Consider the following 115,343-nt stretch of genomic DNA (forward strand, 5'->3'; position numbering starts at 1 on the left):
AATAGGCAATAGGCAATAGGCAATAGGCAACAGGCAACAGGAAAGAGTGAGCGGAGTTGCGTTGAAGAGGCCATGAACGGCCCGTAGAATCCTCGAAACCCGCCCTGGTGCATGATGGAGTGCGGGCGAGGAACGACGGAGTTGTTCGGAATCGCGGCGCCGCAGGTGAGAACGGGATGCAGGCTCAACCGGTTCGAGATTACTTCCAGAACATCTGGCAAACGGTGTACACGATCTTCGTGGGGCTGCGGATTACGCTGCGTTACTGCTTCGCGAAGACGGTGACGCTTCAGTATCCGGATCGGGCGCCGGCGCTGGCCCCCCGCTTCCGGGGCATCCATTTTTTCGAGATTGAGAAGTGCATCGCCTGCGACCTCTGCGCCAAGGCGTGCCCGGTGGATTGCATCTACATCGAGAAGACCGGTCCGCGGAAGATCAACAAGGAGACGGGGATTGCCGCGGGCGGGGCCATGACGCGGTATGCCATCGATTACGCCAAGTGCATGTTCTGCGCCCTGTGCGTGGACCCGTGCCCGACGGAGTGCATCCACATGGGCAACCTGCACGATCTTTCAGGCTACAACCGGGAAAGCATGATCGTGGAGTTCACCGAGCTGGCCAAGGAAGGTCTGCAAACGCCGCAGCCGCTGTGGATGCGGAAGGACAACCTTCCCGATTGGGCTCGCGAGCGGAAGCAGCAGTGGGAGCAGTTCGCCTTCTCCAAGGACAAGCTGGCGGGCGAGAACGAGCGGCGCAAGCAGGCCATGCTCGAAGCGATGGACCCGGAGGTCATGGGGGAGAAGAAGAAGTAAGAGAGGCGACAGAGAAGGCAATAGGCAATAGGCAGTAGGCAGTAGGGAAGATGGGATAATAAAGCGTCCATTCGGTTCCCGCGTTGAAAGCAACGAAGGCACCGGTTCCGGGCAACGATGGTTGGAATGGCAACGATGAACGACGTGATTTTGGCATCGATGGAGGCAATCGGGGCGGCGCTACCGGGGCCGTCGCCGGTCATGAACTATGGAACGAATGTCGAATTGCTGATCGGCATCGTGCTGTTCACGCTGGCCGGATTCGGCATCGCCTTCGGTGGTCTGATGGTGGGCAAGTTCGTCCGCCCCAAGCGGTTCCACCCGGAAAAGGCGACGCCCTACGAATGTGGCGAGCCGGCGGTGGGCGACAGCTGGGTGCAATTCGACCTCCGGTTCTACACCGTGGCCCTGATTTTCATCGTGTTCGACGTGGAAGTGGCGCTGCTCTGGCCCTGGGCGGTGGTTTACCGTGAGATGGGCGGACCGGCGTTCTGGGCGTTTTTCGTGTTCTTCCTGCTGATTGCCATCCCATTCCTGTACGAATGGAAGTCGGGGTATCTCGATTGGGTGCGGGCGAGCACGGGACAGGCGCGGCGAACGCCTCTGGCCGGGAGAACGACGAAGGCGAGCACGGAGTAGCATCCAGCCAACGGCGCCGCGTATGCCGCGCCTGGCACAGGATTTCAGGTGAATTTGAATGAGCTGGATTGAAAATCGATTCGAGGAAGGCGTGATCGTCACGTCGATCGACTGGGCCATCAATTGGGGGCGCAGCAACAGCATCTGGCCGATGACTTTCGGCTTGGCTTGCTGCGCCATCGAGATGATGGCTGTGGGTGCGTCGCGGTTTGATCTCGACCGTTTCGGCGCCGGTGCATTCCGGGCAACGCCGCGGCAGTCGGACCTGATGATCGTGGCCGGGACAGTGACGTACAAGATGGCGAGCCGCCTGAAGCGGCTCTACAACCAGATGCCCGATCCGAAGTACGTCATGGCCATGGGCGCGTGCACGGTGGGCGGCGGGCCGTACTTCAAGCACGGGTACCACGTCGTGAAGGGTGTCGACCTCGTGGTCCCGGTGGACATTTATGTTCCGGGCTGCCCGCCACGGCCGGAGGCGCTTATCGAAGGGCTCATGCGTCTTCAGGACAAGATTCGCCACCAGACGCGGGCCAAGACGGACACGCGGCGGCTACGGGAAGCGGAAGCGGTGCTGGCGTAGGCCTTTCTGAACGGGGCGGTACATTCTCCTGGGACAAGTCCGGCTATGAGGCGCACGTGCGTGTCGCACGCTCAGCGATGAAGCGGGGGTCCGGTTTGCGCAGATTGGAGCCTTCGGCTCGCTGCGCATCGCTCCCCCTTCGCTGAAGCAGCGGGCCACCCGACGATTACGCCTCGATGGCGTCCAATCGACTCGACACCCCCACCGGGTCCACCAGAATCAGCGTATCCTGTGCCGCGAGTGTCGCCTCGGGGTCGGGGCTGACGAGGGCGGCTCCGTCGGCGCGCTTGATGGCAACCACCGTCGCCCCGGTCTTACGTCGTACGTTGGTCTGCATGAGGCTCCGGCCGATCAGCGGCGAATCCTCCTGAATCAGGTATTCGTCAATCTCCAGATCGACGCCGCGGCCGGCAAGTTCCACGAAGTCCACCACGGTCGGACGCGTCAGAACGTTGGCTACGCGCAGGGCGCCCGTGACCTGCGGGCAGACGACGTGGGCGGCGCCGGCGCGACGCAACTTGGCCTCGGCGGTGGGGCTTTCGGCGCGGGCGATGATTTGAACCTCCGGCCGGAGCGTGTGGACGGTTAGCGTGACGTACACGTTGTCGGCGTCGCTGGGCAGGGTCAGCACGAGTGAATCGCAGCGCATCAAACCGGCCTTGATGAGCACTTCCTCGTCGGTGGCATCGCCGACGACAAAGCTCACGCCCGCCTCGCGCAGCCCCACCATGAGATCCTCCCGGGATTCGACGACGACCACGCTCACGTCGCGGCGCAGTAGCTCCTGCGTGGCGAGTGAGCCCATCCGGCCGTGGCCGCACATGATGACGTGCCCTTTCAGGCGATCGATGGCGTTCTGCATTCTTCGTTTCTCCCGATGGAGGCGGAGCTCTCCGCTCACCACGATGCTGACCAGCAACGTGAAGGCGTACGAGACGGTACCGATGCCGAAAGCGATGACGATGATGGTCCAGATGCGACCGACCGTATCCAGCGGCCAGACCTCCTCGAAGCCCACGGTGGATACGGTGATCACCGTCATGAACAGTGCGTCGAGAAAGCTGATTTCCCCGTTGAGCAGCCGATAGCCGGCGGCGCCGACCAGGATCACGGCGACGACGGCAAGAACGGCGAGCGTGAGGCGCAGACGCGCGGACATGGCAACGGACATCCAGAACCTGCAATGAACGCGGGTGCATTGTGCGTGGCGCGGCGGGTGCGGGCAAGTGGAGCGCCGCGCGGCGGAATGGCAGCGTGAAGGTGGTTGATCGACCGCCCCCCAGCGCGGGGAGGGCGCGGGAAAAGCAAGGCCCGGCGAAGTCGCCGGGCCTTGCTGTCAACGTAAGTGCAATATCCGTCGACTAATTGACGACCCACGTCTCGCCGTCGTCGAAGAGGTCGTCGATCTTGCCCGCACCCTTGGCGGCCTGGGCGTCCTTGACCTGCTGGACGACGAGATCATCGTAGGCCGGCTTCTCAATGGCGCGGAAGACGCCCATGGGTTCCGGGAATTCGGGATGGCGCATGCGGCTGAGCAGGTAGGCCAGGCTCGGCTCGGGCGCCTTTTCGTCGTGGAACAGGAGATCGTCCTCGGAGATGCCGTCGCCGAGGGTGACGATCTCGGGATCCATGCCGTTGAGGCGGATGCCCTTGTTGCGTTCCTTGCCGAAGATGAGCGGGCGGTTGTGCTCCAGGTAGAGCGTGGTGTCATCCCGCGTATCCTTTCCGGAAGCGTACTCGAAAGCACCATCGTTGAAGATGTTGCAATTCTGGTAGATCTCGACGAAGGCCGTGCCCTTGTGCGCCGCGGCCCGCTCGAGAACGTATTCCAGTTGCTTGATGTTGACGTCAAGCGCCCGGCCGACAAATGTCGCCTCGGCGCCGATGGCCAGCGAAATGGGGTGCATGGGGAAGTCCACCGTCCCCACCGGGGAGGACTTGGTCTTCTTGCCGAACTCGGAGGTGGGCGAATACTGCCCCTTGGTCAGGCCGTAGATGCGGTTGTTGAAAAGGAGAACCTTCACGTCCACGTTGCGGCGGACCAAGTGAATAAAATGGTTGCCGCCGATGCTGAGTCCGTCGCCGTCGCCGGTGACGATCCAGACGTCAAGTTCGGGGTTGGCGAGCTTGATGCCGGTGGCGATGGCGGTGGCGCGGCCGTGGATGCTGTGGAAGCCGTAGGTGTTCATGTAATAGGGAAAACGGCTGGAGCAGCCGATGCCCGAAACGAAAACCGTATTCTCGCGCTTGAGATGAAGGTTGGACATCACCTTCTTGACCTGGGCGAGAATGGAGTAATCGCCGCAACCCGGACACCAGCGGACTTCCTGGTCACTGGCGTAATCCTTGGCAGTCAGTTGAACCAATCCTGAATCCGCACTCATCGAGAATTCCCATCCAAAAGTTCGTGAATCCGGCTCGCGATCTCGTGGATCGTGAACGGCTTACCCTGTACCTTGCTCAAACCAATCGAATCGATCAGGAACTCCGAACGCAGCCGCATGCGGAGCTGGCCGAGGTTCATTTCCGGAATGAGGACGCGCTTGAAGCTGCGCAGCACCTGCTCCGTGTTCTTGGGCATCGGATCGAGGTAGCGCAGGTGGGCACTGGAGACCTTCAGGCCCTGGGACTGGCAACGTTCCACGGCGGACGTAATGGCCCCGTACGTGCTACCCCAGCCGAGCACGAGCAGTTCGCCCTTCGGCTCGCCGAAGACCTCCAGCGGCGGGATCACCGCCTGAATGTTGTCGATCTTCTTGCGGCGCGTGCGGACCATGTGGTCGTGGTTTTCCGGCTCGTAGCAGACCTCGCCGGTGATGTCACGCTTCTCCAGGCCACCCACACGATGCTGAAGTCCCGCCGTACCCGGCAAGGCCCACGGGCGCACGAGACGCGCGTCGCGCTCGTAGGGCTTGAACGCCGTGTCGCCCGTCGACGGACCCGGATGCTTGATGTCGAACTTGGGCAGTTCGCTCAATTCGGGAATCCGCCAAGGCTCGGCGCCGTTGGCAATGTAGCCGTCGGTGAGCACGATGACCGGGGTCATGAAAGAAGTCGCAATGTGGAACGCCTCGATGGCGATGCCGAAGCAATCGGCCGGTGACGCCGCCGCCATCACGCAGACCGGCGATTCGCCGTGGCGCCCGCCGATGGCCATGGTCAGATCGGCCTGCTCCGTCTTGGTGGGCAGCCCGGTGCTGGGACCGCCGCGCTGCACATCGACGATGACCATGGGAAGTTCGGTCATCACCGCGAGCCCGATGGCCTCGCCCTTGAGGGCGACACCGGGGCCACTGGTACCTGTCACCGCGAAGGCGCCGGCGTAGGCGGCGCCGATGACCGAGGCCATCGCCGCGATTTCGTCCTCCGCCTGGAAGGTGCGAACGTCGAAGTTCTTGAAGCGCGCCAGCTCATGCAGGATATCGCTGGCGGGCGTAATCGGATAACTGCCGTAGAAAAGCGACTTCTTTGCAAGCTGCGCGGCCGTGACCAGCCCGATGGCCATCGCCTCGTTCCCGCTCACCTTCCGGTAGCGGCCGGAATCGAGCTTGGCGGGGGCTACGACGTAGCGGACGGAAAACATGTCCGTGGTTTCGCCGAAGTTGTAGCCCGCCTTGAGCGCGCGGGTGTTGGCATCGGCCACGGCGGGCTTGGTGCCGAACTTCTCCTCGATCCAGCGAAGCGTGGGATCGAGGGGACGCCCGTACAGCCAGTAGGTCATACCGAGTGCGAAGAAGTTTCGGCAGCGGCTGATGGCCCGGCCGGTCAAGCCCGTGTCCTTGCAGGCCTCGGTGGTGAGCTTGTCCACCGGAACCTTGAAGAGGCGGTAGCTCTTGAGATCGTCGCCTTCGAGCGGATTCGCGGCGTAGCCGGCCTTGGACAGGTTGGCCTTGGTGAACGAGTCTTCGTTCACGACGAGGACGCCGCCGGGCTCGAGGTCCTTGACGTTGGCCTTGAGCGCCGCGGGGTTCATGGCAATCAGCGCGTTCACGCGGTCACCCGGGGTGTGCAGCTTGTGGGAGCCGAACGCGAGCTGAAAACCGCTGACGCCCGCCAGCGTGCCGGCGGGAGCGCGTATTTCCGCGGGGAAGTCGGGAAACGTGCAGATGTCGTTGCCGAAGATGGCCGAGGTGTTGGTCATCTGGGTTCCGGCGAGCTGCATGCCGTCCCCCGAATCACCGCAAAACCTCACGGTGATTTCCTCGATCTGCACCTCTTTTACGGGTCTGGGAGCTTTTTCCTGCGGTTGGGTCGAGACGACCATGACGAACGATCGCTCCTTCAAAACGCGGACACCCCGAGTGAAAGCGCGGAGCGCCGTGAAAGTCAACCGCGCAACCGGTGCCGCCAACGGACGGCCCGCTACGCGGTGTTGCTGTCTGCTTTCCAATCAACCTGACGGCACCCTCAGGAAATCCGCAATAACACGGTTTGGCCGTGGGATGCCTGTCGTGGGGAGTTCGCCGGGTTAAATCGGGAGAGTCTATGTTGCCAACGCAGAAAATACAAGCGTCCTGCCTGTCACGTCATGGCGATCGGTCGGGCAAAAACGCTGTTCTGACAACTGGAAAACTCGCCTCCCGCTGGAAACTCCTGATTGGCCCGAAGGTCCAAGCAACGGCTTTCATACTTGGACCAAATCCGCTTACAATTGGCGTGCCGGACTTACGCGTTTCGATGTGGTGCGCTCTCCCTGGAGGCTGTCCCCTGACGGGACAGGCGCCGGTTCAGGGAGCGCGGTCCCACCGCCGCGTAGGCCGAGGTTACGCCGTCGCCGGTTGGGAGGTTCTATTGTGTCCAGACGATTCGAATCCGTACTCGATGCCATCGGCGGAACCCCGCTGATCCGTATGCAGCGTATCGCCGAGGGTCTGCTTCCCGCGGTGTACGCGAAGATCGAATTCGTGAACCCGGGCGGGAGCGTCAAGGACCGCATCGCCCGCGCCATGGTCGAGCGAGCCGAGGCCCAGGGGTTGCTCAAGCCCGGCGGAACCATCGTCGAGGCCACTTCCGGAAACACGGGGGTGGGGCTGGCGATGGTCGCGGCGGTCAAAGGCTATCGCTGTATCTTCGTCATGCCGGACAAGATGAGCGCGGAAAAAATCTCGCTTCTGCGGGCCTACGGAGCCGAGGTCGTGCTGACTCCGGCGGGAGCGGAGAGCAACTCGCCGGAAGGCTACAGCGGCGTGGCCGCCCGGCTCGCCAATGAGATCCCCAACGCCTGGCAGCCCAACCAGTTCGCCAATCTCACCAACCCCGACTACCACCACGAGGTCACCGGTCCGGAAATCTGGGAGCAGATGGAAGGCAAGCTGACCGTGTTCGTCGGCGGAATCGGTACAGGGGGGACCATTTCCGGCGTCGGACGCTACCTGAAAGAGCGCAATCCCGCGGTGCGGGTCGTCGCGGCCGATCCGGAGGGGTCGATCCTCTCCGGCGACCAGCCGCGCCCGTGGGCGGTCGAAGGCATCGGCGAGGATTACGTCCCGAAGACGTTCAATTCCCAAGTGGTTGACGAGTGGGTGCGGGTCAGTGACGCGGAATCGTTCGGCACGGCGCGCGACATGGCGCGGAAGGAAGGACTGTTGGTGGGCGGTTCTTGCGGAACGGCCATGGCGGCCGCCCTGCGTTATGCCCAGCGTTGCTCCAAGGAAGATGTCATCGTTGTAATGTGTCCGGATACGGGGCGCAACTATCTTTCCAAGATGTACTCCGATGAGTGGATGATCGAGAAGGGGTTTATCAAGGCGGAGGGCCGCAAGCATACCGTGGGCGAACTGCTGTTGGCTCGCGAATCGGCGGATTTTTTTGCGGTATCGCCGACGGACAGTGCCGAAGACGCCATTCAATTGCTGCGCGAGCACGGAATTTCGCAGGTCCCCGTGCTGGAGAACGGCAAGGTTGTGGGCGGGCTGCGTGAATTGACGCTGGCGCGCCTGCTGCACTCGGGGCGCGACCCGCGGCAGGTTCCCATCCGGGACATCATGGCACGCCCCTTCCCCATGGTGGATGCGGGTACGGATCTGGACGAGGTTTATCGGCTGCTTTCCTCAGGGAACAGCGGCGTCGTGGTCACGCAGAACGACATGGCTGCGGGCATCGTCACGCGGATCGACCTTGTCGAGTTTTGGGACGCCCCCTTCAAACTGAATGCGATGCCGTAAGGGACAGGTGTGGCCCGGTAGAATCGTTCCCCGGGGGAGAATGCGCCCGGCCGAGCGTCCGGCGGTCGGCTCGATCTCAAGATAAGGTAGAATCTCATGGCAACGGATATCAACCCGAATTGGCGTCTGGCCACGCGCGCGATCCACGTGGGCTCGGAGCCGGACCCGACGACGGGCGCGACGGTTCCGCCCATCCACCCGACGAGTACGTTCACGCAGGCTTCGCCGGGGAAAAACAAAGGGTACGAGTATGCGCGGTCGGGAAACCCGACGCGCGCGGGGCTCGAGCGTTGCCTGGCGTCGCTGGAGGGTGGTACTCGCGGCGCGGCGTTTTCCTCCGGCTCGGCGGCAACGGCGGCGGTGTTCGCCACGCTCAAGCCGGGCGATCGGGTGCTGGCGTATTCCGACGTCTACGGCGGGACGTTCCGGCTGCTGAAACGCGTGTTTGAGGGCTTCGGGCTGGAGCCGGTTTTCATTGATGAAACCGATCCGGCGGCGTTTTCCGATCGGCTCGACAAACGCACGAAACTGGTGTGGCTGGAGACGCCGACGAATCCGCTGCTGCGCTGCCTCGACATTGCCGCCATTGCGGAGCGGGCGCACGCGGCGGGAATCCGTCTGGCGGTGGACAACACGTTTGCCACACCCGCCCTTCAGCGTCCGCTGGAACTGGGGGCCGACTACGTTGTCCACAGCACGACGAAGTACATTGGCGGACACAGCGATGTGATCGGCGGCGCGGTGATCGTCAAGGAAGCGAGCTTGATCGAACCCGTCGCGTTTCTCCAGAACGCGCTGGGGGGCGTGCCGGGGCCATTCGACTGTTACCTCCAGCATCGGGGGATCAAGACGCTTGCCCTGCGCATGCGAGCGCATTGTGAGAACGCAACGGCGATCGCCAAACATCTGGCCGGTCATCGCAAGCTTGCCAGCGTGGTGTATCCCTTCCAGGAGGATCATCCGGATTGCGCTCTGGCGCGGCGTCAGATGAGCGGCGGCGGTGGAATCGTGACGATCGTGTTCCGGGGCGAGTCCGGGGGCGGATCGGGTGGTGAGTCGCCCGATGCCGCGGCGGCACGGCGATTCTGCGAAAACGTCCGGGTGTTCTCGCTAGCGGAATCGCTGGGCGGCGTGGAGTCGCTGGTCAATCATCCGGCGATCATGACGCACGCGTCCATCCCACGGGAAATCCGCGAATCGCGGGGGATTACCGACGGGCTAGTGCGGCTTTCGGTAGGCGTTGAAGACGTGGGCGATCTGATCGCCGATCTGGATCAGGCGCTGGACAAGGCGTAAGCGCAAGAAGTTCCGAACTCAGACGGAATCACGACGAATCCTGGAGGCCGCAAGCCCGGCCTCATCCGTGTCCCGCAATCAAAGGAGTGCATCATGCGGAAGACCGTGATTACGAGTGTCGCACTATTGTCACTGATCGGCGTCGCGGGGTGCCCGCGGATGCCGGGAACCGACGGGAACGAGCTCACCCAGAAGCAGCGTGAGGCGGTCGCCGCGACGACGCGGGGGATCGCGGATACGGCCGGTGCGCTGGCGGGGGCGTCACCGACGGCCGACGCGGACCAGGGCGAACCGGCACAAGTCGGCGATTGCCCCAGCCTCTCGCTTGATATCAGCAACGGCTCGATCACGCTGACCCTCGATTACGGCGACGGGTGCAGCCCGACGTTTTACCCGGCTTCGACCATCAGCGGCTCCGTGACCGGATCGCTGCAACTGACCACTCGGACGGCGTCGCTGACGTTCGATCAATACACAGTTGACGACCGCTCGCTGGACGGGCAGCTCTCCGGCACGATTCAGCGCGCCGTCACGACCACGAACATGAACCTGTCCGTCGACCTGGCGGCGGGCGACGGCTCATCCGTGGATGGCTCGGTGATGGGCGAGCTCACGCGAGCGACGGGCGTGCTGGACGTACCGACAGCCAGCCTGACCGTCGTGTCTGCCGGCGGCGACCAGTTCGACGCCACGTGGAGCGACCTGGTCATCGACTTCCTGGGCAACGGAGATGCCCGGCCGCAATCGGGCACGGCGCAGGTGATGCTGACGGACGAGGACGCTACGCCACCGATGGTCACGCTGGACATTGAATACACGGAGCAGACACCGGTGGACGGGACGGTAATCGTGTCCATCAACGACGGGGCGCCGTTCCCGTACACGCCATAGGCAGCCGCACGGGAAAACCCAGTCGCGGGAGCGGGCAAACATGAGAAACGGCCCGGACAGGAAAACCTGTCCGGGCCGCTGTGCTGTCGAAGAACCAGGTCCGATCGGACCGTTATCGCCGCCGATCCGTATCTACGGGCAATTCGACGGAATGGAATACGGATAGGGATCGACTTCGAAGGCCTTGACGGCAGCAAGCACGTCAACGCCGTTGGCCTTGTAGTCGGGAACTTCCCCGTGCAGGTCGACCCACGTCATGTGTGGTGCCGTGGGGAGCATCTGAAACCTCTGGAGAATGGCGGTGATGTCGCTGCCGTTCACGGTTCCATCCGGCGGGGCCCACTCCGTAATGACAAAATCCCCAACGACGTCGCCGTAGAGCCTCGGCGTGGGCTGAGCGATCGTGTTCAAGACGAGCGGATTGGAGAAAAGGACGCCATTGGTGGTGGCGCGCAACTCGTACGTCGCGACGGGCACGATCTCGCAATCGCCCACGTGGATCACAGGTTCATTCCAGACGCGAAACACCGGCGTATCGACCACGCGAGCCACGTACTCATTGATGCACGTGCCGCCGTTGGACGACCCGTTGTCGAACTGACATCCGGGATCAAACGGCGCGCCCACCCAGCCCACCGTTCCGAGCACACCCGGGCCGGCGGTGATGTCCACACGGAAGGCCACGCTCGCGCTCGTACCGGGCTCGAAGGAGATGTACCGGTTCTTTCGCTGATTGTGGGGATAACCGGGGACCAGCGGCGGGGTGACGGCCGCGGGGTCGAGCGTGAAATTCACGTCGGAAATGTCGAAGAAGACGTTGTTGACGGCCTCCACCTTGATTCGGGCCTGTGTCGAGTTCTCGTTGGGGAGAACGACCGTCTCCGATCCGTCGTTGGGAGTGTTCGAGGCGAGCGTGAAGGGGAAGGTCTGTCCGCCGTCGATGGATAGCAGGATGTCGACCGACGACGTATTCACGGGGGCTGCGGACGTTCCGGCCACATCCCAGGTCACGTCCCGCGCCCCGCCCCAGGTGACGGACGTATTGGGTGACGTCACGCGGAAGGGACCGGCCTGCGTGGTCACGGTAAGGCGCATGGTGTCGGAGGAGACGCCGCCGCCGGTCGAGCGGTTGTCTCGCACGGTGACGCGGAAATTGAGATTCCGGTCAGTCGTCGGAAGCTGCTCGCCCACGCTGGGAGCACCGCTGAGAAGGCTGCTGAGCTTGGGGAAGAGCCGTGTCGGGCTGGTCGTGGGATTGAAGGACCGGAAAATGGGGCTCTGTCCATTGTCCGGGCTGCTCAGCGCCTGGGCGGCCCCGAGATCGAATTCCTCCCAGCAGTAGGTCAGCGGATCGTTGTTGGCGTCGCCGCCCATCGCCGTCAACGCGAAAGGCGTCTGGCGGGGGATGACGTAGTTCACGCCGGCCTCGACCACCGGCGGCGTGTTGCCCGTCGCGGCATTGCTGGCGCAAACGGAACCGAAGCCGGACGTAATGTAGTTGCGAATTTCGTCGTAGCTGGTCCCGTGAAAATAGGGATCGCTATGGGGCTGAAGATCATCACTGCCGCAGATGCCCGCGTACGCCATGATGGTCGAGCCGCTGCCGGGCTCGTAGGCATGCGAGCCCACCCGGTTGCCGCCGCCGCAGCTACCGTTGACCCCGTTGAACGAGTGGTTGGCGCCGAACTGGTGCCCCATCTCGTGGGCAACATAGTCAACATAGAACGGATCGCCGACGGGGGCGGATTGTCCGGTCACACCACGCGCCTTGGATCCGCTGATGCAGATAACGCCGAGCGACGCGACCCCCCCGCCGCCCGTGGAAAAGACGTGGCCGAAATCGTAGTTGGCCGAGCCAATGACGGAATCGATGTTCGACTGGTTCTGGCCCAGCATCGTGACGCCGCTGCCGTTGGAGTATGGATCCGTGGCGGAGTTCGTGTAGACCAGAAGATCGTTGTTGGCCACGAGCGTCATGCGCACGGCCACTTCGATCTCGTAGATGCCGGTGACGCGGTTGATGGCCGTGACGATCGCCGCCATGCCTGCCGGCACGGTTCCGCCATGAAACGCGGTGTATTCCGCGGTCGCGGCAACGGCCACGCGGTAGGTCTTCAACTGCTCACCGCTGGCCGCGAGAGGATTGCCACCGGCCAGGGGCGCGGCCGGGGGATTGTCGAAAAGGCATTCGAAAGCACCTTCCCGCTGAGCGTAGTCGCGCTTGTAGTAGACGGCGTAGAGATCCGTTTCGCCCTTGGAGTATGGGTCAATATACACCCATCCGCTCGGGGCAATGATCTGGGCGTGGAAGCCGGCCGGCGTGCGATCGCAGCGAATTGACGCGGCAGGATCATCCAGGCCCCATCCGACGTAGGTCTTGATTTCGGGGAATTTGGCGGCCAGCTCCGGCGCCATGACCGGCGACTCAACGAGAGCGAAGCGCGCGAACGAGCCATCCGGCATGGGGAGCGAGACGACTTCGGGCCGAGCGGCCAAAGGCGTTCCCTCCAGTGGAACGCGGCCCAGCGTGGCATCCAGCCGGGCCTCGTCGAGCAGCGCGGCGCGGAAAACCTGGGGACGGACCCAAGGCTGGCCCCCGGCGCGATCCGGAGGAACCTCCGGCAACGAGAGCCACGGCCCGCTGTCCCGCACCAAGGTCGGATCATCAGCCGCAAGTGACGGAGAATGAGCCGCAAGGAGAATGAGTAGGCCTGCCGGAAGCCCGGCAAGAACGGAAAGACGCATCATGCTTACCCCCAGACCCTCTTACCAAGCCGGACAAAGTGCCGCCAAGCGCACACCCGGCTTGTGGACGCGAATCTCGTGAAACAGGCGTGTTCAGACAACCATCGCAGCCCGCCGGGGACGACCCGAAACCGATCGCCAGCCGGCAAGCTTCCCTCCTTTAACTAGTCCGCTGCCTATCATAGCAGCACAGGCATGGGCCGAGAAGAAGATTCTCCTTATCTCAATATTCAGTGAAAGTGCATAAAGGCCGATAACTTCTCGGGTTCATGTTGTTCGGCGATGTTACGGGGACTAGAGTGAGACAGTGGCGAGCGAACGGCCCGGCATGGGCGGTCGCCGCGGATAGGACGTACCGGGTTCGGTTATGAGACACAGAAGATTATCGGGCTTCACGCTGGTTGAGCTGCTCGTGGTCATTGGCATTATCGCCATTGTGGTGGGCATCGTGCTCCCGGCGTTCAGCCGTGCCCGGGAGCGCAGCAAATCCTTGGCCTGTCTCTCGCGGGTGCGGGAACTTGGGCGGGGCTGGGAGTCGTACCTGGCCGACAACGAGGACAACTGCCCTCCCGGGAGGATGTTCAACCAGGAGCCCAAGGGACCGACGAACCCGGCAAACTGGTACGACGTGGGCAACGGGCTCAAGTATCGGCCTCGCTGGCCGGCGGTGCTCGGCCCGCACGTCGGAGTCTTTGCGTTCAATCGTCCGGAACCCCCACCGTGGAAGAACGAGGGCTCGGGAGAACCCAATTACGAACGGCAGGACTACGACAACGAGCTGTATCAGTGTCCGGTGGTGCGCGAGCGCATCGACGAGCGCAACTATGCGTTCGGGTACAACTATCAGTTCCTGGGCAATGCCCGAATGGCCAATGACCAGTTCATCAATTTCCCGGTGCGGCGCAACCTGATCGCGGCCCCGAGCTCGACGGTGGTTATCGCGGACGCGATGGGTACGGCTGCGGAATTCTCTGACGCAGAACGAGCCAGCTACGAGAATGACGGAACCAATCCGAAAGCGCGGGGCAACCACGGATGGTCTCTCGATCCGCCGCGGCTGACGGATCGATCGGATCGGGGAACGGGCGATGAAGGCTCCCCGAGGACGGCCGTCGACCCCCGGCACAACGGGCAGGTCAATGTCGTCTTCGCCGACGGGCACACGCTGGGTATGACCGACTATGAAATGGGCTATCGCCGTGAGAGAACGGGTGAATATGTGAACAGACTCGGCGAAGGCTCGTCGGGGCGTCCACTCCAGAATACGCCAACCGGCACCGACGCGGACTTCGCGACAAACAAGTATTTCTCGGGCAACGGGCGAGACGTGGATCCGCCGGTTGTACCGGGGAAGTGATCACCGCGCACTGCCCTACCGCAAACCATGCATACTTCGCGCAGCGGGAATCCGGGCGAATCCCGCGTTCCTTTCAACGCCACAGTGCCGCGTAATTCCGGCAAGTGAAATCGTGTCGGCGCCGGTCATTTTGTGTTGCGCGACCGCGGCATGAACACAAATTCCTACGCGGCCCATCGTGCGATCCATTCCCGGCTTGGTCTCATTTCACGGAGGATTCCGGTTTCTGCAAACCTGCCCGTTCGCGGTGAAAACCCCTGCGAAAACCGCCATTTCAGCATTGTTGCCCGGCGGCAGAAGCGGGTTTCGCCATGCCGGATACCGTCCCGGCCGCAAAGTCCGGTCGGGTCGGACTTACGAAACTGTCAGAAGATATGCGACAACGTGGCGTTTCGATCGCCTCGGTCCCGTGGTCTTCCGAAAAACTATGGTAAGATGGAAATCCGTTGAAGCGTCCCCCCGAAGCTTCGGGGATTTCCGTCCAGCAGATCAAAGGAGTGAATCCAGATGATTCGTAAATCGATTTCGGCTTTTCTCTGCGTTGCGTTGCTGAGTCCGTGTCTGGCGATGGCCGGGAGCATGAAGGATGTCCTTCGCACGATCCCGGGAGACGCGATGGGCGTTCTTGCGGTTCCGAGCCTCAAGCAGCTCGACACCGATTACCAGCAGTCCATCAAGGACCTGGGTCTTGGGGACATGGTGGCACCGCCGTTCGACTCGCTCATCGGCATGCTCAAGGCGAACCTCCCCATGCTGGAAGGCATCGACGAAGCGGGAGCATTCGCCGTGGTGGTCATGCCGGCCAACAACCTGTTCGAAATTAAAATGAAGCAGGCGTTGATCATTCCCGCGAAGGAGCCGCGGGCGATGCTGGAAAAGATGGGTGCGACACCCGGCGAAGAGGACACGTGGAACGTCAATTTCATGGGTACGCCCACCGTCGCCATGACCGGCGAGAAGCACATCACGCTGGCGATGATGAAGCCGACGCTCGATGCGATCAAGAAGAGCGAGAGGAACCTGGCGGATACGCTGCCGGCCTATGAGCTCGACGCGATGGACGGACTGGACATCGCCCTGTGGTTGGATGCCGCCACGCTGGTCAAGATGATCAAGCCGATGATCGACGTCGGTTTCGCCCAGGCGGCGATGGCTGCGGAGTCCGACTCGGGATCGTTCCAGGCGAAGCAAATGGAGTTGAGCAAGAAGCAGATGGACATGCTTCTGGACGGAGCCGGACAGGTTCTGCTGGGGATTTCGGTCAGCCCGACCGGGCTGGGAATGCGATTCCTGCTGAAGGCCCAGACCGGGACGGAACTGGCGTCGCAAATGCAGCTCTCCAACACGAAGGACTCCCTGCTGTCGGGCATTCCCGACGGGAAATACCTCGTGGCGGGCGGCCAGGTCATGACGGAGGAGCAGGCCAAGGCCTCGAAGGACCAGATCGAGGCGTACGCGAACCTTCTGGAGAGCATCGAAGGCATTGACAAGGCGAAGCTGGACGAGATCCGCAACACGCTGAAGGACTGGTCGGCCAACATCCGGGGGCTTCGGTTCGTGGCCGAGATGCTCTCGGGCGGGAATGACCTGCTGGGCGCGGCGGTCGTGTTCGAGACGACGGACGGACAGAAGTGGATTTCCATGACCACCGGCGTAATTGAGAAGGCGCGCGAGCTGGCCATGTCGGCGGACAAGACCGAGGGCGGCGAGCTCACCACGGCCATGAAGGCGCTGACGCTGAAGCGCGATGCGGAAGACGTGAACGGCGTGAAGGTGCAGCAACTCTCGTTCGACCTGAGCAAGATGGATGTGGACGAGGAAGACATCGAGGACATTAACAAGGTGATCGGGAAGGAAGGCATCACCATCCGCATGGGCGCCGCCGGCGACAAGGCCGCGGTGATCACCTTCGGCGGCGGGAAGGACTACTTCGCGCGGGTGGCGAAGGCGGCCAAGAGTAACGAGGCGGCCTTGGCGAAGAACCCGGGCATCCAGACGGTCACGAAGGGCCAGCCCGAAGCGCTCAACCAGGTCTTCTTCATGGCGCCGGACCGCATCCTGGAGACGATCAATGCGGTGATGACGCGAATGGAAGAGGAGCCCCTGCCGGTGAAGGTGCCGGAATTGACGTCTCCGGTGGCGATGATCGGCGTGGGCGGCGATGGCTGGTCGCGCATGGACCTTGTTCTTCCGATGGAAGTGCTCAAGGCGGGCAAGGACATGGCGATGACGATGATGGGTGCGGGCTCTCCGGTCGGCAACACCATACCGGAGGGAGACGAGGAATAAGCGCTGCCGCAATCGGACGGAGGAATGCGCGATGAAACGAGAAGTCCAACGGGTGACGCTCGCCGCCTTGGCGCTGGCGATGGTTCCACTTGCCGTAGTCCGCGCGAGTCCTTCGGGCCCGGCAGATGCGGGTTCCGTCGGGTTGGCGGGCGAGAACGAATTCATCATTCGCCCGCGTCTGGAGGTCCGCGTCCCGTCGGCCTGCCGGCTGATGTCGGAGACTCAACGCTCCCATGCGGGCGTCTTCGCAGACTTCGGCAAAGGGCTCTTGCTGGAGATTGCGCAGTCTTCGGCCGAGGGCATCAGTGCCCAGGAGGCGCTGGGCATCGCGAGCAGCTTTGCTTCCTGGCCGGATACGAGCGTCGGCGTGTTTGTCTTCGCCCCGGACCGTATCGGGCGGGAACGCTGGGCCGTTCGAACCGACTGGCCGGTGAAGGACCTGTCGCAACGGATCCGGAACCTGCTGGATCTGCCGGCGGCACAAGACGTTTTCGTCGGCATTCGGGCGGAGGCAGACGGCGGCGGACTGGTCTTGAAGCTAAACGACGAGCCATTCGCCCTGGTTTATGGCGCAGAGGACGGCGGCTCCGTGCTGGCCTCGCATGCGGAACTGCCTCTGCCGCCGCGAACGGCCGCCATGAAGGTTGCGGCCGCGGCAGCGGAAAAAGCCGGTGACGAAGACGCCGAGGAAAACGAGAACAAGTCGGACGGCGATTCGCCATCGAGCGATAACGACGCGGTGATCACCTGCCGTCTGAATCTGAAGGGAACCGAGCAGGACTCCGGCGCCACGTTCCTGTCGTCGTTCCAGGCAATCAGCGGCGTGGAATACACGGGGCGGGTTGATGGGGCCGGCAACTGGGTGGAGAAGATCCGCATTGACTGGCCACCGATCGCCGGCGTCGGCGCCAAGGTCATTTTCGGCAGGCTGAAACAGACGTTCTTCTCGCCGGACGAGGCTTTTGCCACGCTGGCGGTGAGCGTGTCGGCGGCACCGGGCCTGCTCGATCAACTGGCGGGGCTCGGCCCGCAGATGATGCTCCGCAACGAGGGCGAGTTCGAGGCCGTCGCCGATCTGGCGGCGGGCTCCATCAGCCAGATGATCGATGACTCGATGGCGCTGACCATTCTGCCGGGAACGGGCGTTTTCCCCGCCCCCGACTTCGTGGTTCAGGCGCGGACCGAGGATCCCGAAGCCCTGATCAAAGTGCTCCGCAAGCGGACTGAGCAGATCAACAAGCTCTACCGGGAGCGCGATCTGCCGGAGCCGTGGCGGGAGGAGGAAGTTCGGGGCCGTACGGTCTTCTGGAGCAACAGCCGGTCGACCATGCCGGGAGCGATCCTGCCGCTGGTGCTTCGGCCGGTCCTCTTCGTCACGCAGGAGAAGGACGACCGGGATCGTGAACGGAACTACCTTGTGGCGGGCTGGACCAGTGTCTCTCCGGACAGCCTGGTTCGGCGTTGGATCGACTTCCCCCGTACGAAGGACTTCCGGCAACTTCCCGATCGACGCAAGACGAACGGACAACTCTGGTTGAACTGGCAGCAGGTCTATCGCTGGGTCCAGCCATACATCGATCTGGCCATCAGCGGTGCGTCGCTGCACATGCTGACCCCGGACCGCGAAAAGATCGCGGATGACCTCACGAACGCCGTGGTGACGGCAAAGCTCGGATACACGGGCCTTTCGCTGTCGCACGAGGGCCCGATCCCGGCGGCGGTGATCGTGCTGCCGTCGATGTGGGCGTCGGCCAGCGCCGTGGATCGATCCGGCGGGAGCGATCTCGCCCGGGAACGGCTGGCCTGCCAGCAACTCAAAGTGCTCTATCATCACTGCAAGCTGTTCCGAAAGGACTTCGGTCGCTGGCCGGCGGAGGTTGCGGAACTCGACGGCTACATCGACTTCGCCGGACATCCGGAACTGCTCAAGCTGGAGCTCTCTTCCAGCCAGCAGTGGAGCGAGTTCTTCACGGATATGTTCACGTTTGACGGGGAGAAGAAGAAGGTCGAGGAAGACGAGGTCGAAGAAGGTCCCGGCGCCGGCATCGATGATGACCTGTACGTCATTGATTGGGGTCGCGATCGGTGGACGCTGGGGTACAAGCCCGGCACGCTGGAACACCTGGAGAAGCTGTACATCGACCAGGACGGCGAAATTCATCGCGTGGTAAGCAAGGATAAACCGGCTGCGGCGGCGAGCGGCGATGCGCCCCCGGCCACGTCGGATGCGTCCGCCGAGGACGGTCCGCAGGACCAGGAAGAGGAGTGAGCACGATGAGACGCGTCACATACGTACTGGGGTGGCTCGTGCTGCTGGGATTCGTCGCAGCGCCGGCCTATGCCGTGGAGAACGAGAAGAAGCCGGACAGCAGCGCTTCGTCAAACGAAGCCGCCAACGGCGAGGAACAAGAAAGCCCGATTCAGCGACTGGTCGAAGTGCGGATCGACGAATACGTCGTCCCCGCCCGGGCGATCAATATCCCGTTGCCCGGCAAGACCAAGACGCTGCAGGAGCTGCGCGAGCAGTTCAAGGACCTGGCGGAAGACGACCGGGTCGGGGCCGTGCTGCTGGATATCGGCACGCTCCAGCTCTCCATGCCCGACATCGAGGAGCTCCGCGCCAGCCTGGAGCTGCTCAAGAACAAGGGCAAGAAGGTCTCGGCGTTTCTCAACCTGGCGACGCCGAACGGATATCTCCTGGCTTGCGCGGCCGATGAGATCGTGGTGGCACCGACCGGGAACGTGGTGATTCCGGGACTGGGACGGGCGTTCCCGTTCCTGAAGGGTTACTACCAGATGGTCGGCATGGAATACGACGTCGTCACCGCGGGGCGCTTCAAGTATCCCGGCTTTGTCAATCGGCGGGAGCCGGACAAATTCTTCCTCGAGGAGTTCAACGCCATCCTGGACGGATGGATCGGCGACTACATGCGGATGATCGGCACGGCGCGGAAGCTGTCCCCCGAGGCCGTCAAGGACGCCATCAACCACGCGCTGTTTCGCGCCGACGAGGCCCTCCAGCGCGGCCTTGTGGATCGCCTGGCGTACTACGACGAGTGCAAGGAGCAGGTCCTGCGGCGGGGGAAGTACCGGCTCCAGAAATCGCGAGAAGAGGGCCTGGCCAACGTGAACTCGCTCCAGGACCTGATGGAGCTCATCAACGAGCAGATCCGCGAGCAGGAAGAAGCACGGAAGGCGGTGGGTCCCAAGATCGCGGTGCTCCAGGCGCGCGGTCCGATCATCGACATGACGCTGGGGCCGAGCTTCGCTTCCCAGGTTATTTCCCGGGAAGACTTCGTGAAGGTCGTCCGTGAGCTTCGCAAGAATGATTCGATCAAGGCGGTGGTCATGCATGTCGACTCGCCGGGCGGGTCGGGATATGCATCCGACGTCATCTGGCAAGAGCTTCGCGCCCTGGACGACGTCAAGCCGCTGGTGGTGAGCATGGGCTCGGTTGCAGGCTCGGGTGGATATTACATCGCGTGTCCGGCACGCAAGATTTTCGCCCATCCGACGACCATCACGGGTTCGATCGGCGTGATCGGCATTTTCCCGTCGATGCGGTCCATGTTGAACCGCATGGACTATGAAATGACCACGATGCAGCGCGGCGAGCGCGCACTGCTGGGCTCCGGACTGGATACGCTCTCGCCGGAGGAGCGGCAGTTCCTTCAGGATTACATCAGTGATTTCTACTCCGTGTTCGTCGATCGCGTGGCGACCGGACGGCGCATGCCCGCCGAGGTCGTGCGGCAGATCGCCGAAGGGCGCATCTACACGGGTCGCCAAGCCAAGGAGCTGCGTCTCATTGATGAACTTGGCAGCCTTTCCGATGCCATCGACGCCGCCCGCGAGATGGCCAACATCCCGCCGAGCGCTGAAGTGCGGATCGTATACTACCCCCGGGCGAGCAGTCTCGGCGAGCTGCTGGAAGGCATCGGATCGGTCTCCGCGGCCCAGGCGGTAAGTGTGTTCTCGCAAGCGGCCTCGCCGGCACCGGCCTTGCCGTTTGACGCGCAGTTGAAGCTGTTCTCGTCGAGGATCGAGCCGCTGTGCTGGATGGCGGTACCGCCCTTCTACGAGGGCGCGACGGTGCCGGGCGTATCCGTGCTGCCTTCGCTGCCGATGCGGAATACGCCGGCTCCCGCGTTGCCGTGGGCACCGTAGCGGGTCAGATCGAAACTGGGGTGACGTTTCCATGTCGATCACCCGATATTTTCAAGAGCGATGAAATACACGGCGGGAGCGTCATGGCGCTCCCGCCGTTCGTACTTGTGACGGCGGCTGGTGCGCCGGTCGACGTCGACTCCCGTTTTCTGAATCAAGCTATTCCTCCCATGTCGAGGATAAGAGATGACCGAACACAAGACGGATTTGGAATCGCCCGGCGGGTCGTCAGCTTTTCCGACACCATGTAGGCCGAGATGGCGCCGACGCGCACGCTTTCTGTGGGGCGAATGGATCAAGCCCATCGTTATCGTCGTGGCGATCTGCACGACATTCCGATCGGCCGTGGCGGATTGGAACGTGGTTCCCACGGGCTCCATGAAACCAACGATCGTCGAAGGCGATCGAATCGTCGTGAACAAGCTTGCCTACGGGCTGCGTGTGCCCGTAATGGGCTGGTGGCTGGCGGAGTGGTCACAACCGCAGCGCGGCGAGGTCGTTGTGCTCTTCGAGCCGAACACGGGACAGCGGCTGGTCAAGCGCGTCATCGGCGTGCCGGGCGATACGATCAGCGCGCTCAACGGCGTCCTGCTGGTGAACGGCGTCGCCGCGACGTATTCGTCGGCGAACGAGGCAGACATCGAAGCGGTCACGACGGAGGATCGTCGGACCCATGGATTCGCCACGGAGTCGCTTGGCGGCACAGAGCACGCGGTAATGCGCGTTCCGTTCGCCATCCGGTCAGGCGACTTCGGGCCTGTGGACGTCCCGCCCGGCCATTACTTCGTGATGGGAGACAATCGGGAGGAGAGTCGGGACTCGCGTGCTTTTGGCTGCGTGCCAAGATCGCTCATCGTCGGACGGACCCGACACGTTGCGCTCTCGCTTGACCCGCAATGGTGGTATCTGCCGCGATTAGACCGCTTCTGGCACGAACTGCGTTAGGCTCGCTTATCAGGCACGCGGTGGCGTCGAACTCCCGCGATCAGTGTGTGACAAGCCACGCGGACAGGACTTCCGTTCCGAGCTCAAGCTGCGGGTCCGCCCCAGCGGCATAGGGAATTTTGCGGGACATGGCGAAGTCGGGCTGTTGCGGTTTGCCCTCGAGCGACAGACGCTGGCCGGGAAGCATGAGGTAGCCGTCCAGGCCGACCGGTCCGGTGTGGGCCAGATCCACCGTCGTGACCGCCCCGGCGGTCCGCTCACCAACCATGATGATGCGGTTCGCGTCCCGCGCCGCGTTGACCACGATTTCCTTGGCACTGCGGGTTCCCGCTCCTGTCAGCACGACCATGGGACAAGCCGGCGGGGAAAGCGACCGACCGCCCACCGGAGAAGGTCCCCGTCCGAGCAGAAACCACGTCGCCGCCGTCGTGGTCCCTCCGTAGCCGTCGCGGAAGTCGAGGATGACGCCGTCAGCGTCGGCCGCTTCCGCAGCCAGATCGGAAAACATTCGTCCTGCACCAAGGAGCGTCCATACGTGGGCATAGACGAACGTGCGCCCGTCGCGTACGAACGAGCGAATGCTGGCCCGCATGGCTCGATGGATTGCCGCAGTCATCGACTCCCGCACCGGAACGAGTTCCACGAAATGCGAATGCCCGGGCGTCCGGCGCAGTTCGATTTGAACCGGACGACCGGACCTTCCGCGAAACGCCTCGACCGGGGTGAATGGCCCGTCGTCGACCGCAACCAGCTCATCTCCGACACAAATGTCGGCGTCGGATGCCGGAGAGGACTCCAGGATTCCTGCAACGAACCAGCGACCGGAAATGCGACTGGGGATGATACCGACGTGGTCCACGAGCAGACGCGCGCCGCCTCGCTCCAGCGCGCTGGAAAGCAACCAATAGTCCAGCTCGTCGTCCGTGAAGTACTGAAAGTGCGACTGACCTGTCGCCGCGATGAGTGCGTTGAGCCGATCGGCGAATTCCGCGTGCGAGCTCGAGGCGACAATGGCCGCCCGATGCGTCTGCACGAGGTTGTTCCATTGCTCCCGGCCGGCGCGCGAGGAGAAGAATCCGCCGCGGCGAATGCGTTGGAGAATCTCATCGAAGCGGTGCTCGGGACCGGCTGCCTCGAACGTTCCGGAATCGGGTTCGGTCGACCGTGACACTGCCGGCACCTCGACCGGACGTGCGATGGCCTTTCCCGCAGTGAACGCACAGGGGACAAACAGGAATACAAGCCGAAGAAAGAGCATTGCTCGGTTCATCCGCCGCTCCGTATCGCTCGCAGGAGGAAATGACCAAGTCCCCGTCTTTGTTTAGACGATTTCGGCAAGCGCTTTATTTCGTATTTCTGGCGGTTCCAGTTGGATTTGTCACGGCGAGAGCTACTGCGCGGCGCGCGAAAAAGCCCGGGTTCCATTTACGGAACCCGGGCTCTCTTGAATTCTCTCAGAGGACGATGCCTACGCGATGCGGCGGCGAAGCAGGCCGATCAGGCCAAAGCCCGCGAGGCCGAGAATCACGGCGCCCGGCACCGGAGCGGGGCGAGCGGTGAACAGCCAGTCCGAGGACGTAACGTGAACCGGATTCCCGGCCGCATCTTTGTAGCCGTCGTGCGTGAGCCAGCCCCAGCCGCTGATGCCCGCGAAACCGCGGTGACCGGGAGCGGAGCTGTCGTCACCGAAACGGAAGCTGAAGTTCCCGTCCGATTTGTCGACCAGGTTGTACGACTGCATGCTGCCGAACTGGGCCGTGATCGTTCCCGAATTGGCGGCGTCTTCGTCCGTAACGCGAACGTCATCCAGGTTGTAGCCGTCGGCGGCGCTGGTCACGTTCGTGGTGTAGGTGAAGTCCACCTTCCACCAGCCCGCAGTCCCGGCTCCGTAGCCGCTTCCTGTATCCTGGCCACCGTAGACGTCACCGAAAATGTGGATCGTGCCCGCACCCAGATCGAAATCGAGGTACATGGCCGACTGCATCGAGCCGTCGTCATAATCAAAATCGAACGTGAACCGATGGCTCGTGTTCCCATCGAGTCCGTCCAAGCGCAGACCGTACGGCGGAGGAACGAGGTTCCCGTCCGGGTGGTTGTGCAGGCGATAAAGAACGTCCGGAACCATGACCGCCATTGCGGACTGAGCCAGCCCCAAGACAACGGCCACAACTGCGAGAGACGCAAAGCGCTTCATGATCATTTCCCCTAACCTGCGCGATCGTTGCGCGGTGAACTTCCGTTTACGGTTTCACAATCCGGGATTTCCTCCGGCCGGGGGGCATGATAACAGCACTGGAATATCGGAATCAATACTGACCCTGCAAAAATTGCGCAAATATTGCTAACCATGCTCCGATAAGCACTTATGACCGATTCGGGCTGCCGGACCGTAGACTTGGAAGGCCCCCGCCGTCGGGGCTGAGGCTTTTTTCCACGCGGGCGGGAGTCGCCAAAGCGGCCCGCCGATACGCCCACGGACAAATGCAATTGGAGTACGGCGTCCGAGAATCTGTGGGCCGCCTCGTCCATCGGGTTCTCGATCTTGATGGTGCCGAACTCGCTTCAACGACCGTAGGGAGGTAGTCCATTGGCTCGGAGTCGATATCGAATTGGGCTCGCCGGACTTGTGGCGGCGATGTTGATGGGATGCGGTACGACCACGGTACCGAATGCATCACCCAGCGAGGATGAACTTCCCGCCACCAAGGTCTTTGCAGATGACACCGATCCCGATCTGGCTTTGTTGCCAGTGGTTGAATCAGAGCTCCTGGTACAACCATTTCCGGGTGCGTCAGAAGAAAAGATCAACGCCGTGTATGCGGCGGCCGGGGCGGCGGCGTCCAAGACTCTGCCGGAGATCGGCGTCACGGTTCTTACGACGGCCGAAGGCGCCACGGACGAGGTTGCGGCCTCGCTCGCGGAATCCGGTCTGATCGAGGAAATCCACCGCAATTATGTCTTTACGGCCGAGCGCGTGGCCAATGATTCGCTTATCGCAGACCAGACACACCTATTCTTCATCGATCTTCCCGAGGCGTGGGACATCAGTACGGGCGACGACGCCATCGTGGTGGGTGTTGTGGACAGCGGAATCGATGAGTCGCACCCCGACCTTCAAGACAAGATCCTGACGGGCTGGAACGTTTACGATGAAAGCGGCGACTTTGGTGACGAGGCGGGTCACGGGACGCAAGCCGCCGGCGTCGCCGCGGCAGCGTCGAACAACGCAACCGGTGTCGCCGGTGTGTCGTGGGGAAGCCCGATCGTCGCCATTCGCGCCGCGGACGGCACGGGACGGTCGACGAGCCGCCATCTTGCGGCCGGCATTCTCCGGGCGGAGGAGGAAGGCGCGGATGTTATCAACGTCAGTTTCGCGCCGCTCTGGTCGAATTCCATCGTCCAAGCCGCGGCCGAGCGGGCCCAGGCTCAAGGCTCCCTCGTGGTGATCAGCGCCGGCAACGGCGGTCGATACCGCGACGCCGACGGCTTCGACGCCGCGCTGTTTGTCGGCGCACTCGTGGACGACACGCGAATCGCGCCGTTTTCCGATCGTGGACCGTTCGTTGATCTCGTGGCTCCGGGAACCGCCATCGAGACCACATCGCTTGGCGGCGGGTACGGTCCCGCGACGGGAACGTCTTTCGCAGCGCCCATCGTCACGGGCGTGGCCGCGCTGATGTGGTCGGCGAATCCTGAGCTTCGCCCGACGACCATTGCCCAACTCCTTCGAGACACTTCCGCCGATCTGGGCAACAGTGGTCGGGATGACACGTTCGGCTACGGCCGGGTCGACGCAGGGGCCGCGGTGAGCGCCGCCGCCGCAACCGTCGAATCTCGTGACGACACTCCCCCGCGCGTCCGCGTCCTGGGACCCCGCAGCGGAAGCCGGCAGAGCCGGTTGTTTGCAGCTCGCGTTTCGGCAAGTGACGAGAGCGGGGTGGCGGACGTGGTGCTGTCCATCGACGGCGCGGCGTTCGCGGTGGACACGCGAGCGCCCTATTTGTTTGCGGTTGACCCCAGCGCGTTCGGCACCGGTGAGCACGAGATCACCGCCGTAGCGACGGACACGAATGGGAACCGCAGCGATGCGGCTTCGGTTCGCGTCACGTTCTTGACTTCGCGCGGTTCGGACCCATCCGGAACGGTGTCGTTCCGGTCGCCGCGCGACGGTTCCATTGTTCAAGGCGATGTGACCATCTCGGCCGACGTGGCGTCGGGCGACGGATTGGCGACCATCGAGTGGATTATCGATGGGGAAACGGTTCTGACCCAGGCCGTTTCGGGAACCAGCAGTCGAGTCAGCTACCGATGGCGCAGTGCCGCCCGAGAGGACGGAGCGCACACGATTGTCCTTCGCGTGATCAGCGCTGAGGGTGACGCGTTCTTGGGAACACTTGAGGTCACGTCCATTCGGTGACGGAACGACGTGTGTTCAATTTCGCCGACGCTGACGATGTTGCACCGGCGGCCTGGAGGATGGTCCGCACAGCGGACCGCATATCCCTTACTGCACGGGACGGCTGGTCAGATTCTGGAGCGCGGAGTTCCGGTTCAGGAAGCCCAGCGGATCAAATGTACTCTGTTGATCGAATCCCCGGCCGCTCTGCTGACCCGCGCGGTTCAGGTATTCCACACCCGTAACGCTGTAGGTGACACTGACGCCCGCCCGCATGAAGAAGTTGCGGTTGATGAAATCCTGCACGCGTGTTCCCAGCGTGTCGGGCACCCAGAGGATATCGCCGGCCAGAAGATCGATGTTGGGATCCTCTCCCCGGGCGATGCGGTGAAGATTCAGTTTGACCTGCACGTCGGTGCCGTCGTCAAGCCGGCGGATAAGCGTTCCCTCGCGCGGGGTGAGGTCGGGCCGCGTTCCACCGGCGGCGGCCAAGGCTTGGAGGATGTTGACGTCCGTGCCCGCCGGATAACTCTGCGGACCGGTTTGCAGGACAAGTCCGCCGACGAAAACGGTGTTGGGTCGGGCCGCGTCCACAAAGATCATGTCCCCGGCCTCGAGCGGTTCGGCCGCCAGCGCTTCCTGAAAACTCAGCGGATCCTTGAGCTGGTAGGTTTCGGGCTCGTATGGGTTGCGGATGCGTCGCAGCGTGGCCTGTCCTGAAGCCAGGTCGGTCACGCCGCCCGCGGCCACGATGGCGAAGACGATGTTTCGTTCCGTGCGGCGCAGCGGGACGAATCCAGGAATTGTCACTGCACCCGTGACGAGGACGTTGGACGTATCCGGAGCAACAAGGTCGGTAAAGACAACGCCCTCCGTGACCACTGCCGGGATGTACGCATCGCGGATGCGCCGGTCGACTTCATCCATGGCCAGCCCGGAGACCTTCAGAGATCCCACAATGGGCAGCTCGATTTCGCCGTCGCGGTCGACGCGAACATGCGTCATCGGAAACAGCGGGGTCTGGTCGGCGCGGACCATGCTGATGGATAGCACGTCATTCGGACCGACCACGTAGGGTCCGAGGACATCATCGATATTCACCTGCGGCGGCGTCACCGGAGCGTCCACGGGAAGCAACTCGACGGCGTGCTGCATGGCAACGAACTTGTCCAGCGAGATACGATGATCCGGCGCGCAGCCGGTCCCGGCGAATGCAGCAGCCAGAGCAACTGCGAGAAATGTGCCAAGACGAGTCTCGATCAGACGCAGATCTGTTTGGAATGGCGGCTTCATGACCCATTCACCTCTTGACCAGAAATCGCTTATCGGAACGTTAGGCCGGCCCGAAGCGCGGGTACGCGTGCGCTGCGTCCGGCCGCACCCTAGCTTTCGACCGATTCTGGGGGGCAGGTCCAGAAAAATGCGCCCTGACGAGCCGCAGGAGCTTACGGCGAAGCGCACCAGGGTCGTCCGGCCGCGGCGGCAGGCTGATTCTCAATGCTGGTAATCAGTCGATGACTTCGAGGTGGCTCGAATCAATTTCGAGTTCGGCGGACTGGCCGACGAATTGAACGCCCACGAAGACCTTCCAGGGGCCGCGGCGCCGGAGAACGATGCCCTCCAGTCCGATAAGACTGCCGGAAATCACGCGGCATCGAACGCCCGAGCGGAGGCGGGGATAGAGATCGACGGGCACGTCGCTCTCCACGACCTGCTGGATGCGGCTCAGGTCGGCGCGAAGGCCGTCCTGGTCGGGCACTTCGAGGATGTTGGCCACACGCTCCGTTCGAAGGGCGATCTGCCGTTCAGCGTCAGCACCGCAGAGAAAGACGTAGCAGGGAAACAGGGGAATCTCCACGGTGCGGCGGCGCCCGGCGTAGATGCGCGGCACCCGGATCAGCGGGAGAAAATGGGCCACGCCCTGGCGGAGTAGCTCGGCGGCGATGACCTTCTCATTCCGTGATCGGGTGTGAAGAACACACCACCGACCATCAAACGCGTCGATCGAAGGCCCCCGTCGCAAGGGGATTTCGCTGGCAGCGGCTATTTCTTTGGCAGGCAACGTCATCTCGGGCTTCTGCGTTCGGATTGTCGGCAAGCGGCCAACGGTGTTATCGGCACTTGCGCCGGCGCATCGGGGTTGGCGGCATACACTGTTTTATAGGCGCCTGCCCCCCGTCGTCCCAGGAATTCCGAATCCGCCCCTCCCCGAAACTCAACCTATCTTAACCTGATAAAGAGGGGTCCGGGATCATTCGGAACCGCCTGCTCGCAGAAGTCATTTGCGCCCAGCGGAGGCCGGTTGCGACTAGCAGGCTTCAGGGGGGAGAAGCAGCCGTGGCCTGGAATCCGCGCGCCTGGTCCGCGTTCCAATATCCGCTCATATTCGCCGCACTGTTTCTGTCCAACCTCCCCGGATGCGGGGGTCTGCTCGCCGACTCACGCTCGAGCCTGCCCAGCACCATCGTGGATGACCCCGCCACACCGGATAATGACAATTCCTCGCTCGCCAACGACAACGGTTCAAATGACGTCATCGACCCGGCCGGGCTCGATCCTTCCGAATTTCAGCTTGAAGCCACGCAGGATCCGGAAAACGCCGGAAAATGGAACTTTGCGGTCAAGGCGCCAGCCCGTCAGCCCATCAACGACACCGCCCTGCAATTCGAGTGGGATTTCGGCGACGGCGTCGTCGCCTTTGGGAGCTCCCAGGTTCACCTTTTTTCTGAGCCCGGAGAGCACCTTGTCGTTGTTCGCGCCGTCGACCGCTCCGGTGAAGCGCTGTTCACGCTGACGCTGGTCGTGACGGTTCCACCCCCGAATGAGCCGCCGAGTGCCGACGCCGGAGCCGACCAGGTCGCATTCGAAGGGGACGTCGTGGCGCTGTCGGGCGCGCGGAGCCGCGATCCGGAAGGTGTTTCCTTGAGCTACAGTTGGGCGCAGGTCGGGTCCGGCCCGTCGGTCACGTTGAGCAATCCGCGAGCGGCGCTGACGACCTTCACCGCGCCAGATGTTACGCGAGACACCGTGCTCCAGTTTGAACTGCAAGTCGACGACGGCACGAACACCTCACAGGATGTCGTGATCGTCGAAGTCCTCGACTCCATTGACAACGCTGCAGCCCCGCCAACGGCGATCGCCGGTGCGGACCTTCAGGCGTCGGCCGGTGAGACCGTCATGCTCGATGGCAGTTCAAGCCTGCCGTCAGCCGGGGGAACACTCACGTTCGAGTGGGTCCAGACACAGGGACCAAGCGTTACGCTGAGTGATGCCCAATCGGCCCGGCCAAGCTTCGTTGCCCCGCCCGTAACCGAACCTCAGGTGCTGACCTTTGTGCTGACCGTTTTCGAGGACGACCTGTCGGGATTCGACGATGTCGCGGTGACCGTCTCGCCGGCTGTCACGCTTCCGGGCGGGGGTGGGGGAGGTGGCTCGGAGTCGGACGCCTGCCCGGATGACCCGCTGAAAACTGATCCTGGATTGTGCGGCTGCGGCGTCCCGGATACGGACTCCGACGGAGACGGCACGCCGGACTGCAACGATTCCTGCCCGGCCGACCCGGCAAAGATCGCGGCCGGCGTGTGTGGCTGCGGGGTATCCGAGGTGGACAGTGACTCCGATGGAGTGCCGGATTGTAACGACGCCTGTCCCGGGTTCGACGACGCCGCGGATGCGGACGACGACGGCACGCCGGACGGGTGCGAGCCGCCCAGCCTCTGCGTGAGCACAACCTCACTGAACTTCGGGCTGGTTACATCCCAGCTTTCCTTTCAGGTGCGGAATTGCGGGGGCGGATCGTTAAGCTACACTGTCAGTGATAACCGGGCCTGGCTATCGGCGTCGCCAACGAGTGGAACCAGCACGGGCGAGAGTGACACGATCACGGCTGCGGTCGATCGGACGGGCTTGGCGGACAATTCCTACGGGGGGACCATTACCGTGACACCGAGCACGGGTTCGGCAATTGCCATCATCGTGAGCATGTCCGTTGCCCAGGGGCCGGGACCGGCACCGACCATCTCGCTGGTTCCGACGCGGACTTCGGGCGTTTCGCCATTCGGGGTGTTCTTCGACGCCAGCGGTACGACCAGTCCGAGTACCAGCCGCCCATTCCACGAACTGAACTACGAATGGGACTTTGGCGATCCGAACGCGACGTTCAAGAACGTAAAGCGCTGCACGGGCACGGCCATGCCCTGCTCGACCAACAGTGACTGCGCTCCGGGACAATCGTGCAACCCGCTCAGCACGGCCGTGGACTCCGGACCGATGGTCGCCCACGTATTCGAACTGCCGCGCACATGCAGTGGATCGGGGGCGAGCTGCCAGACGGACGGGAATTGCCCTTCGGGCCAGACGTGCAACGAAGTTGCCTCGAAAAACTATACGGTCACGCTCACGGTTCGCGACGCCAACGGCGTCACCGCGACGGCCCAGCAGATCATCAGCGTGACGCGGTTCTCGGGAACAACGTATTACGCGGCCAGCGGCGTGAACGAGAACGGGCAGTCGACGGGGTCGGCCGGCAGCGATACGAACAACGGCCTGACGCCGGCGACGGCGTTCAAGAGTTGGGAAAAGGCCATCACCATGCTGTTCCTGTCAAACGGCCCGCGGCGGGTGCTGCTGCGGCGGGGAGATGCGTTCAATGCAACGCAGGCCTTTGCCGGGTCGACGTCAATCAGCAACAAGACCGGTCCGTACATCCTCGGGGCGTACGGCACGGGCGCGGACCCGGTCATCCAGACGCTGCACGAGAGCACGACGCTGGAGTTCAAGAGCACGACAAGTGACGTGCGGCTGATGGACCTGGAGTTTCGGGGCCCGCCGGCGGGAACGCAAGCCGGGACGGCACTGGGTGTTGGAAAGGACTTCGTTATTCTGAGAATTACCGTCCGGCAATACCGGACAGCAATCGGCGCGGGATGGGGTTTTACAAGTGGCTCGATCATCGCCGATTCAACGCTCGCCGATCAGGATGACTACGGCATCTATTACAGTTCCGGAACGGGAAACGCTCCTCCGAAGCACATTGGCTTCATCGGGTGCACATTTGATCGCGTCGTAAGCGAACATCTCGTTCGAACGTACATTACGCATTCTGTAATTTCTCACAATACGTTTCGAAATGGCAATTCGCGAGGTCATTACCTGAAGCTCTGTGGCGCAGGCGAGACCGACCAATTGAAGTCTGCCCGAATGGTTGTTGCCGGAAACGCCTGGGTCCCGCCGGGTGAAAGCGCCTGGATCTGCTCAGTCGGTCCGGAGAACGTGGCAAGTCGTCAGCTCGTCGAAGACGTGATCTTCGAGCGAAACGTTTTTGACTTCCGAACCTCGGCGGGCGGACAAGACGCCATCCAGTCCAGGGGCGCCAACGATGTCACCGTCCGGAACAACCTCTTTTTGGATACGCGGTCCTGGGTCGCACTGGGCTCCCCCGTGCCGGGATTCAGCACGTTCAACAACTGGCACATTTACAACAATACGAGCTGGCGCAACCTGAACGTGGACACAACGCTGGTCCGCGTTTCGGACACCGGGAATGCGCCCCAGGGGATGGTGATTCGCAACAACATCGGCGCTGTCTTGCAGGCCACGACGCCGGTCGTCAAGGCGCTTGATCTTGCGTACGTCCCGACAGACGCGGTGCAGGCGTCCAACAACCTCTGGTACTTTCCGACGCAGTCAAACGGCAGGATCTTCACGCTGAATGGCAGCAGCTATGCGTTCAGTGAATGGCAGGCGCTGGGGAAGGGAACGGGCAGTCTGTTGGCCAATCCACTATTCGCCGATGGCCCGCTGAACCTGACCTTGCAGGCTGCGAGTCCGGCCGTGAACAGCGGCACCCATTCCGGTACTGCCATGGAGGACATCCTGCACGTTCATCGGCCCGTCGGGTCTGCGCCGGATATGGGCGCGTTTGAGCGGAATTGAGATTCGATCTGAGATGAATCGAGTGGAATTAGGACACCACCTGTTCCCGACGTGATTGCCTGCGTCAGGGACGCTCTTTTCTTACTCCGTGGGGAGAAACGCACCTATTGCCTTACGTACCAGCATGGCACTCAGGCGGCGTGCTTCAAGCAATACCTCCCGTTAGTGGAGAAGGTGCGAAACCTCGTGGAGGATTGGGGTATCAACTGCCCGACGATCTCCAGTGAAATTGGTCAATAATGGGCGCATCGCAGCGCGAAGGCTTGTGAAATCGGAGGAACGATCTACTTTCCGTCTTGGGTAGTCGCGTCGCCTTGTATTTGCGTTTTCGACAAAAAGATCGAAGAACACGCACGCTCACGTGTAACTCGTCCAATGGACGGGCCAAACTTTCGTCAGAGCTTTCGCAATGTAGGGTGCACAGTCCCTGGAATGTCAAAGACGATCGGAGTCGCTCTCTCCTTTACGTAGAGGTTGGTCTGATTCTCCTTGAAGAAAGGAAACTGCCGGTAGAACCATCTTCCCATCAACTTACGCAACGACCGTTTGCGCTCACACTCTCCAAGGCTGAAGTAATAAGACTTGTGCTTCCGAAATCCCAATGGCTCTAAAATCGATCGAATTTCCGCCATAGTGTATTCTCGCCAATGTCCGTTTGCTACAAGCTCATGATTCGCGTCGAGCTGATCAAAGAACTCGTCGATTTTTAACCCGATGGGCCTACCAAGAGCCATATTTATACGGTTCCGAATCTGTGCTCCATTGGGAAGCGCGATGTAGAGTAACCCGTCATTCCGCAATACCCTGTTAACCTCCTTGAAAAGGGGAAGCGGGTTAAAGTTAAGATGCTCCAATACCTCGCACATTATTACGCAGTCCATGGATTCACTCGGAAGACTAATCACGTAGTCCCGAAGATTCATCTGGTGAATCGCTACATTGTGTTGAGAAAAGCGTTGCTGCTGAGCTGAAAGGCCCATGTATTCAGGGACATCCGAGGCCGTGACTCGATAACCGAGTCGTGCAAGTGCTATGGCCACGACGCCAAAAAATGCGCCAATTTCGAAAATACTCTTATCTCTCGACTTGCCAAAGAAGGCGTCCACATCCTGAAGCGTTCGTAAGTATTCGTGGCGGTGTTTACTTATGTAGCTCGAATTGCCCGTGTGGCCGCCGTCCCTGACTACGAGGTCAAAACCTCGAAATTGTCGCTCGACGTCGACCAGCACGCTTTCGTACTCCTTCTCAAAGTTCATTTAATTCTCCACTCGCATTAAGTATTCCAACTGCACCCGCATCACCTGTGCCTGGCGACGACATCCAATGCTCAAGACAACCAGTCGCCCTCCCATCCAACGTCTCTCCAATGACCGTCGTCCGGCAATGCCGCCGAACCTCCTAATCGTTATCGCACCCATTTCGAGCATCCACATGCAAGATCAGCCTCTGTGCGCCGAACGCCCGCGGCAGCGCAAGGCGGCGCAGGAAGTTTCCCAGATTGCACGCCAGCGCGAAGAGTTGCGACTGGACTTGGTTGTCCACGAAGTCCCAGCAGCTCAGGCGCGTCTACTTTACGGCGTTCTTGCCCTCTTTGATCTACCGCTCGGCCGTGCCGCGCCCGTTATGGAACCGCACTATGCCACCTGCTGCATGCCGTAGGTTCGTCAAGATGAAGCCCACCCGGAGAAACAGGTCAGCCGCGTGCCACTCGGGCTTCGCCACCACGGGCCGGGGCGTGTTCCAACTGGCCGCCTCGTACAGCAAGTCGCGATACCTGATGATCGGCGTTGGAGCGGAGACCCCGTGGGCGTCCAGCGGTTCAGAGCAGAATAGTCCGTAGAATTCAGGCATTCGCCAAGTCCCGATCCGGCAACATCCGCGCAGGTGACGGGAATTCTCAACCTCGAACCGCGTGCTTGCCGTTGCATCAGCGGTTAGAATATCGGCCGTTTGGTGAGGATCGGGCAAGGAAAGGCCGGAGAACGGGGTGATGGCGGACGATCGGGGGACGGGGGGAAACGCGCTCGTCGGGCGATCGGCGGGGCGGATTGCCGGGGCGCGGGAGCGTCGCCCGCTCAATGGGGTCCGTCGGGCACGGGCGGCGGTGATGGTGCATCTGCTCATCGCGGCGATCGTGCCGGCGGCGTGTTTGCGGCCCTGCCTGGCGGAGCCCTTCGATACGACCGCGGACGCCGTGCTCGGCCAAGGCTCGTTTACCGTCAATGATCCGAACGCGCCGTCGGGGACGGCGAATGCGGCGAACATGGCGCCGTCCAGCGCGGCGGGTATGGCGATTGGACCGGACGGCCGGGTGTACGTCGCCGATGCGGAGAACAACCGCGTGTTGAGCTGGCCTGACGCGGAAGCCGTGCTCAGCGGCGCGGCGGCCGACCTCGTCGTCGGCCAGCCGGATTTCGTCAGCGGCGATCCCAATCGCGGATCGACGACGGCGCGTGCGGACGGGTTCTACTACCCGCAGGGCGTGGACGTGGATGAATCCGGCAACCTGTGGGTGACGGACGCGTTCAACAGCCGCGTGCTGAAGTTCAACAACCCCGTGACGGACGACGGCGTGGCGGACCTGGTCATCGGCCAGCCGGACTTCACCAGCGATCTCGGCAACTTCGGCGTTTTTGAAGACTCCGCGAGTGCGGACAGCATCCTGTTTCCGGGTCGGGTGCTGGTGCGCGGCGGGGATGTCTACGTGGCGGACTCGGGCAACAGCCGCGTGCTGCACTACAGCAATCCCACGCAGAACAAGCCGTTCGCAGACGTCGTCTTCGGGCAGCTGGATGACTTCACACGGCTGGTGAAGAATATCGCGGAGGGCGCGGCATGCGTAAACGGGGCGGATACGCCGTGCGGCCCCCCTACTGCCGACAATCTGTACAACCCCATCGGCCTGGCGCTGGACGCGGATGGCAATCTCTACATCGCCGACTGGAACAACCATCGGGTGCTGCGCTTTGATGATCCTCTGAACACGGACACGACAGCCGACGCCGTGTACGGGCAGGCGGATTTCGCAGGCGGATCGGCGAACGCGGGCGGGCCGGATGAGGGGCTGCATCTGCCGATCGATCTGGCGATTGACCCGCTGGGTCGGCTGCTCGTGGCGGACTCGGGCAACAACCGCGTTGTGGTGTTTCGCAGGCCGTTGGAGTGGCCGTCGCTGCCGGGATTTGTCTTTGGACAATTCAGTGAACTCAACTCGAATGGCGAGAACCACGGGCTGGGTCCGTTCATGACGGACGCAGGCGGGCTGTTCGGGCCCACAGGCGTCGATACGGATTCTGCGGCCAACGTATACGTTCTGGACACGGGCAACAATCGGGCGCTGCGGTTCGATCGCCCCATGCGCGGCGAGGCGCCGACTGACTTTAACGGTGATGACGTGGCGGACCTGGCCGACGTCGCAGTGTGGATGAACTGCTTCTCGGGAGCGGACGTGGCGGCGGGCGAGTGCCAATACGCTGACGTTGATGGAGACGGTGCAGTCGACTTGGTTGACGGAATCGGGGTGATGAATTGCTTGTCCGGGCCGGCAGTACCGGCGGATCGGCAGTGCCCGTGATAACGACCCAGCGGAGCGGGGGAAAGGCGATGCAAACGGGGAACCGAGGAATTCGGTATTCGATTCCCCTGGATCATCGGGAGAGGCGACGGCATCGGGGTTTCACACTTCTCGAGCTCCTCGTGGTCATCGGCATCATTGGTTTGCTGATGGCCATTCTGCTTCCGGCGCTATCCTCGGCGCGCAAGCAGGCCAAAGCCGTTCTTTGCCGGGCACAGCTCCGGTCGCTCATGACCGCGATTCAAACCTACGCGTCGCAGAACAGCGGCGCGGTGGTGCCCTCGTACAACATGCACGGTGTGAGCGTGGGCGTTTTGAATCCGCTGGACGGCTGGGGTCCGATCCTGGACGCCGGGCTTTACATCACGGGCAACGGCTCGCTCAAGGATAACCCGTTCGTATGCCCGGAGACTTTGGACGTGGAGGGCATGGCCGGCACGCAGACGGGCACCAACCGGGAGCATCCGAAGGGCTACATGGACTGGCCGGCAGTGCTGACGCTGTCCAAAAACTATTCGAAGACACTTCCGGAGCGCGGCTTCGACCGGATCATTCGCGTGGGTTATTGGATCAACGGCGACAATCCCATCGGCCCGCGGCGCCCGTTCACGCCGGGCATTCACTTCACGGGTTCGGTGGGATACGGCCCGGATCCGTTCGGCAGGGTCCTGAAGACGCAGCGATTCGAAGAGTTCCAGACGCCGGGCCGACTCATTGCGCTCGCGGACGGACTTTATTCCGGAAACCAGGAAAAGACGCGACTCGGAGATCGTGACTCGCGGATTGGCTACCGTCATCCGGGACGTGTGGGCCGGGCCAACGTGGCACTGGCCGACGGTCACGTGGACGCCATCGAAGGCGATGCGTTCCCTCGGAAAATGGACACGGGAATGCCGCTGGAGGAAATCAGGCGGGAGAACCTCGGGACGGGTCCCACGGTCTACAGTGATCCGGTTCGATTCCTGGCAGAAGTGAAAGAACCATAATCCACGTCGCTGCGCGAGAGATCGTTCAGGAACACCCTGCCCAGGAACCTTGGGCTATCCCCGGCCGACTTCCTCACATACGGCTTCAGGGTCCTTGGGAAGCCGTGCCGTAAGCACTTCGGGGGCCTGATCCGGCCCGCGCACGGCGACGGTATCCTCGATGCGGATGCCGCCGAAACCATCGCGCAAAAGTGCGTCAACCGAGCGACGATTCACGGCGTCGGCAAACGGGCGGACGAGGTCATCCTGCTGCCAGAGGGCAGGGACGAGGTAGATGCCCGGTTCGATGGTGACGACATGTCCCGGCTCGAGGTCGCGATCCAGACGGAGGAACTTGCTTCCGAATGGTCTGGGTCGCTCCCGGCCCGCGGCGTACCCGGCGAGATCGCCGAAGTCCTCCATGTCGTGCACGTCCAGGCCGACAAGGTGCCCAAGCCCGTGCGTGAAGAACAACGTGTGCGCTCCGCGCTTGGCGAGTTCGCCCGGATTCCCCTTGAGGATCTCGGCTTCGACCAACCCCTCGCAGAGCAGGCGGGCGGCAAGTTCGTGAATGTCGCGATAGCGCCGCCCCGGGATGCAGGCCTCGACCGCTTCCCTCTGGGCGCGAAGCACGGTGTCGTAGAGCTGGCGCTGGATGGGTGTGAACGCCCCGCTGACGGGGTAGGTGCGCGTAATGTCGGAAGCGTAGCAACCGGGCTCCTCGGCACCGGCGTCGGCGAGCAGGAGTTGGCCGTCGCTCAGCGTAGCGGTCAGGTCACCGCCGTGCAGTACTTCGCCGTGTACCGTAATGATGGGCGGGAAAGCCGGCTGGGCGCGGTGAGCGATGTAGACCGCATGCAACGCCGCGGCGACATCGGCTTCGGTCCGGCCGTGGGCGCAGGTGTGCATCGCCGCAAGCTGCGCTTCGACGCTGATGTCGGCGGCGCGGCGCATGGCGGTTAGCTCATGGGCGTCCTTGATCAGGCGCATGTCGATGATCGCCAGCTTCTCTTCCGGCGTGGTCTCGTCGATGCCCAGGGCGGCCATGCGATCGAGCGACGCGCGGCACGGCACGGCAATGCCAGCCGACTTGCGGTTGTGCACCAGGGACTCCAGTCGATCCGGTTCCACCAGTGACGACTTGCCGACACCCGCCGCGGCTGCGATTTCATCGTCCGAGGGTAATTCCCCGAACCAGACGGCCAATTCCACGCCGGCCTCGGGACGAAGCAGCGTACTGCCGCGATCGCCATCGCTGCCCGGCTCGATGAACCACGCGGCGCCTTCGATGGGGGGACCACCGAAATAAAGATAGTTGCTGGCCGCGCGGAATGGGTAATGGTTGTCGGGATAGTTCCGAGAGCGGCTGTAGCCGGCGAAGATCACCAGCGGTCGTTGCAACAGCTTGGCCAACTTTGCGCGGCGTTTTCGGAAGACTTCGGCCGGTGCGGTCATGTCGAAGCGTGCTGCGGACATCTGCCGGACTCCGTCAATATGTTTGCATGGTAGATGCTATTGGATGAAGCATACCGCCGGACAGAGGTGCCGAAAAGGGCAGCACACCGGAATGGAGTTTCGGGTCGCACTGAAATGACGGCCAGAGGGTCGCGGAGCCAATCAGCAGCTCCGAGTCTCCGCGGCGCGATCAGATCATCGGCGATGCTGCGGCCGCGGGCATCGCCCGGCGGCCGACCGCGCCGATGGCGATCGTCGTGCTCAATGCCAGGATGGCGACGGAGGGATCGGGCGTGCGGCCGGGTACGATAGTTTGAAGGGACTCGAGCACCAGCGCGGCCATCGTTACCACGGCGACCGTTTTGGCCCAGGGATAGCGCGCGTGGATGCGTACAAGCACCATGCCGAGCACGAGTGCAAACGTCCCGAATGAAAGGATCACTCCGGCGATCTCCAAAGCGGCGCTGACTGCCGGTTCTCGCCACAACGCATAAAAGGGAATAAAGTTCACCACTCTGTTCGCGACGACGGCACCCTCGACCGGGGACAGCGCAAAGACCACAAGCCGATAGGGCTGATACAGCAACAGGAGCATCAGCAACCCTGTCGGCGCGCGATGCACGTTGTACCGTTGGGACAGACGATTCTGACCGCACACGACATACGCGGCTGCGGCGGCTCCGATTACGGACGCGGGGACACGAACGACGATCGCCGACACCTCGAATACATGCGACCTCGTGAAGAGCTGGAGGAATTCGATCAGAACGGCGAGTATCAGGCCGTGCTGGATACTCCAGAGAACGGCCGATTGCGGCGTTCGGCCGGTTTCCCTGCAAGCCAAGACAACAATGTAGGCCAGGACAGCAAACCAGACGGCGCCGTCCAACTCGGGTACCAGGAGTGAAACCAAACGGGACATGCTCGTCACAGGAAGTTGAGGAATCACCGACCAGTGGGCGTGCAAAAAAGACTCGGCTATGCCGGAGGTTCGCAGTACGAAGTCGAACGGGGCGAGGTTCCAGAGGAGCAACCCGACACTCAGCACGACGGCTGTGCTCGCCATGGGACGACGTTTGAGGTGCTCGGGCAAGCGCCCATCATCCCGCCGGGAGAATTCCCGTACGACCAAGGCGATCGTCGCGCCAACGGCGCCTCCCATCGCGTTCAGGAACACATCAACCCAGGACGGAACGCGGGCGGGAACGAAAGCCTGAAGGCACTCGAGCGTGAGGCTCAAGAGGACCGCCAGCGAGACGACGCACAACAGGACAGGTACCCTGCCGCAGCGAGCCTCGTGCCGGCGCAGAGCCAGTCCTCCAAAGAACCCCAGCGGGACATACACGAGCACGTTGACGACGAGGTCTTCAAGGGTTGGGCGATGCAGGCTGAGCGGCGTCAGGTTGCCGCGCCATAGCCCTTCCGCGTGGCCATAATCGAATTGAAGCGGCAAGAGCGAACCGTAGATCAGCAGGACCATTGTGCCCAGAGCCAGTGCGATCGCCCATCGACGCTGCACAGGCCGTTGGGCCGCGCTCTCCCGAGGGACAATCAGACTACCGGAAACCATCGTGACGGAATCTCCTTCCGCCACACATTTGGCAAGTGCGATGTTCAGCCAGGACCGGGGTCGGGCGGATGGGCGGCAATTGTGTCGAAACCGGAGTCCAGTCCGATATAATGCAGCCTCGGACAATCAAAGAACGCAGCCGGCGCAGAGATTGACCGCATCCGCCGTCCGATTCGGGTGGGGCGTCGAATGCGGTTTGAATCGGCAGGATGCTTTAGGGCAACGTGGCGTTGATCTCGGCGGTCGATGCAGGCGGTTGCCCGACGTCGACCGGAAGGGAATCGACACCGCAGGCCAGGAACGGGAATCATGAAAGCAGCAGTCATTCACGAATTCGGCAAGCCTGACGTGTTCCGCTACGAGGATGTGCCCGACCCGAAGCCCGGCGAGGGCGAGGCGGTCGTGCGCGTCGCGGCCTGTGGAATCAATCGCTACGACCTGTACCTGCGAATGGGGGCGATTTTTCAGGACATCGCGTTTCCCCACGTGATGGGAGCCGATGTAGCCGGAACCATCGTATCGCTCGGGCCCGACGCCGGACCGTGGCAAGCCGGAGATGCCGTCGTTGTGGCACCGGGATACCCGATCGATCCCGTGGACTGGGGCGTCGAGCCGGAAAACGCGGCTCCGAGTTTCGAAGTGACTGGAACCCACACCTGGGGTGGAAACGCCGAGTACATTCGCGTGCCAACGCGATTCCTCCTCCGCAATGACACCGGACTCCCGTCGGAAGAGGTGGCCGCGATGCCGCTCGTTCTGATGACCGCGATGAACGCCGTCGAACGTTTGGGGCGAGTGACCGCGGACATGCACGTCCTGGTGCAGGCGGGCGCGTCCGGGAGCGGAAACGCATGCGTGCAGGTCGCCGCCGCTCTGGGAGCGCGCGTTGCTGCAACGGTGGGCTCGGACGAGAAAATCGAGATCTGCCGCCAATCGGGCGCCGAACTGGTTATCAACTACCGCCGGAAGAACTTCGCAGATGAGGTACTGGACTGGACGGACGGCGTTGGTGTGGACGTCGTGATCGACAACGTCGGCGCCAGCGTTTTCGAGGACAACCTGCGTTCGCTGCGGACCGGCGGGAAACTGGTCAACTTCGGGCTGGTCGGCGGGATGAAAACCGAGCTTGATATCCGCCAGTTGTTCTTTCGCCAGCACCAGATCATCGGCTCATTTATGGGAAGCATGGAAGGGCTGCGGCGAGCGTTGGACCTGATGCGCGATCGCAAGATCCGCGCCTTCGTCGATCGTCGGTATCCGCTCGAGGAGGCCGCCGAGGCCCATCGTTACATTGAATCACGGGCGGTTCAGGGCAAAGTCGTGCTGATCCCCTGAGACGGGAACGACCGCTGCAGTCCGGCCGCCGATGTGCCCATCGCACGACGGACGGTCGGCCATTCGGCGGTAGTTGCGCCTTCGTGACGACATTTGCGGGTCGCCTCTTGGGGATAGCTTGACGGTCACGCTGCCGATTTGCCAAGATGGAGGATCGGCAAGGGGTGGAGAATCGCCCGTATTGCGTGCTGCGACCGCGAAACGGCGGCATGCAACGCAACAAGGACGACCAAGAAAGGTAGCGTCATGGTAAGCGGCAAGTGCATTTTTCCGTCAGGTGATACGAAAGTAATGAGTCTTCGCGGCAGGACATTGCTGTGCGTCGTCATTGCGAATCTCGTCATGGCCTTCGGCGCGGTGACCCGCGCCGACCAGCGCCAGCCGGTCGAGCTTCCCCCCTCGGCCACGGAAGGGACGGTGGTGAGGCTCCTGCAAGAGCTGGACAGTCAGGTCCCGGAGGACCTCAGCGACGAGGAACGAGCAGCGGAAATCACGCGGCGCAACTGGCGGAAAGTCGATCTGACCGATGCATTTCTCAAGCGCTGGCCCTACGCTGCGCAGCGTAACGACGTGCTGATGATCAAGCTTGCCGCCCTGGCCGAACTCGCTCCGGAAGATGAATCCGCCCTGGACGCGCTCATTGAGCTGACGACAAAGATCGCGACGAACGAACCCAGTCCGAAGTTGGATGCGGAAAACGCCTTCTACGGATTGCGCGCTTATGAACTGGATTCGCTTCGAAAGAAGACGCCGGAGAGTGAGCGGGAACGGGGCCTGATCGCCCGGTACGAGGCCTATTTGCGCGAATACCCGGCCTCCAATCGGAATCCGGAGATCTACGCGGCGCTCATCAAGACGCAGATCGATTCCGGGGATCTCGCGGGCGCTGGACAGTCGCTGGGGCGGTTCGGGGAGAAAGTGGGTCCCACACCGGAGGTCATTGACGCTCAGGAGTCCTTACTCAAGGCACTGGGCCTCAACAAGCCGTTCTACGGCGAGTTTGTCACGTCCTCAGGAGAGACGATCCGCACGTCGGATCTCGAGGGAAACGCGATCGTCATGCACTTCTGGTCGGCCGATGTCTCCAAATCGCTGGGGGATACCCCTCGTATGCTGCGGATTTTCACGTGGTACTTTCAGCACAACCTGAAAGTCCTGGGCATATCCGTCGACAGAGACCGCAAGAAGATCGATAACGCGATGAAGTCGTTCAAGACGCCGTTCCCCCAGTGCGTGAAGATCAACAAGGTAACCATCGACGGCATCGATGTCCCCATCGTTGCGCCGACGTTCCTGGTCGTGGACGTTGCGGGGAAGCTCCAAGCCTCGGGCAGGAACGCGGAATTGGAGCGCTTCGCGGAGAGCCTTTCCCAGCGCCGTCCCTAGGCACCGGGTCCCGGGCTGACCGGCCCGGTTTCGCTCTGCATTTCAAGAAATCGCCAGGTCGCCTGGGCTCGGTCGACGAGTCCCATGTCATCCAGGCACAACGCCAGATTGGCCAGAATATCCTGACGGGAGGGATTGTCGGACAGGGCGCATTCGAACCGTTCGGCGGCCATCTGGAATTGGTGGCGATCGGCGTACAGCAGGCCCAGTTGGTAATGAAGTTCCACAGACTCCGTATCGATTGACAGTGCGCGTCGAAAGGCCTCGATCGCCCCGTCCGTATCACCAAGATCCCGGCGGACCATTCCCAGCTTGATCAAGGCCTTGAGGTAGTGGGGATTGATCAGAACCGCCTTCTCGAGCTCCACCTCCGCGCCGCGCAGGTCGCGACCGTAGCGGAGCAGAAGTCCGAGGCGATAACGCAGGTCGGCATGGTGAGGATGCCGAGCGACCGCCGCGCGAAGCACGTCGATCTGTCGCTGGACCATGTCCACGACATCGTCGGCCGGATCGGACTCGTCGCCGGCGGCCATGCCCTCCGGGGAGAGATAGTGTTGCTCCCGTCGCGCCGCCGAAACGGACAGGTACATCCGGGCCGTCTCGCCGAACAGCATGGTGCTGTTGGGCTCGACTTCCGCGGCGGATTCAAAGCTGGCTTTTGCAGCCTCGTCACGTCCGGCGGCGCGCTGCGCGATGGCCAGTCCGACATACGCCGTGAGCAGGCGATCGTTGACCTCGATGGCCCTGCTGAACGCCTGCGCGGCCCCCTCGTAATTGCCGCCCCGCAGATGTGTCGTCCCGAATCGCACAATGGCTTCCAGGTTGTCCGGGTGGAGTTCCATCGCGCGGTTGTACGATTCCAGCGCGGAGCCGTCGTCACCGACCGCACGGTAGAGATCGCCGAGACGCAAATGGTGGTCCGCTCGCTCGGGTCCGCGCTGGATAGCCTCCTCGAGCAAGCCGATCGCTTCCTCATACCGACCTGATTCGGCGCAGGCGGTGAGGAAATCATCCTGCGCTTCCCAGTTTCCAGGATCGCCCAGGAGGGCCAGCTGGAACTGACAGATGGCATCTTCGTAGCGCTCGGCCCGGAGATACAAATTCGCCAGGTTGAGCCCCAGGGCGCTGTCATCGGGACAAAGGGTGCAAATGGCCTCGTAATGGGGAATGGCGGCTTCGACGTTGTCAAGACGAATATGGATGGCCGCAAGGCGCTCGTGCGCGGCAATCAGCTCGTCATCCAGATCGATGGCGGCGGTGTAGGAGGCCATCGCCTCGCTCGTCTCGCCCAGTTTCTCCTGGCAGAAGCCGAGTGCAAACCAGGTCGAAGACTGCTGTTCGTGTCTCTCGAGAACGGTCTGGAGGTGTTCGGCTGCGTCGCGCGTCAGCCCGAGTTCGTCCAGCGTGCACGCCAGCCCGATCCGGGAAACGCGGTCGAAAGGCTCGATGTCCAAGGCAGCGTTGAAGACCTCCCGGGCGGGTCCAAGCTCTCGGGCCGCCAGTCGGCGAAGGGCCAGGCGACGAAGGTCGTCGATCGGCAGCGCTCCATGTTCGCTCCGGGCTTCAAGCTGCGCGACGGCGGCGGCACCGGTTTCGCACAGCAGGTCGCCGAATGCCGTGCGGATTCCATCAGGCAACCCGCGACCGAGTATCTCTAGCAGGCAGGACATGGTTCCTTCTTCACTCAGGCGGTAAGCGCCGCCAAAGCCTCCCGGGCGTCACGGTAGTTCGCGTTAATGGAAAGTGCCCTGGCATATGCGTTTCGGGCGTTTTCCTCCTGCCCGGCATCGCGATAAAGATTGCCCAGCAAATAATAGACGTCGGCGTACTCCGCGCCGGCCGCGAGCGCCTCCTTCAACCTTGCGACGGCGTCGTCGGCACGGTTCGTTTTCTCGTAGAGACGCCCCAGCTCAATCAGTGCGCGCGTGAACCGCGGATTCAACGCAACGGCGCGCTCGTGCGCCTCGATGGCTTCCGGCTCGCGGCCCAGACGCCGGAGCACCTGGGCGCAATGGAAGTGCAGCTCGGCGTGCTCGGGCTGGCGCTCCAGCGCGCGCTCGAGCGTCTTCAGCAGGACGCTGAATACCTCCTCGTCAACGCCTTCCAGGGAGAGCGACAAGAAGGCATCCACGAACTCCGGCTCCCCGGCGGTGATCGCGGAAAGTGACTCGATCGTTCGCTCGTCATCGGTCTCCGGCGCGGGCATGGTGGCGTGGATATGTACGGGACGGCCCGCCTGCTGAACAGCGCTGGCGGCCTGAGCCAGCAGCATGGCGATTTCGGTATCGCCGGGACGAAGCTGCTGCGCACGCTGAAGGCTCGCGAGCGCCGCCTTCGGATCGTTTTGAACGCCGCGGCACATGGCCAGGCTCACCAGGGCGTCGGCGTTATCCCGGTGAATGCTCAGCACCTGCTCGAATCGAAGCGCCGCCTCCTCGTAATCGCCGAGTTCCGTCAGCAGCGTCCCCAACTGGAAATGCAGTTCGGCTGACTCGGGATCGCGAGCCACGGCGCCGCGCAGCGCGAGGATCGACTCCTCGCGCCCGCCGGATTTCCACAACGCATAGGCGTGCCGAATGACTCTGCTGTTGGACGGGGATTCTTCCTGCGGATCAGACAGGGCCTCGGCCGCGGCAGCGAACTTTCCCCGTCCCACAAGACATGCCGCTAACATTTTCGGAACCGAATCAAGCGGCGCTTCGTACGGGCGCAGCGATTGTGCGCGGCGGAAGGATGATTGCGCTTCCTCATATCGTCCCGCATTGAGTAGGCAGACGCCGCGGCGCAGCTCCCGCTCGGCGGCGAAGCAGGCGCGAAGTTCCTGTAATCTCTCGGGCGGCAATGCGCGTGTGGGTTCCGTGGCTGGCATGTCGTCGGCCTCCGGGTGCAACGCTGTTCGGCGATCGTACAAGCGGACGGGACACCCCGTAGGGGTCTATCGGCCAGGGGAAAGGGGGCGATTAGCCGCCTGACTCGATATGAGACAGTGAACAACCGTCGAGCGCCGGCCAACGTGGTTATTTTCGGTCCTTCCAGATCATTGGTGGTGGCGGGAGGCAAGCAGCAGCGCAGTGGAAGAGTCTGCAGGCCCTTGGGGCGGCTTGTGGACAAGAAGCGCCACCGCGCCTACGCTCGGCCCGTTGTGATTGTCGATCGAGGGTCGTAAATGTTGGTTGACCTGATGCTGGAAGCCGCCCGCCGGGCGCCGTCCGTCGTGGCGGTCAGCGACGGCACGCGGGCATTGACTTTTCGCGCCCTGCGCAATCTCGCTCTGGTTGTTCGGGACACGGTAGAACGGCGGACCGGCTCCGAGCGGGTGGGCGTTATTCTGCCGGCCTCCACGGCTTTTCCTGCCGCGTTAATGGGTATTCTCTGGGCGCGGCGTGTAGCCGTCCCCTTCAATTTCCTGCTGCAGCCCGACGAACTCGCGCCGATCGTGGAGGACGCCGACCTCAACCTGATCATTACCGTTCGTCATTTCGCCGAGCTTGCCGGGAAGCTGCCTGCGAAGCCGCTCTTCCTGGAAGACCTCCCCCTGAAGCGGGCGATGTTCTTCTCCTACTTTCGTCGAATTCCCCGCGCCCCGGACGTCGCAGGCGATGACACGGCCGTCCTCTTGTACACGTCGGGCACGACCGGCCTGGCCAAGGGTGTCGAACTCACCCAAGGCAATCTCCACGGCAATTGCATGGGGGCGATTGCATCACTGGAAATCGACCCTCGACAGCGTTTTCTCAACATTCTGCCGCCTTTCCATGTATTCGGGCTGACGGCCAACGTGCTGGTTCCGCTGGCGCTGACGGCGCCCGTACACGCGATCCCCCGCTTCAGCCCGGCGGCGGTGGTTCGCGCGATTCCGGCGCACGACATTACCGTCATCCTGGCCATTCCGAGCATGTACGCCGCGCTGCTGCGCATGAAATCGGCGACGCCGGAGACATTTCGCTCGGTGCGGCTGGCCATCAGCGGCGGCGAACCCTTGCCCGACGCCGTCCGACAGGCGTTCCTGGAGCGCTTTGGTGTTCCCATCCGGCAGGGCTACGGACTGACGGAGACCTCGCCGGTCGTTTCCGTGGCGATGTCCGACGAGGACGATCCGCGGTCTGTCGGGCGACCGCTTTGCAATGTCGAGGTGCGTATCGTCGATGCCGACGGGCAATTGTCGGGCGCTGGTCAGAACGGCGAGATTCAGATTCGCGGCCCCAGCGTGATGAAGAGTTACTTCCGCCGTCCCGAAGACACCCGCGCCGTCCTGAGTTCCGACGGCTGGTTTCGGACTGGCGACGTCGGCCGGCTCGATGATGCCGGTCGGCTGTACATCACCGGAAGGGCCAAGGAGATGCTCATCATCGGCGGCGAGAACGTATTCCCGCGCGAGATTGAAGCTGCCTTGGAAGCTCAGGATGGCGTCGCCCAGGTGGCGGTGATTGGCGTGCCGGACGATCTTCGCGGCGAGGCCCCCGTCGCGTTCGTGATACCGAAGCCCGGCGCAGAGCTCTCCGAAGAGAGCCTCCGGACGGCCGCGCGGAAAATCCTCGCGGGCTTCAAAGTCCCCAAGCGCATTGAAATCCGTGAAGACCTGCCCATCGGTCCGACGGGAAAAATCCTCAAGCGCAAGCTGCGCGAGCTGATTTAGAATGCTGCCGCCGGACTACTTCTTCCCGGCCACGGCACCGTCACGGTCCTTGTCCTTGCGGGCGTTGGCAATGATCTCTTCCTGGATGTTGCCCGGAGTACGACGGTAGCAGGCGAATTCCATCGAGAACGTCGCCCGGCCTTGCGTCATGGAGCGAAGCTCCGTCGAGTAACCGAACATGTTCGCCAGCGGAACTTCCGCGAGAACGATCGTGGCCGGTCCCTTGATCTCCGTCCCGGAAATGATGCCCCGCCGCGACGAAATGTCGCCGACGACGTTGCCCTGAAATTCCGTGGGGACCTCGACTTCGACCTTCATGATCGGTTCGAGAAGCGCGGGCTTGGCGCTTCGGATGGCTTCGCGGAAGGCGGCGCGGGCGCAGATCTGGAAGGCCAGGTCGGACGAGTCCACCGCGTGCGACGAGCCGTCTTCGAGAATCATCTTCACGCCGACGACTTCGAACCCGGCCAGCGGCCCTTGGGAGCGGGCCATCTGGAATCCCTTGTCGACCGACGGAATGTACTCGGTGGGAATGCGCCCGCCGGTTACCTTGTTCTCGAATTCGTATTCCTTCTCACTGTCCGGCGGAAGCGGCTCCAACCGGCCCACGACGTGGGCGTACTGTCCGGAACCACCGGTCTGCTTCTTGTGCTTGTAGTCGTACTTGGTTTCGGTCATCGGCGATTCGCGGTATTGCACCTTGGGCTGTCCGACGATGACACTCGCCTTGTACTCACGGCGCATGCGCTCAACGTAGACATCGAGATGGAGTTCGCCCATGCCCGAGAGAATCGTCTCGCCGGTCTCTTCGTCCTGGCGGACGTGGAACGTCGGATCTTCCTTGCAGAACCGGTTCAAGGCCTTGGACATGGCGTCGCGGTCGGCATTGCGCTCGGGCTTGACGGAAATGGAGATCACCGGCTCGGGGCAGTGCATGCTCTCCAGCGAGATGTTGACGTCGGGGTGACATAGTGTATCGCCCGAAACGCAGTCGATGCCCAGCACGCCGACGATGTCGCCGGCCTGGGCCGTGTCGATGTCCTCACGCTTGTTGGCGTGCAAGCGGTAGATGCGCCCGACGCGCTGGCTGTTACCGTTACGCACGATCTTGTAGAGCTTCCCGCGTTCCATCTTGCCCTGGTAAACGCGCGTATAGGTCACTTGTCCGAAGGGTTCGTCCACGATCTTGAACGCCATCGCCACGAGCGGGCCGTCGGTATCGGCGGTAATCGTCACCTCCGCCCCGTCATTGGCGTTGTCCCACGCAAAAGCCACACGATCGATGGGCGAAGGCAGGTAATGCGTGATGGCGTCCATCAACTCCTGCACACCCTTATTGTGGTAGGCGCTGCCCAGGAACACGGGGGTGATTTCACGTGCAAGCGTTGCCTGGCGCACCGATTTGATGATCTGCTCCGGCGTCGGCTCGCCGGATTCCAGCATGATCTCCATGAGCTGGTCGTCGTACAGCGACAGCGTGTCGAGCATACCGGCGCGGGCACGCGCCGCTTCTTCCTGCATGTCCTCGGGAATCGCCGCGCGGCGAACGGTCTCGCCGGATTTACCCTCGAAGTGGACGGCCTGCATACGGACCAGATCAATGACACCCTTGAGGTTGGCTTCGAGTCCGATCGGAAGCTGCATGGGCACGGCCACGTGACCGAGCTTGGTCTCCAGTTCGGAGATCACGCGGTGCGGGTCGGCACCGACGCGGTCGAGCTTGTTGATGAATGCGATGCGCGGCACACGGTAGCGACGCATCTGGCGATCGACGGTGATCGATTGCGACTGCACGCCTCCCACGGCGCAGAGCACGAGCACCGCACCGTCGAGCACGCGAAGCGAACGCTCCACTTCCACCGTGAAGTCCACGTGACCGGGCGTATCGATGATGTTGATCTGTTTCTCCCGCCATTGGATGGTCGTTGCGGCGGAGGTGATCGTGATGCCCCGCTCACGCTCGAGCTCCATGAAGTCCATGGTCGCGCCGCCGTCCTTGCCCTTGACCTCCTGCATGCGGTGAATGCGGCCGGCGTAGAACAAGATGCGCTCGGTCAGCGTCGTCTTCCCCGAGTCGATGTGTGCCGAGATGCCGATGTTGCGAACATTGCTAAGCTGCGCCATATGATTGACCGTCCTTCAGAGCTCTGCGTCCGCGCCGGGCGACATCCTTTCAGAATGCGGCGCGATTCTTGGTGCACCCGCACCAGCCCAATGATGTACGGCGACCCCCGACGATTCTCCAAGAACCGACGTTCAACTGCCCGTCGACAAGTAATCTTGGAACGGATTGTTCTAATGCGGGATCGCCTGTCCCAACGCACAAATGCATCGGAACATGCCGACGGGGAGTCTATCAGCCTCTCGCCGGAACTTCAACTGGCGTGGCGGGATTCACGCAGTCTTAACAGTACCACAATCCCGAACCGGCTGCCGCGTTTTTCTCGGTCGTATCCGGTGTTTCGACCGCGCGGCGCCTGTCGGCCCGCGCCGCCTAGGGGTGCGAACCGCCGGCCGCGTCCTTGGTGTCGTGCCATTCCCCGGTGACCCCGTCAACCCACTGCTTGCGAGCGACCCGGCCTTCCTGGTCAAAATCGACGAACACGATCAGGTGATCTTCCGGACGTTCGTAAATCCAGCGGTCGCCGAGCACGGCCGAGGGCTCCCCGATCGTCGCACGAACCTCCGCCTGCGTGGAGGCGTTCTGGTGAACCTGGGAGAAGCGCTCGCGTGTGAGCGGATCCTGGCGACACCCGCCCAGGAGGCCCGCAGCCATGAGGATCAAGCCTACTTTCCAGCCATTCCCGATGTTCATCATCGTTGCTCCAAAGGACCTGATTCAGCGAGAACCCCCGCAGCAGTTCATCGGCTCACGACCGGTATTTCCCGGCCCATACCCGTCGCGCCGCGATCCTCTCGGGCTTGAATGACGCACTCGTCGGTCAAAATCTCACCCAGCGGCGGGACATAAGTGACCGACAGCAGATACTTCTCGGCAGGCGGAATCGCCGCGGGATCGAGCGCCAGCCGGAAACGGTACATCTGCGTAATGCTGTCCCAGTAGAGCCGCTGCTGCTCCGTCGTGGCCAGCTCAATATTCCAGTAATCCAGCCGCCTTCCCTTTGGCTCCGCACTGGCCTTTACGTAGTCGAAAAGCTCGACGCGGACTCGTCCCACGATCATCAGGCCGGGGTTATCGAGCGCGTTGACCGCCTGAAGCAGCAACTCAACGCCGCGAGGCTCCTCCGCCTCCCCGAACCGCCGAACGCTGGTAAAGGGCTCCACGATCTCGATACGCGTGGGCAGGAGCAGACTCATCATCTGCCGCTCACCCGGATCGAGGGTCTGGTCCGGTTTCGGCGTGCATGCCGCTGGAGCGAGTCCCACCAGCAAGAACAAGATGCCCAAGTGATCGCGCGTCACGGGGTTTTCCCTGATACCGTCCCGCATTCCTGCGCCGTCGCCACACAACCGCGTCCGGGAGCTGGGGTTACGTTATCGGCACCGGGACCCGCCCGTCAACGCATCCCGGTCAGGCAACCTCGGCGTGGGCCCGGAGATGACGTGCCATCCGGGAGACAGAGGCTGGCGCGCCCGGGTATCCAGGAACGTAGATTCCCGAACCGATCGGGTTCGCGATCCGTTGGAAAGGTAGCCGATAAAACCGGAACAGGCCCAGGACCGCCGCCGACAGTACGCCTCCGGGGCGTGTTCGGTTTCGAATCAACCTGCCGGGCCACCTGGTCGGCCTGATCGCGCGAGGGAGCATCCATTTTGTCACAAGTACTGGTCACCGGCGGTGCAGGATTCATCGGTTCACACGTGGCGACCGCCCTCGTGGAGCGCGGCCACCAGGTGCGCATCATGGACAACTTCTCGACGGGACACCGTCACAATTTGTCGCACCTGGGCGGACGGGTGGAAGTACACGAATCCGACCTGCGCGATGCCCACGACTGCCTCGTGGCCTGCTCGGATGTGGAGTTCGTTTTCCACATCGGGGCAATCCCCTCCGTACCCAAGTCCATCGACGACCCGCAGCCCAGCCACGACGTGAACATCGACGGCACGTTCAACCTGCTGCGTGCCGCCCGGCAGTGCAACGTTCGCCGGCTGATTTACGCGGCGAGCAGCTCGGCCTACGGCGATGCCGAAGTCTCGCCGAAGCGTGAGGACCTCCCCACCAATCCGCTAAGCCCCTACGCCGTGCAGAAGCTCACGGCCGAGTACTACGCCCGCGTCTTCAGCGACTGCTTTGGATTGGAGACCATTTCGCTGCGGTACTTCAACGTCTTCGGCGAGCGGCAGGATCCGCAGAGCCAGTACGCAGCCGCCATTCCGGCTTTCGTCACCGCCATCCTTCGCGGTGAGGCCCCCACCGTCTACGGCGACGGATCCCAGACGCGCGATTTCACCTACATCGCCAACGTCGTGCACGGCAACCTGCTGGCCATGGAGGCGGAGAAGACGCGCGGCGAAACCGTGAACGTGGCTTGTGGCGGGTCCATCAGCGTCAACGACGTGATCGCGACGATCAACCGCGCCCTGGGCACCGACGTCCGGCCGGTCTACGCCCCCCGCCGCCCCGGCGACGTCATGCATTCCTGTGCGGACATCAGCCTGGCGAAGCGCCTCCTCAACTATGCGTCGGTCGTGTCCTTTGAAGAAGGGCTGAGGCGGGCGATCGATTACTACCGATCGTTGGCCAAGTGATCTGGCGATTCAGCGCGACACACGGAATGCTGATTCGACACCCCCATTCCCGGGATGCCACTTCGCGCTCTTATCCATCAAGTCTCTCGACAACTTCCGCTACCTGCATGGCCTTTCGAGGGGCGTAGCCCTCGTCGTCGAACCAGACGATCTTGCCTTCGGCATCGAGCACAATCACGCGCGCGACCTGCCCCTGCTTTGTTCCCGTGAGCTTGGCCACGGGATGGGCCGCCGAGCCGTAGAGCGTGACCACCGCCGGCCAGTCCTCGCGGGGGATTCCGCCGCGCATGCCCTCGTCGATCCATCCCGAGAACATCGTAGGGACGATCGCCGGGATCGTGGGCACCTCGACGATCCGCGCATCGACCTCGGCCTGGAGCAATCCCATGAGCCAGCGGTCGATATCAAACTGCGCCGACTGCTTGAAGCCGATTAGCAGTACTGCCGGCCGACCGCGGAAGGACTCGGGTATTGCCGTTCGCTCCTTGGCCAGCGACTCGCCGACCACCGAGGGAAAATTCTCGCCGACCGGATTGCGCTTGGGGTACGTACTTGCGCAGCCACCGGATGTTGCGAGAAACAGGACAAACACGAGCGCGACAGCGACCGACCCAACGTAGGAAAGCTTATTTGGCGTGCGAGACATGCCCGGGCCCCTCCTCTGCATTTCGCGAAATAGACCGTGCTCCGCTGGACGGAGAGTTCGAAAGAAGATCGTAGTCGAGAGAGCTCCCCGAGGCGCATGGAATTGTAAGAGCGCCGCCATCGTCGAGCCGGCGAAGTGGTCAACGCCTATCGCGGTAGGTTCGATGGCAGGCTTTGCAGGATTCGTGGACGACCCGAAGCAGGCGGGTACGCTCGGCAACAGGGGCGCCGGCGATTACGGATCCCTCAAGTGCCTTCGCGGCCGCGCCCGCTTTGCCGAGCATCTCTGCAAAATCCGGCGGATGTATTTCCCGCTCAGGATCGTCCAACAAACCGCCAAGCAGCCGGGCAAGCTGCCGGGCCTCAGCCTCGGGCACGAGGTCGGGATGGTCGGGAGGAAACTGCCAGCCGGCGTCGCGAATCTCGACAAGGTGGTCGTACGCTTCCTGCGCCGCAGCCATTGCCTTGACGAACCCCGGCACGGGTACGACCTCGGGGAAATCGGCCGGGGCGGTGTCGAGTTGTTCCTGTCCCGCCGCTTCCAACTCGGCGACGCATTGATAGAGTCCGGGATAGTTTTCCGAAGTCCCCGCTTGCTGCATGAACACCACGCCCTGTTGCGGTGTCAGCCAGCCCAAGCCCACGGCGGCCGAGGCTGCGGCGGCGGGACCGCGATGCTTGCCGTGGTGGCAGTGCACGTACACCGGGCCGGGCAAATCGCGCACGACCCGGGCGATTTCCAACTGCCTTTCGTGGTCGATGCCGTGATAGCCCACGGGCAGATGGACGTAGCGCATGCCGTGTCGATGGGCCGCCTCGACGTCAGGGACGGCTCCATCCACGGTCACAATGGTGCGAACGCCCCGGCGTTCCAACTCCGCGAATCCTTCGTCTCCGTCAGGAGCCGAACCACTGATGAGCTTGGGCGTGATCTGGATGACGTTGTGGACGGCGTGATGAGCCTGATCAGCCTGCTGCAAATGGCTCTCGGAACTGGCGCCCACCGAATTGTTCCGCTTTGGAGAACCACAGGACCCGAGCAAGAGAATCGCGAATAAAGTCGCGAGCAATGTTTGAGCAGACATCCTACGCAATGAACACGCTCATCAAACGGATTGAATCAATCATCCGGCCGAGACTTTGAGGGGAATCGTCCCGTCTCGGCGAGGTAGCGGATCTGGCGGCTTGATCGATACCTTGCTACTACTGAGCACCGTCTCGCCGCGCTGCACCGCTTCCGCCAGCGCCACGGTTTCGTCGTAGAGCGCGTCGAGCATCTCGGCTTCGGTCACGGTTCGCTTCTGCTCACCCTGGACGTAGATGATTCCCCGCCCCTTGCCGGCAAACACGGCCACGTCTGCACCCTCTGCCTCCCCAGGACCGTTAACCACACAACCCATTACGGCCACCTTCACCGGAACTCGAATGCCGGAGAGCTTGCGCCGGACATCGGCCGTGAGCTTGATGAGGTCGATTTCGATCCGCCCGCAGGTCGGGCAAGCGATCAGCTCAGGCTCAGCCCGGCCGCGCAGCCCGAGCGAGCAGAGCAGTTCGCGGGCGTCCTCGACTTCGTGAATCGGATCACAGGCATACGAGATACGGATCGTGTCGCCGATTCCCTGCGACAGGAGCGAGCCCAGCGAGGCGATGGAGCGAATGCGACCAGTCTCCGGCGGGCCGGCGTGGGTCAGGCCCAGGTGCAGGGGAAGGTCGAACCGCTCGCTGATGGCCCGGTATGCGTCGATCACCATCGTGGCGTCGATGCTCTTGGCGCTGAGGACGACGTCGTGGAAATCGTTGTCGTCGAAAATGCGAAGGTATTCCTCGACGGTCTCAACCATCAGGCGGAGGAGTTCGCTCCGCCGGTCCTGGGCGAGCCCCGCCTGCTGTGTGGAGCGCCGCCGGCGGTCCCGACGCTCGACGACGCTGCCTTCGTTCACCCCCACGCGAATGGGAATGCCCCGTTCACGGCACGCGGCGATGACCCGATCCACCTCGCGGCGGTCATTGATGTTACCCGGGTTGAGGCGAATCTTGTGCACGCCCGCCTCGATGGCCTCCATGGCCCGTTCGTAGTGGAAATGGACATCCGCCACGATGGGAACGGGCGACTGGTCCAGAATCGCGGGCAACATGGCCGTGTCGCTCTTCTCCGGAACCGCTACCCGGACAATATCACAGCCGGCCTCGGCCAGGCGGCGGATCTGGGCCACGGTGGCGTCGACGTCGTGGGTATAGGTGCTGGTCATGGACTGAATGGAGATGGGCGCATCCCCCCCGACGGGCACCGGCCCCACCATGACCTGTCGCGTTTTCCTTCGAGGAGTCATCTTCCTGTCGTGGTCCTTAACGCCGAACTGACCCAGCCGTCGCTTTCCGGATTCTAATTCGCCTGTGAGACAGGGCAAAGGCTTGCAGCGCGACTCTCGTTGCCGCCGGCGATTCTGCTACAATAGGGTCCGTTCTCGAATTCGGGGGCCTCGGCGCGGATCGCCCCCGGACGACGTGTCCGTTGGCGGTGCGCACATGGATGCGGTCCTCGGGAACGACCTCGGGACTACCATGGCGAAAGCAGGAAAGGAGTCATTCGAATGATCGCAAGGCGTTGGATTGGGGTTTCGGTCGTGCTACTGGGCGTCTCTTCACTTACCGGCTGCGCTTCCAAGGAGCGGGCGTTCGTCAGCTACAGCTATGTGGTGGAGCCGTCAAAGGGCCTGCCGCAGGGCATGAACACGCTCTACATCGCCCCGGCCAAGATCGGACCGACCACCGACGAGAAGTGGTCGGAACTGAGTGCCAACATCCTTCGTTCGCTGGTGAACGAATCGCGTAGCGATTTCGGCACACCGATCGAGATTTCCGACCGGCGCGATACACAAGTCACGTTCGACGAGGCTGATCTGCAAGCGGCCGGGATGTCCGATCGCCGCGGAGGCCAGCCCGGCAAGCTGCTCGGCGCCGATGGGGCCATCCTCAGCTATGTGGACGTGAAAATCACCCTCACGAAGGGCAAACAGAGAACCTTGTCCGACCTTGGGCTCTTCGGGGGCGGCGGACACGGCTACGGTGCGGGTGGCGCCGACATTCGCACCTCGGAAGTGGAAACCGTCACACGGAACATGACCGTGCAGACCAGCTTCAAACTTGTGGACACGGCCAACAACAAGGTCTGGGAGCACTACCTGCCCACGACGTTCACGGCCACGGATCGCACCAAGGCCAGCCCAATTTTCGGTTCGAGCAAGACCGAGGCGGAACTCACGCCGTCCGACAAGATCATCGCAACGCTGGTCGAACAGGGCGCCCGGCAGTTCGTCAGCCGGTTGATGCGATGTCGCATCCAGGTGGACGAGAACGTATCGTCGAGCGGGAACGAGAACTGCCGGCAAGGTGTGCGTCTGCTTCGCGCGGAGGCGTGGGGCTCGGCACTGGATCAGTTCAAGCTCGCCCTGGCAGCCGATCCCGGCGACGACCGGGCCGCATTCGGGGCGGGCGTGGCCCTCGAGGCAGAAGGGCGCCCGGGCGAGGCGCTCCGCTATTACCAGCAGGCCCTTCAGTACTCGGACCGGGCCCAATACCGGGAGGCACGCGAGCGGGTCAAGGCTTATGAGGGACGCGTGACGGGCTAGCGCCCTCGGCGGCCGGGCGACGGAATTCGCGACACGGTCCAACGTTTGGAGAGCCGTGTTGTCTACAACGTATCAGACGGGGCGGTTCCTTGGCAGTTTTGGGGCAAGAACCCGGCTCCGCCGTATCACGATGGGTGATTCTCGGAACATGACCTCGGGGCCAGCACATGACGCCTCGGGTCCATAGGGAGAACGTCTTATGAGATCGAAGCTCTGTTTCGTGCTCGCCGCAGGCGCGGCGCTGGTCCTGATCACGCCGGTTGCTAAGGCGCAAAACGCTGTTACCGATGCCCAGAACAAGCTGCTGGCCAAGCGCGCAGCGGAAGCGGATTGCTTCCGCAAGCTCACGGAAACCGTCTACGGTCTGCAGCTCAACTCTGAGACCACCGTGCGCGACTTTGTAACGGAAAGTGACCAGATTCGCACCTCGGTCAACCAGTTCATCAAGGGCATTCGCACGCAGAAGCCCACCTATTACGACGACGGCGTGGCCGAGGTCGAGTGCGAAGTAACTGTCGCGAATGTGATCACGAGCATCAAGCAGGCACACAGCACGCACTATCACGGAAACAAGGTGACCACGACGGACATCGAGACGATCAGCAAGCGGATTCAGAAGGACGTGATCTCGGCCGTGGGTAGCGGAGCGCCGCGTCCCGACGTTCCGCCCGACCTCCCTCCTCAGGCGATGGATCAGCTTCCGCCGCTGCCGCAGGACTACACGCCGCCCCGCCGGGCGATTCCCGAAATCTGGAAATCCGTCGGTCCGCAGGGGCGGCTGATGGCGGAGCGTGCCGCGCGGGTGGACGCACTCCGAAAGCTGCTCGAGACAATCAAGGGTCTGCGGCTCAACTCCGAGACGCTGGTTCGAGACTTTGTAACCGAGTCGGACGAGATTGCCACGCGAGCCGAGGGCATCGTGGTCGGGGCATCGGAAGTCAGCACCTACCTGCATGATGATGAGCTGATCGCCGAGGTCACCATGCAGGTGCCGGTCGAGCGTGTGCTCACCAAGATCAAGGAGCTGCACAGCGAGCATTACCACGGCAATCGCGTGACGGCCACGCACATCGAAAACGTCAAGAAGGAGATCGAACGGGACACCGTTGAAGCCACCGGCATGGGGGTTCCGCCGCAGCGGTTCCTCAAGGAAGCGGAAGCCAAGGGTGTTTCTTCTCCGGATTGGATGGCGAACGTGCTCCAGGCCACCGGGCAGGGAACCGATCCCGAGATGAATACCGCCCAGGGCAAGCTTCGCGCCGCCCGGGCCGCCGCGCTCGACGGCCTGCGGAAGCTCGCCGAGCAGATCTACGGGCTTCGTATCGATTCCAACACCACGGTGCGGGACTTCGTCACGCAGCGCGACGAGATTCGCTCTCAGGTGGACGCTGTGCTGACCGGAGCCTTCCAGGAACCGGCAACGTTCTCGGAGGACGTGGCCACGGTGGTGGTAACGCTTCCGGCCGCCGAAGTGTGGAGTGTTGTTAACAGCGAAATCCGCCACGAGCGGCGGTCAGGTTCTTAGGACTTCTTCGTACACCGCGGCAATTCCGCGATTGCGCCAGCGGTTTGAACAGCAAGTTTTTTTGCCGGGAGATCAGCGATGAATAGTCGTTTGCGAAGTTCGTTTGCGCTCATAGGCCTGCTGGCAGCGACGTTCGCCGCAGCAGGATGCCAGACATCGTCTGTCCGAACGCACCGCTCATACGAATACAACGGAAGCTCTCCGCCGCCGAGGGAGCGTGCCGAGCAGCCCTCCGAGCGCGAGGAGCTCGAATCCGACTGGGAGATGAAATCGCCGGGCGAAATGGTGGTTGAGCCGGAGTAAGTCCGGCCATACCCCGACGAGCCCAACGCTTCCTACCCCGGCTGGGGCAACATGCCGTCGCCTAGTCCCGGTTCAGTCTTGGGCTTGGCGGGACGGGCCACGCCCACTTCGCGATTCGGACGGGCGTCGGCGCTGTCCAGCAGGTCGGCAACGCCCTTGCGGTCCAGCGACTCCCCGCGGATCAACGCGTTGACTTCGTCGCCGGTGATGGTCTCGAATTTCAGCAGGGCCAGCGCAATCGCCTCGAGCTTCTCCCGGTGCTCCGTGAGGATGCGCCGTGCGTCGGTGTGGGCGGCATCCACGAGGCGCTTGACTTCCGAGTCGATGACCTCGGCCGTCCGCTCGGAAATGTCGCGGCCGCCGCGCAAATCGAACATGGCGCCCCGTCCGCCGTCGTCGCCGTAGTAAATGAAGCCGACGTTCTCGCCCATGCCCCATTCGCGAACCATGCGCTGGGCGATTTCAGTTACCTGTTTGATGTCCGCGGCGGCACCGCTGCTGACTTCGTTGAAGAAGATTTCCTCGGCCAACCGCCCCCCGAACAGCACGCGCATGGTGGCCAGGAGGTAATTGCGGGAATAGACCATGCGGTCGCGTTCCGGCAGCGAGAATGTCGCCCCGCCGTAGGGTCCGCGCGGAATAATGCTGACCTTGTGCAACGGATCGGCCTCTTTTTCCAAGGCCTGAATGAGGGCATGACCGGCCTCGTGGTAGGCCGTGAGTTTGCGGTCGCGCTCGTCGGAGGCGGGGCTCTTCTTCGCCCGTCCCCAGCGGACCTTGTCGCGGGCCTCTTCCAAATCCTCCTGCTCGACGAATTCCTTGCCGCGCAGGGTGGCGACGATCGCGGCCTCGTTCACCAACGCGGAAAGCTCGGCACCGCTGAACATGGGCGTTCCCCGAGCCATCCGCTTGATGTCCACGTTGGGACCCAGCTTCACCTTGCGAAGATGGACCTTGAGGATTTCATAGCGACCCTGGAGATCGGGCAGCGAGACATACACCTGGCGGTCAAACCGTCCCGGTCGGACCAGCGCCGGATCGAGCACGTCGGCCCGGTTGGTCGCGGCGATGACGATGATCTGCGAATTCGTCTCGAATCCGTCCATCTCCACGAGAATGGCGTTGAGCGTCTGCTCGCGTTCGTCATGCCCGCCGCCTCCGAAATTGGCCCCGCGGCGCCGCCCGACCGCGTCGATCTCATCCAGGAAGATAATGCAGGGCGAATTTTCCTTGGCCTGCTTGAACAGGTCGCGCACGCGGGAGGCGCCCACGCCGACGAACATCTCCACGAAGTCCGAACCGCTGATGGAGAAAAACGGCACTTCCGCTTCGCCGGCGATGGCCTTGGCCAGGAGCGTCTTGCCGCATCCCGGTTCGCCGACCAGCAGGATGCCGCGCGGGACGCGCGCGCCCAGGCGCTGAAACTTCTTCGGGGCCTTGAGGAACTCGATGATTTCCTGAACTTCCTCCTTGGCCTCCTCGATGCCCGCCACGTCCGCGAAGGTCACGTTGGTATGCTCTTTGGCGGTGACACGGTGGCGCGATCTGCCGAAACTGCCCAACATGCCTGCTCCTCCGCCGGCGTTGCGAATCTGGCGGAAGATGACGAACCAGATAAAGGCGAAAATGAGAATCCACGGAAGCATGCTCAGCAGCACGAGCACGAACTGGTTGGTTCGTTGGGCGGACACTTCCGCGTTGGATTCACGAATGAGCCGCCGGAGAAACTCGTCGTCGATCGCAGCCCGCGGGTACTCGACGAAGAATCGCTCGGGCGGCGCCCCGGCGGCGGTCCCCTCCGTCGGGACCAGCTCGCCTTCGATCTTGCCGTCCTCCTCCTTGATGGTCAGCTTGGCCACATGCTTGTTCTCAAGATGCTTGTAGAACTCGCTGATGCTGATCTCCTTGGCGGGATCGAGCGAGCTCGTCAGCAGCGTAACCAAGAGCAGGACCAGTCCAAGGACGAAAAGCCAGCTCACGAAATTGCGCGAGAGGCGTACATTCGGACCACCGGGCTTGCGTCCGTCGGGAGGCTGTGGGTTTTGTTGGCCGTTGCCATCCGCCATGTTCGAAGTTCTCTCGTTGTCAAGTCAGGCTTTTGGAAGACCCTACCGATGGGTACGAGGGATCATAGCGGTCCTACCATCCGGATTCCATCGACTCGACGATCTGCTCAGCCAGGCCGCCCATCCCCCGGACCATGGCGACGCGGAAGGTCTCCCCCACGGGGGGGATGTAACTGGTCTGATACACGAATCGCGGTTTTTCGACCAGAATCCGGCCCGTTCGGATGTCCTGGAGTCGATAACGTACGGTGATCGTCGAACCAATCTCCCGGGGCAGATCGGTGTCGAAATCATCGCCGAACACACGGTTTTGTACGCTGATGACCTCCCCGCTGAGGACCGCGTCGGCGTCCTCCAGGCGCGTCACCCGATAGGGCGTGTCCATCTCGATCCGCTTTACCAACGCTTCGGTCAACTGGAATTCAAGCTCGCGTCGAAACTCCCGGGATTGAAACATCTCCACGTGGACCGTCTGAATATCGGTCGGAAACGGACGGGTGGTGGAGTATCCGCAGCCGGAAAGGGCAGCGAAAATGACCGCGGCGCCGAAAGCGAAGAACGGCTTGATTCTGGACTGGACCATCGCTCATCCAATTCTCGAACGTGAACAACTGATCGGCGGAATACGCGACCGAAGACAGTGCGCCGGTTAACCCCCTGCTTCCGGTAACGTTTCGCCGAGCAGGGACAACCGGGTGCGCGCCTCGACCGCCGCGGCCGTATCCGCAAAGTCGCGTGCAATACGCTCCAGGTAGAACACCGCCGACGCCAGATGATCGGTGCGCGCGTACCAGTCGGCAATGTTGAGCATCTTTTCCGCGCGCTTCTCGGCGATATCCGCGAGTATCAGCCGGACGTTTTCTTCGGTGCGGCCCGCGGCATCCGGATACTGGTTGAGATAATCGAGGTAGCGCTCTCGCGCTTCAACGAGCGGGGCGTCATCGTACGGGATCCCGCGAAACGCGGCCAAGGTCGCATCGGCCGCGCGACGCATGGCATAACGGTGATAACGGCTGAGCGGATAGTCCTTCACGAGTCGAGCATATTCAATCTCCGCCAGATCGTATTCGCCGGTGCGGTAGAAGTAATCCCCCTTGGTCTTGATGGCCAGAATGGCCTCGGGTCGATCGGGGTAATTCGAAGATATATCGTCCAGGATCTGCAGGCCGAGCTCCTTGCCGGGAACGATGCGCAGACCCAGAAACTTCCGCTTGGCGCCGCCCAGGAAGGACTCGGCGATGACGAACTCGAGCCGGATGGCCTCCGATGTGACCGCCATGCCCCCATAGCGATTGAGAAACTCCTGGAGCAGCTTGTGGGCTTTCTCAAATTCGCGCCGTCCGACCAGGGCCTCGGCCCGGGCGATCATGACCTCCGGAAAAAGCTCCTGCTCCCGCCCGTAGCTCTTCTCGAAGCGTTTCGCTGCGGCGATCGCCTTACGGTATTCGCGATCTCGATTGAGCCGGCGGATTTCGTACAGCGCCCCCTCAGGCGTGCTCTTGGGCGGCGGCGGCTGCTCGACCCAGTCGCGCTTGGCGGGATCGAACGTGAGCGAACGGGCGCGCGGTGGCTCGGCCCGTGCCGGTAGGACATTGCCGAGCAGGATCATTGCGGCCAATAGCGGCACGGAAAGCGTATCACGACCTACGAAAGAGCGCCGCGACCACCCGGATGCGCAGTGGCCCATGGACCCATTCATTGCGATCTCCGCGGTTCCCATGGGTCAATTGTAAGCCCGATCGTTATCGGCACGCAACGCGTCGGCCCCATGCCGCCCGGAAATAGGCCGTTTGCGGCGTCGCGTATCAACGGGTATAGGAAGTGTCCCGGAAATGTCCAGGGGGCATTGCTCCGGGCAGATTTTGGCGCGGCATGATCAAGACTCCATTCAAGACCGCAATCTCGCCATTGATCGCCGTGAATCTCCTCATCGCCGCGCTCGTGGCCGGATGCTCCCAACCAAAGGCCCAGTACAAGCCGGCATGGCTGATTTCTCGAAGTGACGTCGAGCGCTACTCTCTCTCGCTGCTCGTAGAGCCCGATGCAGACGTCCGTCGAATGACCATTGAGCGCCTCGCGGAAACGGGCCATGCAGACGACCCGAAAGCGGTCGAAGCGTTGATCCGCGCGCTTCGCGGCGACCCGAGCGAGTCGGTGCGATGCGCGGCCGTGTGCGCCCTGCGCGATGTCGGCGGCCCATCCATCGCCGGAGAATTCCTCGATGTTCTTGCCGCCGGTCCCAGTTCGAATTCACCACGCGCCGCGGGTCCGAAGCTCCGCTGGGAGCTGGTCTATGCCCTGCGGAGCCCCCAGTGCGCCGGCCACAGCGATGTCGAGCTGCACACGCGGATTCGGGATCGGGCCATCGAGATTCTGGGCAGCGATCCGGATCGCGACGTGCGCATGGAGGCGGCGCGACTTCTGGGTCATTACGAATCAAGGGAGACGCTGGCATCGCTGATTAAGGCCCTCCGGCAGGCCGATTTCGGCGTGGTGTACGAAGCCGGCCGATCGCTGGAACGCCTCACGGGCAAGGAGCTGCCCTATGAGCCGGGTCCGTGGGAGCAGTGGCTCGCTTCTACCAGCGATCCGTTCGCCGACAAACCCGCCGAGGACGAGCCTTCCAAGTCCAGACATTCATGGTGGCCCTTCGGCGGGAGCAGCGCCCGTCGCTGAAGCAGGGAGAGTCCGTGCGCGCCGTCGTCTTCGATGAACAACTGTCGTTTCATTCGAGCCGCCCCGAGCCGACGCCCGCGTCGGGTGAATGCCTGGTTCGGGTGCACCTGGCCGGAATTTGCGCCACCGACCTTCAGATCACCCGCGGCTACATGGACTTCCGCGGTGTGCCCGGGCACGAGTTCGTCGGTACGGTTGCGGAGGGATCGGAGAACTGGAAAGGCCGGCGGGTCGTCGCGGAAATCAACTGCGTCTGCCGGCGCTGCGACATGTGCCAGGGCGGGCTCTCGAATCATTGCCGCAATCGAACCGTTCTCGGGATCCAGGGTCGTGACGGCGCCATGGCCGACTTTCTGACCGTGCCTGAGCAGAATCTGCACGCCGTTCCCGATCATATCCTGGACGAGGAAGCCGTTTTCATTGAACCGCTCGCGGCCGCATACCAGGTGCTGGGTCAGGCAGCGATCGATGCACGGATGAACGTTGCTGTCGTGGGTACCGGTCGACTGGGCCTGCTGGTCGCCCAGGTGCTCGCCACGACAGGGTGCCGCCTTGTTGCCGTGGGACGGAATCCCCGGACCCTTGAGCTGTGCGAAAAGAAAGGGGTTCAGGCGGTTCCCGTGGCCGACCTCGAACCGCGGCACGACCAGGACGTTGTCGTGGAGTGCAGCGGGTCCCCCGAAGGTCTGGAGATTGCCATGCATCTCGTGCGTCCTCGGGGAACGATCGTGCTCAAGAGCACCTGCGCCGAACCCGCTACGATCAACCTGGCTCCGCTGGTGGTGAACGAAATCCGCCTGATGGGCAGCCGCTGTGGTCCCTTCCCCGAGGCTATCAATGCCTTGGCGCGGCAGGCGGTCGACGTCCGCTCGATGGTATCGCGAACGGTGCCCATCGAGCAGACAGCGGAGGCGTTCGCCGCGGCGGAGGATCCTCGAAACGTGAAGATATTGTTGAAGATCAATCCCCGTTAACGGTCTTCGGCCCCGGACATGCGCTGGTTCGTTCGACATGATCTGGACGGCTTCTTCGGGCTCTTTGTCGATAACCTCGTTCAGCTCTTGCTGATCGTTGCGCTGTGTGGCGGGCTGTGCGGGATGAACGGCGACAATGTCCACTACCTGTACGCCCGCATCCTGCCCGGGGCAGCGATTTCCATCCTGTTCGGAAATATCTTTTACTCCTGGCAGGCGCTTCGGCTGGCCCGACGCGAGGGGCGTGACAATGTCACGGCCCTGCCCTACGGCATCAATACGCCCTCGCTGCTCGTGTACGTATTCTTCGTTCTGGTCCCCGTGTACCACGCGACGGGAGACGTAGATTTAACCTGGCGGATGGGCCTTCTGGCGTGCCTAGGGAGCGGAATCATCGAATTCCTCGGCGCGCTTGTCGCCGAACGGGTCCGATTGCGTACGCCTCGGGCGGCGCTGCTCTCCACATTGGCAGGCATCGCCATTGGCTTTATTTCCATGACATTCATGCTGCGCATCTGGTCGAGCCCACTGGTGGCCCTGGTGCCGACCGCCATCGTCCTGATCACCTATTTCAGTACAGTGCGACTGCCCCTGGGATTACCGGGCGGGCTCGTGGCCATTGTGGCCGGAACGCTGCTGGCGTGGTTATTGCCGGGCTCGTGGAGCGGCCAGCCGATGTCCGTCTCGGGGATTGAGGCCGCGTGGAACTCGGCCGGTCCGGTCTTGCCCGGCTGGTACGGCGGGGCGCTGCTGAACACCTTGCGCCTGCCGGCGTCCGAGTGGCTGGGATTCCTGTCGGTGATCGTACCGATGGGGCTGTTCAACGTCATCGGAAGCCTTCAGAACATTGAATCGGCCGAGGCAAGCGGCGATCGCTACGACACCCGTGCTTCACTATCCATCAACGGCGTCGGCACGATCCTGGCCGCGTGCCTTGGAAGCTGCTTTCCCACCACGATCTACATCGGACATCCCGGCTGGAAGGGGCTCGGAGCACGGGCCGGATACTCCACCCTCAATGGCGTGGTCATCGCGGCGATCTGCCTGACGGGCACGGTCGCCCTGGTCAACAGCATCATTCCTATCGAGGCAGGCATGGCCATCGTGTTGTGGATCGGCGTGGTCATCACCGCGCAAGCGTTCCAGGCGACGCCCCGCGAGCACGCACCGGCCGTGGCCATCGGACTGTTTCCGGCGATCGCCGCCTGGGGGGCAACGGTGTTGTATGGCGCGTTCGCTGCAGCCGGTGGTACCACGCTTCAGTCGCTACTGACGGGAAGCAACGGCGCGGAAGTCTCGGGATTCGCGATCCACGGGCTGATCGTCATGGAGCGGGGCTACATCTTCACCTGCATGATCCTCGCCGCGCTGTCGGCCTGCCTGATCGACGGAAAGCTCATCCATGCGGCGGTGTGGGCGCTATTGGGCGCGGCCGCGACAATCCTGGGATTGGCGCACACGTATCAGCTCAGCGGGAACGCGGTGGCCTTTCTGCTCGTCGGGATCGAGCCCGCAGCAGAGGCATTCTTCTATCGCGGTTACGACTTGGTTGTTGGGTACACGCTGGTGGCGGCGGTGTTTGTGGGGGTGAGGATCTGCAATAGGGGCAGCAGGCAACGGGAAGCAAGACTGTAGGGCGGGCTGCGCCCGCCCTACGCAGGTCAGGCGCGCGACAACACAATCTCCAACTCCCCTTCGTCGATCTTCACATTTGTCTGCCCCAGCGGATTGGGAAACGCTTCGCGCGTTTGGGTCAATTCCACCGCCAGCGTTTCGCGGGCTATGTAATCGCCACAGGCGTCGATCGCGGCGCGGATCTCGGGCGACTCGGTGACGATGCTCAACTGTATGCGGTCGGCGATGTCCAGGCCGCTGTCCTTGCGCAGGTTCTGCACGTTGCGGATCACGTCGCGGGCGATGCCCTCGTAGCGAAGCTCGGTCGTCACGCGGCGGTCGATGAGCACGGTCGTCGCGCCGTCGCTCGCCCCGGCCCAGTCGTCGCCGTAGGACTTTCGGATCGTGAAGTCTTCCGACGCGAGCGGAACGGCATTGCCGTCAAGGACGATACAGATTGGTGTACTCGTGCGCACCGCATTTTCCGCGGCTGCGCCTTCCAGCGCCGCAATGGCGTCCTTAGCCTCGGAGGCGTGCCGGCCGAACTTGGGTCCCACGGTCTTCATATTCGGCACGACCGACACCGTGACCAGCCCCTCGGCGCTGTCCCGCAGTGTCACCTTCTTGACATTAAGCTCTTCCAGAAAGTGCTCCTCGAACATCGTCGCCGCCTGGCGCTCGTTGTCGTCGCCGGGAACGATGATCAGCTCCGCCAGCGGCTGGCGAATCTTGAGGTTCGAATCCTTCCGCGCCGAGCGAGCCAGCGACACCAGCCGAATCGACGCCGCCACACGGGCAGACAGCGTCTCGTCGATCCGCCCCCCATCGGCCTGCGGGAACGGCGTGTGGTGGATACTCTCGGCCGCGCCCTCAGTCTGATTCGCGATCAGGTTGCGATAGATAACCTCGCCGAGGAACGGCACGATGGGAGCAATCACACGGTTGAACGTGGTGAGGACTTCGTAGAGCGTGGCGTAGGCGGCGCGCTTGTCGGCGGGCCACCCGTCCGCGTAGAAGCGGCGGCGCGAGCGACGCACGTACCATGTGCTGAGCTGCTCCATGAAGCGCTGCGACTCATTGCATACCTTCAGCACGTCGAATTCGGCGTAGCCCTGGTGCGCGACGCCAATGAGACGGTTCAGGTCGGAGAGAATCCAGCGATCCAGCAGCGACCGCTCCTCGTCGGTTGCGGTGTGAACACTCGGCTGATAGTCGTCCACGCGGGCGAGGTTGCAGAAGAAGGCGTACACGTTCCACCACGGCAGAATCACCTCGCGGCGGACCTCGTCGCAATGCTTCGGACCGAAGAGGACGTTCCGTTCCGGCGAGGTCGAGGCGTAGAGCCAGCGCATGACATCCACGCCGATAGCGTCGGCCGCCTCGTTGAATTCGATGGCGTTGCCCGCGGACTTGTGCATGGGCTTGCCTTCGTCGTCCATGACCAGACCGTGCCCCTTAAGCACGCGAAACGGCGAGCAATCCTCCATCATTGTGCTGATGGCCAACAAAGCGTAGAACCAGTTGCGGAACTGCCCGGGCAGGGACTCGACGATGAAGTCGGCCGGGAACCACTTCTTCCAATAGTCGTGGTCCTCGAAGTAACCCATGGTGGAAAACGGCACGATGCTCGCGTCCAGCCAGGGGTTGCCCACGTCCTTGATGCGCGACACGTTCTCGTCGCCGCACTGGGCGCAGCGGATCTTCACCGCATCCACCCACGGCCGGTGCGGCGAGTTCCCCTCGAACGATTCCCATCCGCTCACCGCTCGGGCCTTGAGCTCCTCGCGCCCGCCGATGACCTCGAACCGCCCGCAATTGTGACACTCCCAGATGGGCAGGGCGAGTCCCCAGTAACGCTTCTTGGAGATCATCCAGTCGCCCATATTGCGGAGCCAGTCGATCTCCCGCTCCACGCCCCACTCGGGGATCCACTTCGCCTGGCGGGCGCTCCTCATGATCTGCTCCCGCCAGTTCATATTGATGAACCACTCGTCGACCAGGCGGTAGACCAGCTCGTCCTTGCAGCGCCAGCAGTGCGGATAGCGGTGGTAATACTGCTCCTTGGCGAAGAGCACCTCGCGTTTCTTCAAGTCCTCCACGATTTCGTCGGCCACGCGGTCAAAGCGCTTGCCGGCAAGAAAACCGAACTCGGGGCGGAACGTGCCGTCCTCGAACAGCGGTGCGACCTGCGGCAGTCCCAATTCCCGGCCGAGGTGGTAGTCTTCGCTTCCGCAACCGGGTGCGATGTGCACGATGCCCGTACCCTCGGAGGCCGTAACCATGTCCCACGGAATAACGCGATGGCCGGGAATTGCCTCGGCCGCGCCGTCGAGCATGTCGAACGGGCCGGTGTAGGTCAGGCCGACCAGTGATTGCCCCTGCAACTCCCCCACCACTTCAAACGGGCCCCGACTCTTGAACATGGCCTGGAGCGCATGCAGCGCGGGAACATTCTTGGCCACCTTCTCGACGGGGTGCGCCCGGGCGTTCTCGAAGTTGCCCTTGCCGATGTAGTAGGTCGCATCGCCCTGCTTGACCTTGACGTAGGTCATCTCCGGATGAACCGCGGCGGCGACGTTGGAGGTCAGCGTCCACGGTGTGGTCGTCCAGACCAGCAGGTATTCGCCGGGGCGATCGTGGATGGGAAAGCGGATGAAGACGGAGGTGTGCGGGACTTCGCGGTAGCCCTCGTTCATCTCCATCTGGCTCAGACCCGTTCCGCAGCGCGGGCACCAGGGCATCACGTCCACGCCCTTGTAAATCAGGCCCTTCTCGTGGCATTTCTTGAGGAACGCCCAGATGGCGTAGTTGTTGCCGTCGGACATCGTGTAGTACGAGTTGTCCCAGTCCATCCAATATCCCAGACGGATGGACTGCTGCGTCTGGATGCCCGCGAATTTCCGCGCCCTTGCCTTGCACTCCTCCACGAATCGATCGATGCCGTACGTCTCGATGTCCTTTTTGCTGGCGAAGCCGTGCTCCTTTTCCACCTCGACTTCGACCCAGAGGCCCTGGCAGTCGAATCCGTTCTGGTAGCGGAGCTCCCGGCCGAGGGAGGCGTGGTAGCGGTTGTAGATGTCCTTGTAGGTCCGGCCCCAGGCGTGATGGACGCCCATGGGGTTGTTGGCGGTGATGGGCCCGTCGAGGAATGACCAGCGGGGTTTGCCGCGATTGAGCTCGCGGAGCTTGTCGAAGGCCCGCGTCTCCTGCCAGAAGGCGAGGATGTCCCGCTCCTGGGCGGGGAAATCGACCTTGGGGTCCACCTTGTCGAACGGCATCGATGTCCTCTCCGGCGCCGCAGGCGGCGCAATACTGACGCAATCAATCTCGAAGGGTCCGCCGTGCAGACCATTCTTCGTAGGGTGCATCCCCTGATGCACTACTTTCTTGTGTGCCATATCCACGCCTCGTGGACATGACCTTGAACCGCAGGGCATGCGGTTCGCGAATCGCAAGAAACGCGGTTGGCATGCCTCGGCTATTACGCGTACGGTCGCAGGGGCCGCCGGACGGACCGATCTTGTGGTTCGGCCGCTCGGACCGTGAAACCACGGAATATACACGGGGTTGGCGCTAGGGTGAAACGGGCCGTGTGCCACTGCTCTTGAGCAGTGCGGCGTGGCAGGGCCAAGCTGACCCGGCAAAGCCGGATCATGCGCCGCCATGCTTCCTGACCGCCGCGGCTTCGGATGACCTCCGCTGATCAGTCTGTCGGCGGCGGGATCGCCTCCGCCTCCGTCGGATCGAACTTCCGGCCGCACTCCGGGCAGCGGGGCTCGGGCAGTCCGCGGAGGTCGTAGCCGCATTTGACGCAGAGGCCGAGGCGGCGACGTCGGCGGATGCGCGCCCAATCAAGCATCGCCACGCCACCGAACAGAACGAGCGTTGTACCGGTAGACCAAATCAGGGCGACAGAGCCGACGTTGCACCAGTACACAGTGATCTCGTGGCGGGCTGGGCCCCTGCTGCCTTCGTGCGCGTATCGCTCCACGAAAGCCGGCATCGACGGCGCATTAAAGGAATGGCTGACGAACGTGGATCGGTCTTGACGATTGCCGGTCAAAACGAGGAGCTTCCAATCGTACGTCGTCCAAAGGACCATGGCGCGCGTGGGCAACCCGAATTCGATGGATCGCACCGGGCGGCGGATTCCGACGTTGATGATCTCGTCGGAGGCGAACTGTTCTGATATCCCTGCAAGCTCAAGCAATTCACGGATACGCCCCTTCGCAACGGGAATGTTGTCAATCACGACGATTGAGACGTTGTGCCGCCACACCTTCCAAGGGATGAGCACACCGACTGTCCCGAGCAGGAGGGACACGAGAATGCAAACTGTGCGATAGCGCGCCGTTGATTTCGACCAACCGACGAAGATGATCGTGAGCGCGAGGTAGGCACCGATTACAGCGGATGCTCCCGCGACAATTGATTCTGCGAGATTGCCGAACGCCCAGGCAGGACATAGGCTGAGCAGCGCAGCGCAGACTTCAATCCCAACGATCGATGCGAGCCCGGCCTTGAGATAATTGCTGGCGGCACGCATCACGTGGACTCGACAGACATCTCCCCCGGCTCAAACGGGCGGCCGCACTCGGGGCAGCGCGGCTCGGGCAGGCCGCGGAGGTCGTAGCCGCAGGGGCAGTGACCGAGAGGAAATAGTCGTTTCCTAAGCGCCAAGCGCGACAAGGCAGGAATGAGCACTAGCGGGTGAATACACATGGCCAGCACGAGTGCGACGTTTAGTAATGCGCTTCCTGGTTGCCATTTCTTCCAGACTTGTGGCTGAGAGGTCTTTGCCTGGTATCGCTGAACGAACGAATCCAGAGGCGCAGGAAGATCATGCGGGTCGACGGGAATCTTGGGCACTGGGGTTGCGCGCGACGATAAGTCGCTTTTTTCAAAACCGAAATACCATTCTGTCGGATTTGGCCGCTCTCTGATTGCCCAAGAACTCGGCCACCCGAACCCTCGCTCCGAGTGGCTATATTTTACGTATATGAACGCCGGCCGCTGCGACGGCTTCGCAATGCCCGGCATGCGCTCCGAAAGGGCGGTCCAAAACTCGTCAGGCATTGACTCAAGACCTACCCCATGTTTGCCCAAGCCGCCACCTATGGGTACGGGATGCAAGACCGCGAAAAGTGACGCCAGCGCGACGAACGCTATTGCTGCGAGCGTCGCGCGCCGAATTGTCGAGCGAACCGCAAAGTAGGAAACGACCACTGCCCCCGCGAACGAAATGCTCTCCGCATAGAACAACGAATCGGATAAGAACGGAGTCAGCAAATTCCTCACTGTCGGGGCAAGCAGTCGCCAGTCAATCACATACTGCCCAACAACAAGCAACGTGAGTATAGCGGACAGCCGCGTGCACCAGAACGCGAATCCCGACGTTTTCGGGTCACCCGCCATGCCGGGCATTGTAGACGGATTTCGGGCATACGTGTCAACAATTCTGCTCAGACAACGGCTCGACCACCGCCGGCGGGTGGCATGGCCAAGCTGATCCGGCGAAGCCGGACCAAGCGCCGCCATGCTCGCGGTCAACATGGAATAGTGAGAAAATAACGTCGGGCGCATGTGCCCGTGGAACCAGGTTCCTCGCCCAAGACCAGCGTGAATCGAAATAACACCGCGAAACGTAGTTCGCATGGCAGCGCCCGCCTTCGGCGGGCTTGGCCATGCCACCCAACCGCTACCCCACCCGCCGATAGCTCGCCTTCATGAACTGGACCCACTTCCCGTCCTCGCCCAGCAGATGCGACGAAAGCGTCCGGTGGTTGTCGTCCTGGAATTCAATCACGTCCTTGTATTTGGCCATGACCGCGGGATCGGCCATGCTCGGGCCTTCGACGGGCAGGGTCAGCATCTTACCGGCCGCGTCCATCTCCCCGCGCTCGTAGATCCACAGGTGCGTCATCATGGAAGCGATAAACGTGCCCACGTAGCACTTCTTCTGCGGATCGTAGCCCAGCGTCATGATCGACGTGCAGGGTCCGCAGCCGGGCATTTCGCCATGCCCCTCGCACAGGACCCACAGCCCGCCCAACGAACGGACCGTGTCCGTGCCGGTCGATTTCATGGGCGACTGGTCCGGCCCCATGACGCACTCGCCCTCGAATGACCACTGGCCCACGAGCTTCCGAAGCCACTGATGTTCCTTTTGCGGTTCTGCCATCATCGTTGCTGCTCCTTTAGGTCCCGACCCATTTCCCAGCAGGGCGAACAATATCAGGTGGGGCTTGCAGATTCGAGGATGAACCACCGGGGAGCTGTCCGCGCCCGTTTTCAACCCCCGTCCGGCGTTGTCCGATAGACCCGATGAGGTCGCGAGTCTCCGCCCGAAAGGGTGCGCGGCCTTATCGAGGGCATCCGGGTTTTCGGCGAGCTCGGGTGCCCTTTCTCTATTGACGCCAGCCTGCCGCATCGACGCCGCTGCCGGGGCGAATCTCCCATGATGAGAAGCGCATGCCAACCCGATCGCCCGAGCCGCCCAGCGCTGCGGAACCGGCCACACCCACCCCAGGCAATGCTGAAAACAACAAACTGCCCCGGGGCCCGCGTCGCGGAGGACCCGACTGCGACATGCAGGATTGCACAACCGAGTCCCGCTCGCAGATTGGATTTATGGGACCCTGGCCGACATAATCTCCCTCGAAGGCCGTTTCGACCAGCGATCGTGCCGGATGACACCCAAAGATAAGGTGCTTGCGTAATGACCAACCTCAGCCGCTGTCTGTTTGCCGGGCTCCTGCTCGTTTCGATTCTTACCGCCGCGGCCGTGCCTGCCGAGGCCACGCCACCGGCCCAAACCTCCCAAAACATCAAGACCCTTCCTTTGATGAAGTACCTGAGCGACGAGCTCGAGTACTCCATGAAGAACCTCGTGGGCGAGGACGGCACCCGACCGTACTACCTCGCTTATGCGGTGTACGACGAGGAGACGGGGATCGTCTCCGGGACCTTGGGCGCGATCACGCGAAACCAGATGGACCGCTCGCGCAATCTCAATATTGATCTTCGCGTGGGCGACTACGCGCTGGACAATACCCGCCAGCTCCGCGAAGGCGGTCCGTCGCACTGGACAGGCGGCGGCAACGTCCAGCTCGCTCTGGATGACGCCCCGGAGTCCATCCGCCACGCCCTCTGGTACAACACTGACGAGGAGTTCAAGCGGGCAGTCAAGCGCCTGGTCAATATCCAGACCAACCTCAAGGTCAAGGTCGAGGAGGAGGACCAGTCCAACGACTTCAGCCGCGAAGAACCGCAGGTCCACTTCGAGGAGCCAGTGAGCCTGAACTTCGATCGGGATGAATGGGCCAAGCGGGTTCGGACGGTCAGCGCCATCGCCCGCGACTTCCCGCTAATTTACGACTCGTCGATTACCGTCGGCACCTACGCTGGAAACCGCTATTTCGTCAGCAGCGAGGGAAGTCGTCTTCAAACCAACCAACTTCGCTACCGCATTACGCTGACCGCGAGCACCAAGGCCGAGGACGGCATGGACCTCGACCAGACCTTCACGTTCAACTCATCCACGCCGGAGGGCCTGCCCGGCGACGCCGAGATCGAAAGCGCGTTTCGCGACGTAATCCGCCAGGTGCTCGCCCTCCGTGAGGCGCCGCTGGCGGAGCCGTACATCGGTCCGGCGATCCTCCGCAATCGAGCCAGCGCCGTCTTCTTCCACGAGATCTTCGGCCACCGCATCGAAGGTCATCGTCAGAAGGACGTGACCGAGGGACAGACGTTCACGCGCAAAGTCGACGAGCAGATTCTGCCGACGTTCATCAGCGTATTCGATGATCCCACAGTGGAACGATTGGCCGGCGAAGACCTGCGCGGGTATTACCTCTTCGATGACGAAGGCGTGAAGGCCCAGCGAGCCGTGCTCGTTGACCACGGTGTACTCAAGGGCTTCCTCATGTCGCGGACGCCGCTGGAGGGCTTCCCGCATTCCAACGGTCACGGCCGGCGGCAGACGGGCTACGCTCCCGTGTCGCGGCAGGCCAACCTCATCGTCGAATCGTCGAAGGAAGTGCCGTTCGATCAGTTGCGGGCCATGCTCATCGAGGAGTGCAAGCAACAGGGCCGCCCCTACGGGCTTCTCTTCGAGGACATCTCCGGGGGATTCACCACGACCAACCGCTGGGGGCCGCAGTCGTACAAGGTTCTGCCGATCGTCGTTTTCCGCGTATACACCGACGGCCGGCCCGACGAATTGATCCGCGGCGCGGATGTGGTCGGCACGCCGCTCACCAGCTTTGAGAAAATCGTCGCTACGGGCGATGACCCGGCCGTATTCAATGGCTCGTGCGGCGCGGAATCCGGATGGGTCCCGGTGTCGGCCGTATCACCAAGTATCCTCGTTTCCACGATCGAGATTGAAAAACGGATGCGGAGCCAGTCGCGTCCCCCGATCCTGCCTCCTCCGCTGGAGGAATCGCCGCAGACGCGAACGGCGGCGCAGACGCAATGAGCGCGGGTCGTCGGTACGACTCGGTGCGAGCGTACCTGCCAGTCGGTTTAGCGAAAGTCCTTTATCCGCAGCGGGCCATACCGCCCCTCTTGAATTCGGAGCCTGACGCATGTTCGTGAGACTTGAGCGAGAAAATGCCACCCAGTTCCGCGCCGCAAAGCAGCCTGCCATCGCGTTTAAGGCTGCAGCTTCGGCACTCTTGTTGATGCTTGCCGTCGCCTCCCCGGCCCGATCCGAGTCCCTGACGGACCCGCTTCCCGCACTTCCCGACAGCCAGGTGCTCATGAAGGCCATGGCGGACGAAATGTCCCGCTCCATGGAGCACCTCTCCCTCGGCGATCTGCCCCGCCCGTACTTCCTCCAGTACACGGCCGAGGACCGCGCGGGCCTGACGCTTCGCGCCGAATACGGGGCCATCGTGTCCGAGAACCGCGAGCGCTCCCGCTCCGCCACGAGCCGCGTCCGCGTGGGCAGCTTCACGCTCGACAACACCAACGTCGGCGGCGGCGGACAGCGGAATAATCTCCCGCTGGATGACGACTACGAAGCGATCCGCCACACGCTGTGGTCGATGACCGACCTCGACTACAAGCAGGCGGTGGAGATTCTCTCGCGCAAGCTCGCGTTCCTCCGCGACAAGACGGCCGAGGACCGACCCGACGATTTCACGCCCGCCGAACCGGTGCAGCATCAGGACCCGACGGCCCGCATCGAGTTTGACCCCGAGACATGGCAAGCCAATGTGCGGACACTCTCCGGACGGTTCCTCAAACACCCGAAAATCCAGAACTCGGGTGTCCGGTTCTTTGCCGGCGCGGTGAACGAGTACGTCGTCAATTCCGAAGGCACCCGGCTCCGCACGGGCGACACCGGCGTGATCATCGAAATCGTCGCCTCGGTGCAGGCCGACGACGGCATGGGCCTTGCCGACAGCCTCAATTACATCGGCGAGCGGTTCGACCAGCTTCCTTCGGTCGACGAGATGCTCAAAGACATCGACGAGATGTGTGCCAATCTTGTGGCACTGGCCGATGCCCCCGTCCTCGAGCAATACAGCGGACCGGTACTCTTCGAGCCGATGGCTGCGGCCAAAGCGTTCGAGTCGCTCCTGGCGGACGAGATCTGCGCTCGTCCTTCACCCCTGGGCACGCGTCGCAGCAGCGCCTCGCAGGCCATGGAACGCAAGCTCGGCCTGCGGATTCTGCCGCGATCGTTCAACGTTTACGATGATCCCACGCAGAAGGAATTCGACGGGACGCTCCTGGCCGGGCATTACGAATTCGACGATGAAGCCGTCCCCGCCGAGCACGTGAGCGTCGTCGAGAAGGGGATGTTCCGCAACATGCTCGCCAGCCGGTCGCCCACGCGGAAGGTCAAAGGGACGAACGGACACGGCCGAACCCCCGGGTTTGGTGATCCCGAGGCACGCATCGGATGCCTGTTCATCGAGGACACCGACGGGCTGGCGCCCGAAGCGCTCCGCGACGAGCTCCGCACCGCCGCTGCCGAGGAGGGCCTCGACTTCGGCCTGCGCGTCGCCACGACGCAGCGCGGCGGGGGCCGGCGACTCGGCAACCCCATGTACGTCTACAAGGTTAACGTCGACGACGGCAGCGAGCAGCTTGTGCGCGGCATGGAGTTCCAGCCGGTGCAGACGCGCTCGCTGAAGCGGCTGCTCGCGGCCGGTTCGCAGCGCGAGGTCTACAACAGCGTCGCCGGCGTGACCACGAGCATCGTCAGCCCGGCCGTGATCTTCGACGAACTCGACCTGCACAAGATCGAGGGCGAGTTCGACAAACCGCCGATATTGCCGTCACCGGAAATGCGCTGAGCCATCCGCCCGTGGGCCGCTGTTCTCGAGCAGTGCCTTTGGGTGGCGGGACGGCGAAATAACCCGGCTCAGTCCTGCTCGTTCTGCGGTGGCTCGGTCAGCCTTGCCACGAAGCGCTGCACGTGTGTAAGGGTCTGCCCGCCCACCGGCGTAAGGTCATCCGTCCAACTGACAGGCGTCACCAGCCAAGTCGGCGCTTCCAGGAGCCAATAGGCCAGTTCGATGTGCAACGGCGATTCCTCGGTGTTCTCCACGGTGAACTGCGGGCACACGATGTGTTTACCATCGCCATTCTCAATACTCGGTTTGGTGCAGAACCAGGCGACGCGGGTCGCTTCGGTTTCCGGCGGCGAAACGGCTTTGCCATTCACATACAACCCCTCAACCACCAAGTAGAGCTCTGACGTGGCAGCGAAACTGCCGGCGCGGGAATCCACAAGGGGCCAGAGCACCAGTCGTCCCCTGTCCCGCGAGACGATCTCCAGCGTCATCTCGCACGCCTCGTTGTAATAGCGTCCGATCAGATCCTTCGGAATCGCCGAGGCCGTCACCATGCCGCTGAGCCATCGCTCAGCCTGCCTATCCAGTTCTCCCGTTCTCAGGCGGGTATCCAGCAGCCGCTTGGCCAGCATCGTGGTTTGCTCGGTAGTCAGCGTCCGAGCCTCAACCTCGTCCCAGAGGGCGAAATGCTCGTACGGGGAGCCCGTGACAATCCACAAGAGCGCCGAAGTTGGCATACTCCTGAAAAGTGCCCCCGACATGCCGAAGAACATCGCGCCAAACATAGACACCCAGATGACGATCCCCGCAACCATGAGCATGGGACGCCGCACCTGTCGCCCACGCGCCACGTGAATTCGCTTCGTCCAGTCGGCTCCACATTCCGGGCAGCGGGGTGAAGGCCGCCCTTGCGGGGCCATCTGGTAATCACATTTCAGACAATGCAGTTCGTCGCCAACCCGAAACCCGCGGCCGACCATGAATAGAACGGCAGAAAGCACTGTGAGAACTGCTATGAATGGAAAAAAGAAGGGTATACTTGTGAACAACAGGGGAAGGGTCATCGCGACGGCGAACGACCCGCTCAAGAGGATCACAAGGCCAGTGACGTGCCGATTCGATTTGCCCCCGATTGCCGCAGGAATCCCAATTATCAGCCGGGCCCAGATCGGACTCCGGCGGCCGATGGGAAGGTCATAGAACAGCGCGGTCGCCCGCGTGGAATCCAGCCCGTAGGCTTCCCAGAACATCTCCGCCTGTCGAGGTGCGTACTCGACCTCACATTTCGGACACCGCGCACCTACACCGGTCGTTTCCAGCGGAACAACGCAAACGGGGCAGACGAGCCCTTTCTGCATGGGCACGAGCTTCTTGACGTTCGCTCCCCAGCGGGCCTGGCGCGGCGCAACGAAGACAACGTATGCGATGAAGATGAGAACGAAGACGAGCAGTTCGGGACGGGAAAACAGCTTGGATCCGAAGGAGGCCCAGGAAACAGCCAAGAAGCAAACCAATAGGACCAGTTCCAACCAGGGGAACAATCGAGCGAGCCGCGAATTCGTAGCACGGTTCTCCACCCCCCGCCGCCAGCGCACGTCAAACATCGGCGTGTACGGCGACTCCTCTTCCGCGGCCCCGGCGCGCGGCACATCTTGCGTGCCGGACGGCTCGGCCTCACGGGTGATGCTCGAATCGGTCGCGGACTCATCGACGGCGGACATGATGGCGTCCTCAACGCAGAAGTGCTGGAAGAGCAATCTTCACAGGTCGCCCTCGGCCGATTTTACCACAAGCCCTTCGAGTTTATAATGCACCCTCGATTGGTAAGCTCAAGGATTCCCTTATGCCCCTACTCGGCGTGAACATCGACCACGTGGCCACCGTCCGTCAGGCCCGGCGGACGGACGAACCCGACCCCGTCTGGGCCGCTGTCGAGGCGGAACTCGGCGGGGCCGACGGCATCACCTTCCACCTCCGCGAGGACCGCCGCCACATCCAGGATCGCGACGCCCGCATCCTGAAACAAACCGTCGCGGTCAAGCTCAACATGGAAATGGCCGTCGCTGACGAGGTCGTGGACATCGCCGCCGAATTGAAGCCCGACCAGTGCACGCTCGTGCCCGAGCGCCGCGAGGAGCTCACCACCGAGGGTGGGCTGGACGTGATCCGCCACCGGGCCCGGGTGCGACCGGCGGTCGAGCGCCTGCGCGGCGAGGGGATCGTAGTCAGCGCGTTCATCGAACCGATCGAAGATCAGATCGAAGCCTCGGCCGAGATCGGCTTCGACGCGGTCGAACTCTGGACGGGAGCGTGGGCCCACGCCAAGACCACCCACCAACGTGAACAGGCGCTTGCGCAGCTTCGCCACGGCATATCGGTGGGTCAACGGCGAGGCCTGGAGGTTCACGGCGGACACGGGCTGACCTACCGCAACATCGCCGCCGTCGCCGGGATTCCGGGGTTCGGGGAATTCAACATCGGGCATTCCATCGTTTCGCGGGCGGTATTCGTCGGCATGCGCGAGGCGGTACGGGAGATGAAGGAGCTGTTGATCCGCCACGCCCCGGCCCCGCGATGACGGTCAACGACACATGGAGGTGACGCAATCATGACATCACTCGACCAAGGATCCGAATTACGCGGCTCGATGACCGCCATGGTCACGCCGTTTCGAAACGGCGACATCGACAGGCCCGCTTTTGCAGAACTCATCGAGCGGCAGATCGAAGCTGGAACCGACTGGCTCGTGGTCTGCGGGACGACCGGGGAATCGCCCACACTTTCGCCCGACGAACACCGTGAATTAGTATCCCTTGCGGTCGAAGCCTCCGGCGGACGCCGCCCGGTCATGGCCGGGACCGGCACGAATTGCACGCGGGAGTCGATCCGCCGGACGCGTGAGGCGATCGATCTGGGTATCGACGCCGCCTTGCTGGTCACGCCGTACTACAATCGACCGAGCCCCGAAGGCCTGTATCGCCACTACGCCGCCATCGCCGAAGCCGTCGACATCCCGCTCGTACTTTACAACGTCCCCGCTCGAACGGGCACGAACATGCCCATGGACGTGGTTATACGCCTGCACCGGGCCTATCCCCATATCGCCGCGCTCAAGCATGCCACCGGCAGCGTCGACGGCGTCACCGAGATTCGCGACCGCTGCGATATCGCGATCCTCAGCGGCGACGACGCAATTACATTTCCGCTGATGGCGCTTGGAGCCGTAGGCGTCATCAGTGTTGTCAGCAACCTGATTCCACTGAGAATGAAAGCGCTTGTTGACGCCGCACTGGAATCCCGGTTGGACGAGGCACGCGCCTTGCATCGACGGATTGCCCGGCTCGCCGAAGGGCTGGCTCGGCTGGGACCCAACCCCGTGCCGATCAAGGCCGCCATGGCTGAGGTCGGCTGGATCAGGAACGAAGTGCGCCTGCCGCTTGTTACCACCGACGACCGGGAACAGGCCGTTATCCAAGAATTGCTGCGTCGGTTCGAAATTCTTACCCCGGTGCTCGTGTGAATACGGAAATGCCCGTTACCAGTCATGGCCATCTCAGCATCGTGGACAAAGCCGCCACACTATTCGCATGGACGATCGGCGGAGCCATGTTCCTTACGGTCGGCTGGATGGCCATGGTCCCCGACGACCCCCTCGCCGCGGTAAGCCTGATCAACCGCTCGAATTGGCCGGCGATGTGGATTCAGGCGACGGCGCTGGTGGCCGTCGCATCGGCACTGGGCGCGGCGCTCGCCGGGCGCGCGCTGACGGACGCGGGCGTGTTTGTCGCGGCGCTCGGGCTTTCACTCGTATCCGTGAAGGGCGGAACAGCCGCGGAATTCTTCGTCGGGCGCTCGGCCGACACCCCCGCCGGAGAGCGTGCATTGTCGATGGCGTTCGCCGGCGAGCTCCTCGCCTGGCTTGTCACCATGCTCATCGCCATCATCGTCTCCACCGTCATTTTCCGGTGGCTTCACCGGGCGCCGCACGCCGAGCCCACGGGCCCGCAATCCGGGGGCGATCTTCCCGGTATCGGCGCATGGCTTACCGGCAACCGCTCGCACACGCCGGTACAGGTCGGAGCCAAGCACGCCCTCCTGCTCGCGGCTGCGGGTTGGGTGCTATTCCTGCTCCTCTCCAGCGGGCACACGACGCGATCCATCACTCACGGACAGGCGTGTTTTACGGTGGTCGCCTCGACGTGCCTGGGCATATACTTCGTGCAGCGGATGTTCCCGGTTCAGTCGGCGATGTGGTCGATTCTGGGAATCACGCTCCTGAGCCTTGCGGGGGCATTCTGGTCCGTGATCGTATCGGGGTGGGGCGCGCCCGTCCCCAATCTCCCGAGCTCACCCTTTCTCCGAGTGCTGCCGATTCAGTACATCGCCATTGGCAGTGCCTTCTCCGTCGTGATGCACTGGTACATGGATAGTCCCGCGACAGTTGAATCGCACGATGTGCCCACCGGCCGATCCCTGCAAGCCGGGAAAGGTGCCGCGCGATGATCCTCCGCCGTCGACGTCGACGCGAGTCCTTCGAGGCCATGCGCCGCCGCCTGATCCGAGAGACGGAAGCCGCACTGGAGCACGGTATCCGCAATCCCCATACCGTCCCGCCGATTCCCGTCATCGAGGTCGGAAAGGGGGAGTTCGACCGCAACTTCGCCCACTGGTTCTGGCGGCACGCGCTGGAACTGGAGAGTGAAGACCCTTTACCCGCTGATCGGCAGGCGAATTGACCCCTGGCGCGACTCGGCCGCGCGCTCGTTCTGACCATTCTCGAAACCGGCTCCACGTGAACTGGCGGAGGATTCTCTGATCCCTTCGTTCAAGCTCCCGCTGCGGAATCCGCGCAGATCCAGCGTGACGAACGCATAGCCCAATCCGCGGAAGTGCTCGTCAATCCGCCGCGCCGCCGCCGGATCGGCAATCCGCTCAAAATGGGCCGGATTGACCTCGATTCGCGCCATGCCTTCGTGATGCCGCACGCGGCAATCGCGGATACCCAGCTCGCGCAGAAACCGCTCGGCCGACTCAATCATCCGCAGCTTTTCCGGCGTGATATTGATCCCATAGGGCACGCGGCTGGAAAGACAGGGCGCGGCCGGCTTGTCGAAGGTGGGCAGATCGAGCGCCTCGGAAAGCGCCCGGACATCGGCCTTGGTGAGCCCGGCTTCCGCCAATGGGGCGTGGACGTCGTGTTCCGTTGCCGCCAGCAACCCCGGGCGATGATCGCCGAGATCGTCAGCGTTCGTGCCGTTGACGATCGCACTGATTCCGCGCCCCGCTGCGAAACGGTGTAGGTGCGTGTAGAGCGTATCCTTGCAGAAATAGCAGCGATTGGTCGGATTGCTTAGGTAGTCGGACTTGTTGAACTCATCGGTGTCCAGAAAAACGTGCTCCACGTCGAGCAGCGCCGCAAGACGCGGCGCCTCGGCCAGATCATCCGAAGGCACGCTCGCGCTGCGCCCGGTTACGGCCACGACATTGCCCTTGCCAAGCACGCGCCGGGCGACGGCCAGCACCAGCGCGGAATCCACCCCCGCGCTGAAAGCCACGGCCACGCTGCCCAGTGGTGCAATTTGCTCGGCTACGCGATGGTAGAGGCGCTGCAATTCCTGCGGCAGGGTTGCCAAGCCGAATCTCCGACAGACAGATCCGTTCCGTGAACGCGAGAAGGATATGCGCCGGAGATAGATCCGAAAAGGCGCAAAACTCTCCCGACCCAACGGCAGGCAAATCACGTGCATTCAGGGCATTGACTGTGGATCAGGTTGTGCCCAGCGCTGACACGCACACTCCGGCACGACGGTCCTTGGTACCCGCGGTTTGCGATGAGCAAAAACGCGATCATCCAAACGGAACAGCATGTTGACATCTTCGGGCACGACGTGTCCCCGTTCGTTCCACCACGATTGCCAGCTATAGGGCTTGGCGGCATACGGACCAGACAGTTGTCGGAGGACTGCCGAGGCGGCGCTTCCCAGGCGATCGTCCTCGCAGAGCCAAGGCCTTCGGGCGACGCAATCGAGAATCTCCGTCCCATCCGAAGTGTGGGCGATCATCCAATCTACGCCCTCGGAATCGCGCAATAATATCAACCCGCACGCTGCAAAGAACTGGCTTGTCAGCGTCGGGCGCGGCGTCGTTTCTCCTTTCAAGATATCCGCGAAAAATGTATGCAGCCGCTCATCGCGAAATTGGATGACGGCAGAAAGGTAGATATCCAGCGACTCCGGCGGAGCGCCTTTGAAGTGTTCCACCAAGACATCGAAAACCGAGTCATCCATTTCATCCCAATTCGGAACCCGGGGTTGCTGCATCGTTTGGGGATCCCGGCGATTCTCGGGTCGTTGATAGAACTCCCGCATCCTGCGTGCCTCTCGGTCCCGACCGAACAAGGCCGCAAGTACCCGGAAGCAATCCAATTCTGTGAACCGGGCGCGATCAGCGACATCGAGTGGAGGTGACCACCTTTCAGCATTCTTACTGACGCACTCTGCGTCAAATAAGTACTTAGCGGTCTCAACTGTCGAGCCGGGGATTTTCCCGCGTCCCGCCGCGAGTCGTTTCAACAGATCACAGAATGAAGCCTGGTCGTTGAGCAAACGCTTGTGCTGCTCTTCATCCAATTCCCCGGTCTCCAGGCGACGCTTGATCTCCCGCCAATACCCGATGCGCCAGCAGCGCTCCACGAGAAAGCCCTGGCCGACAAGCTTGGTCTGGCACGACGCTGAACTCGGACCGATGTAACGCGCCGCAAGGTGTTCGCAAAGGGGTGGGTAAGAGGGCTCGGAAAATTGGCCCTCCTGCGCAGCGGCAGAACACGCCAGCATCAGACTGAACAGAACGCTGATGCGGAACTGTGGTCCGGGCATGGTGGACCCTCTCAGATATTCTCCCCCGAGAAGAACGCCGCGGCCATGCGATCGGCCATGGGCTGATTGCTGAAGATCAGCGGCACGAGGAACTGGCTGTCCGTGTTGGGCGAGCGGAGGTAGTCGGCCATCTTCATCCGCCACTCGGTGTTGAAACGGATGAGCTCGTCCTGGGAGTGGACGCTGTCCAGCGCCGCATTGACCACTTCCGCGGCGATGGTCGCGGACCACATGGCCGGGTAGATGCCCTCGTTGCTCATGGCGCAGACGAATCCGCCGGCATCGCCAATCATGAGCGTGTGTTTGCCGACGTGCGTGTCCATGTCCAGGGCGGCCGCGGCGGGAGAACGGGCGAACACGGACTTGCCCGCCTGCCCGGAAACATCCACGGGGATCAACTCGCGTTCGGCCAGGACACGGCAGACCTGCACGAAGCGCGAGGCCGCCTGGTTCGGATCGCCGTACCAGTTCATGCTGACCGTTTGCGTCGAGCCGGCAGTCCAGTACATGACAAAACTGCCGCGACGCTCCAGTCCCAGAACTACGCCGACCCGCGATTCGTCGGCGTCCTTGCCGCCCTTGATCGGAGCGTCAATCTGCGCCGTAAGCACAGGCGGCTCCGAGGACGTGCGGCTGACGCCCACCGCCTGGGCCAGAGGCGAGCCTCTCCCGGCCGCCATCACGAGAAGCCGACCGCTGATGTCCTCCCCATCCTCCAGACCAATCTGCACCGCGTCTTCCTGCGGACGAACCTGGACAACCTTCTTGCCGCTGACGAGTCTTGCTCCGGCGTCCTGAGCCGCTTTGGCCATCAGATTCCCGAATTCGCAGCGGTCAATCAGGTAGCCGGCCGTGTCCCGGATCGCCGGTGTGGCTGACTTGGAGAAATCCTCGTTATGGAACGTGACGCGCTTGAACGGTCGCGTCAGCAGGGTCTTGGTGTTCACGCCGAGTTCGGAGAGCAGGCCGGCGACGCGGGAATTGATCCAGCCCGCCATCGCGTACTTGCGGGGATACTTGGCGGCATCCACGATGACCACGCGACGATTGAGCCGAGCCAGGCAGAGTGCGGCGGTCGCCCCGGCCGGACCGGCGCCGATCACGGCCACCTCGTTATCTTGCTTTTTTGCTGGCGTCATGAAGAGCGTTCCCGGTGTGATCGCTGAACGAATCGCCCCAAGCGAGCGACGCGGGTGATACCCTACCCGTTCCCGGTTCCAACGCAAGCGCCGCGTGCCGCGAGTCTATTCGGCAATCGAACCGTTCGCTCCGCCCGCTGCGCCACGTTGAAGAACGGGCATCGTTTCGTTACAAGTCTGTCAGCGCTCACGGCGACTTGAGCATTCCACTGGGACCGTCTCATCGCCATGATCGAACGGGTAGGCGCATGGCCACGCTGCGACTGGACAATCTGACGCGGACATTCCGCCGCCGACGCGAAGCGGTCCCCGCGGTCGTCGATCTGTCCCTTCAAACCCGTGAAGGCGAGCTCGTGGTCTTTGTAGGGCCATCGGGGTGCGGCAAGACGACCACGCTACGACTCATTGCCGGACTCGAAGACCCCGACGCCGGGGCCATCTTCATCGACGACCGGGACGTCCGGAATATCCCTCCGCGCGAGCGCGACGTGGCCATGGTCTTTCAGGGATATGCCCTGTACCCCCACATGACCGTTTACGGCAACCTCGCCTTCGGGCTGAAAATGCGCCGCACGCCGCGGGCGGAGTCGGACCGCCGTGTTCGGGAAGCGGCCGCCCTTCTGGGGATCGAACAGCTCCTCCATCGCCGCCCGGGAACACTTTCCGGCGGCGAACAGCAACGCGTCGCCGTAGGTCGCGCGATCGTACGAAACGCGCGCATGTTCCTCTTCGACGAGCCCCTCGCCAGCCTGGACGCACCGCAACGGCTCCAGATGCGCAGGGAAATCCGCACTCTCCAGCGACGCCTTCAAACCACGACGATATACGTGACCCACGATCAGGAAGAAGCCATGACAATGGGCGACCGACTGGCCGTCATGTGCAACGGGCGGTTGCAGCAATTCGCCGAGCCGATGGAAATCTATAACCGCCCTGCCAACCGTTTCGTGGCTCGTTTTATCGGTTCACCGCCGATGAACCTGCTGCCGGGCCGATTGACGGCGGTGGACGGGCGACCGCATTTCGAGAGCAACTCGCTCCGAATCGCCATCGACACGATTCCGGACGCTGGCCTCGTGAGTAGATCGCCGAACGTCCTCGCGGGAGTTCGCCCGGAGGACTTTCGACTGATCTGCGGTTCGGAGAGCGCCCTGACGAACGGCGAGCAGCGAATTAGCGGGTGCACCATCGAAGTGGTGGAACCCCTGGGCAGTGCGTCCATCCTCCATGTGAGATCGACTTCTGGGCAGTCGCTGGTCGTGCGTGGACCGGCGGAGGCGCCTCGCCCGGGTGAGCGGGTAGACCTGGGAGTCTCACCCGGCCGGCTGCACTTGTTCGGGGATGAGGAAACAGGAGCAAGGCTGCTGTAACATATGACCCGGATCGATTAACCGAGCGGGTGCTGCAGAACCTCGCGCCGGCACCGGTCGCACACGTCGAACCGAAACGCCCGGTAGGTCTGGTCTTCGACATCGTTGGGATCGGACGACGCCAGCGTCTCGAGCACGCCCTCCAGCGTGCTGCCTTCCTCTGTGGAGCGGTCGGTAAGCTCGATGTGCCCGGCCGCGGCGTAGATCTCGAGCTTGACGATGAATCGGTGGGCGTCGTTGGGCCCCAGGGACATGCCGCAGCGATCACACTCGTAGCGAATCATGCGTACTCCGCGCGATATACAGATTGAGGCATCGGTCGTCGCGGCGCTCACCCACCCGTCGCGCCGCAACCGGGCAACATCGTAAGACGGAAACCATCCATCGGCCAGCCCGGTCGCGCCGCCGTCCGGAGAAAGACGAGAACACGTTGATCGATCGAATTGACGAGACGATTGTCGCCGTATCCTCCGCGCCGGGACGCGCCACGGTCGGAATCATCCGCATTTCCGGTCCGCAATCGCTGACCATCGCCGCGGTCCTTTTTCGCGACAACGACAGTGCGCCACTCACGCAGCGCTTCGGCGCTCGACGATACAGCGGCGATTTGTTGCTGAGCGACGGGGAATCTGTTCCGGGGGTGGTGCACCTTTTCCGTGCCCCGCGAAGCTACACCCGGCAGGACGTGGTTGAAATCCTCACGCCAGGCTCCCCGCCCTTGCTGGAAATGATCCGGAAGGAATGCCTGTCGCTCGGCGCCCGCCCGGCAGAAGCCGGAGAATTCACCGCCCGCGCCTTCTTAAGCGGCTCGCTTTCCCTTGACGAAGCCGAGGCCGTCGCCGGCATCATCAACGCCCAATCCGACGCTCAGTTGCGCGGCTCGCGGCGATTGCGCGACGGGGCACTGGCACAGTCTGTCACCGCCGCCCGCGACGAGCTGGCCGAGCTTCTCGCCCTGGTCGAGGCCGAGATCGATTTCGCAGAGGAGCCCATCGAGTTCATCACGCCGGACGGAATCGACCGCCGGTTGACGAAGCTCACCAGTGCTCTCGACAACCTGCTTACCGGTTCCGTGTCTCGGGAACGGCTCGAGAATCTGCCGACCATACTGCTGCTGGGTGCTCCCAACGCCGGCAAGAGCACGCTGATGAATCGCCTGACGGGCACAAGTCGTTCAATCTGCGCCGCGGTGGCCGGCACCACGCGCGATCTGCTCTCCGCGCCGGTGACGCTTCCATGCGGCGAGGCGATCCTCCTCGACAGCGCCGGTGTGGATGCGAGCGTCGACGAGATCCTTTCCGCAGCCCGGGAAAGAGCTCTCGGCGCCGCAGAGCGCGTTGACCTTATCCTTCTGTTGGCGGACCTGACGGCCGCCGTCCCCGGCGAGGTCACAGCGGCTGTGCAACGGGACGATCGTTCGCGTGTTCTTCTTGTCGGCAGCAAGTTGGACCTGGTGGCGCCGATGTCTCGGCACGAAGTCGAGCGCAAATTCGCGGCGATGGGATTCGGGCAGCCGCTCCTGGTCAGCGCGATTTCCGGTGAAGGGATTGATGCGCTGCGCGAGCAGCTTGGCCTGCGAATCGCGGATCAGACGGCGACGGTGGTGAGCGAGACCATCCTGCTTTCACAGCGACAGTCGGTCGCCATTGACGAAGCGCGGTCGGCCGTGACCCGCGCTGTCGAACTCGCGAACGTCGCCCAGGAAACAGTGGACTGCGCCGAGCTCCTCGCCTTCGAGCTCCGCGAAGCGCTACATCAACTTGGCACCGTTACCGGCGAGGTCACCACCGAGGAACTCCTCGGCCAGGTATTCTCACGATTCTGCATCGGGAAATAGAAATAACCGCGGCCGGTAGGCGACTTTGCGCCGACCGGCCGCGCTCTGCGGAGGGAAACCGGTTCCGTTCGACTACGACCGCGGATGTGCGTCGTCGTAGGCCTTCTTCAGACGCTGCGCCGTGAGGTGCGTGTAGATCTGCGTCGTCGAAATCGACTGGTGACCGAGGAGTTCCTGCACGCTGCGCAGGTCCGCGCCGTTGTTGAGCATGTGTGTCGCGAAGCTGTGTCGCAGCGTATGCGGACTGATCGCCGGATCGAGACCGCACGACACCAGGTACTTGTCCAGCTTGCGGCGGACGCTGCGTGTGCTCAGCCGCTGTCCGTGTTTGTTGACGAACAGTGCTTCCTGGTCAAACCGCGCGGAGCGGGCGTCGGCCCGGCGCAGCTCGAGATATTTCTGAATCGCCGCGATCGCCGTCGGACCGATGGGCGTCGTGCGCTGCTTCTTGCCCTTGCCGCGCACGCGAATCGTATGCCCGGAGAAGTCCACGTCGGCGAAGTTCAGGTCGACAAGCTCGCTGACGCGCACGCCCGTGGAGAACAGCACCTCGAGCATCGCCCGATCCCGCGCTCCCAGCAGCGTGCCGTCATCGGGCGTCGCCAGCAGCCGCGTGATGTCCTCGATCTCCAGAAACTTCGGAAGTCGCTTGTCCTGCTTGGGCGTGCGAATCGCCGCCAGCGGATGACTCTTCACGTATCCGCGTCGCAGGCAGAACTTGTAGAAGCTTCGCAACGTCGCCAGCTTTCGGGCGATCGTCGACTTGGAATAGTCCTGTGTACTGAGGAACGCGAGGAAGGCTTTGACGTGCTCAGGCTCGACTTCGCGGAGCTTCTGCAACACGCCGGGTTCGGCCAGTACGGCCGTCTGCGTTCCACCCGGACCCGAAGCACCGGCCACCGTGGAACGTATCGGCGGCATGCCGCCGAGCGTTCCCACGACCGCCCGCGTCGCACCCTGCGGCCCGTTCAACAGGAACAGGGAGAACTGGGCGAGGTCGGCCGCGTAGCACTTCGCCGTATGCGGCGAGAAGTGGCGCTCGAACTTCAGGTAATTCAGGAATTCGTCTACCAGGGAATTCTCTGTCATGATCGAACCGCACGGTCGGCGAATGGAACCCGTCAACCCCGGTCGTGTCTCTGACCGGGCCGGAGGGTGCTCCAGCACCCCAGCACTACCTTCTACTTCGCGATCTGATCGAGCTCCGTCTCCAGGCGCCGACCCATCTGATAGCTGAGCACGGCGGCATCAAACCAGTCGAATCGACTCCGTCGATCCGAGGCCAGCGACGCGAATGCGTCGATGACCTCCGCTTCCTGCCCCGGTTGATATCGGAAGATAAACCTCTCTTCTCCCTTTACGAGAGCAAGCTGCCGGACGACGTTGGTCGAGGCGTCAGCCTTCAAGGTTTCTCTCCCGCCGGTCCCCCCGAAAGAGGGTGATCCAGCAACTCCCCAATCGTCCGATGACAGCAGTAACGCATGAACCCCTGCTGGCTCACCACGTATTTCCGCCAGCCGTAGGGACTCCCGTCAGCACCCCGCTGCGCGGCGAAACGCCGGATATCCTCGGACACTGCTCCATGTCCCGCGTCGAAGACCCGCTGCATTTGCGCGAGGACTCTTCGCTGCGCTCGTCCGACTTCCGCCTGACCGCGGGCCTCGCGGGCCAGGGTCGCCGGATCCACCGTCCGGAAACCTTCGGCAGGCCTGCGGCCGAACAGTTGAGCGGAGATTCCGATGCGTGGCGGGTCGTAAGGTTCATATTCCGTCACCGCGAATACGAGAATGGCGTCCGCCCCAAGAACGCCGCACAGTTCCAGCGCCTGCTCCGGCGAGGTGATTCCGTTTTGCCCGTTCTGGGCCAGGGCGGCGAGCACCCGACTCACCGGTATTACGGAAACCCCTTCGGCAAAGGCGAGTTCACTCGCCATCACATCCGCAAATTTCGCCGGATCGAAATCCGACGACCCGCTCAGATTGATCGCCGGACCGACGGCAATCGTCAGCGGACCCAGCCAGGGATTGGCGACACGGACCTCCGCGACGGGTCGCGGCGCGCGGCACCCTGTCAGGCACACCGCAATAAGCAGGCAGACGGCTCCGCCCCGCTTTCCCGTCGATCTCCAGATCTTTCCGCAGCGCGCGTCTTCCATGACGCCCCTATTACGGTGCCGTTGCGAACCCGCTCTTTCAGACGGGTCCGCTGCGCCGCACTTCGAGTTCATCGTCCATTTTCTGCGACCGCTTGCGTCCGCCGATCGAGATTTTCGTCCGGTAATCCTCTGCGTCCGGCATCCGTGCGAGCGTGCCGGGTGTCGGGATCGTCGCCTCGGACCGCATCCTCGTACCGAATCGCCGGCCGCAGCGTCGTACGCGCGGGCTCCATCCCCGGCGCCGACACGCTCAATGGTAGAAGCGACCAGATCGAATCACGCCCTGTTCGCGAAGAAACGAAGAACAGCCGTCCGTCGGGTGCGAAGACCGGAGCGTAGTTGCCGCCGAAACCGTCCGTGAGACATTTCTGATCGCGCCCGTCCGCCCGTGTCACCCAGATATCCGAGGTCATGTTCGCATCGACCACGGTGGTCGCGGCGCGGTCATCGTCGGCGGCAGCGTTGCCCGCCAGGTTTGGATCGGGCACGCTGACAAACGCGATCTGCTGGCCGTCTCGACTCCACGTCGGCAATGTCAAGGCGTGCGTGGCGCTGAATGCCAGCTCGGTCGGGTAGCGCGGTTCGCCGTTGACCAGGTCGATCGTCCAAACGCTGAACAGTCGCCCTCCGCGTTCACGGGCGCGCTGGAACAGCAGTTTGTCCCCGGAAGGCGACCACTTGGGGAACAATCCGAATCCGACGAAGCGGCGTGTCGCGGCGTTGTGAACATCAGAAATCCAAAGCTCCCACGTACCGCCGGTCTCGGGGAGGGCGCAATAGGCGAGACGCTGCCCGTCCGGCGACCAGCTCGGGTGAAGCTCGTCCGCAGGAGAATTCGTCACCTGCATCGGCGCACCACCGTCCAGATCCATGACCCAGATGTCCCAGTTCCCGGAACGATTGCTGGCAAATGCCAGTCGGCGACCGTCCGGGCTGAACACCGGCTGAACGTCGGACGCCGGATCGCTGGTGAGCTGCGTCAGCGCCACCCCATCCACGGCCTTGATGTAAATGTCGGAGTTGCGGTTGTGTCGCGTGGAGGCGAATACGAGGCGCGTTCCCGCCGGATCGACATCCGGATCAAAGTCGGAGCCCACTTCGCTGAACGTGTGCTGCTTCAGAGAGATCGACTCGCGAAGACCGGGCGCTTGCGGTGACGTCCAGGGCAACTCGCCGAACATGTTGATCTGGTTGGCGCTCGCCGCCGCGAGGATCGCCTTTGTCGCCGGGCGGCTCGCCGTTCCCTGCGGCTGCCGGAAACACGCGCACCCGCCGCCGAACACGAGAACGCTCACGATGCCGGCCGTGGCGAGGCCGCGGATCTTTGAGCCTGTTGATTGGTCACTTGCCTGCGCCATGATTGCTGCCATCCACTTGACACCCCGAGTCGGCCACGCCGGATTGGTGACGGCGGCAACCGCTTTGCCGCCCGGACGTGGCACCCCGAGGTTCATCGACCGCACATCGGCCTCAGACCAGAAGTGTCCGGCACGTGCGCATGGACGAGGGAAGTACCGGATGGCACGCTGCGTCAACGCCCTATCCGTGTCCGTATGTCCGATAACCCGCTCTACTATCGACGAAGCCCCCCTCGTTTCTCCAGATGCTTCGCGTGCCTTCCAACTCGGCGCAGACTACCCATCCGCCACATCATGCCGACGCCTCCAATCTTCCGCGTCCACGCTGAGCGTTTGCATGAGGCGGGGCCAAATATGGGACCTTGTCTGTTGCCGCGAACTCCGCGCCCCGGCCTGTGAAAAATCCAGTAAAGCCTATCGCCAGTGCTGCTAATGGCTGCTAGACTGGAGAACCGAGGGTCCTGACTTGGCGCCGTATGGCGTTTGGGTCATGATCATCTGATAGACCGGGCGAACTTGTCGGAGGGGAAAGAGGCAATTCTTCCGACACATCGCAGCGCATTTCCGGTCCACGGCAGATCGATCGAACGTCGAATGAGCGGAGTACGCCTACCGGGGGGAAGGCATGAACGCGCGCCGGAACGGTCGGAAGCTGGATTGCATTATTCTGGATCTTAACACGCAGCGCGATTTTCTTGAGCCCGGCGGTTTACACACCGTGCTCAATCACGAGGCGCTGATTCCCGCCCTGCGGCGTTCGGTCGCATGGATACGCCGCAATGGCGTTCCCGTCGTTTCCTCGCTGCACAGCCTGAGGCCCAAGGAAGCCCTTCCGGGCGGACGCTGGACCTACTGTGTGGAGGGCTCCACCGGCCAGCGCAAAGTGCCCTTTACGCTGCTCCCGTCGCGGCTCATCATGGAATACGACAACACGCTGAGCCTTCCCATGGAACTCGTGCGGACACATCAGCAGGTCGTGTTCCGCACCCACTCCGATGACCTTCTGACTCATCCCAAGGCCGACCGACTCCTTACCCAGGCCGACGCAGGCGAATTTATCGTTCTGGGAAACACGATCGAGGGTGCCGTGAAGGCCGTCACGCTGGGACTCCTTGCCCGCGGCAAGAGCGTGTCCATTGTGGCCGATGCCTGCGGCTATTGCGATCCCGGCGCGGCCGACCTCGCCGTCCGCCAGATGTCCGCCAAGGGAGCCCAGATCATCGCCGTCGACCAGCTCGCGTCCCGGCGCCTTTCGGGACGGCGGCGCTTCCGATCAAGCGTGGTGTTCGCTCCCGGAGAGAACGGAAATGGTCACACGGGCGGCAACGGCAACGGCCACGCTCCATCGAGACTCTCGCGGGTCCGAGCCATGTTCCTGAGCCGACCCCGAGCCGCTTCCTCGAGAAAGCGCCAGCGACCGGGCAGCGACAGCCGCAGGGCCGAAGCCGACGTCTGAGGATCAGCTCCAGAAAACGACGATGCGCGCGGGTACAAAACACGCGTCATTCGCCGGCGCCCGGTAGCGAACCTCTCGAGACATTGGCATCCCTTCCCCTGCGCCCGCATAATCGCCCACATGGCCGCCCGATCCGATGCCGCTCCGCCGTCTCCTCGAGATTCCCACGAAGTACGCCATCTCATTCTGGGCACCGCCGGTCACATCGATCACGGCAAGTCCACCCTGATTCGCGCCCTGACCGGCACCGACCCGGACCGCCTGCCGGAGGAGCAGCGCCGCGGCATGACCATCGAGCTCGGCTTCGCCGCCCTCGACCTCGGCGACGCACGCTTCGGCGTCGTGGATGTGCCGGGCCACGAGCGGTTCGTACGAACGATGGTCTCCGGAGCGACAGGCATCGACTTGGCGCTACTGGTCATCGCCGCCGACGACTCCGTCATGCCCCAGACGATCGAGCACCTGGAGATCCTCGATCTGCTCGGTGTACGCAAAGGCGTCGTAGCCCTCACCAAGATCGACGCCGTGGAGCCTTCGCTGATCGAGCTGGTCGAAGAGGAAATTCAGGAACTGCTCTCCGGAACCGGGTTGGAAGGCGCCCCGGTGATCCCTGTATCCTCCCTCACCGGCGAAGGCCTGGACAGACTCCGGGACACCCTTCGCGGCATTGCATTCGATCTCCCCGTTGCGTCGAACTTTCCACCGTTCCGCATGGCCGTCGACCGCGTCTTCACGGTTCAGGGACGGGGTACGGTGGTGACGGGCTCCGTGCAGCACGGCCGCACCGACGTCGGCCAGACGCTTGTCGTCTGGCCGGGCGGACACGAGGTCAAAATCCGCGGCCTCCAAAGCCACGGGCAGACATCGGAATCCGTGGAACGCGGACAACGCGCGGCCGTCAACGTCATCGGCGTCGAACGCGAAGTCCTCGAACGCGGCGTGGAGCTCGTTACTCCGGGGTACTTTCAGCCATCGCATCTTCTGGACGTCGAGATCCGGTGCGCGCGAAGTGCTCCCCGACCGCTGAAGTCCGCGCGCGTTGTGCGCCTGGGCCTGGGCACCACGGAGGCAAACGCTCGCGTCATTCTCTACGACCGCCAGGAGATTGACCCCGGTGAGACGGCTTTCGCCCAATTGCGCTGCGGACAGCCGCTGATCTGTTCCTTCGGGCAACGGTTTATTCTTCGCGATGAAAACGCCTCCGCCACCCTCGGCGGTGGTCGCGTATTGCGACCGGCCGCCCGTCGCAGGCGCCGTGGTACAGAGGAAGAAAACGAGAACCTTCGGCGCCTCGCGGAAGGCGATCCCGCCAGCCGCCTCGAAATCGTCCTCCGCGATGCGGGCTTTGCGTTTCCCAGCGAACCCATTCTCTCTGTCAGGGCCGGGCTGGAGCCAAACGAAGTGCAACCGCTGTTCGAGCAATTGGAACAGGGTTCGAGACTGCTCCGCCTGGCGGGAACGGAATCACGCTACGTCCCGGCTGCCCTCGACGACCTCATCGCCCGACTCACCAATTGGCTGGAGCGCTATCATCGCCAGCACCCGGAACTCCCCGGCCGCAAATCCGCCGCGGTCGTCGGATGGCTGGAACGCATGACCTCGCCGCAACTTGCCAAGCCGCTTTTCGAGGCCATACTCCAGCGCCGCGTTGTGCGACCGTTCGGCGAATTCGTTTGCCTCCCCGCTTTCGCACCCTCACTGTCGGCCGCCGAAGAAAAGGCACTCCGCGAGATGGTGAAACAGATCCGTGAGGGAGGATTCACCCCGCCCACGCTCGACGCGTTTTCCGGAAAATCGGCGGCCGATCGCAAGAAGGCGGAGCGGCTCGCGGAACTCGCCGTCGCCATGGGCGAACTCGTGGTCATCGAGCCGAAAATGTACCTGCACCGGGATCAGGAAGGGCATCTTCGAGAAGAGGTAGCCGGGTTGATCCAAAGGGACGGTCCGGCAACCGTTGCCGAAATCCGCGAGGCCCTGGGATCCAGTCGCAAGTACGTGGTCCCTTTCGTGGAATACCTCGACCGCATCGGATTTACGAGGCGGGTGGGCGATCGACGGGAAGTGACCGGTGACACGGCCGGCGTCGGAGAATAGGATCGCCGATCCGGAGAATGGACCATGAGTCAACCTGCCCGCGAATTGCTGCGAAGCCTTCCATCGGTCTCCTCGCTGCTTGAACACGAAGAAGTCGCCGACTGGTTGCAGGGACTTCCGCGATCCCTGGTGGTCTTGTCCCTCCAGTCCGCCCTGGAGAACTTCCGCCGCGAGATTCTCGCCGGGCGTATTTTCGAGCCGGTCGATGATTCCGTGGTCCTGGCGGTCGCCGAGGAAGAGCTTCTCCGCCGTTCAATGCCCAGCCTGAGGCGGGTCATCAACGCGACCGGCATCGTCCTGCACACCGGACTGGGCCGGGCACCACTCTCCGCCGCCGCGATTGAAGCGGTGGCTGAGGGCTGCGGCGGCTATTGCTCCCTCGAAATCGACCTCGAAACCGGCCGCCGAGGGCACCGCTCCGCGCATGTCACCGAATTGCTGCGGGAACTCACCGGCGCCGAATCCGGCATGGTGGTGAACAACAACGCGGCCGCAACGCTGCACATACTGCACACTTTCGCCCGCGGGCGGGAAGTGATCGTGTCTCGCGGGCAACTGGTCGAAATCGGCGGCAGCTATCGGCTCCCGGACGTCATGAGCGCCGGCGGCGCCATGCTCCGCGAAGTGGGCACCACCAACCGCACGCGCATCTCCGACTACGAGCGGGCCATCAGCGAGAACACCGCCCTGCTGCTTCGCGTTCACACCAGCAATTACCGCATTGTGGGATTCACCGAGGACGTCGATATCGCGTCACTTGCGGCACTCACGAAGCGTCACCAGTTGCTTGCCGTCGATGATCTCGGCAGCGGAGCCTTGTTCGATCTCTCGGCCTACGGCCTCCCCCAGGAGCCACACGTCGCGGCGTCCATCGCCGCCGGGGCGGATCTGGTGTGCTTTTCCGGCGACAAGCTGCTCGGCGGACCGCAGTGCGGAATCATCGTCGGCCGGCGGGCGCTCATCGATGAACTCCAGTCCGGGGCACTCGCTCGGGCCCTCCGCGTGGACAAGATGACGCTGCTGGCACTCGAGGCGACGCTCCGTCAATACCTCGATCGGGACGAAGCCCTGGCATCGGTCCCCACCCTCGCCATGATCTCGGCCACCACCGAGGAGTTGGCCGAGAGGGCAAGCCGCCTGAGCGACCGGCTCCGGGAAGCAGCGCCGGGTGAGAGGTTCTACGTCGGCTCGGACGTCAGCCTTGTCGGCGGAGGCTCCATGCCGGGCCAGGAACTGCCCACCGTAGTGGTTCAGTGGCGACCAGTGGCGTGCGGGGCCGAGCAGCTCGCCCGGCTGCTCCGCGAAAACGAGACCCCCGTGGTGTGTCGAGTTCGGGACGACGCCCTCTTTTTCGACCTGCGGACGATCCAGGACGACGATCTCGATGATCTGGCCGAGGCTGTCGGCGCCGTCTGCGCCGAGGCCGGACGTGACGACGACGGCCCCTCGACGGGAATTCGGTTGCCCATTTTGTGACGGATCCCCCGGCAGCCATGGAGCCGGGTTCCGGAATTGGACGAAAAGAACTGCTTTGACTATATTGCTTCGCTCCCGCGGCGGCTGGCGTCGCGGTGATTTGCCTGAATGTGAGGTTCGAAAGCTCGAATGCCCAGACCGACCAAAGCCATTCGCCGAATCAAGCTTAACGCCGCCGAGGAATACAAGCGCGGGGACAAAAAGAAAGCCTACGAGCAATGGGAGAAGGCCGCCGCCCAGCGCAAGGAACACACCGACAAGAAGCGGAAGCGCGGGCAGTTTGCCCCCGGCGCCCAGGAATCCTCGGAAGGTGAATCCACCGGCGAAGCGGCTTCCTGAGTCTCCCCTTACCATCTTCCGGCGCACGCCGGAGTCCAAAGGGATACGTTCACGACGCGTCCTCGATCCCGGCCTTTGCCACAATGAAGTTGCGGCTCGCCATGCTTGAAGCATTCTGCTGTCGATGGTCAGGCGTTACGCGCCGTAATATCGCTCTACGGGCAGACGCGTTCGAGATGTCACCGTCTCCGCGATGGCGTCCACTTGTTCGTCCGAAAGTGCCGTGACGTACGACTCCGCCGGGCGGCGGGCCACGGTGTAGATTTGCACGAGGCTGATCCGCCCCCCTCCCGCAATGACCTCCAGAAGTCGATCGCAGAACGCGTCGAGCTCCGCGCGCGGCGGCGGCTCGCCATCCAACCGAAGGAACAGGGCCTGAATTACGACCGGTCGAACCCGGGCGGCCGCGCTAATCTGTTCGACCACATGCTTCAGCGGGTAGTTCGGCCGATTGACGACGCGATAGTATTCCTCCGTTCCCGCATCCAGCTTGGCCCAGATTTCGCCGTTGTTTTCGTCAAGAATGCGCAGCCCGCGTGCAACGCTCGGCCGCGTCAGATAGCAGGCGTCGGTAATCAGGATGATCTTTGCGTTTTCGAGACCGGCGGCAGACTTGCACTCCGCCGCGATCTGCACGCATTCCGCGAACAGCGGGCACGTCGTGGGCTCGCCGTCGCCCGAGAAAGCGATATCGTTGATGCGCTGCAAGTCTCCGGGAACCTCGGCAAACGCCGGATCTTGAAACAGTTCGCCGGATGTCGCCAGCCGCAGCATCTCCTTCAACTCCACCCGCAAGCGCTGGGGATCGACGTCGCGAACCCGCGGAACCACGGTGCGGTCCACCTGGCAGTAAATGCAGTCGAAGTTGCAGGCCGTGTCCGGATTGAGATTTACCCCGATACTCAGACCCCGGCTCCGCCGGGAGATGACCGGGTAGACGTAGTAATTGGCCCGCCAGTCGCGGGGATGATGCTGAAATTGGGGTAACGTCTGCGGCATGTCGAATCTACCGGTGAAGCTGCCTCCGGCCATTCGAGCGGGCCGTGGCTATACGTCGCGCCGCTGCTCCGACACATGCCGGAGTCCAGGTTGGCAGGCCGGGCTGAGTTCAACGCGGGCGCGTACATGACGCAAGCCAACGCTGGCGGGTCGCTCCAATCGGCCGCTATTCACTATAGTCAAGATAGCCGCGCTTGGCGCAATGGTCGAACAACTCATCGATGGTGCGGAAAACGGACGTGGCCGTTTCGGTGATGAATGGTGACGGGTCGGCCTTGGGTCGCCAGATGACGTAGACTTCCTTGGTCCCCTCGAAAGCGTGCTGAAGCTCGCGCTCCACTCCGGAGGAAATACCGGGGCGACCGCCGGGAAGCTCGGGAACATAGCTTACGATGATGTCCGACTGATCGATAAGCTTGAAATCGCGGGCGTAAATCTGGGCGTCAACGTCGCGGGCGATCTGGCTGACTTCTGAAGCGCGAAACACGACCGCCCTTCCGTTGGCCTTTACGGTGAAAGTCTCTTCGCCACGCTTGGTCGCTTCTCCCGCTTCGTAGAGCAACCGCTTTTCATCAACGTCTGCGGGATCGAACGTGATGAAATGCTCGGCCAACGCGGAGCGGAACGCATCAATCTCGGCGAGCACGTCGGGCATTTCCAGCACGTGCGTCATGGGGAACGACGGATAAACCCGCTTGCGCTGGGGCTCGAACATCAGCCGGTAGAGCGACTGCGCAGCGATTTCCTCATTCGGGCGAGAAAGTACAATTGACCGCCCAAATCCCCCGATGGACTCCGCCAGGGCCTCGGTTACGACAATCTCCTCCTCCCGCCAGACGAGAATGTCCTTGAGCGTGTGGGCAATTTCATGTTCGCGCGTGAGCCGCTCGTGGACGGCATCGACGTTGTCCACCATCGTGACATACAGGTCGGCGTCCAGATCGCGCATGTGGGGGTGATCGTACGCCAGGAACAATCCGTGCTTCCAGCGAAACGTGGCGTGCGTGTTGACGATCAGACTCCTGCCTGCGGCGGCGGCAGCGAGGATATCTTTGAAAACGCTGCGACGCAGGGTCTGCAAACGCTGGCGGGAAAGATCGAGAATGCGCGGCTGCACGACATCGGGCGCCTCCGCGTACATTCTCTCGCCGACGTTAAACAGGGCAATTTCCTTGCCCCGATCGGCGGCATATTTCACAACGCGTTCTAGAAAAGGTCTTTTGTCAAGTCCGACCTGCCCTGTCAAGACAGCTCGGACGCCCCGCCGACGGTCTCGTCCGGCGGATGTATCGGATATGGAGCGCTGAGGCATGTGCTCTCGTGAAACGGTTACTCGAGCGGCTCGCCGAATTCGAGCACCCAGTAGATGCCGTGCTGTCCGCCGTAGCGAACGGCGACCCCGACATCCTGCCACCGGTTGTCGAGGATGACATCGCGATGGGCGGGGCTTTCCATCCAGACGCGAACGACTTCGGCCGGCGTTCGCTGCCCGGCCGCGAGGTTCTCGCCCACGGAATAGAAGCGGTACTTGCCGGCGACCGCGCGATCGGCCGGACCGTGTCCCGTTACTGGATCATAGTGACCGAAGAAGCCCTCGTCGGCCATTCGACAAGCGTAAACATCGGCGACATCCGTCAGAACGGGATCGAAAACGACAGGGCTCTTTCCCGCCCCGGCCCGCTCCAGGTTGACCAATTGGAGGACCTGGTCGGCGAGGACGTCTTCATCCTCCGGCTCGACGCAGCGCGAGGCCGAAGTGTCCGGCTCGATGCCCGCCTGGTCCGGCGGGAAGCAGCCCGTAGCCGTCAGGAGCAGGAGACAGCCGAAAGCCCAGCGAATGGTTCCAGAGGTCAACACCAGTAGATCATCGTCCAGAAGGTCCAGTGACCGCCATATTGTAATCGGGTGAGCCGTCTCAAACAAGAAATGCCGGAGCCGATTTTGGGGCGTTCAGGCCCGTGTTCTTTACAATTCCGGGACGGTCCTCGACGATCCGCGTCGGGCCGTTCAATAGGCTCCGCCCACGTACGACCGATAACCCAGGGCGAATTGAAGAGCCAATTACATCATGAAGAAGCGAACTTTGACTCTCGGCCACAGTCCTGATCCCGACGACGCCTTCATGTTCTTCGGGCTCGCCAGGGAGCGCATCGACACCCGCGGGTGGTCGTTTGAGCACGTCCTCCAGGACATTCAGACGCTCAACGAGCGGGCCCGACGCGGGGAGCTGGATATCACCGCCATCAGCATTCACGCCTACCCCTATGTGGCCGACCGGTACGCCCTGACGGAGTGCGGATCGAGCATGGGCGACGGATACGGTCCGATGGTGGTGGCGCGAGAAGCGTGCAGCGTGGAGGAACTCCGCGGGCGGCGGATCGCCGTACCCGGTGAAATGACCACCGCCTTCCTGGCGCTGAACCTGCTGCTCGGCCGAGGGAGCTTCGAGCATGAAGTCATCATGTTCGATCGCATTCTCGAACATGTGGCTGCGGGGCGAGCGGACGCCGGATTGATCATCCACGAGGGGCAGTTGACCTACCAGCAACATCGGCTGGTCAAGATCGTGGACCTGGGAGAGTGGTGGAAGCAGTCCACCGGATTGCCGCTGCCGCTGGGCGGAAACTGCATCCGCCGTGATTTCGGCCTGGAAGCGATGCAGGAGGTCGCGGAGGTGCTGAAAGAGAGCATCCAGTACAGCCTGGACCATCGCGAAGAGGCGGTCAGGCACGCCTTGCAGTATGCGCGGGACATGGGAGTGGAACTGGCCGATCGCTTCGTGGGCATGTACGTCAATGAATGGACCATTGGCTACGGCGAGACGGGCCGGAAGTCGGTTCGGGAACTGCTCCGCCGCGGCGCCGAGGCGGGGATCGTTCCTGCCGTCGCAGACATTGACTTCATAGGCTAACAAGTCCCCCGGCGGCGCGTCGAACTTTGCGTCGCCCTTATAATCGACGCCATTCTCATTGTTCGGTTAGACTGGCGGTGGTGTCTGGCGCCGAGCGGGTAGCGTCGCACCCATCGGTCTGCCCTCCAAACGCCGAAGGAAGCTCGACATGCCGTCGGTGCGCTGTTCATGCGGGGCGAAGTTCCGGTTTGCGGAAGAGCACCGTGGTCGGCGCTCGAAGTGCAAGAAGTGCGGGGCGATTTTCGTTCTCGAAGAAGAAGAGACCGGCCCGATTCCGATTGCGGACGAGCCGGACCAACCTTATCGCGATCCGCAGTACGACGGTCCAAGTCTCGACGCGCTGAATCTGGACGGGCCGCGCATTGAGCAGCCGTCGGCCGCTGCGTTCCCCCGTGAAGAACCGTCTCCGCCGCTGGTGCCTCCGCCGACGCCGGCAAAGGGATATATCAACAACCTGACCTGGACGTTGCTGTTTTTCACGTCACCCACAAACCTGATCACGATGCTGGTAGTCTGGTTCATGCTTGGGGTCGTTCTCCCGCTTGTGAGCTTCGGCGGCATACTCGGGCTGATCGCCTTCATATTCATCATGGGGCTTTTTGCGGCATTTGAGTTCGAAGTCGTAAAGTCAGCCGCCGCGGGGGAGGACGGCCTGCCCACGCTGGCGTTCGAGGGAGACTTCGTGGGAGAGGTTTTCGCGCCGATTTTCAAGTGGCTGGCGAGTTGGGTCGCGATCATGCTCCCGGCCATAGGCTTCGTCCTGCTGAAGTTGTATCTCGGGGAACCCGTGGACGAGGATGCGACTGGTAAGCTGTTCTTCTCGGGGCTGGAACAATTGCCGTCCACATTCAAGGCGGAGCCGATTACGGCCAGCCTCATCCTGTTGGGCGTGTTCTTCTGGCCGATTGTCGTGCTGGCGGTCGCCGTAGAGGGAATTCGCGTGCTCTGGCGCGTGGACCTCATGGTGATCACGATTTTGCGATCGCCGGGCCCCTACCTGGTCACCGTCATCATCGTCGTCGTCTCCTTCATCGCGGCGCCTGCGCTGGCCCAAGGTATCGAGTCCGCAGCCGTGGCGACCGGGGCCACTCCCGGATTCGGGCAGCGGCTATTCAGCGGTGCGGTCATTCAACTTGTGGACCTTTATTTGACCCTGGTCGCATTGCAAGTCATCGGGTTGTACTTCCGCCATTACAAGCACCGCTTCGCTTTCGATTGGGGGCAGTAGGGAATGCGGAATGGTGAATGTGGAATGCTGAATTGAATGACCGCCGGCGGCGCGTGGTCGGTAATCGATTGCGCTTGGGAATCGAAGGTTCGCGCAGGCTGAAGCGAAGCGGCGTATGGAAATCGTGTCGTGGAAGCAAAGATGGTGCTACGGGAGACGCACCTTACAAAGAGTCAGCCGAAGAGGATGGTCGAGACGATAACCAGGAGGCCGCCGGCAATGCCCAGAACGGCGGGCACGGGATCGGCCTTGTTCTTGAGGCGCCGCCGGGCCCATTCGGGGATCTGGCGCACGCGCAATATCACGAGTCCGGTGCCGATTGCCGTGAGGGCCGCTACGAAGGCCACGATGTTCATCAGAAAAGATCCCGTGTTGTCGGTCCAACAGAAGGCCCCGATCAGTCGCGCGACGACGGCGACGGCCGCCGCCCGCCACGACACGGGAACAAGGGAGAGCGCATCGTCCACGTCGCGCATCTGACCCATGATGCGGTCGACCTCGCGGGACCACGCTTCATAGGAAAAGATGGAACCGCACTCCGGGCAGCGTCCGGGCGTGGAGCCCCGGAGGTCGTATCCGCAGGCAAGGCAGAACGGCTCGAGGTTCTGGAGCTTCTTCGCACCGGCCAATCGTTCTAGATAGCGCTTGTCCATGGGGCTACAAGTTTGTAACAAGATCGCGCGGCGCCACGTACCGGGTCATGATCTTTGGAGCAGCCGATCAAGTCCAGTAGCTTGAAAAGACGGCAAGTTGGGAGGATTCGACGTTCTTCCCAACGGAGGACGTCGGCGGGGTTCAGGGGAGCCGTCAGTGCAGACTTGGAAGCGCCTCCACCGTAGAATAGGCAAGCACTGGAGAGCCGATATTCATCGGAGTGTCGGACGGGTCGATCACAATGAGGGAGTCAGTCATGCCAGGTGGACATGGTCCGGGCGAGGATCGCTACTTCCGTAAGCAGGAAAAGGAGAAGGCGTACGCCAAGCAGCTCCCGGGAGAAGACGAGGAGCCGCTTCCGCCGCCGGTGGAGCCGATCAAGGCCGACGAGAAGCCCGATCGCAACGCCCCCTGCCCCTGCGGCAGCGGGAAGAAATACAAGAAATGCTGCGGGGCCGAGAAGGATTGATCGGTCGATCGGCCCGGCTGTCGACCCGAGGAAACAACCAAAACGACGGTCCCGAGCGATGGGACCGCCGTATCCGATTCCCGGCCCACAATTGAGGATCAGGATGGGAGACTGCGCGTGAGACGAGTGTGTTTTTTCCAGTTCTTGTTTGCGGCATCATTGATTTCAGCATCGCCCATGGCCCATGCGGAGGAGGAACCATTTCCTTTCGCGTCGAGCCTCAACGATCCGGTGCCGACGGATACGCAGGGGCGGGAATTCACAGAGCTTCCGTCCGGGCTGAAGTACATCGATTTGAAGGTCGGAGACGGGCGGTCGCCGACGGACGAATGCGCGGTAACGATCGGATACACGGGCTGGCTGGAGGACGGACGCGTTTTCGATTCCTCATCCCCGGGCCAGCCGTCGACGGTGGCCTTCAAGGGACTGATACCCGGGTGGCAGATGGCACTCGAGACCATGAAGGAGGGCGGCAAGCGGCAGGTGATTCTCCCACCGCATCTGGCCTACGGATCGCAGGGACGCAAGGAGGTGCCGCCAAACGCCACGGTGATGTTCGAGTTTGAACTGGTCAAGGTCACACCCTTCCCCAAGCTCAAGCCCGTTCCATCAGGGGTTGAAGAGCACCGGGCGGTCTTCGAGATCAAGTTCTGGGATATCGAGGTCGGCACGGGCCCCAGTCCTGTCGGAAATGAGCGCGTCGTCATGAAGTACACGATGTACGAGAAGGACGGGACCATTCTGGATACTTCCGTCAAGAAAGACATCCCTGTTACCGTATCGCTCGATCAACTCTTCCCCGGCTGGCGGGAAATGATGTACACGATGAAGGTGGGCGGAAAGCGACGTTTCGAGATTCCTCCGCCGCTGGCCGCGGGACGCGAGGGCGTCAAGGACTGGATTCCGCCGAACACAACGCTGGTCGTAGACGTGGAGCTGTTGGGCATCGAGCCGGAATTGCCGTAGCTACGGGCATATATCCCCTATCGCCGGTCGCCGGCCGCGAGCCTGAACGCACGACAGGGTTCACGGGCCGGCATTGCGGCTCCCGATCCATCCGGAGCCCATTTCGCTGAATTGGTACCGAATTTGCTGGAAGAGACGGGTGCGCCAGTTCGGCGCGCGCGTCGAGCCGCCGTGTGCCCGGCGCATGAGCCGAATCTCGCGCGCCGGGGTGATGGCCTGCGCGCCAGAGAGCCCGACATCGGAATCGGCCGTATCGCTTGGAGCCTGCGGTCCGCCGCATCGGATCACGACCGGCAGGAGGCGGGATTCTCCCGGACGGACCATCTCGGAGACCATGATGAGCCACGGTGACTATGAGCGGGCATACCGTCGGTCGATTGAACAGCCCGCGGCATTCTGGACGGATGCCGCTCAGGCCATCCACTGGGATCGGAAGTGGGAGCATGTCCTCGACAGCAGCGGCAAACCGTTCTACCGCTGGTTTGCGGGCGGCATGCTGAATACGTGCTACAACGCGCTGGATCGGCACGTGGAGGCCGGACGGGCGGATCAGCCCGCACTCATCCACGACAGCCCCGTGACGGATTCCGTGCGGCGGATGACGTATCGCGAGCTGCGCGACGAGGTGGCGCTATTCGCCGGAGCGCTGCGAGGCCAAGGGGTCGAGAAGGGTGACCGCGTCGTCATCTACATGCCCATGGTGCCCGAGGCGGTCATTGCCATGCTGGCCTGCGCACGGATCGGCGCCATCCACTCCGTGGTATTCGGCGGATTCGCTTCGAAGGAGCTGGCGACGCGCATCGACGATGCCAAGCCAAAGCTGATCGTGTCGGCGTCGTGCGGCATCGAAGGCAAGCGCGTGATCGAATACAAGCCGCTGCTGGATCGGGCCATCGACCTGGCCCGCTTCAAGCCGGCGCGCTGCATCATCCTGCTACGTCCGCAAGCACGGGCGGAACTGTTCGCCGGGCGCGATGTCGAATGGAAGTCGGCGACTTCGTCCGCCTCGCCGGCGCCTTGCGTGCCGGTTGAAGCCACCGATCCGCTCTACATCCTGTACACGTCCGGCACAACGGGGATTCCCAAGGGCGTGGTCCGAGACAACGGCGGGCACGCCGTGGCCCTGCGCTGGAGCATGGAGAACATCTACGGCGTGAAACCGGGCGAGGTGTACTGGGCGGCGTCGGACATCGGATGGGTCGTAGGCCATTCGTACATCATCTATGCCCCGCTGCTGACGGGATGCACGACGATTCTCTACGAGGGTAAGCCCGTGGGAACGCCCGATCCCGGCGCGTTCTGGCGGGTGATCCGCGACCACAAGGTGAATGTGCTGTTCACGGCACCGACGGCCTTCCGGGCGATCAAGCGGGAGGACCCGCAGGGCACGTACATTGGCAAGTATGACATCTCCTCGTTGCGATACTTGTTCCTGGCCGGGGAGCGCTGCGATCCGGATACCCTGAACTGGGCGCAGGAGCGGCTGGGTGTGCCCGTGGTGGACCACTGGTGGCAGACGGAAACCGGTTGGGCGATCGCGTCCAACTGCGTTGGTCTGGAGCTGCTGCCGATCAAGCCGGGCTCGCCGACCAAGGCCGTTCCGGGTTACGACGTCCGAATCGTAGACGAATCGGGAAACGCCGTCTCCGACGGAAAAATCGGGAACATCGTGGTCAGACTCCCCCTTCCGCCGGGGTGCCTGGCAACCCTCTGGAACAACGACGCCGGTTACGAGTCCTCCTACCTCCGCAGTTACCCCGGGTATTACATGACATCCGATGCGGGATTCCGCGATGAGCAGGGGTACCTGTACATCATGAGCCGCACCGACGACATCATCAACGTCGCCGGTCACCGCCTCTCCACAGGCGGAATGGAAGAAGTGCTCGCGGCGCATCCTGACGTGGCGGAATGTGCCGTTGTCGGCGTGGCCGACGAACTCAAGGGCGAGGTCCCGGTCGGTTTCGTCGTGCTCAAGGCGGGTGTTCGGCGCAAGTCGGCGGAGATCGAAAAGGAACTCGTATCCCTGATCCGCGAGAAAATCGGACCGGTCGCATCCTTCAAGACGGCCATGGTCGTGCAGCGCCTGCCCAAAACGCGCTCGGGGAAAATCCTTCGCGGGACGATCAAGCACATCGCGGAGGGGTCGGAGTACAAGGTTCCGGCGACGATCGACGACCCGGTGATTCTCGACGAGATCACGGTGGCGCTGCAGGGCGCGGGGTATCCGCACGCAAAGAAGCCCGCGGGCGTGGGCTAGCGCGTCGCAAAAGGCCCTGCCCAGGAGCAGGGGCACACCGAAGGATGCGGCGCTCGTTTGATCACACCCGCAATGCGCCGGATAATCCGCGCCGTCCGTGAATCCGCGTTTCCTTCTACTCTTGCCGACGGGGAGTTGCACCCATGTTCACGAAAATGAAAGATGATCTCCAACGCGAGCTGGCCGCGATCCGCGAGGCCGGTCTGTACAAGGAGGAGCGGCTGATTCTCACGCCGCAGGCGGCCGACATCCGCGTGCGCTATCCGGAGTCGGCTCCGCCCAAGGATGTCATCAACTTCTGCGCCAACAACTACCTGGGGCTCTCCTCACACCCTAAGGTCATCGAGGCGGCGCGAAAGGCGCTGGACACGCACGGCTTCGGGCTCTCCAGCGTGCGCTTCATCTGCGGTACGCAGGATATCCACAAGCAACTCGAACAGAAGATCAGCAAGTTCCTCGGCACCGAAGATACCATCCTCTTCGCGGCCTGCTTCGACGCCAACGGCGGGCTCTTTGAGCCGCTGCTCGGAGCCGACGACGCCATCATCACCGATCAACTCAACCACGCATCGATCATCGACGGCATCCGCCTGTGCAAGGCCAAGCGGCACATCTACAAGAACAACGACATGGCCGAACTGGAAGCGCGGCTCGTCGAGACCAAAGCCGCCCGCTACCGCATGATCGCCACCGACGGAGCGTTCAGCATGGACGGGACCGTCGCGCAGGTGGACAAGATCTGCGACCTGGCGGAGAAGTACGACGCACTGGTCATGGTGGATGACTGCCACTGCACGGGTTTCATGGGTCGCACCGGACGGGGGTCGGCCGAGCACTGCGGGGCGATGGGCCGGGTCGATGTCATCACCTCGACACTCGGCAAGGCGCTGGGCGGCGCGAGCGGCGGGTTCACCAGCGGGCGGAGGGAGATCATCGAATTGCTGAGGCAGCGGTCGCGGCCGTACCTCTTCAGCAATACGGTTTCGCCGGTGGTGATCGGGGCAAGCATCGCGGTAATCGACCTGCTGAGCGAATCGACGCAGCTTCGCGACAAGCTGGAAGCGAACACAAAGCGCTTCCGCAAGGGCATGACCGAGGCCGGGTTCGACATCAAGCCCGGCGAACATCCCATCGTGCCCATCATGCTGTACAACGCCAAGCTCGCCCAGAACGTGGCCCGCGACCTCTACGCCGAGGGCATCTACGTCATCGGCTTCTTCTATCCCGTCGTGGGCAAGGGTCTGGCGCGGATTCGCGTGCAACTTTCGGCCGGGCATGAGTTCCGGCACATCGACCGGGCGATCGAGGCGTTCGCCAAAGTGGGAAAGAAGTACGGTATTCTGGGGATGAAGAAGGAGGAGATTGTGGCGAAGTATGGGGAGTAGAATCCGGGGCGGAGGCGCGCGGGATCCAGAATTCTGTTGTTTCAGATTCTGCGGGTCAGTATTCTGGGCTGATTCGCCTGCGTGGTGTGTCCCCTTGGAAGTGAGTCTGCCCATGCTCCACCTCAGTGGCAAGTCCGTCCTCGGTTTCATCGTTGTTTTCGGGATCGTCATCTGGGCGAAGTTCTCCCAGCAGGCGGACATGAACAAGCAGATGCTCTCGCAGATGCAGTCGGTCATCTCGCAACTGGACTCCTACTCGGGTGATCCGGAGTTTTTCGACAACGTGCTCAGGAGCGAGCACGACAAGGCCTTCGCCGCGGATTGTGACCTGGGCGGCCGATACCGCGGGCCAAGCTGCAACGAGCAGAAATACATCACGGATGTTCTGGCCGGCATGCGCAACGCCTGTCAGCGGGCCAGGAAGGACGCGGCCGTGCTGGAGTTCAAGGCACTCGAGCAGGTGATGCTGGAAGAATCGTCCTCATCATCGTGATCCCGTCGCCATGAACAAGTTGAATCTCAGCGAGGTCTTCGACCGCATCACTGAGCCCTGGCGGCCGCGGGTCGTCTGCGAGCTCAACGGGCAGCAGGTGCGGGCGGCCAAGATGCTCGGAGCGTTCGACTGGCATCATCACGACAACGAGGACGAACTCTTCCTGGTCGTACGCGGGCGGTTCCGCATGGAGTTTCGCGACCGGCAGGTGTGGGTGGAAGAGGGAGAGATGATCGTCGTCCGGCGTGGGACGGAGCACCGGCCGGTGGCGGAGGAGGAAGCCTGCGTGCTGCTATTCGAGCCGGGCACGACGGTCAACACGGGGAATGTACGAAGCGAACGGACGGTGCTGAAGCCGGATCCGATTTGAGGGCCCCGCTGCACAGAATCAGTAATCGCTTGCGGAGAACAAGGCGGGGCGGATCGCACGCATGCGACCCGCCCCAGCTTCGTTTTCAAGTAACCTCAGCCGCCGATCACGGATCGATCAGATAGAACCGCGTGATCGTCAGGAAGACGCCCGGTGGAACGACCACGCGGAACGTGCTCACCGAGAAGTCCAGGTCGAACAGTGCATCCACGGTTTCCGGTGATCCCGTCGTCGCGAGGTTGTTGGGAATCGACACCAGGGCGACGATGTCGAGCACCTGGCCGTCGGCGTCGAGTGCCTCCACCAGAACAGGATTGCTCTCACTGACGCCTTCGGCATAAAGCGGCTCGATACGCAGGCCGCCGATGAGCCCCGGCTCGCCCGCGTTCAGCGCAAGCCCCTGAGCCTCGACCAGCAGGACGCCGTTCTGAATACCGATGTGGTCGGGGTCCTGCCCGCGCTGGTACTGGGCCCCGTCCATGGGAACGAACTCGATGGGCAGCGTGCCGAGCATGGTCTCGTTGTCATCGGCGAAGACCGGACCTTCGGTCGGTCCGGGCTGGATGGGTCCGGGCGTCGTCGGCAGGAAGGTAAACGAGAAGCAGAAGAGGGTGACGGGAATATCCCCGCCGTCCGCGCCAATCATGCCGTCGTTCTGAGTCGGCGTCCCTGCGGTGCCGGCCGTGGCCCCGGTACCGGCGACGCCGGGTGTAGCGGAGGCACCGCCCCCCGGACCACCCCCGCCAGGATTGCCCAAGCCGCTGTCGCCCCCATCTCCACCGCTGCCGCCGTTGGCGGTGGCATTTCCACCGTTGCCGGCCATGGCGCCGCCAGTGCCGGAATTGGAGGCGTTTCCGCCCTCGCCGCCTGTTGCGGTAACGGGCGCTCCGATACCGCCCTCTCCGCCGTCGCCGAATTTGCAGTCACCGCCGTCTCCGCCGTTACCTCCGTTGGCCGTGGCGTTGCCGCCGGCGCCACCGGTCACAAGACCGGTTGTGATCGCCAGTCCGGTGACATTAACGGAAGCGTCACCGCCCGCGCCGCCCTGGGCCGTGGCCGCGCCGCCCGCGCCGCCGTCGCAGCATGGCAATCCGTTGCCGCCGTCGCAGGCGGTTGCATCGGCGTTTCCTCCGGCACCGCCGGAGAGCGGGCCAATGGCGATGTTGGTCGGCGTGTTGACGTTGCCGCGAACGAGGAGTCGTTTCCGGTTGTCGGACCCGTTGCCTCCGTTGGCGCTCGCTCCATCGCCCATGCCGCCGGGGCATCCGACCGCACCGGCGGGTCCGGCGTTAACGGTTGCATTTCCGCCCGCCCCACCGCTGCCGGGATTGATTACCAGCATGCCGGTGCTGAGATCGATGCCACCGGAAGCCGTCATGCGGAAATTCCCAGCCTTGCCGCCATCACCACCGGTCGCCGATGCGCAGACCGCCGTGGCATTGCCGCCGGCGCCGCCGTCGGTCAGGTTAAGCGTCACGATTCCGCGGATGTTAATACTGCCGCCGTTGTTGCGAATGTTGAGGCGCATGCCGTTTCGGCCGTTGCGACCGGAGGCCGACATGCCTGCGTCGTCACTGTTGTCCGAATCCCGTCCGGCAGGAGCCGGCGGGCCGTTCACCGTCCAGCCGTTGAGATTCACGTCACGCGGACCGTTGAAACGGGCGATGATGACGGGCTTGTCGCCGGGGATCGGGGCCGCGCCGGGCGGAGGCCAAGTCCCGCGGATGTTCACCGGCGGCAGCATGGCCTGCTGTGTGACGGAATTTCCGCCGTCGAGCACGGCCTTGGGCGCCTGGAATGCGGAGTTATCCGGCGGCAGGGGAACCAGCGTATCCAGGTCGTCACCGGCAACATCCTCGACTTCGTCGAAGAGCTCACCCGGGGTCATGGTCAGGACATCTTCGTCGTCGGTAATGACGATGCTTCCGTTGCTTTCCAGCACGGCCGACTCGTCGATATTCACGTCTCCTTCGCCGACGATGAGCACGATGCCGATGGGCTGCTGGTCGAATGGCGTATCGTCATCGAGTTCATCGATACTGCTGTCAACAGCGCGCATGGTTCCGGTTACGGTGAGATCGCCCATGGCCCGCAGGGTGACCAGGCCTTGGCGCGAGAAAACGAGTCCTTCAATTCGCGCCTCTCCGGTCACCGTGATCTCAGCATTGTTCTCGACGAGCACGACATCCGCCGCACCGACGGTAAGCGTTTCCATCATTTCGTCGGCGCTGATGGTCATGGTCGGTGTGAGCGGTGCCACGGTGAGGTTGACGTCGGCTTCGTTGCTGTCGGATGTGCCGTCGCTCGCCTGGAAGGAGAAGGCGTCGTCGCCGGTGTATCCGCTGACGGGTTGATAACGGACGACCGCGGACCCCCCGGGTAATTCGTAGGGAACCTCCTCGATACCTGCTCCATCGGAGTCGGTGAGCGTGCCGTGCGTGGGGAGGCTCGTGACCGTGTACGACAACGTGTCGCCGGGGTCGTCATCTCCGGCGTCGAGCGTGATGGATGCGGCGAAGCCCTCCTGCACGGTGGTGTCCACGTCGCGGGCCACAGGGGCGCGATTGCCTCCGGGCATTGCGGGCGGGCAGCCTCCGGCCAGCAGCGTCAGTACGACAAGCGGCGTGAGCGCCAGACGTGCCGGGGGCAAAGCGCGCGGCGCCAGCGAATGATCATGTGACATTGGCGGTTCTCCTGGAGAAATCACAATTCTGTCAGGGGGACCGGCCCGATTCCTGCCCCCGCATGGGGGGTGTATCGTCAATCCCAGCAGACATTCTCCACCCATGCCGGATTCCGACCTCAGTTGCCAGCATCAGGAGCCGCGATTTGCCAGACTGTGGGGGACGATCTAGGCTTTTGAATACGAGGATGAATCAGCGATTCGCAATGGGAAGACGCCATGCCTCTCAACCCGTCCACCGCCCTTTCCCGCAGAACCGCGCTGCAGATGTCCGAACCCGGCAGCGCCGGGTCCGTGCTGCATATCAGCGAAAGGGAACTCCGCAGAATCGCCCGTGAACGCGGGCCGCGCGGGAGTGCGGCGTGGATCTGGGCGAAGCGCGCGGCATCCGAGCATCTCCTGCGCCTCATCAGGCACATCGACTTTCGGGAGTCGAAGAATACGGAGGCGACAGCCGAGTACGCCGCCATGGACGCCGAAGATCTTGCCGCCATCAACAGGCTGCAATCGTGGGCGAACTGGCGGACCATCCCCCGAAACCTCAGCGGCCGGCTACCCAACCGACCTGTAAGAGTCGTCGATCTTTGCTGCGGCGTGGGGGAATCGACGGCGGTGCTGGCTTGGTACACGCGGCCGGGCTCGACCGTTCTGGGTTTGGAATTGCAACCGGCTTTCGTGGAGCAGGCGCGAGCCGGCACATACATTCACTCAGACGGGCGGCGAGCAGGTGTTGCGTTCCGTGTGCAAAGCGTGCTCGAAACGTTCCGCGACGAGGACGGTGCCACGCTCGAAACGGGCAGTGTCGATCTGGTCCACGCCATCGGAGCGATCGGGCGGCACTTTACCGAGTCGGAATCGGCTGTCATCGCCGACGAGACCGCTCGCGTACTTCGGGAGGGAGGACTGGCCATCCTGGATTGCGGGCCGGACGGAACCTCGGGCAAAGCCCTGTGGAGACTTTTCCGTGACCGGAGATTTGAATATCTCGGGAGAGCAAGGAGCCACCCACTGGAACGGGCCTGGCAGCTCGCCTTTAGGAAAGGCCGCGTTCGCGACGGGTCCTGAGCGGACAGGAAGCCGATACCGAGGCGGCGGAAAATCCTGTTCCAAGGCCGCAAGACCGCGCGGATAGAACAGCGCGGCTCGCCGGGCACGAGAAAATCGTACTAAAGCGCCATCGTCGACTTCGGACGAGGCGATTTCGTTCGCGCTTCCGCCGGGGCGCTGACGGGCGCGTCGGCCATTGCGGCGTGCAGGGCCTGTTCGAGGTCGGCGATGATCTCATCGGCGTTCTCAATCCCGACGGATATGCGAACCAGACCGTCGGAAATATGTCCCCGACGGCGGGCTTCGCGCCCCATGGACGCGTGCGTCATGCTCGCGGGATGCTCGATCAGCGTCTCGACACCGCCAAGACTGACGGCCAGCGTGCAAAGCTTGACGGCATTCATCATTCGCCGACCGGCTTCCAGACCTCCCTTGAGCTCGAAGCTGATGACCGCCCCTCCGCCGGAACTCTGGCGACGTGACACCTCGAACTGCGGGTGCGATTCCAGCCAGGGATAACGGACCCATTCGATGGCGACGTGCTTCTGAAGATACTGCACGACCTTGACGGCATTTTCACAATGGCGCTGCATGCGCACGGCCAGCGTCTTGATGCCACGATGGACGAGGAAAGACTCGAATGGCGGAAGTACACCGCCGAGCCCGTTGAGTACGCCCCGGAACTGACGGTAGCGTTCTTCATCGCGCACGACAATGATGCCGCCAACGACGTCCGCATGCCCGTTAAGGAACTTGGTCATGCTGTGGAGGACAACGTCCACGCCGTAACCGAACGGCTGCTGGAGGATGGGGCTGAGGAAGGTATTGTCCACGACGACGAGTGCGCCGGACGCATGGGCGATGTCCGCGATGGCGGCCAGGTCGCTGACCACCAACGTGGGGTTTCCGGGCGTCTCGACGTAGACGACTTTCGTTTTCGGACGTATGGCATTCTGAACGGCGCCGGTGTCCGAGGTGTCGACGAAGGTCGATTCGATGCCGAAGCGGCTGAGGAAGCTCTCGATCAGCGTGCAGGTCGGACCGTAGACGGCGTCGCTGCACACGACATGGTCGCCTGCAGAAAGGAGCGCGGCGAGCGTGGTGTGAATCGCTGCCATGCCACTGGCACAGGCCAGGGCCTTGTGTCCGCCTTCCAGTGCCGCAACGCAGTTTTCCAGCGCCTCGACCGTAGGATTGCCCATTCTCGAATAGATGTACCCCCGGCCCTTTCCGCTGAACAAGGCGGCGCCGTGATCGGCATCCTCGAAGGCAAAGGTGGACGTAGCATAGATCGGCGGGACGACGGGGAGATGGTCATACTGCCCGATACCGGCGTGTACCGCGCGCGTTTCCTGCGACATTCCGTCCGCCTGCATGATCGATCCTTGATTGGGTGTCTGTACCTGGCACGAAGGTGCGTTAATGGGATCATAGCGCGCTGCGGGCGCACGGACCCCTCACCGCGGGAATACGTTGCAAAACGCGTTCCATTTGAGGCGAGAACTAGGCACAAGACGCCCAGGCCGTGGGAGGGATTCTCAGATCCGGGGGTTCGCTTACCCCAGGTTCGGCCTCCATCGAAGCCCGAACGGCCTGGATGCGCTTCAAGAGGCGGGGAAACTCCGATAATGGCACCGCCTGAGCTCCATCAGACCAGGCCAGGGCCGGGTCTTCGTGAACCTCGACGATCAGGCCGCTCGCTCCGCAGGCCACGGCCGCCAAGCTCAGCGGCTCGACCATGTAACTGGTACCGGCTGCGTGGCTGGGATCGACCAGCACGGGCAGGTGACTCATCCGGCGGATGGCGGGCACGGCCGCCAGATCGAGGGTAAACCGGGAGTGGTCGCAGAAACTGCGAATGCCGCGCTCGCAGAGGATCACGCGGTAGTTGCCGGCGGACATGATGTACTCGGCGGCCATGAAGAGTTCGTCCAGCGTAGCGGCCAGGCCGCGCTTGAGCAGAACGGGCTTGTCGAGTCGCCCGACGAGCTTGAGCAGTGACGTGTTGTGCATGTTGCGGGCGCCGATCTGGACGATGTCCGCCACAGCAGCCATGCTCTCCAGGGAATCCGCGTCCAGCGCTTCGGTGACGATCCGCATGCCGAATCGATCACGGACTTCGGCGAGAATGCGCAGTCCCTCCTCGCCGAGCCCCTGGAAGGCGTAGGGACTCGTGCGCGGCTTATAGGCACCGGCACGGAAGAAACGTACGCCCAAGGTCGCAAGTCGCTCCGCAATCCTTAGCGTGGTCTCCGGCGATTCGACGGAGCATGGACCGGCGATCACGCTCAGAGCCTCCCCACCGATTGCGTCATCGCCCAAAGTGATGACCGTATCCTCCTGGCGGAATTCGCGCGAGACCAGCTTGTATGGCTTGGACACGCGAATGAACTCGCGGATGCCGGGCAGCCCGGCGAGTCCGTCGGTCTCCACCGGGCCGCGATTGCCCGTGATGCACACGGCGGTGCGCTGCGCTCCGGGCATGGGATGAGGTTCGTATCCCATGGTTCGAATGGCCGCGCAGACACGTTCGATCTGGGCATCGGTGGCGTTCTTCTCCATCACGACGAGCATGACAACGGACTCCTGTCACTTACAAAAGAACGGACGAATTCACGAACGGTGGCGTCCATCGCCTCAGGGTCGCCGTGGTGATGCTCAATACGCGCCACCAGGGCACTTCCCACGATCACGCCGTCGGCTCCGGCGTTGGCCAGGCCATGTGCCTGCGCAGGGCTGCTCACGCCGAAACCCACGACGAGCGGCTTTGCCGTGATTGCGCGGAGTTCACTCACGCGTCGGGCAGTGGCATCGTCCAGCCTGGCGCGGGCGCCGGTGGTACCGAAGTGACTCACGACGTAGGTAAACGCCGTGGAGCGATCGATGAGCTTTGCGGCGCGGTCCAGAGGCGTGTTTGGCGCGACGAGTTGGACGATGCCGACGCGCTGCGCCGCGAGGATCTGCTCAAATTCGGCCGACTCTTCCAGAGGCAGGTCGGCAACGACAACGGCGTCCACGCCGCAATCCGCGAGGCGTTGAGCAAAGCGCTCGAGCCCCTGGCGCGCGGCCAGGTTGAAATAGATGAGCAGCCCGATCGGCAGATCGGCACTCGCGCGAAGTCGTTCGATCAGTCGCAGGCAGGCATCGACATCGGCACCGGCGTTGCGGGCTCGCGTCGCGGCGCGCTGAATCGTCGGCCCGTCGGCGATCGGATCGGAGAACGGAATCCCCAGCTCCAGCGCATCGGCGCCTGCGTCGACGGCGGCACGAATCAGCCGCTCGGAGGCAGGCAGATCGGGGTCGCCGAGCACGAGAAACGGAATGAACGCCCCGTCCCGCTGTGAGGAAAAGCGTCTTACAAAACGATTCACGCAGCACCTCCCCGCTCGAGCACCGTTGCCAGATCCTTGTCGCCACGCCCGGAGAGGTTGACGATCACTACCGCGTCGGGGGGCATTGCGTCCGCTTCGCGCATCGCCAGGGCAATGGCATGTGCGGATTCCAATGCTGGGAGGATGCCTTCCTGTTGAGCCAGCAGGTGAAACGCCGCGATCGCTTCGTCGTCACTCACGGGCTGATAAATCACGCGTCCCATGTCGCGAAGATGGGCGTGCTCAGGCCCGACACCAGGGTAGTCGAGCCCTGCCGAAATCGAGTGCGTCTCGGCAATCTGGCCGTCGGCGTCCTGGAGAAACGACGAACTCATTCCATGAAAGACCCCGGCGGCACCCGCTCCCAGTGTCGCGGCATGCCGCCCGGTTTCGATCCCCTCCCCGGCCGCTTCAGCTCCGAAGAGATTCACCTCGTCTTCCAGGAATGCGGCAAACATGCCGATGGCGTTGCTTCCCCCGCCCACGCAGGCGAACACGGCGTCCGGTAGCCGTCCTTCGGCATGAAGGATTTGCTCGCGCGTCTCATCGCCGATGATCCGCTGGAATTGGCGCACGATACTAGGGAAAGGATGCGGTCCGGCGGCGGTTCCGAAGAGATAGTACGTGTCGTCCGCGTGTGTAATCCAGTCGCGCATGGCTTCGTTAATAGCATCTTTGAGTGTTGCGGCACCGCTGCTGACGGCGTGAACCTTCGCCCCGAATAGCTTCATGCGCTGCACGTTGGGCTGCTGGCGCTCGACGTCCACGGCTCCCATGTAGACTTCCACGGGGATGCCGAGAAGCGCCCCGGCCA

92 protein-coding genes (1 of these 92 running past the window's edge) are annotated in these 115,343 nt (G+C 62.9%); 47 read left to right on the top strand and 45 right to left on the bottom strand.

Annotated elements, in window-relative coordinates:
* The coding region (locus tag J5J06_03420) for a hypothetical protein (protein ID MCO6436116.1) at positions 1 to 188 on the bottom strand (188 nt) is incomplete at its 3' end.
* Between J5J06_03420 and J5J06_03425 the strand changes: the two genes are divergently transcribed.
* From J5J06_03425 to nuoB, 3 genes are all read left to right on the top strand, one after another.
* Positions 177 to 812 carry an NADH-quinone oxidoreductase subunit I gene (locus J5J06_03425; GenBank protein ID MCO6436117.1) on the top strand — a complete coding sequence of 212 codons (636 nt, stop codon included), beginning with the start codon at positions 177 to 179 and terminating at the stop codon, positions 810 to 812. The genes J5J06_03420 and J5J06_03425 overlap by 12 nt on opposite strands.
* 126 nt (positions 813 to 938) lie before the next feature.
* A complete protein-coding gene (locus tag J5J06_03430; GenBank protein ID MCO6436118.1) occupies positions 939 to 1,451 on the top strand; it encodes an NADH-quinone oxidoreductase subunit A in 513 nt (170 codons plus the stop codon).
* A gap of 58 nt (positions 1,452 to 1,509) precedes the next feature.
* The gene (gene nuoB, locus J5J06_03435; GenBank protein MCO6436119.1) at positions 1,510 to 2,034 is read left to right on the top strand and encodes an NADH-quinone oxidoreductase subunit NuoB; all 525 of its coding nucleotides are present in this window, start codon (positions 1,510 to 1,512) and stop codon (positions 2,032 to 2,034) included.
* A 166-nt stretch (positions 2,035 to 2,200) separates the two neighbouring features.
* Here the strand turns inward: nuoB and J5J06_03440 are convergent, their stop codons facing one another.
* The 3 genes from J5J06_03440 to J5J06_03450 all read right to left on the bottom strand — a co-directional run bounded on the left by J5J06_03440 (position 2,201) and on the right by J5J06_03450 (position 6,298).
* Complete coding sequence (locus tag J5J06_03440) at positions 2,201 to 3,193, bottom strand: potassium channel protein (protein ID MCO6436120.1); 993 nt, start codon at positions 3,191 to 3,193, stop codon at positions 2,201 to 2,203.
* Positions 3,194 to 3,395: 202 nt separating this feature from the next.
* Complete coding sequence (locus tag J5J06_03445; protein MCO6436121.1) at positions 3,396 to 4,418, bottom strand: 2-oxoacid:ferredoxin oxidoreductase subunit beta; 1,023 nt, start codon at positions 4,416 to 4,418, stop codon at positions 3,396 to 3,398.
* Positions 4,415 to 6,298: a 2-oxoacid:acceptor oxidoreductase subunit alpha gene (locus J5J06_03450; protein MCO6436122.1), complete on the bottom strand. Its 1,884-nt coding sequence runs from the start codon at positions 6,296 to 6,298 to the stop codon at positions 4,415 to 4,417. The genes J5J06_03445 and J5J06_03450 overlap by 4 nt, the downstream gene beginning before the upstream one ends.
* Before the next feature lie 586 nt (positions 6,299 to 6,884).
* Between J5J06_03450 and J5J06_03455 the strand changes: the two genes are divergently transcribed.
* The 3 genes from J5J06_03455 (at position 6,885) to J5J06_03465 (ending at position 10,385) form a co-directional block, all read left to right on the top strand.
* Complete coding sequence (locus J5J06_03455; protein ID MCO6436123.1) at positions 6,885 to 8,198, top strand: pyridoxal-phosphate dependent enzyme; 1,314 nt, start codon at positions 6,885 to 6,887, stop codon at positions 8,196 to 8,198.
* Between the two features lie 96 nt (positions 8,199 to 8,294).
* Positions 8,295 to 9,494, top strand: a complete 1,200-nt coding sequence (locus J5J06_03460) for an aminotransferase class I/II-fold pyridoxal phosphate-dependent enzyme (GenBank protein ID MCO6436124.1) — start codon at positions 8,295 to 8,297, stop codon at positions 9,492 to 9,494.
* A gap of 93 nt (positions 9,495 to 9,587) precedes the next feature.
* A complete protein-coding gene (locus tag J5J06_03465) occupies positions 9,588 to 10,385 on the top strand; it encodes a hypothetical protein (GenBank protein MCO6436125.1) in 798 nt (265 codons plus the stop codon).
* A gap of 132 nt (positions 10,386 to 10,517) precedes the next feature.
* Here the strand turns inward: J5J06_03465 and J5J06_03470 are convergent, their stop codons facing one another.
* On the bottom strand, positions 10,518 to 13,130 hold the full coding sequence (locus J5J06_03470) for a hypothetical protein (protein MCO6436126.1): 2,613 nt from the start codon (positions 13,128 to 13,130) through the stop codon (positions 10,518 to 10,520).
* 367 nt (positions 13,131 to 13,497) lie between these two features.
* Between J5J06_03470 and J5J06_03475 the strand changes: the two genes are divergently transcribed.
* The 5 genes from J5J06_03475 to lepB all read left to right on the top strand — a co-directional run bounded on the left by J5J06_03475 (position 13,498) and on the right by lepB (position 21,888).
* Entirely contained in the window at positions 13,498 to 14,487 is a 990-nt protein-coding gene (locus J5J06_03475) for a prepilin-type N-terminal cleavage/methylation domain-containing protein (GenBank protein ID MCO6436127.1), read from the top strand.
* 507 nt (positions 14,488 to 14,994) lie between these two features.
* Positions 14,995 to 16,776 (top strand): hypothetical protein, encoded by a 1,782-nt coding sequence (locus tag J5J06_03480; GenBank protein MCO6436128.1) that lies wholly within the window; start codon positions 14,995 to 14,997, stop codon positions 16,774 to 16,776.
* 31 nt (positions 16,777 to 16,807) lie between these two features.
* On the top strand, positions 16,808 to 19,045 hold the full coding sequence (locus J5J06_03485; protein MCO6436129.1) for a hypothetical protein: 2,238 nt from the start codon (positions 16,808 to 16,810) through the stop codon (positions 19,043 to 19,045).
* 5 nt (positions 19,046 to 19,050) lie between these two features.
* Entirely contained in the window at positions 19,051 to 20,943 is a 1,893-nt protein-coding gene (sppA, locus tag J5J06_03490; GenBank protein MCO6436130.1) for a signal peptide peptidase SppA, read from the top strand.
* Between the two features lie 186 nt (positions 20,944 to 21,129).
* Positions 21,130 to 21,888, top strand: a complete 759-nt coding sequence (lepB, locus tag J5J06_03495; protein MCO6436131.1) for a signal peptidase I — start codon at positions 21,130 to 21,132, stop codon at positions 21,886 to 21,888.
* Positions 21,889 to 21,928: 40 nt separating this feature from the next.
* Here the strand turns inward: lepB and J5J06_03500 are convergent, their stop codons facing one another.
* Both J5J06_03500 and J5J06_03505 read right to left on the bottom strand, forming a co-directional pair.
* Positions 21,929 to 23,158, bottom strand: coding sequence for a hypothetical protein (locus J5J06_03500; protein ID MCO6436132.1), 1,230 nt, complete (start codon positions 23,156 to 23,158; stop codon positions 21,929 to 21,931).
* 198 nt (positions 23,159 to 23,356) lie between these two features.
* Positions 23,357 to 24,082, bottom strand: coding sequence for a hypothetical protein (locus J5J06_03505; protein ID MCO6436133.1), 726 nt, complete (start codon positions 24,080 to 24,082; stop codon positions 23,357 to 23,359).
* Positions 24,083 to 24,475: 393 nt separating this feature from the next.
* Here J5J06_03505 and J5J06_03510 point away from each other — a divergent pair, with 393 nt between their 5' ends.
* Entirely contained in the window at positions 24,476 to 26,305 is a 1,830-nt protein-coding gene (locus tag J5J06_03510; protein ID MCO6436134.1) for a S8 family serine peptidase, read from the top strand.
* Between the two features lie 87 nt (positions 26,306 to 26,392).
* Here the strand turns inward: J5J06_03510 and J5J06_03515 are convergent, their stop codons facing one another.
* Complete coding sequence (locus tag J5J06_03515; GenBank protein MCO6436135.1) at positions 26,393 to 27,577, bottom strand: polysaccharide biosynthesis/export family protein; 1,185 nt, start codon at positions 27,575 to 27,577, stop codon at positions 26,393 to 26,395.
* A 214-nt stretch (positions 27,578 to 27,791) separates the two neighbouring features.
* A complete protein-coding gene (locus J5J06_03520) occupies positions 27,792 to 28,352 on the bottom strand; it encodes a UpxY family transcription antiterminator (protein MCO6436136.1) in 561 nt (186 codons plus the stop codon).
* A gap of 269 nt (positions 28,353 to 28,621) precedes the next feature.
* Between J5J06_03520 and J5J06_03525 the strand changes: the two genes are divergently transcribed.
* Positions 28,622 to 32,218, top strand: coding sequence for a PKD domain-containing protein (locus tag J5J06_03525; GenBank protein ID MCO6436137.1), 3,597 nt, complete (start codon positions 28,622 to 28,624; stop codon positions 32,216 to 32,218).
* Positions 32,219 to 32,613: 395 nt separating this feature from the next.
* On the opposite strand, the gene J5J06_03530 is transcribed toward J5J06_03525, so the two are convergent.
* Complete coding sequence (locus J5J06_03530; GenBank protein ID MCO6436138.1) at positions 32,614 to 33,474, bottom strand: class I SAM-dependent methyltransferase; 861 nt, start codon at positions 33,472 to 33,474, stop codon at positions 32,614 to 32,616.
* A gap of 175 nt (positions 33,475 to 33,649) precedes the next feature.
* Between J5J06_03530 and J5J06_03535 the strand changes: the two genes are divergently transcribed.
* Entirely contained in the window at positions 33,650 to 33,877 is a 228-nt protein-coding gene (locus J5J06_03535; protein MCO6436139.1) for a hypothetical protein, read from the top strand.
* Here J5J06_03535 and J5J06_03540 read toward each other — a convergent pair.
* Complete coding sequence (locus J5J06_03540) at positions 33,815 to 34,069, bottom strand: transposase (protein ID MCO6436140.1); 255 nt, start codon at positions 34,067 to 34,069, stop codon at positions 33,815 to 33,817. The two genes, J5J06_03535 and J5J06_03540, sit on opposite strands and share 63 nt — an antisense overlap.
* Positions 34,070 to 34,208: 139 nt before the next feature.
* On the opposite strand from J5J06_03540, the gene J5J06_03545 reads away from it, so the two are divergent.
* Both J5J06_03545 and J5J06_03550 read left to right on the top strand, forming a co-directional pair.
* Positions 34,209 to 35,792, top strand: a complete 1,584-nt coding sequence (locus tag J5J06_03545) for an NHL repeat-containing protein (GenBank protein ID MCO6436141.1) — start codon at positions 34,209 to 34,211, stop codon at positions 35,790 to 35,792.
* Positions 35,793 to 35,821: 29 nt separating this feature from the next.
* Positions 35,822 to 36,778 carry a type II secretion system protein gene (locus tag J5J06_03550; GenBank protein MCO6436142.1) on the top strand — a complete coding sequence of 319 codons (957 nt, stop codon included), beginning with the start codon at positions 35,822 to 35,824 and terminating at the stop codon, positions 36,776 to 36,778.
* A gap of 54 nt (positions 36,779 to 36,832) precedes the next feature.
* Here J5J06_03550 and J5J06_03555 read toward each other — a convergent pair whose 3' ends face one another.
* Positions 36,833 to 38,233, bottom strand: coding sequence for an aminopeptidase P family protein (locus J5J06_03555; protein MCO6436143.1), 1,401 nt, complete (start codon positions 38,231 to 38,233; stop codon positions 36,833 to 36,835).
* A gap of 169 nt (positions 38,234 to 38,402) precedes the next feature.
* Positions 38,403 to 39,782 carry a VanZ family protein gene (locus tag J5J06_03560; GenBank protein ID MCO6436144.1) on the bottom strand — a complete coding sequence of 460 codons (1,380 nt, stop codon included), beginning with the start codon at positions 39,780 to 39,782 and terminating at the stop codon, positions 38,403 to 38,405.
* Between the two features lie 309 nt (positions 39,783 to 40,091).
* Between J5J06_03560 and J5J06_03565 the strand changes: the two genes are divergently transcribed.
* Together J5J06_03565 and J5J06_03570 are read left to right on the top strand one after the other, a co-directional pair.
* A complete protein-coding gene (locus J5J06_03565; GenBank protein MCO6436145.1) occupies positions 40,092 to 41,117 on the top strand; it encodes a zinc-binding dehydrogenase in 1,026 nt (341 codons plus the stop codon).
* Between the two features lie 291 nt (positions 41,118 to 41,408).
* On the top strand, positions 41,409 to 42,503 hold the full coding sequence (locus J5J06_03570) for a redoxin domain-containing protein (protein ID MCO6436146.1): 1,095 nt from the start codon (positions 41,409 to 41,411) through the stop codon (positions 42,501 to 42,503).
* On the opposite strand, the gene J5J06_03575 is transcribed toward J5J06_03570, so the two are convergent.
* Complete coding sequence (locus tag J5J06_03575) at positions 42,500 to 44,173, bottom strand: tetratricopeptide repeat protein (protein MCO6436147.1); 1,674 nt, start codon at positions 44,171 to 44,173, stop codon at positions 42,500 to 42,502. The genes J5J06_03570 and J5J06_03575 overlap by 4 nt on opposite strands.
* Before the next feature lie 14 nt (positions 44,174 to 44,187).
* The gene (locus J5J06_03580; protein MCO6436148.1) at positions 44,188 to 45,372 is read right to left on the bottom strand and encodes a tetratricopeptide repeat protein; all 1,185 of its coding nucleotides are present in this window, start codon (positions 45,370 to 45,372) and stop codon (positions 44,188 to 44,190) included.
* A 297-nt stretch (positions 45,373 to 45,669) separates the two neighbouring features.
* Between J5J06_03580 and J5J06_03585 the strand changes: the two genes are divergently transcribed.
* Entirely contained in the window at positions 45,670 to 47,139 is a 1,470-nt protein-coding gene (locus J5J06_03585) for an AMP-binding protein (GenBank protein MCO6436149.1), read from the top strand.
* A 15-nt stretch (positions 47,140 to 47,154) separates the two neighbouring features.
* Here J5J06_03585 and J5J06_03590 read toward each other — a convergent pair whose 3' ends face one another.
* The 3 genes from J5J06_03590 to J5J06_03600 all read right to left on the bottom strand — a co-directional run bounded on the left by J5J06_03590 (position 47,155) and on the right by J5J06_03600 (position 50,562).
* Positions 47,155 to 49,263 (bottom strand): elongation factor G, encoded by a 2,109-nt coding sequence (locus J5J06_03590; GenBank protein MCO6436150.1) that lies wholly within the window; start codon positions 49,261 to 49,263, stop codon positions 47,155 to 47,157.
* A gap of 370 nt (positions 49,264 to 49,633) precedes the next feature.
* Positions 49,634 to 49,957, bottom strand: coding sequence for a hypothetical protein (locus tag J5J06_03595; protein MCO6436151.1), 324 nt, complete (start codon positions 49,955 to 49,957; stop codon positions 49,634 to 49,636).
* A 44-nt stretch (positions 49,958 to 50,001) separates the two neighbouring features.
* Positions 50,002 to 50,562, bottom strand: coding sequence for a hypothetical protein (locus J5J06_03600; protein MCO6436152.1), 561 nt, complete (start codon positions 50,560 to 50,562; stop codon positions 50,002 to 50,004).
* A 351-nt stretch (positions 50,563 to 50,913) separates the two neighbouring features.
* Between J5J06_03600 and J5J06_03605 the strand changes: the two genes are divergently transcribed.
* Complete coding sequence (locus J5J06_03605; protein ID MCO6436153.1) at positions 50,914 to 51,852, top strand: SDR family oxidoreductase; 939 nt, start codon at positions 50,914 to 50,916, stop codon at positions 51,850 to 51,852.
* Between the two features lie 70 nt (positions 51,853 to 51,922).
* Here J5J06_03605 and J5J06_03610 read toward each other — a convergent pair whose 3' ends face one another.
* The 3 genes from J5J06_03610 to ispG all read right to left on the bottom strand — a co-directional run bounded on the left by J5J06_03610 (position 51,923) and on the right by ispG (position 54,827).
* On the bottom strand, positions 51,923 to 52,498 hold the full coding sequence (locus J5J06_03610) for a hypothetical protein (GenBank protein MCO6436154.1): 576 nt from the start codon (positions 52,496 to 52,498) through the stop codon (positions 51,923 to 51,925).
* A 139-nt stretch (positions 52,499 to 52,637) separates the two neighbouring features.
* A complete protein-coding gene (locus tag J5J06_03615; protein MCO6436155.1) occupies positions 52,638 to 53,501 on the bottom strand; it encodes a cytochrome c in 864 nt (287 codons plus the stop codon).
* Positions 53,502 to 53,621: 120 nt separating this feature from the next.
* Positions 53,622 to 54,827 (bottom strand): flavodoxin-dependent (E)-4-hydroxy-3-methylbut-2-enyl-diphosphate synthase, encoded by a 1,206-nt coding sequence (gene ispG / locus J5J06_03620; GenBank protein ID MCO6436156.1) that lies wholly within the window; start codon positions 54,825 to 54,827, stop codon positions 53,622 to 53,624.
* Positions 54,828 to 55,088: 261 nt separating this feature from the next.
* Between ispG and J5J06_03625 the strand changes: the two genes are divergently transcribed.
* The 3 genes from J5J06_03625 to J5J06_03635 all read left to right on the top strand — a co-directional run bounded on the left by J5J06_03625 (position 55,089) and on the right by J5J06_03635 (position 57,954).
* On the top strand, positions 55,089 to 56,126 hold the full coding sequence (locus tag J5J06_03625) for a hypothetical protein (protein MCO6436157.1): 1,038 nt from the start codon (positions 55,089 to 55,091) through the stop codon (positions 56,124 to 56,126).
* Between the two features lie 199 nt (positions 56,127 to 56,325).
* Positions 56,326 to 57,651, top strand: coding sequence for an LPP20 family lipoprotein (locus tag J5J06_03630; protein ID MCO6436158.1), 1,326 nt, complete (start codon positions 56,326 to 56,328; stop codon positions 57,649 to 57,651).
* Positions 57,652 to 57,729: 78 nt separating this feature from the next.
* Positions 57,730 to 57,954, top strand: coding sequence for a hypothetical protein (locus J5J06_03635; GenBank protein MCO6436159.1), 225 nt, complete (start codon positions 57,730 to 57,732; stop codon positions 57,952 to 57,954).
* A gap of 32 nt (positions 57,955 to 57,986) precedes the next feature.
* Here J5J06_03635 and ftsH read toward each other — a convergent pair whose 3' ends face one another.
* The 3 genes from ftsH to bamD form a co-directional block, all read right to left on the bottom strand.
* A complete protein-coding gene (gene ftsH / locus J5J06_03640) occupies positions 57,987 to 60,020 on the bottom strand; it encodes an ATP-dependent zinc metalloprotease FtsH (protein MCO6436160.1) in 2,034 nt (677 codons plus the stop codon).
* Between the two features lie 73 nt (positions 60,021 to 60,093).
* Positions 60,094 to 60,603 carry an LptE family protein gene (locus tag J5J06_03645; GenBank protein ID MCO6436161.1) on the bottom strand — a complete coding sequence of 170 codons (510 nt, stop codon included), beginning with the start codon at positions 60,601 to 60,603 and terminating at the stop codon, positions 60,094 to 60,096.
* A gap of 66 nt (positions 60,604 to 60,669) precedes the next feature.
* A complete protein-coding gene (gene bamD, locus J5J06_03650; protein MCO6436162.1) occupies positions 60,670 to 61,719 on the bottom strand; it encodes an outer membrane protein assembly factor BamD in 1,050 nt (349 codons plus the stop codon).
* A gap of 173 nt (positions 61,720 to 61,892) precedes the next feature.
* Between bamD and J5J06_03655 the strand changes: the two genes are divergently transcribed.
* Genes J5J06_03655 through J5J06_03665 form a run of 3 tightly spaced genes read left to right on the top strand, consistent with a single transcriptional unit; the run spans position 61,893 to position 65,305 of the window.
* On the top strand, positions 61,893 to 62,696 hold the full coding sequence (locus J5J06_03655) for a HEAT repeat domain-containing protein (protein ID MCO6436163.1): 804 nt from the start codon (positions 61,893 to 61,895) through the stop codon (positions 62,694 to 62,696).
* 14 nt (positions 62,697 to 62,710) lie between these two features.
* Complete coding sequence (locus tag J5J06_03660) at positions 62,711 to 63,670, top strand: alcohol dehydrogenase catalytic domain-containing protein (protein MCO6436164.1); 960 nt, start codon at positions 62,711 to 62,713, stop codon at positions 63,668 to 63,670.
* 18 nt (positions 63,671 to 63,688) lie between these two features.
* A complete protein-coding gene (locus J5J06_03665; GenBank protein MCO6436165.1) occupies positions 63,689 to 65,305 on the top strand; it encodes an NCS2 family permease in 1,617 nt (538 codons plus the stop codon).
* Positions 65,306 to 65,331: 26 nt separating this feature from the next.
* Here J5J06_03665 and J5J06_03670 read toward each other — a convergent pair whose 3' ends face one another.
* From J5J06_03670 to J5J06_03680, 3 genes are all read right to left on the bottom strand, one after another.
* On the bottom strand, positions 65,332 to 68,682 hold the full coding sequence (locus tag J5J06_03670; GenBank protein ID MCO6436166.1) for an isoleucine--tRNA ligase: 3,351 nt from the start codon (positions 68,680 to 68,682) through the stop codon (positions 65,332 to 65,334).
* A gap of 305 nt (positions 68,683 to 68,987) precedes the next feature.
* Positions 68,988 to 69,830 (bottom strand): hypothetical protein, encoded by an 843-nt coding sequence (locus J5J06_03675; protein ID MCO6436167.1) that lies wholly within the window; start codon positions 69,828 to 69,830, stop codon positions 68,988 to 68,990.
* A gap of 1,152 nt (positions 69,831 to 70,982) precedes the next feature.
* Positions 70,983 to 71,468 carry a DUF1579 domain-containing protein gene (locus tag J5J06_03680; protein ID MCO6436168.1) on the bottom strand — a complete coding sequence of 162 codons (486 nt, stop codon included), beginning with the start codon at positions 71,466 to 71,468 and terminating at the stop codon, positions 70,983 to 70,985.
* A gap of 534 nt (positions 71,469 to 72,002) precedes the next feature.
* On the opposite strand from J5J06_03680, the gene J5J06_03685 reads away from it, so the two are divergent.
* Both J5J06_03685 and J5J06_03690 read left to right on the top strand, forming a co-directional pair.
* Entirely contained in the window at positions 72,003 to 73,763 is a 1,761-nt protein-coding gene (locus J5J06_03685; GenBank protein ID MCO6436169.1) for a peptidase U62, read from the top strand.
* Positions 73,764 to 73,872: 109 nt separating this feature from the next.
* Positions 73,873 to 75,594, top strand: coding sequence for a hypothetical protein (locus J5J06_03690; protein ID MCO6436170.1), 1,722 nt, complete (start codon positions 73,873 to 73,875; stop codon positions 75,592 to 75,594).
* Between the two features lie 68 nt (positions 75,595 to 75,662).
* Here the strand turns inward: J5J06_03690 and J5J06_03695 are convergent, their stop codons facing one another.
* Complete coding sequence (locus J5J06_03695; GenBank protein ID MCO6436171.1) at positions 75,663 to 77,315, bottom strand: hypothetical protein; 1,653 nt, start codon at positions 77,313 to 77,315, stop codon at positions 75,663 to 75,665.
* Between the two features lie 122 nt (positions 77,316 to 77,437).
* Here J5J06_03695 and J5J06_03700 point away from each other — a divergent pair, with 122 nt between their 5' ends.
* Genes J5J06_03700 through J5J06_03715 form a run of 4 tightly spaced genes read left to right on the top strand, consistent with a single transcriptional unit; the run spans position 77,438 to position 80,330 of the window.
* Complete coding sequence (locus J5J06_03700) at positions 77,438 to 78,172, top strand: pyridoxine 5'-phosphate synthase (GenBank protein MCO6436172.1); 735 nt, start codon at positions 77,438 to 77,440, stop codon at positions 78,170 to 78,172.
* 30 nt (positions 78,173 to 78,202) lie between these two features.
* Positions 78,203 to 79,114, top strand: coding sequence for a 4-hydroxy-tetrahydrodipicolinate synthase (locus tag J5J06_03705; GenBank protein MCO6436173.1), 912 nt, complete (start codon positions 78,203 to 78,205; stop codon positions 79,112 to 79,114).
* 8 nt (positions 79,115 to 79,122) lie between these two features.
* Complete coding sequence (locus J5J06_03710; GenBank protein MCO6436174.1) at positions 79,123 to 80,097, top strand: hypothetical protein; 975 nt, start codon at positions 79,123 to 79,125, stop codon at positions 80,095 to 80,097.
* Positions 80,094 to 80,330 carry a hypothetical protein gene (locus tag J5J06_03715; GenBank protein MCO6436175.1) on the top strand — a complete coding sequence of 79 codons (237 nt, stop codon included), beginning with the start codon at positions 80,094 to 80,096 and terminating at the stop codon, positions 80,328 to 80,330. Before J5J06_03710 ends, J5J06_03715 begins: the two co-directional genes overlap by 4 nt.
* On the opposite strand, the gene larE is transcribed toward J5J06_03715, so the two are convergent.
* The 3 genes from larE to J5J06_03730 are packed head-to-tail and all read right to left on the bottom strand — an operon-like array spanning position 80,304 to position 83,608.
* The gene (gene larE / locus J5J06_03720) at positions 80,304 to 81,341 is read right to left on the bottom strand and encodes an ATP-dependent sacrificial sulfur transferase LarE (GenBank protein ID MCO6436176.1); all 1,038 of its coding nucleotides are present in this window, start codon (positions 81,339 to 81,341) and stop codon (positions 80,304 to 80,306) included. The two genes, J5J06_03715 and larE, sit on opposite strands and share 27 nt — an antisense overlap.
* Positions 81,342 to 82,469, bottom strand: coding sequence for a hypothetical protein (locus tag J5J06_03725; protein ID MCO6436177.1), 1,128 nt, complete (start codon positions 82,467 to 82,469; stop codon positions 81,342 to 81,344). It abuts the gene before it with no gap.
* An 11-nt stretch (positions 82,470 to 82,480) separates the two neighbouring features.
* Positions 82,481 to 83,608, bottom strand: coding sequence for an FAD-dependent monooxygenase (locus J5J06_03730; GenBank protein MCO6436178.1), 1,128 nt, complete (start codon positions 83,606 to 83,608; stop codon positions 82,481 to 82,483).
* Between the two features lie 248 nt (positions 83,609 to 83,856).
* Here J5J06_03730 and J5J06_03735 point away from each other — a divergent pair, with 248 nt between their 5' ends.
* Complete coding sequence (locus tag J5J06_03735) at positions 83,857 to 84,978, top strand: ABC transporter ATP-binding protein (protein MCO6436179.1); 1,122 nt, start codon at positions 83,857 to 83,859, stop codon at positions 84,976 to 84,978.
* A 17-nt stretch (positions 84,979 to 84,995) separates the two neighbouring features.
* Here the strand turns inward: J5J06_03735 and J5J06_03740 are convergent, their stop codons facing one another.
* The gene (locus J5J06_03740; GenBank protein ID MCO6436180.1) at positions 84,996 to 85,262 is read right to left on the bottom strand and encodes a hypothetical protein; all 267 of its coding nucleotides are present in this window, start codon (positions 85,260 to 85,262) and stop codon (positions 84,996 to 84,998) included.
* A 146-nt stretch (positions 85,263 to 85,408) separates the two neighbouring features.
* Here J5J06_03740 and J5J06_03745 point away from each other — a divergent pair, with 146 nt between their 5' ends.
* Positions 85,409 to 86,815, top strand: a complete 1,407-nt coding sequence (locus J5J06_03745) for a tRNA modification GTPase (protein MCO6436181.1) — start codon at positions 85,409 to 85,411, stop codon at positions 86,813 to 86,815.
* A 72-nt stretch (positions 86,816 to 86,887) separates the two neighbouring features.
* Here J5J06_03745 and J5J06_03750 read toward each other — a convergent pair whose 3' ends face one another.
* The 4 genes from J5J06_03750 to J5J06_03765 form a co-directional block, all read right to left on the bottom strand.
* Positions 86,888 to 87,904 carry a tyrosine recombinase XerC gene (locus J5J06_03750; GenBank protein MCO6436182.1) on the bottom strand — a complete coding sequence of 339 codons (1,017 nt, stop codon included), beginning with the start codon at positions 87,902 to 87,904 and terminating at the stop codon, positions 86,888 to 86,890.
* A 92-nt stretch (positions 87,905 to 87,996) separates the two neighbouring features.
* Positions 87,997 to 88,221, bottom strand: coding sequence for a hypothetical protein (locus J5J06_03755; GenBank protein MCO6436183.1), 225 nt, complete (start codon positions 88,219 to 88,221; stop codon positions 87,997 to 87,999).
* Entirely contained in the window at positions 88,218 to 88,970 is a 753-nt protein-coding gene (locus J5J06_03760; protein MCO6436184.1) for a hypothetical protein, read from the bottom strand. Before J5J06_03760 ends, J5J06_03755 begins: the two co-directional genes overlap by 4 nt.
* Before the next feature lie 68 nt (positions 88,971 to 89,038).
* Entirely contained in the window at positions 89,039 to 90,328 is a 1,290-nt protein-coding gene (locus J5J06_03765) for a PD40 domain-containing protein (protein ID MCO6436185.1), read from the bottom strand.
* Between the two features lie 625 nt (positions 90,329 to 90,953).
* Between J5J06_03765 and J5J06_03770 the strand changes: the two genes are divergently transcribed.
* The 4 genes from J5J06_03770 (at position 90,954) to J5J06_03785 (ending at position 95,693) form a co-directional block, all read left to right on the top strand.
* Positions 90,954 to 91,784: an isochorismatase family protein gene (locus tag J5J06_03770; GenBank protein MCO6436186.1), complete on the top strand. Its 831-nt coding sequence runs from the start codon at positions 90,954 to 90,956 to the stop codon at positions 91,782 to 91,784.
* A gap of 120 nt (positions 91,785 to 91,904) precedes the next feature.
* Positions 91,905 to 93,878, top strand: coding sequence for a selenocysteine-specific translation elongation factor (gene selB, locus J5J06_03775; GenBank protein ID MCO6436187.1), 1,974 nt, complete (start codon positions 91,905 to 91,907; stop codon positions 93,876 to 93,878).
* 24 nt (positions 93,879 to 93,902) lie between these two features.
* Positions 93,903 to 95,354, top strand: a complete 1,452-nt coding sequence (locus J5J06_03780) for an L-seryl-tRNA(Sec) selenium transferase (GenBank protein ID MCO6436188.1) — start codon at positions 93,903 to 93,905, stop codon at positions 95,352 to 95,354.
* Between the two features lie 129 nt (positions 95,355 to 95,483).
* Entirely contained in the window at positions 95,484 to 95,693 is a 210-nt protein-coding gene (locus J5J06_03785; protein MCO6436189.1) for a hypothetical protein, read from the top strand.
* Positions 95,694 to 95,828: 135 nt separating this feature from the next.
* Here the strand turns inward: J5J06_03785 and J5J06_03790 are convergent, their stop codons facing one another.
* The 3 genes from J5J06_03790 to J5J06_03800 all read right to left on the bottom strand — a co-directional run bounded on the left by J5J06_03790 (position 95,829) and on the right by J5J06_03800 (position 98,549).
* Entirely contained in the window at positions 95,829 to 96,692 is an 864-nt protein-coding gene (locus tag J5J06_03790; protein MCO6436190.1) for a radical SAM protein, read from the bottom strand.
* 166 nt (positions 96,693 to 96,858) lie between these two features.
* A complete protein-coding gene (locus J5J06_03795) occupies positions 96,859 to 97,890 on the bottom strand; it encodes a hypothetical protein (protein MCO6436191.1) in 1,032 nt (343 codons plus the stop codon).
* 131 nt (positions 97,891 to 98,021) lie between these two features.
* Positions 98,022 to 98,549, bottom strand: coding sequence for a CAP domain-containing protein (locus J5J06_03800; protein MCO6436192.1), 528 nt, complete (start codon positions 98,547 to 98,549; stop codon positions 98,022 to 98,024).
* 211 nt (positions 98,550 to 98,760) lie between these two features.
* On the opposite strand from J5J06_03800, the gene J5J06_03805 reads away from it, so the two are divergent.
* On the top strand, positions 98,761 to 99,603 hold the full coding sequence (locus tag J5J06_03805; GenBank protein MCO6436193.1) for an ABC transporter substrate-binding protein: 843 nt from the start codon (positions 98,761 to 98,763) through the stop codon (positions 99,601 to 99,603).
* A gap of 148 nt (positions 99,604 to 99,751) precedes the next feature.
* A complete protein-coding gene (locus J5J06_03810) occupies positions 99,752 to 100,831 on the top strand; it encodes a hypothetical protein (protein ID MCO6436194.1) in 1,080 nt (359 codons plus the stop codon).
* A 173-nt stretch (positions 100,832 to 101,004) separates the two neighbouring features.
* Here the strand turns inward: J5J06_03810 and J5J06_03815 are convergent, their stop codons facing one another.
* Positions 101,005 to 101,484 (bottom strand): hypothetical protein, encoded by a 480-nt coding sequence (locus J5J06_03815; GenBank protein ID MCO6436195.1) that lies wholly within the window; start codon positions 101,482 to 101,484, stop codon positions 101,005 to 101,007.
* A 242-nt stretch (positions 101,485 to 101,726) separates the two neighbouring features.
* On the opposite strand from J5J06_03815, the gene J5J06_03820 reads away from it, so the two are divergent.
* The 6 genes from J5J06_03820 to J5J06_03845 all read left to right on the top strand — a co-directional run bounded on the left by J5J06_03820 (position 101,727) and on the right by J5J06_03845 (position 107,428).
* Entirely contained in the window at positions 101,727 to 101,954 is a 228-nt protein-coding gene (locus J5J06_03820; GenBank protein ID MCO6436196.1) for an SEC-C domain-containing protein, read from the top strand.
* 117 nt (positions 101,955 to 102,071) lie between these two features.
* The gene (locus J5J06_03825; protein ID MCO6436197.1) at positions 102,072 to 102,920 is read left to right on the top strand and encodes an FKBP-type peptidyl-prolyl cis-trans isomerase; all 849 of its coding nucleotides are present in this window, start codon (positions 102,072 to 102,074) and stop codon (positions 102,918 to 102,920) included.
* Between the two features lie 337 nt (positions 102,921 to 103,257).
* Positions 103,258 to 105,180 (top strand): propionyl-CoA synthetase, encoded by a 1,923-nt coding sequence (locus tag J5J06_03830; protein ID MCO6436198.1) that lies wholly within the window; start codon positions 103,258 to 103,260, stop codon positions 105,178 to 105,180.
* A gap of 143 nt (positions 105,181 to 105,323) precedes the next feature.
* Positions 105,324 to 106,565 (top strand): glycine C-acetyltransferase, encoded by a 1,242-nt coding sequence (gene kbl, locus J5J06_03835; protein ID MCO6436199.1) that lies wholly within the window; start codon positions 105,324 to 105,326, stop codon positions 106,563 to 106,565.
* A 112-nt stretch (positions 106,566 to 106,677) separates the two neighbouring features.
* Positions 106,678 to 107,058: a hypothetical protein gene (locus J5J06_03840; GenBank protein MCO6436200.1), complete on the top strand. Its 381-nt coding sequence runs from the start codon at positions 106,678 to 106,680 to the stop codon at positions 107,056 to 107,058.
* Between the two features lie 10 nt (positions 107,059 to 107,068).
* A complete protein-coding gene (locus J5J06_03845) occupies positions 107,069 to 107,428 on the top strand; it encodes a cupin domain-containing protein (protein MCO6436201.1) in 360 nt (119 codons plus the stop codon).
* A gap of 106 nt (positions 107,429 to 107,534) precedes the next feature.
* On the opposite strand, the gene J5J06_03850 is transcribed toward J5J06_03845, so the two are convergent.
* Positions 107,535 to 110,111, bottom strand: coding sequence for a hypothetical protein (locus J5J06_03850; GenBank protein ID MCO6436202.1), 2,577 nt, complete (start codon positions 110,109 to 110,111; stop codon positions 107,535 to 107,537).
* 219 nt (positions 110,112 to 110,330) lie between these two features.
* Here J5J06_03850 and J5J06_03855 point away from each other — a divergent pair, with 219 nt between their 5' ends.
* On the top strand, positions 110,331 to 111,176 hold the full coding sequence (locus J5J06_03855; GenBank protein ID MCO6436203.1) for a class I SAM-dependent methyltransferase: 846 nt from the start codon (positions 110,331 to 110,333) through the stop codon (positions 111,174 to 111,176).
* Positions 111,177 to 111,277: 101 nt separating this feature from the next.
* On the opposite strand, the gene J5J06_03860 is transcribed toward J5J06_03855, so the two are convergent.
* The 4 genes from J5J06_03860 to trpB form a co-directional block, all read right to left on the bottom strand.
* Positions 111,278 to 112,519 (bottom strand): aminotransferase class I/II-fold pyridoxal phosphate-dependent enzyme, encoded by a 1,242-nt coding sequence (locus J5J06_03860; GenBank protein MCO6436204.1) that lies wholly within the window; start codon positions 112,517 to 112,519, stop codon positions 111,278 to 111,280.
* A 142-nt stretch (positions 112,520 to 112,661) separates the two neighbouring features.
* Positions 112,662 to 113,732, bottom strand: coding sequence for a 3-deoxy-7-phosphoheptulonate synthase (aroF, locus tag J5J06_03865; protein MCO6436205.1), 1,071 nt, complete (start codon positions 113,730 to 113,732; stop codon positions 112,662 to 112,664).
* On the bottom strand, positions 113,720 to 114,529 hold the full coding sequence (trpA, locus tag J5J06_03870; protein MCO6436206.1) for a tryptophan synthase subunit alpha: 810 nt from the start codon (positions 114,527 to 114,529) through the stop codon (positions 113,720 to 113,722). The genes aroF and trpA overlap by 13 nt, the downstream gene beginning before the upstream one ends.
* A protein-coding gene (trpB, locus tag J5J06_03875) for a tryptophan synthase subunit beta (GenBank protein MCO6436207.1) crosses the window boundary here: on the bottom strand, positions 114,526 to 115,343 show its 3' portion. Its footprint extends 430 nt past the window's final position; only the last 818 of its 1,248 coding nucleotides appear in the window; the start codon falls outside the window, past its right edge; it ends in the stop codon at positions 114,526 to 114,528. Before trpB ends, trpA begins: the two co-directional genes overlap by 4 nt.

The organism is Phycisphaerae bacterium (assembly GCA_024102815.1).
Lineage (GTDB): Bacteria > Planctomycetota > Phycisphaerae > UBA1845 > UBA1845 > JAGFJJ01.

Excerpts from the sequence above, each read along its gene's own strand:
- J5J06_03425 (MCO6436117.1), top strand. The coding sequence starts at position 177 with ATGCAGGCTCAACCGGTTCGAGATTACTTCCAGAACATCTGGCAAACG.
- J5J06_03430 (MCO6436118.1), top strand. The coding sequence starts at position 939 with ATGGCAACGATGAACGACGTGATTTTGGCATCGATGGAGGCAATCGGG.
- nuoB (MCO6436119.1), top strand. The coding sequence starts at position 1,510 with ATGAGCTGGATTGAAAATCGATTCGAGGAAGGCGTGATCGTCACGTCG.
- J5J06_03440 (MCO6436120.1), bottom strand. The coding sequence starts at position 3,193 with ATGTCCGCGCGTCTGCGCCTCACGCTCGCCGTTCTTGCCGTCGTCGCC.
- J5J06_03445 (MCO6436121.1), bottom strand. The coding sequence starts at position 4,418 with ATGAGTGCGGATTCAGGATTGGTTCAACTGACTGCCAAGGATTACGCC.
- J5J06_03450 (MCO6436122.1), bottom strand. The coding sequence starts at position 6,298 with ATGGTCGTCTCGACCCAACCGCAGGAAAAAGCTCCCAGACCCGTAAAA.
- J5J06_03455 (MCO6436123.1), top strand. The coding sequence starts at position 6,885 with ATGCAGCGTATCGCCGAGGGTCTGCTTCCCGCGGTGTACGCGAAGATC.
- J5J06_03460 (MCO6436124.1), top strand. The coding sequence starts at position 8,295 with ATGGCAACGGATATCAACCCGAATTGGCGTCTGGCCACGCGCGCGATC.
- J5J06_03465 (MCO6436125.1), top strand. The coding sequence starts at position 9,588 with ATGCGGAAGACCGTGATTACGAGTGTCGCACTATTGTCACTGATCGGC.
- J5J06_03470 (MCO6436126.1), bottom strand. The coding sequence starts at position 13,130 with ATGCGTCTTTCCGTTCTTGCCGGGCTTCCGGCAGGCCTACTCATTCTC.
- J5J06_03475 (MCO6436127.1), top strand. The coding sequence starts at position 13,498 with ATGAGACACAGAAGATTATCGGGCTTCACGCTGGTTGAGCTGCTCGTG.
- J5J06_03480 (MCO6436128.1), top strand. The coding sequence starts at position 14,995 with ATGATTCGTAAATCGATTTCGGCTTTTCTCTGCGTTGCGTTGCTGAGT.
- J5J06_03485 (MCO6436129.1), top strand. The coding sequence starts at position 16,808 with ATGAAACGAGAAGTCCAACGGGTGACGCTCGCCGCCTTGGCGCTGGCG.
- sppA (MCO6436130.1), top strand. The coding sequence starts at position 19,051 with ATGAGACGCGTCACATACGTACTGGGGTGGCTCGTGCTGCTGGGATTC.
- lepB (MCO6436131.1), top strand. The coding sequence starts at position 21,130 with ATGACCGAACACAAGACGGATTTGGAATCGCCCGGCGGGTCGTCAGCT.
- J5J06_03500 (MCO6436132.1), bottom strand. The coding sequence starts at position 23,158 with ATGAACCGAGCAATGCTCTTTCTTCGGCTTGTATTCCTGTTTGTCCCC.
- J5J06_03505 (MCO6436133.1), bottom strand. The coding sequence starts at position 24,082 with ATGAAGCGCTTTGCGTCTCTCGCAGTTGTGGCCGTTGTCTTGGGGCTG.
- J5J06_03515 (MCO6436135.1), bottom strand. The coding sequence starts at position 27,577 with ATGAAGCCGCCATTCCAAACAGATCTGCGTCTGATCGAGACTCGTCTT.
- J5J06_03520 (MCO6436136.1), bottom strand. The coding sequence starts at position 28,352 with ATGACGTTGCCTGCCAAAGAAATAGCCGCTGCCAGCGAAATCCCCTTG.
- J5J06_03530 (MCO6436138.1), bottom strand. The coding sequence starts at position 33,474 with ATGAACTTTGAGAAGGAGTACGAAAGCGTGCTGGTCGACGTCGAGCGA.
- J5J06_03535 (MCO6436139.1), top strand. The coding sequence starts at position 33,650 with ATGCAAGATCAGCCTCTGTGCGCCGAACGCCCGCGGCAGCGCAAGGCG.
- J5J06_03540 (MCO6436140.1), bottom strand. The coding sequence starts at position 34,069 with ATGCCTGAATTCTACGGACTATTCTGCTCTGAACCGCTGGACGCCCAC.
- J5J06_03545 (MCO6436141.1), top strand. The coding sequence starts at position 34,209 with ATGGCGGACGATCGGGGGACGGGGGGAAACGCGCTCGTCGGGCGATCG.
- J5J06_03550 (MCO6436142.1), top strand. The coding sequence starts at position 35,822 with ATGCAAACGGGGAACCGAGGAATTCGGTATTCGATTCCCCTGGATCAT.
- J5J06_03555 (MCO6436143.1), bottom strand. The coding sequence starts at position 38,233 with ATGTCCGCAGCACGCTTCGACATGACCGCACCGGCCGAAGTCTTCCGA.
- J5J06_03560 (MCO6436144.1), bottom strand. The coding sequence starts at position 39,782 with ATGGTTTCCGGTAGTCTGATTGTCCCTCGGGAGAGCGCGGCCCAACGG.
- J5J06_03565 (MCO6436145.1), top strand. The coding sequence starts at position 40,092 with ATGAAAGCAGCAGTCATTCACGAATTCGGCAAGCCTGACGTGTTCCGC.
- J5J06_03570 (MCO6436146.1), top strand. The coding sequence starts at position 41,409 with ATGAGTCTTCGCGGCAGGACATTGCTGTGCGTCGTCATTGCGAATCTC.
- J5J06_03575 (MCO6436147.1), bottom strand. The coding sequence starts at position 44,173 with ATGTCCTGCCTGCTAGAGATACTCGGTCGCGGGTTGCCTGATGGAATC.
- J5J06_03580 (MCO6436148.1), bottom strand. The coding sequence starts at position 45,372 with ATGCCAGCCACGGAACCCACACGCGCATTGCCGCCCGAGAGATTACAG.
- J5J06_03585 (MCO6436149.1), top strand. The coding sequence starts at position 45,670 with ATGTTGGTTGACCTGATGCTGGAAGCCGCCCGCCGGGCGCCGTCCGTC.
- J5J06_03590 (MCO6436150.1), bottom strand. The coding sequence starts at position 49,263 with ATGGCGCAGCTTAGCAATGTTCGCAACATCGGCATCTCGGCACACATC.
- J5J06_03595 (MCO6436151.1), bottom strand. The coding sequence starts at position 49,957 with ATGATGAACATCGGGAATGGCTGGAAAGTAGGCTTGATCCTCATGGCT.
- J5J06_03610 (MCO6436154.1), bottom strand. The coding sequence starts at position 52,498 with ATGTCTCGCACGCCAAATAAGCTTTCCTACGTTGGGTCGGTCGCTGTC.
- ispG (MCO6436156.1), bottom strand. The coding sequence starts at position 54,827 with ATGACTCCTCGAAGGAAAACGCGACAGGTCATGGTGGGGCCGGTGCCC.
- J5J06_03625 (MCO6436157.1), top strand. The coding sequence starts at position 55,089 with ATGATCGCAAGGCGTTGGATTGGGGTTTCGGTCGTGCTACTGGGCGTC.
- J5J06_03630 (MCO6436158.1), top strand. The coding sequence starts at position 56,326 with ATGAGATCGAAGCTCTGTTTCGTGCTCGCCGCAGGCGCGGCGCTGGTC.
- J5J06_03635 (MCO6436159.1), top strand. The coding sequence starts at position 57,730 with ATGAATAGTCGTTTGCGAAGTTCGTTTGCGCTCATAGGCCTGCTGGCA.
- ftsH (MCO6436160.1), bottom strand. The coding sequence starts at position 60,020 with ATGGCGGATGGCAACGGCCAACAAAACCCACAGCCTCCCGACGGACGC.
- J5J06_03645 (MCO6436161.1), bottom strand. The coding sequence starts at position 60,603 with ATGGTCCAGTCCAGAATCAAGCCGTTCTTCGCTTTCGGCGCCGCGGTC.
- bamD (MCO6436162.1), bottom strand. The coding sequence starts at position 61,719 with ATGAATGGGTCCATGGGCCACTGCGCATCCGGGTGGTCGCGGCGCTCT.
- J5J06_03655 (MCO6436163.1), top strand. The coding sequence starts at position 61,893 with ATGATCAAGACTCCATTCAAGACCGCAATCTCGCCATTGATCGCCGTG.
- J5J06_03665 (MCO6436165.1), top strand. The coding sequence starts at position 63,689 with ATGCGCTGGTTCGTTCGACATGATCTGGACGGCTTCTTCGGGCTCTTT.
- J5J06_03670 (MCO6436166.1), bottom strand. The coding sequence starts at position 68,682 with ATGGCACACAAGAAAGTAGTGCATCAGGGGATGCACCCTACGAAGAAT.
- J5J06_03675 (MCO6436167.1), bottom strand. The coding sequence starts at position 69,830 with ATGCGTGCCGCCAGCAATTATCTCAAGGCCGGGCTCGCATCGATCGTT.
- J5J06_03680 (MCO6436168.1), bottom strand. The coding sequence starts at position 71,468 with ATGATGGCAGAACCGCAAAAGGAACATCAGTGGCTTCGGAAGCTCGTG.
- J5J06_03685 (MCO6436169.1), top strand. The coding sequence starts at position 72,003 with ATGACCAACCTCAGCCGCTGTCTGTTTGCCGGGCTCCTGCTCGTTTCG.
- J5J06_03690 (MCO6436170.1), top strand. The coding sequence starts at position 73,873 with ATGTTCGTGAGACTTGAGCGAGAAAATGCCACCCAGTTCCGCGCCGCA.
- J5J06_03695 (MCO6436171.1), bottom strand. The coding sequence starts at position 77,315 with ATGTCCGCCGTCGATGAGTCCGCGACCGATTCGAGCATCACCCGTGAG.
- J5J06_03700 (MCO6436172.1), top strand. The coding sequence starts at position 77,438 with ATGCCCCTACTCGGCGTGAACATCGACCACGTGGCCACCGTCCGTCAG.
- J5J06_03705 (MCO6436173.1), top strand. The coding sequence starts at position 78,203 with ATGACATCACTCGACCAAGGATCCGAATTACGCGGCTCGATGACCGCC.
- J5J06_03710 (MCO6436174.1), top strand. The coding sequence starts at position 79,123 with ATGCCCGTTACCAGTCATGGCCATCTCAGCATCGTGGACAAAGCCGCC.
- J5J06_03715 (MCO6436175.1), top strand. The coding sequence starts at position 80,094 with ATGATCCTCCGCCGTCGACGTCGACGCGAGTCCTTCGAGGCCATGCGC.
- larE (MCO6436176.1), bottom strand. The coding sequence starts at position 81,341 with ATGCACGTGATTTGCCTGCCGTTGGGTCGGGAGAGTTTTGCGCCTTTT.
- J5J06_03725 (MCO6436177.1), bottom strand. The coding sequence starts at position 82,469 with ATGCCCGGACCACAGTTCCGCATCAGCGTTCTGTTCAGTCTGATGCTG.
- J5J06_03730 (MCO6436178.1), bottom strand. The coding sequence starts at position 83,608 with ATGACGCCAGCAAAAAAGCAAGATAACGAGGTGGCCGTGATCGGCGCC.
- J5J06_03735 (MCO6436179.1), top strand. The coding sequence starts at position 83,857 with ATGGCCACGCTGCGACTGGACAATCTGACGCGGACATTCCGCCGCCGA.
- J5J06_03740 (MCO6436180.1), bottom strand. The coding sequence starts at position 85,262 with ATGATTCGCTACGAGTGTGATCGCTGCGGCATGTCCCTGGGGCCCAAC.
- J5J06_03750 (MCO6436182.1), bottom strand. The coding sequence starts at position 87,904 with ATGACAGAGAATTCCCTGGTAGACGAATTCCTGAATTACCTGAAGTTC.
- J5J06_03760 (MCO6436184.1), bottom strand. The coding sequence starts at position 88,970 with ATGGAAGACGCGCGCTGCGGAAAGATCTGGAGATCGACGGGAAAGCGG.
- J5J06_03765 (MCO6436185.1), bottom strand. The coding sequence starts at position 90,328 with ATGGCGCAGGCAAGTGACCAATCAACAGGCTCAAAGATCCGCGGCCTC.
- J5J06_03770 (MCO6436186.1), top strand. The coding sequence starts at position 90,954 with ATGAACGCGCGCCGGAACGGTCGGAAGCTGGATTGCATTATTCTGGAT.
- selB (MCO6436187.1), top strand. The coding sequence starts at position 91,905 with ATGGCCGCCCGATCCGATGCCGCTCCGCCGTCTCCTCGAGATTCCCAC.
- J5J06_03780 (MCO6436188.1), top strand. The coding sequence starts at position 93,903 with ATGAGTCAACCTGCCCGCGAATTGCTGCGAAGCCTTCCATCGGTCTCC.
- J5J06_03785 (MCO6436189.1), top strand. The coding sequence starts at position 95,484 with ATGCCCAGACCGACCAAAGCCATTCGCCGAATCAAGCTTAACGCCGCC.
- J5J06_03790 (MCO6436190.1), bottom strand. The coding sequence starts at position 96,692 with ATGCCGCAGACGTTACCCCAATTTCAGCATCATCCCCGCGACTGGCGG.
- J5J06_03805 (MCO6436193.1), top strand. The coding sequence starts at position 98,761 with ATGAAGAAGCGAACTTTGACTCTCGGCCACAGTCCTGATCCCGACGAC.
- J5J06_03810 (MCO6436194.1), top strand. The coding sequence starts at position 99,752 with ATGCCGTCGGTGCGCTGTTCATGCGGGGCGAAGTTCCGGTTTGCGGAA.
- J5J06_03815 (MCO6436195.1), bottom strand. The coding sequence starts at position 101,484 with ATGGACAAGCGCTATCTAGAACGATTGGCCGGTGCGAAGAAGCTCCAG.
- J5J06_03820 (MCO6436196.1), top strand. The coding sequence starts at position 101,727 with ATGAGGGAGTCAGTCATGCCAGGTGGACATGGTCCGGGCGAGGATCGC.
- J5J06_03830 (MCO6436198.1), top strand. The coding sequence starts at position 103,258 with ATGAGCCACGGTGACTATGAGCGGGCATACCGTCGGTCGATTGAACAG.
- kbl (MCO6436199.1), top strand. The coding sequence starts at position 105,324 with ATGTTCACGAAAATGAAAGATGATCTCCAACGCGAGCTGGCCGCGATC.
- J5J06_03840 (MCO6436200.1), top strand. The coding sequence starts at position 106,678 with ATGCTCCACCTCAGTGGCAAGTCCGTCCTCGGTTTCATCGTTGTTTTC.
- J5J06_03845 (MCO6436201.1), top strand. The coding sequence starts at position 107,069 with ATGAACAAGTTGAATCTCAGCGAGGTCTTCGACCGCATCACTGAGCCC.
- J5J06_03850 (MCO6436202.1), bottom strand. The coding sequence starts at position 110,111 with ATGTCACATGATCATTCGCTGGCGCCGCGCGCTTTGCCCCCGGCACGT.
- J5J06_03855 (MCO6436203.1), top strand. The coding sequence starts at position 110,331 with ATGCCTCTCAACCCGTCCACCGCCCTTTCCCGCAGAACCGCGCTGCAG.
- J5J06_03860 (MCO6436204.1), bottom strand. The coding sequence starts at position 112,519 with ATGTCGCAGGAAACGCGCGCGGTACACGCCGGTATCGGGCAGTATGAC.
- aroF (MCO6436205.1), bottom strand. The coding sequence starts at position 113,732 with ATGCTCGTCGTGATGGAGAAGAACGCCACCGATGCCCAGATCGAACGT.